The sequence below is a fragment of the Acidimicrobiales bacterium genome (assembly GCA_016716005.1).
In the GTDB taxonomy this organism is placed as follows: Bacteria; Actinomycetota; Acidimicrobiia; order Acidimicrobiales; family JADJXE01; genus JADJXE01.
In genome coordinates this window covers 1-111697 of the sequence record JADJXE010000001.1, presented here as the reverse complement: position 1 = coordinate 111697, position 111697 = coordinate 1, and the positions used below count along the sequence as shown (strand labels likewise).

Annotated in this window: 116 protein-coding genes and 1 pseudogene (1 of these 117 cut by a window edge); 66 read left to right on the top strand and 51 right to left on the bottom strand. The window is 73.2% G+C overall.

The annotated features are described in order from the left end of the window. Positions 1-201, bottom strand: the start of a protein-coding gene (locus IPM45_00585) for a hypothetical protein (GenBank protein MBK9178063.1). 1767 nt of this gene lie to the left of the window's left edge; only the first 201 of its 1968 coding nucleotides appear in the window; its start codon is at positions 199-201; the stop codon falls past the left edge of the window. An 83-nt stretch (positions 202-284) separates the two neighbouring features. Between IPM45_00585 and IPM45_00580 the strand changes: the two genes are divergently transcribed. Continuing rightward, positions 285-1661: an FAD-dependent oxidoreductase gene (locus IPM45_00580; protein ID MBK9178062.1), complete on the top strand. Its 1377-nt coding sequence runs from the start codon at positions 285-287 to the stop codon at positions 1659-1661. Positions 1662-1667: 6 nt separating this feature from the next. Here IPM45_00580 and IPM45_00575 read toward each other — a convergent pair whose 3' ends face one another. Continuing rightward, on the bottom strand, positions 1668-2231 hold the full coding sequence (locus IPM45_00575; GenBank protein MBK9178061.1) for a hypothetical protein: 564 nt from the start codon (positions 2229-2231) through the stop codon (positions 1668-1670). After that, on the bottom strand, positions 2228-3412 hold the full coding sequence (locus IPM45_00570) for a hypothetical protein (protein MBK9178060.1): 1185 nt from the start codon (positions 3410-3412) through the stop codon (positions 2228-2230). Before IPM45_00570 ends, IPM45_00575 begins: the two co-directional genes overlap by 4 nt. Before the next feature lie 27 nt (positions 3413-3439). Between IPM45_00570 and IPM45_00565 the strand changes: the two genes are divergently transcribed. Next, complete coding sequence (locus IPM45_00565; protein ID MBK9178059.1) at positions 3440-4210, top strand: VOC family protein; 771 nt, start codon at positions 3440-3442, stop codon at positions 4208-4210. Between the two features lie 81 nt (positions 4211-4291). On the opposite strand, the gene IPM45_00560 is transcribed toward IPM45_00565, so the two are convergent. Both IPM45_00560 and IPM45_00555 read right to left on the bottom strand, forming a co-directional pair. Then, complete coding sequence (locus tag IPM45_00560) at positions 4292-5104, bottom strand: crotonase/enoyl-CoA hydratase family protein (protein MBK9178058.1); 813 nt, start codon at positions 5102-5104, stop codon at positions 4292-4294. Positions 5105-5151: 47 nt separating this feature from the next. Beyond that, positions 5152-6249: a cysteine--tRNA ligase gene (locus tag IPM45_00555; GenBank protein ID MBK9178057.1), complete on the bottom strand. Its 1098-nt coding sequence runs from the start codon at positions 6247-6249 to the stop codon at positions 5152-5154. A 39-nt stretch (positions 6250-6288) separates the two neighbouring features. Between IPM45_00555 and IPM45_00550 the strand changes: the two genes are divergently transcribed. Together IPM45_00550 and IPM45_00545 are read left to right on the top strand one after the other, a co-directional pair. Next, positions 6289-7473, top strand: coding sequence for an alpha/beta fold hydrolase (locus tag IPM45_00550; protein ID MBK9178056.1), 1185 nt, complete (start codon positions 6289-6291; stop codon positions 7471-7473). Between the two features lie 9 nt (positions 7474-7482). Continuing rightward, positions 7483-7878, top strand: coding sequence for a CBS domain-containing protein (locus IPM45_00545; protein MBK9178055.1), 396 nt, complete (start codon positions 7483-7485; stop codon positions 7876-7878). Between the two features lie 14 nt (positions 7879-7892). On the opposite strand, the gene IPM45_00540 is transcribed toward IPM45_00545, so the two are convergent. From IPM45_00540 to IPM45_00530, 3 genes are read right to left on the bottom strand one after another with little or no spacing between them, the layout of a single operon-like run. After that, positions 7893-9692 carry a cell wall-binding repeat-containing protein gene (locus IPM45_00540; protein ID MBK9178054.1) on the bottom strand — a complete coding sequence of 600 codons (1800 nt, stop codon included), beginning with the start codon at positions 9690-9692 and terminating at the stop codon, positions 7893-7895. A 53-nt stretch (positions 9693-9745) separates the two neighbouring features. Continuing rightward, positions 9746-11341, bottom strand: a complete 1596-nt coding sequence (locus IPM45_00535) for a glycosyltransferase family 39 protein (GenBank protein MBK9178053.1) — start codon at positions 11339-11341, stop codon at positions 9746-9748. After that, positions 11338-12306 (bottom strand): hypothetical protein, encoded by a 969-nt coding sequence (locus IPM45_00530; protein MBK9178052.1) that lies wholly within the window; start codon positions 12304-12306, stop codon positions 11338-11340. The genes IPM45_00535 and IPM45_00530 overlap by 4 nt, the downstream gene beginning before the upstream one ends. A gap of 636 nt (positions 12307-12942) precedes the next feature. Between IPM45_00530 and IPM45_00525 the strand changes: the two genes are divergently transcribed. Next, positions 12943-13605, top strand: a complete 663-nt coding sequence (locus tag IPM45_00525) for a lytic murein transglycosylase (protein MBK9178051.1) — start codon at positions 12943-12945, stop codon at positions 13603-13605. Between the two features lie 54 nt (positions 13606-13659). On the opposite strand, the gene IPM45_00520 is transcribed toward IPM45_00525, so the two are convergent. Continuing rightward, positions 13660-14871 (bottom strand): acetyl-CoA C-acetyltransferase, encoded by a 1212-nt coding sequence (locus IPM45_00520; GenBank protein MBK9178050.1) that lies wholly within the window; start codon positions 14869-14871, stop codon positions 13660-13662. A gap of 225 nt (positions 14872-15096) precedes the next feature. On the opposite strand from IPM45_00520, the gene IPM45_00515 reads away from it, so the two are divergent. The 12 genes from IPM45_00515 to IPM45_00460 all read left to right on the top strand — a co-directional run bounded on the left by IPM45_00515 (position 15097) and on the right by IPM45_00460 (position 29208). Further along, the gene (locus IPM45_00515; GenBank protein MBK9178049.1) at positions 15097-16203 is read left to right on the top strand and encodes a carboxypeptidase regulatory-like domain-containing protein; all 1107 of its coding nucleotides are present in this window, start codon (positions 15097-15099) and stop codon (positions 16201-16203) included. 1 nt (position 16204) lies between these two features. Then, positions 16205-18391 carry a PBP1A family penicillin-binding protein gene (locus IPM45_00510; protein MBK9178048.1) on the top strand — a complete coding sequence of 729 codons (2187 nt, stop codon included), beginning with the start codon at positions 16205-16207 and terminating at the stop codon, positions 18389-18391. After that, a complete protein-coding gene (locus IPM45_00505; GenBank protein MBK9178047.1) occupies positions 18388-19467 on the top strand; it encodes a trypsin-like peptidase domain-containing protein in 1080 nt (359 codons plus the stop codon). Before IPM45_00510 ends, IPM45_00505 begins: the two co-directional genes overlap by 4 nt. Before the next feature lie 58 nt (positions 19468-19525). Next, positions 19526-20695: an amidohydrolase family protein gene (locus tag IPM45_00500; GenBank protein ID MBK9178046.1), complete on the top strand. Its 1170-nt coding sequence runs from the start codon at positions 19526-19528 to the stop codon at positions 20693-20695. A gap of 45 nt (positions 20696-20740) precedes the next feature. Next, complete coding sequence (locus IPM45_00495; protein MBK9178045.1) at positions 20741-22030, top strand: FAD-dependent oxidoreductase; 1290 nt, start codon at positions 20741-20743, stop codon at positions 22028-22030. Between the two features lie 103 nt (positions 22031-22133). After that, positions 22134-23603 (top strand): aspartate aminotransferase family protein, encoded by a 1470-nt coding sequence (locus IPM45_00490; GenBank protein ID MBK9178044.1) that lies wholly within the window; start codon positions 22134-22136, stop codon positions 23601-23603. Positions 23604-23622: 19 nt separating this feature from the next. Continuing rightward, positions 23623-24414, top strand: a complete 792-nt coding sequence (locus IPM45_00485; GenBank protein MBK9178043.1) for an enoyl-CoA hydratase/isomerase family protein — start codon at positions 23623-23625, stop codon at positions 24412-24414. A gap of 4 nt (positions 24415-24418) precedes the next feature. Then, positions 24419-25024 (top strand): TetR/AcrR family transcriptional regulator, encoded by a 606-nt coding sequence (locus tag IPM45_00480; protein ID MBK9178042.1) that lies wholly within the window; start codon positions 24419-24421, stop codon positions 25022-25024. A 40-nt stretch (positions 25025-25064) separates the two neighbouring features. After that, on the top strand, positions 25065-26246 hold the full coding sequence (locus tag IPM45_00475) for a YbjN domain-containing protein (GenBank protein ID MBK9178041.1): 1182 nt from the start codon (positions 25065-25067) through the stop codon (positions 26244-26246). 10 nt (positions 26247-26256) lie between these two features. Continuing rightward, positions 26257-26976, top strand: coding sequence for a DUF1275 domain-containing protein (locus IPM45_00470; protein MBK9178040.1), 720 nt, complete (start codon positions 26257-26259; stop codon positions 26974-26976). 133 nt (positions 26977-27109) lie between these two features. Further along, the gene (locus IPM45_00465) at positions 27110-28333 is read left to right on the top strand and encodes an aspartate aminotransferase family protein (GenBank protein MBK9178039.1); all 1224 of its coding nucleotides are present in this window, start codon (positions 27110-27112) and stop codon (positions 28331-28333) included. After that, positions 28330-29208, top strand: coding sequence for a hypothetical protein (locus IPM45_00460; GenBank protein MBK9178038.1), 879 nt, complete (start codon positions 28330-28332; stop codon positions 29206-29208). Before IPM45_00465 ends, IPM45_00460 begins: the two co-directional genes overlap by 4 nt. Positions 29209-29248: 40 nt before the next feature. Here IPM45_00460 and IPM45_00455 read toward each other — a convergent pair whose 3' ends face one another. Beyond that, on the bottom strand, positions 29249-29707 hold the full coding sequence (locus IPM45_00455; protein MBK9178037.1) for a RidA family protein: 459 nt from the start codon (positions 29705-29707) through the stop codon (positions 29249-29251). Positions 29708-29830: 123 nt separating this feature from the next. Here IPM45_00455 and mmsA point away from each other — a divergent pair, with 123 nt between their 5' ends. Further along, positions 29831-31318, top strand: coding sequence for a CoA-acylating methylmalonate-semialdehyde dehydrogenase (gene mmsA, locus IPM45_00450; protein ID MBK9178036.1), 1488 nt, complete (start codon positions 29831-29833; stop codon positions 31316-31318). Positions 31319-31327: 9 nt separating this feature from the next. On the opposite strand, the gene IPM45_00445 is transcribed toward mmsA, so the two are convergent. Then, positions 31328-32176: a hypothetical protein gene (locus tag IPM45_00445; protein ID MBK9178035.1), complete on the bottom strand. Its 849-nt coding sequence runs from the start codon at positions 32174-32176 to the stop codon at positions 31328-31330. A 111-nt stretch (positions 32177-32287) separates the two neighbouring features. Here IPM45_00445 and nudC point away from each other — a divergent pair, with 111 nt between their 5' ends. Both nudC and IPM45_00435 read left to right on the top strand, forming a co-directional pair. Next, positions 32288-33118 (top strand): NAD(+) diphosphatase, encoded by an 831-nt coding sequence (nudC, locus tag IPM45_00440; protein ID MBK9178034.1) that lies wholly within the window; start codon positions 32288-32290, stop codon positions 33116-33118. A gap of 9 nt (positions 33119-33127) precedes the next feature. Continuing rightward, a complete protein-coding gene (locus IPM45_00435) occupies positions 33128-33628 on the top strand; it encodes a VOC family protein (GenBank protein MBK9178033.1) in 501 nt (166 codons plus the stop codon). On the opposite strand, the gene IPM45_00430 is transcribed toward IPM45_00435, so the two are convergent. From IPM45_00430 to IPM45_00420, 3 genes are all read right to left on the bottom strand, one after another. Further along, positions 33611-34498, bottom strand: coding sequence for a hypothetical protein (locus IPM45_00430; GenBank protein ID MBK9178032.1), 888 nt, complete (start codon positions 34496-34498; stop codon positions 33611-33613). The genes IPM45_00435 and IPM45_00430 overlap by 18 nt on opposite strands. 26 nt (positions 34499-34524) lie before the next feature. After that, complete coding sequence (locus tag IPM45_00425; protein ID MBK9178031.1) at positions 34525-35703, bottom strand: cytochrome P450; 1179 nt, start codon at positions 35701-35703, stop codon at positions 34525-34527. 127 nt (positions 35704-35830) lie between these two features. Continuing rightward, positions 35831-36499: a hypothetical protein gene (locus IPM45_00420; GenBank protein ID MBK9178030.1), complete on the bottom strand. Its 669-nt coding sequence runs from the start codon at positions 36497-36499 to the stop codon at positions 35831-35833. A gap of 66 nt (positions 36500-36565) precedes the next feature. Between IPM45_00420 and IPM45_00415 the strand changes: the two genes are divergently transcribed. The 3 genes from IPM45_00415 to IPM45_00405 are packed head-to-tail and all read left to right on the top strand — an operon-like array spanning position 36566 to position 38170. Next, positions 36566-36997 carry a hypothetical protein gene (locus IPM45_00415; GenBank protein MBK9178029.1) on the top strand — a complete coding sequence of 144 codons (432 nt, stop codon included), beginning with the start codon at positions 36566-36568 and terminating at the stop codon, positions 36995-36997. Positions 36998-37034: 37 nt separating this feature from the next. Next, positions 37035-37625, top strand: a complete 591-nt coding sequence (locus IPM45_00410; GenBank protein ID MBK9178028.1) for a hypothetical protein — start codon at positions 37035-37037, stop codon at positions 37623-37625. After that, the gene (locus tag IPM45_00405) at positions 37607-38170 is read left to right on the top strand and encodes a hypothetical protein (protein ID MBK9178027.1); all 564 of its coding nucleotides are present in this window, start codon (positions 37607-37609) and stop codon (positions 38168-38170) included. Before IPM45_00410 ends, IPM45_00405 begins: the two co-directional genes overlap by 19 nt. Before the next feature lie 12 nt (positions 38171-38182). Here IPM45_00405 and IPM45_00400 read toward each other — a convergent pair whose 3' ends face one another. Beyond that, positions 38183-38956 (bottom strand): enoyl-CoA hydratase/isomerase family protein, encoded by a 774-nt coding sequence (locus IPM45_00400; GenBank protein ID MBK9178026.1) that lies wholly within the window; start codon positions 38954-38956, stop codon positions 38183-38185. 3 nt (positions 38957-38959) lie between these two features. After that, positions 38960-39382 carry a hypothetical protein gene (locus IPM45_00395; protein MBK9178025.1) on the bottom strand — a complete coding sequence of 141 codons (423 nt, stop codon included), beginning with the start codon at positions 39380-39382 and terminating at the stop codon, positions 38960-38962. A gap of 144 nt (positions 39383-39526) precedes the next feature. On the opposite strand from IPM45_00395, the gene IPM45_00390 reads away from it, so the two are divergent. Next, on the top strand, positions 39527-39961 hold the full coding sequence (locus tag IPM45_00390; GenBank protein ID MBK9178024.1) for a CBS domain-containing protein: 435 nt from the start codon (positions 39527-39529) through the stop codon (positions 39959-39961). Positions 39962-40066: 105 nt separating this feature from the next. On the opposite strand, the gene IPM45_00385 is transcribed toward IPM45_00390, so the two are convergent. Then, positions 40067-40666 (bottom strand): histidine phosphatase family protein, encoded by a 600-nt coding sequence (locus IPM45_00385; protein ID MBK9178023.1) that lies wholly within the window; start codon positions 40664-40666, stop codon positions 40067-40069. Positions 40667-40761: 95 nt separating this feature from the next. Between IPM45_00385 and IPM45_00380 the strand changes: the two genes are divergently transcribed. Then, positions 40762-42003, top strand: a complete 1242-nt coding sequence (locus tag IPM45_00380; protein MBK9178022.1) for a cytochrome P450 — start codon at positions 40762-40764, stop codon at positions 42001-42003. 49 nt (positions 42004-42052) lie between these two features. Here the strand turns inward: IPM45_00380 and IPM45_00375 are convergent, their stop codons facing one another. Beyond that, a complete protein-coding gene (locus IPM45_00375) occupies positions 42053-42415 on the bottom strand; it encodes a DUF2237 domain-containing protein (GenBank protein ID MBK9178021.1) in 363 nt (120 codons plus the stop codon). Positions 42416-42514: 99 nt separating this feature from the next. On the opposite strand from IPM45_00375, the gene IPM45_00370 reads away from it, so the two are divergent. Together IPM45_00370 and IPM45_00365 are read left to right on the top strand one after the other, a co-directional pair. Next, a complete protein-coding gene (locus IPM45_00370) occupies positions 42515-43888 on the top strand; it encodes an FAD-binding oxidoreductase (GenBank protein ID MBK9178020.1) in 1374 nt (457 codons plus the stop codon). A 22-nt stretch (positions 43889-43910) separates the two neighbouring features. Then, entirely contained in the window at positions 43911-45464 is a 1554-nt protein-coding gene (locus IPM45_00365) for an acetolactate synthase large subunit (GenBank protein ID MBK9178019.1), read from the top strand. A gap of 19 nt (positions 45465-45483) precedes the next feature. On the opposite strand, the gene IPM45_00360 is transcribed toward IPM45_00365, so the two are convergent. Beyond that, complete coding sequence (locus tag IPM45_00360) at positions 45484-45954, bottom strand: hypothetical protein (GenBank protein MBK9178018.1); 471 nt, start codon at positions 45952-45954, stop codon at positions 45484-45486. A 113-nt stretch (positions 45955-46067) separates the two neighbouring features. Continuing rightward, positions 46068-46334: a hypothetical protein gene (locus IPM45_00355; GenBank protein ID MBK9178017.1), complete on the bottom strand. Its 267-nt coding sequence runs from the start codon at positions 46332-46334 to the stop codon at positions 46068-46070. A 139-nt stretch (positions 46335-46473) separates the two neighbouring features. On the opposite strand from IPM45_00355, the gene IPM45_00350 reads away from it, so the two are divergent. After that, positions 46474-46866 carry a hypothetical protein gene (locus IPM45_00350; GenBank protein MBK9178016.1) on the top strand — a complete coding sequence of 131 codons (393 nt, stop codon included), beginning with the start codon at positions 46474-46476 and terminating at the stop codon, positions 46864-46866. Between the two features lie 7 nt (positions 46867-46873). Here IPM45_00350 and IPM45_00345 read toward each other — a convergent pair whose 3' ends face one another. Further along, positions 46874-48541, bottom strand: a complete 1668-nt coding sequence (locus IPM45_00345; protein MBK9178015.1) for an alpha-D-glucose phosphate-specific phosphoglucomutase — start codon at positions 48539-48541, stop codon at positions 46874-46876. A 176-nt stretch (positions 48542-48717) separates the two neighbouring features. Between IPM45_00345 and IPM45_00340 the strand changes: the two genes are divergently transcribed. The 7 genes from IPM45_00340 (at position 48718) to IPM45_00310 (ending at position 56461) form a co-directional block, all read left to right on the top strand. After that, a complete protein-coding gene (locus IPM45_00340) occupies positions 48718-52104 on the top strand; it encodes a carbamoyl-phosphate synthase large subunit (protein ID MBK9178014.1) in 3387 nt (1128 codons plus the stop codon). 51 nt (positions 52105-52155) lie between these two features. Then, the gene (locus IPM45_00335; GenBank protein MBK9178013.1) at positions 52156-52359 is read left to right on the top strand and encodes a hypothetical protein; all 204 of its coding nucleotides are present in this window, start codon (positions 52156-52158) and stop codon (positions 52357-52359) included. A 95-nt stretch (positions 52360-52454) separates the two neighbouring features. Then, positions 52455-53648: a cytochrome P450 gene (locus IPM45_00330; protein MBK9178012.1), complete on the top strand. Its 1194-nt coding sequence runs from the start codon at positions 52455-52457 to the stop codon at positions 53646-53648. Positions 53649-53721: 73 nt separating this feature from the next. Next, the gene (locus IPM45_00325) at positions 53722-54138 is read left to right on the top strand and encodes a YjbQ family protein (protein ID MBK9178011.1); all 417 of its coding nucleotides are present in this window, start codon (positions 53722-53724) and stop codon (positions 54136-54138) included. Positions 54139-54149: 11 nt separating this feature from the next. Next, positions 54150-54788 (top strand): DJ-1/PfpI family protein, encoded by a 639-nt coding sequence (locus IPM45_00320; protein ID MBK9178010.1) that lies wholly within the window; start codon positions 54150-54152, stop codon positions 54786-54788. A gap of 40 nt (positions 54789-54828) precedes the next feature. Then, complete coding sequence (locus IPM45_00315) at positions 54829-55302, top strand: pyridoxamine 5'-phosphate oxidase family protein (protein MBK9178009.1); 474 nt, start codon at positions 54829-54831, stop codon at positions 55300-55302. A 94-nt stretch (positions 55303-55396) separates the two neighbouring features. Beyond that, positions 55397-56461 (top strand): phosphotransferase, encoded by a 1065-nt coding sequence (locus IPM45_00310; protein ID MBK9178008.1) that lies wholly within the window; start codon positions 55397-55399, stop codon positions 56459-56461. 51 nt (positions 56462-56512) lie between these two features. On the opposite strand, the gene gtfA is transcribed toward IPM45_00310, so the two are convergent. From gtfA to IPM45_00295, 3 genes are read right to left on the bottom strand one after another with little or no spacing between them, the layout of a single operon-like run. Beyond that, positions 56513-58024, bottom strand: coding sequence for a sucrose phosphorylase (gene gtfA / locus IPM45_00305; GenBank protein ID MBK9178007.1), 1512 nt, complete (start codon positions 58022-58024; stop codon positions 56513-56515). 13 nt (positions 58025-58037) lie between these two features. Beyond that, positions 58038-58682 (bottom strand): FABP family protein, encoded by a 645-nt coding sequence (locus IPM45_00300; protein ID MBK9178006.1) that lies wholly within the window; start codon positions 58680-58682, stop codon positions 58038-58040. A 39-nt stretch (positions 58683-58721) separates the two neighbouring features. Continuing rightward, positions 58722-60143 (bottom strand): wax ester/triacylglycerol synthase family O-acyltransferase, encoded by a 1422-nt coding sequence (locus tag IPM45_00295; protein ID MBK9178005.1) that lies wholly within the window; start codon positions 60141-60143, stop codon positions 58722-58724. Between the two features lie 152 nt (positions 60144-60295). Between IPM45_00295 and IPM45_00290 the strand changes: the two genes are divergently transcribed. Next, entirely contained in the window at positions 60296-61240 is a 945-nt protein-coding gene (locus IPM45_00290) for an aldo/keto reductase (GenBank protein ID MBK9178004.1), read from the top strand. A gap of 28 nt (positions 61241-61268) precedes the next feature. Then, a complete protein-coding gene (locus tag IPM45_00285; GenBank protein MBK9178003.1) occupies positions 61269-61820 on the top strand; it encodes an MOSC domain-containing protein in 552 nt (183 codons plus the stop codon). Between the two features lie 15 nt (positions 61821-61835). Here the strand turns inward: IPM45_00285 and IPM45_00280 are convergent, their stop codons facing one another. The 3 genes from IPM45_00280 to IPM45_00270 are packed head-to-tail and all read right to left on the bottom strand — an operon-like array spanning position 61836 to position 63859. Further along, positions 61836-62384: an HD domain-containing protein gene (locus tag IPM45_00280; protein ID MBK9178002.1), complete on the bottom strand. Its 549-nt coding sequence runs from the start codon at positions 62382-62384 to the stop codon at positions 61836-61838. Positions 62385-62425: 41 nt separating this feature from the next. After that, positions 62426-63337 (bottom strand): alpha/beta fold hydrolase, encoded by a 912-nt coding sequence (locus IPM45_00275; protein MBK9178001.1) that lies wholly within the window; start codon positions 63335-63337, stop codon positions 62426-62428. A gap of 3 nt (positions 63338-63340) precedes the next feature. Then, positions 63341-63859, bottom strand: a complete 519-nt coding sequence (locus IPM45_00270; protein MBK9178000.1) for a hypothetical protein — start codon at positions 63857-63859, stop codon at positions 63341-63343. A gap of 116 nt (positions 63860-63975) precedes the next feature. Here IPM45_00270 and IPM45_00265 point away from each other — a divergent pair, with 116 nt between their 5' ends. Beyond that, positions 63976-65124 carry a lipase gene (locus IPM45_00265; protein MBK9177999.1) on the top strand — a complete coding sequence of 383 codons (1149 nt, stop codon included), beginning with the start codon at positions 63976-63978 and terminating at the stop codon, positions 65122-65124. Here IPM45_00265 and IPM45_00260 read toward each other — a convergent pair. Then, positions 65121-65786: a TetR/AcrR family transcriptional regulator gene (locus tag IPM45_00260; GenBank protein ID MBK9177998.1), complete on the bottom strand. Its 666-nt coding sequence runs from the start codon at positions 65784-65786 to the stop codon at positions 65121-65123. The two genes, IPM45_00265 and IPM45_00260, sit on opposite strands and share 4 nt — an antisense overlap. 129 nt (positions 65787-65915) lie before the next feature. On the opposite strand from IPM45_00260, the gene IPM45_00255 reads away from it, so the two are divergent. The 5 genes from IPM45_00255 (at position 65916) to IPM45_00235 (ending at position 72126) form a co-directional block, all read left to right on the top strand. Continuing rightward, on the top strand, positions 65916-66524 hold the full coding sequence (locus tag IPM45_00255) for an NAD(P)-binding domain-containing protein (GenBank protein ID MBK9177997.1): 609 nt from the start codon (positions 65916-65918) through the stop codon (positions 66522-66524). 9 nt (positions 66525-66533) lie between these two features. After that, positions 66534-67670 carry a low temperature requirement protein A gene (locus tag IPM45_00250; GenBank protein MBK9177996.1) on the top strand — a complete coding sequence of 379 codons (1137 nt, stop codon included), beginning with the start codon at positions 66534-66536 and terminating at the stop codon, positions 67668-67670. A 101-nt stretch (positions 67671-67771) separates the two neighbouring features. Then, entirely contained in the window at positions 67772-68704 is a 933-nt protein-coding gene (locus IPM45_00245) for an ABC transporter ATP-binding protein (protein MBK9177995.1), read from the top strand. Positions 68705-68732: 28 nt separating this feature from the next. Further along, positions 68733-70304, top strand: coding sequence for a hypothetical protein (locus IPM45_00240; GenBank protein ID MBK9177994.1), 1572 nt, complete (start codon positions 68733-68735; stop codon positions 70302-70304). Between the two features lie 55 nt (positions 70305-70359). Next, complete coding sequence (locus IPM45_00235; protein ID MBK9177993.1) at positions 70360-72126, top strand: hypothetical protein; 1767 nt, start codon at positions 70360-70362, stop codon at positions 72124-72126. A gap of 16 nt (positions 72127-72142) precedes the next feature. On the opposite strand, the gene IPM45_00230 is transcribed toward IPM45_00235, so the two are convergent. After that, positions 72143-73567, bottom strand: a complete 1425-nt coding sequence (locus IPM45_00230; GenBank protein ID MBK9177992.1) for a DUF1298 domain-containing protein — start codon at positions 73565-73567, stop codon at positions 72143-72145. 304 nt (positions 73568-73871) lie between these two features. On the opposite strand from IPM45_00230, the gene IPM45_00225 reads away from it, so the two are divergent. Together IPM45_00225 and IPM45_00220 are read left to right on the top strand one after the other, a co-directional pair. Beyond that, positions 73872-74909 carry a glycosyltransferase family 4 protein gene (locus IPM45_00225; GenBank protein MBK9177991.1) on the top strand — a complete coding sequence of 346 codons (1038 nt, stop codon included), beginning with the start codon at positions 73872-73874 and terminating at the stop codon, positions 74907-74909. After that, positions 74906-75844, top strand: a complete 939-nt coding sequence (locus IPM45_00220; protein ID MBK9177990.1) for a glycoside hydrolase family 130 protein — start codon at positions 74906-74908, stop codon at positions 75842-75844. The genes IPM45_00225 and IPM45_00220 overlap by 4 nt, the downstream gene beginning before the upstream one ends. A gap of 67 nt (positions 75845-75911) precedes the next feature. Here the strand turns inward: IPM45_00220 and IPM45_00215 are convergent, their stop codons facing one another. The 3 genes from IPM45_00215 to IPM45_00205 form a co-directional block, all read right to left on the bottom strand. Further along, positions 75912-77495: a glycoside hydrolase family 130 protein gene (locus tag IPM45_00215; GenBank protein MBK9177989.1), complete on the bottom strand. Its 1584-nt coding sequence runs from the start codon at positions 77493-77495 to the stop codon at positions 75912-75914. 392 nt (positions 77496-77887) lie between these two features. Further along, positions 77888-78655, bottom strand: a complete 768-nt coding sequence (locus tag IPM45_00210) for a YwiC-like family protein (GenBank protein ID MBK9177988.1) — start codon at positions 78653-78655, stop codon at positions 77888-77890. A gap of 92 nt (positions 78656-78747) precedes the next feature. Further along, entirely contained in the window at positions 78748-79158 is a 411-nt protein-coding gene (locus IPM45_00205) for an Rrf2 family transcriptional regulator (GenBank protein MBK9177987.1), read from the bottom strand. Positions 79159-79288: 130 nt separating this feature from the next. Between IPM45_00205 and IPM45_00200 the strand changes: the two genes are divergently transcribed. Next, a complete protein-coding gene (locus IPM45_00200) occupies positions 79289-79804 on the top strand; it encodes an NfeD family protein (GenBank protein ID MBK9177986.1) in 516 nt (171 codons plus the stop codon). Beyond that, on the top strand, positions 79801-80742 hold the full coding sequence (locus IPM45_00195; protein ID MBK9177985.1) for an SPFH/Band 7/PHB domain protein: 942 nt from the start codon (positions 79801-79803) through the stop codon (positions 80740-80742). The genes IPM45_00200 and IPM45_00195 overlap by 4 nt, the downstream gene beginning before the upstream one ends. A gap of 81 nt (positions 80743-80823) precedes the next feature. Here the strand turns inward: IPM45_00195 and IPM45_00190 are convergent, their stop codons facing one another. The 4 genes from IPM45_00190 to IPM45_00175 form a co-directional block, all read right to left on the bottom strand. Beyond that, positions 80824-81498, bottom strand: a complete 675-nt coding sequence (locus IPM45_00190) for a YkgJ family cysteine cluster protein (protein ID MBK9177984.1) — start codon at positions 81496-81498, stop codon at positions 80824-80826. A gap of 99 nt (positions 81499-81597) precedes the next feature. Then, positions 81598-83460, bottom strand: coding sequence for an NAD(P)/FAD-dependent oxidoreductase (locus tag IPM45_00185; protein ID MBK9177983.1), 1863 nt, complete (start codon positions 83458-83460; stop codon positions 81598-81600). Positions 83461-83657: 197 nt separating this feature from the next. Continuing rightward, positions 83658-84350: a 2-oxo acid dehydrogenase subunit E2 gene (locus IPM45_00180; GenBank protein MBK9177982.1), complete on the bottom strand. Its 693-nt coding sequence runs from the start codon at positions 84348-84350 to the stop codon at positions 83658-83660. Positions 84351-84510: 160 nt separating this feature from the next. Continuing rightward, positions 84511-86214: a hypothetical protein gene (locus IPM45_00175; protein ID MBK9177981.1), complete on the bottom strand. Its 1704-nt coding sequence runs from the start codon at positions 86212-86214 to the stop codon at positions 84511-84513. Positions 86215-86464: 250 nt separating this feature from the next. Between IPM45_00175 and IPM45_00170 the strand changes: the two genes are divergently transcribed. Next, the gene (locus IPM45_00170; protein ID MBK9177980.1) at positions 86465-87271 is read left to right on the top strand and encodes a hypothetical protein; all 807 of its coding nucleotides are present in this window, start codon (positions 86465-86467) and stop codon (positions 87269-87271) included. A 33-nt stretch (positions 87272-87304) separates the two neighbouring features. On the opposite strand, the gene IPM45_00165 is transcribed toward IPM45_00170, so the two are convergent. Further along, positions 87305-87724: a hypothetical protein gene (locus IPM45_00165; protein MBK9177979.1), complete on the bottom strand. Its 420-nt coding sequence runs from the start codon at positions 87722-87724 to the stop codon at positions 87305-87307. A 424-nt stretch (positions 87725-88148) separates the two neighbouring features. Between IPM45_00165 and IPM45_00160 the strand changes: the two genes are divergently transcribed. The 4 genes from IPM45_00160 (at position 88149) to IPM45_00145 (ending at position 89653) form a co-directional block, all read left to right on the top strand. Continuing rightward, positions 88149-88469, top strand: a complete 321-nt coding sequence (locus IPM45_00160) for a GYD domain-containing protein (protein MBK9177978.1) — start codon at positions 88149-88151, stop codon at positions 88467-88469. A 107-nt stretch (positions 88470-88576) separates the two neighbouring features. Beyond that, entirely contained in the window at positions 88577-89146 is a 570-nt protein-coding gene (locus IPM45_00155; GenBank protein MBK9177977.1) for a TIGR03086 family protein, read from the top strand. An 85-nt stretch (positions 89147-89231) separates the two neighbouring features. After that, positions 89232-89480 carry a hypothetical protein gene (locus IPM45_00150; GenBank protein ID MBK9177976.1) on the top strand — a complete coding sequence of 83 codons (249 nt, stop codon included), beginning with the start codon at positions 89232-89234 and terminating at the stop codon, positions 89478-89480. Continuing rightward, on the top strand, positions 89474-89653 hold the full coding sequence (locus IPM45_00145; protein MBK9177975.1) for a hypothetical protein: 180 nt from the start codon (positions 89474-89476) through the stop codon (positions 89651-89653). Before IPM45_00150 ends, IPM45_00145 begins: the two co-directional genes overlap by 7 nt. Positions 89654-89818: 165 nt before the next feature. Here the strand turns inward: IPM45_00145 and IPM45_00140 are convergent, their stop codons facing one another. The 7 genes from IPM45_00140 to IPM45_00110 all read right to left on the bottom strand — a co-directional run bounded on the left by IPM45_00140 (position 89819) and on the right by IPM45_00110 (position 92641). Next, positions 89819-90145: a type II toxin-antitoxin system PemK/MazF family toxin gene (locus tag IPM45_00140; protein MBK9177974.1), complete on the bottom strand. Its 327-nt coding sequence runs from the start codon at positions 90143-90145 to the stop codon at positions 89819-89821. Then, on the bottom strand, positions 90142-90378 hold the full coding sequence (locus IPM45_00135) for a DUF2191 domain-containing protein (GenBank protein ID MBK9177973.1): 237 nt from the start codon (positions 90376-90378) through the stop codon (positions 90142-90144). Before IPM45_00135 ends, IPM45_00140 begins: the two co-directional genes overlap by 4 nt. 97 nt (positions 90379-90475) lie before the next feature. Further along, positions 90476-90769: a type II toxin-antitoxin system PemK/MazF family toxin gene (locus IPM45_00130; GenBank protein MBK9177972.1), complete on the bottom strand. Its 294-nt coding sequence runs from the start codon at positions 90767-90769 to the stop codon at positions 90476-90478. 11 nt (positions 90770-90780) lie between these two features. Further along, positions 90781-90990 carry a type II toxin-antitoxin system CcdA family antitoxin gene (locus IPM45_00125; protein MBK9177971.1) on the bottom strand — a complete coding sequence of 70 codons (210 nt, stop codon included), beginning with the start codon at positions 90988-90990 and terminating at the stop codon, positions 90781-90783. A 423-nt stretch (positions 90991-91413) separates the two neighbouring features. Then, entirely contained in the window at positions 91414-91818 is a 405-nt protein-coding gene (locus IPM45_00120) for a type II toxin-antitoxin system death-on-curing family toxin (protein ID MBK9177970.1), read from the bottom strand. Continuing rightward, the gene (locus tag IPM45_00115) at positions 91815-92027 is read right to left on the bottom strand and encodes a ribbon-helix-helix protein, CopG family (protein MBK9177969.1); all 213 of its coding nucleotides are present in this window, start codon (positions 92025-92027) and stop codon (positions 91815-91817) included. The genes IPM45_00120 and IPM45_00115 overlap by 4 nt, the downstream gene beginning before the upstream one ends. Positions 92028-92083: 56 nt before the next feature. Beyond that, positions 92084-92641: a plasmid pRiA4b ORF-3 family protein gene (locus IPM45_00110; protein ID MBK9177968.1), complete on the bottom strand. Its 558-nt coding sequence runs from the start codon at positions 92639-92641 to the stop codon at positions 92084-92086. 110 nt (positions 92642-92751) lie between these two features. Here IPM45_00110 and IPM45_00105 point away from each other — a divergent pair, with 110 nt between their 5' ends. Beyond that, positions 92752-93117, top strand: a complete 366-nt coding sequence (locus IPM45_00105; GenBank protein ID MBK9177967.1) for a hypothetical protein — start codon at positions 92752-92754, stop codon at positions 93115-93117. 31 nt (positions 93118-93148) lie between these two features. Here IPM45_00105 and IPM45_00100 read toward each other — a convergent pair whose 3' ends face one another. Continuing rightward, positions 93149-93421 carry a hypothetical protein gene (locus IPM45_00100; protein ID MBK9177966.1) on the bottom strand — a complete coding sequence of 91 codons (273 nt, stop codon included), beginning with the start codon at positions 93419-93421 and terminating at the stop codon, positions 93149-93151. Positions 93422-93477: 56 nt separating this feature from the next. On the opposite strand from IPM45_00100, the gene IPM45_00095 reads away from it, so the two are divergent. The 3 genes from IPM45_00095 (at position 93478) to IPM45_00085 (ending at position 95561) form a co-directional block, all read left to right on the top strand. Beyond that, positions 93478-94287 (top strand): hypothetical protein, encoded by an 810-nt coding sequence (locus tag IPM45_00095; GenBank protein MBK9177965.1) that lies wholly within the window; start codon positions 93478-93480, stop codon positions 94285-94287. 383 nt (positions 94288-94670) lie between these two features. Continuing rightward, positions 94671-95048, top strand: a complete 378-nt coding sequence (locus IPM45_00090; protein MBK9177964.1) for a DEAD/DEAH box helicase family protein — start codon at positions 94671-94673, stop codon at positions 95046-95048. A 159-nt stretch (positions 95049-95207) separates the two neighbouring features. Continuing rightward, the gene (locus tag IPM45_00085) at positions 95208-95561 is read left to right on the top strand and encodes a hypothetical protein (protein MBK9177963.1); all 354 of its coding nucleotides are present in this window, start codon (positions 95208-95210) and stop codon (positions 95559-95561) included. A gap of 2041 nt (positions 95562-97602) precedes the next feature. Here the strand turns inward: IPM45_00085 and IPM45_00080 are convergent. Continuing rightward, positions 97603-99015, bottom strand: coding sequence for an MFS transporter (locus IPM45_00080; protein ID MBK9177962.1), 1413 nt, complete (start codon positions 99013-99015; stop codon positions 97603-97605). Between the two features lie 253 nt (positions 99016-99268). Between IPM45_00080 and IPM45_00075 the strand changes: the two genes are divergently transcribed. Then, on the top strand, positions 99269-99658 hold the full coding sequence (locus IPM45_00075; GenBank protein ID MBK9177961.1) for a TetR/AcrR family transcriptional regulator: 390 nt from the start codon (positions 99269-99271) through the stop codon (positions 99656-99658). A gap of 150 nt (positions 99659-99808) precedes the next feature. Here IPM45_00075 and IPM45_00070 read toward each other — a convergent pair whose 3' ends face one another. From IPM45_00070 to IPM45_00060, 3 genes are all read right to left on the bottom strand, one after another. Further along, positions 99809-100255 (bottom strand): PaaI family thioesterase, encoded by a 447-nt coding sequence (locus IPM45_00070; protein MBK9177960.1) that lies wholly within the window; start codon positions 100253-100255, stop codon positions 99809-99811. An 11-nt stretch (positions 100256-100266) separates the two neighbouring features. Beyond that, positions 100267-101688 carry an MMPL family transporter gene (locus tag IPM45_00065; protein MBK9177959.1) on the bottom strand — a complete coding sequence of 474 codons (1422 nt, stop codon included), beginning with the start codon at positions 101686-101688 and terminating at the stop codon, positions 100267-100269. A gap of 255 nt (positions 101689-101943) precedes the next feature. Beyond that, positions 101944-103143, bottom strand: a complete 1200-nt coding sequence (locus IPM45_00060; GenBank protein MBK9177958.1) for an MMPL family transporter — start codon at positions 103141-103143, stop codon at positions 101944-101946. Between the two features lie 293 nt (positions 103144-103436). Between IPM45_00060 and IPM45_00055 the strand changes: the two are divergent. The 9 genes and pseudogenes from IPM45_00055 (at position 103437) to IPM45_00015 (ending at position 110868) form a co-directional block, all read left to right on the top strand. Next, positions 103437-104195: pseudogene (locus IPM45_00055) on the top strand (MBL fold metallo-hydrolase). Positions 104196-104349: 154 nt separating this feature from the next. Then, positions 104350-105198 (top strand): cytochrome P450, encoded by an 849-nt coding sequence (locus IPM45_00050; protein ID MBK9177957.1) that lies wholly within the window; start codon positions 104350-104352, stop codon positions 105196-105198. Continuing rightward, positions 105195-105485 (top strand): cytochrome P450, encoded by a 291-nt coding sequence (locus tag IPM45_00045; protein MBK9177956.1) that lies wholly within the window; start codon positions 105195-105197, stop codon positions 105483-105485. The genes IPM45_00050 and IPM45_00045 overlap by 4 nt, the downstream gene beginning before the upstream one ends. Positions 105486-105495: 10 nt before the next feature. Continuing rightward, positions 105496-106101, top strand: a complete 606-nt coding sequence (locus tag IPM45_00040) for a TetR/AcrR family transcriptional regulator (protein ID MBK9177955.1) — start codon at positions 105496-105498, stop codon at positions 106099-106101. Further along, complete coding sequence (locus IPM45_00035; protein ID MBK9177954.1) at positions 106098-107183, top strand: hypothetical protein; 1086 nt, start codon at positions 106098-106100, stop codon at positions 107181-107183. The genes IPM45_00040 and IPM45_00035 overlap by 4 nt, the downstream gene beginning before the upstream one ends. After that, positions 107180-107371, top strand: a complete 192-nt coding sequence (locus IPM45_00030) for a ferredoxin (GenBank protein MBK9177953.1) — start codon at positions 107180-107182, stop codon at positions 107369-107371. Before IPM45_00035 ends, IPM45_00030 begins: the two co-directional genes overlap by 4 nt. A gap of 539 nt (positions 107372-107910) precedes the next feature. After that, positions 107911-109113 (top strand): cytochrome P450, encoded by a 1203-nt coding sequence (locus IPM45_00025; GenBank protein ID MBK9177952.1) that lies wholly within the window; start codon positions 107911-107913, stop codon positions 109111-109113. A 25-nt stretch (positions 109114-109138) separates the two neighbouring features. Next, positions 109139-110155 (top strand): TIGR03617 family F420-dependent LLM class oxidoreductase, encoded by a 1017-nt coding sequence (locus IPM45_00020; GenBank protein MBK9177951.1) that lies wholly within the window; start codon positions 109139-109141, stop codon positions 110153-110155. A gap of 92 nt (positions 110156-110247) precedes the next feature. Then, positions 110248-110868 carry an alpha/beta hydrolase gene (locus tag IPM45_00015; GenBank protein ID MBK9177950.1) on the top strand — a complete coding sequence of 207 codons (621 nt, stop codon included), beginning with the start codon at positions 110248-110250 and terminating at the stop codon, positions 110866-110868. A 206-nt stretch (positions 110869-111074) separates the two neighbouring features. Here the strand turns inward: IPM45_00015 and IPM45_00010 are convergent, their stop codons facing one another. After that, entirely contained in the window at positions 111075-111509 is a 435-nt protein-coding gene (locus IPM45_00010; protein ID MBK9177949.1) for a universal stress protein, read from the bottom strand. A gap of 42 nt (positions 111510-111551) precedes the next feature. Further along, positions 111552-111697: hypothetical protein (locus IPM45_00005; GenBank protein ID MBK9177948.1), on the bottom strand; the 146-nt coding region annotated here is incomplete at its 5' end.

Genomic DNA, 111697 nt, shown 5'->3' with positions numbered 1-111697 from the left:
GGTGTCGGCGATCTGGTACACGAGGAAGGTCCAGCCGCTGCCCGACTCGCCGGCGGCGCCGCCACCGGACCGGTCGGCGGTGTCCCCCGGGGCCGCCGTGTCGGCGGTGGCGTCGCTGCCGGCCGTGTCGTCGTCACCCCCGCTGCACGCCGCGGCGAGCAGCAGGAGGGCCGTCAGGACGGCGACCAGTGGACGGCTCATCGCTCGCATGTCACTCCCCCTCGCCAGCGGGTTCGGGCGTCGGGCCCGCCACGCGGCCTGCGCACCCTAGCCTTGGCCCCGCCATGGATCACCGCGACCGGAGCCTCTGGCTCGCCACCGTTCCGGGCTCGCTGGAGCCCCGACCCCCGCTCGACCGCGACCTCGACGTCGACTTGGCCGTGGTGGGTGGCGGCTACACCGGGCTGTGGACCGCGCTCGAGCTGCTCAAGGCCGAGCCGTCGGTCCGCGTGGCGCTGGTCGAGAAGGAGATCTGCGGCTTCGGCGCGTCCGGCCGCAACGGCGGCTGGTGCTCGGCGCTGTTCGCCCCCGAGCTCGGCGCGCTGGCCCGCCGGCACGGGCGAGAGGCGGCCCTCGCGCTCCACCGGGCCATGACCGCCACCGTCGACGAGGTGGGTCGCGCCGCGGCCGAGGAGGGCATCGACTGCCACTTCGCCAAGGGCGGCACCGTCACCCTCGTGACCGCTCCGTCCCAGCTGGCCCGGGTCCGGGCCAGCGTGACCGAGGCCCGCGAGCTCGGCGTGCCACACGACGACCTGCGCTGGTTGGACGCACCCGAGGCCCGCCGCGAGGTGGCAGCTGACGGCGTGCTCGGGGCGGCCGTCACCCCGCACTGCGCGGCGATCCATCCGGCCCGCCTGGCACGGGGTCTCGCCGACGCGGTGGCGCGCCGGGGCGGCCAGGTGTTCGAGGCGACGCCCGCCCTCGCCATCGAGCCCCGCTCGGTGCGCACGCCCGGGGGCACGCTGCGAGCCGACGTGGTGGTGCGCGCCACCGAGGGCTACACCACCACGCTCCCGGGCTTCCGGCGCGTCCTCGCCCCCCTCTACTCGCTGATGATCGCCACCGAACCGCTGCCCGACGCCTTCTGGGACCATGCCGGGCTGGCCCGCCGGCAGACGTTCAGCGACGGGCGACACCTGCTGATCTACGGCCAGCGGACGGCCGATGGCCGCTTCGCGTTCGGCGGTCGCGGGGCGCCCTACCACTTCGGGTCGCGGATCGACCCCCGCTTCGACCGGGAGCCGCTGGTCTTCGCGGCCCTGCACCGAACCCTGCTCGGCCTCTTCCCGGGCCTCGACGGCGTGCGGATCACCCACCAGTGGGGCGGGCCGCTCGGCGTGCCGCGCGACTGGCACAGCTCCGTCGGCCTCGACCGGGCCACCGGGACGGCGTGGGGAGGCGGCTACGTGGGCGACGGCGTCGGCACCGCCAACCTGGCCGGCCGCACCCTCGCCGACCTGATCCTCGAGCGCGACACCGAGCTGGTGCGGCTGCCGTGGGTGAACCACCGGTCACCGAGGTGGGAGCCCGAGCCCCTGCGCTGGCTCGGGATCTCGCTCGGCCTGTGGCTGTCGGCGGCGGCCGACCGGGAGGAGTCGCGCACCGGCCGCGCCGCCGGGTGGCGGTCGCAGCTGATCGATCGCGTCACCGGCCACTGACCGCCGTCACAGGGTGGTGACGCCCCGGTGGACGAGGTCGGCCCCGGCCACCATCAGCCCCGCCGCCGCGAACCGGGCCGCGGCCCGCAGCAGCCGGGCACCGGGCGCCGCCGCCCGCCACCGGCCGCCCGGCCCGCACGCCGCCGCCGTCGCGGCGATCACCGCGGTCAGGGCGAACCCCGCCGCCGCCCCCTGGTCGGACCCGTAGGCCACGGCTGCGACGGCCAGGGCCGGCGTGACGAGGAGCGGGAAGCCGAGCGGCACCAGCCCCTGCGCCCACCCCGGCCACCGGGCCGCCACGGGGAAGGGCTCGGGCGGGTCGAGCAGCAGCAGCCGAGCGCCGACCAGCAGCAGCACCGCCCCCGCCCCCCACCAGAAGCTCGAGGCGCTGATCGACAGCGCGTCGAGGATCGGGCCCGAGGCCCCGGCCAGGGCCACGGCGACGGCACCGGCCGCCAGCACCCCGAGGACCCGGGCGACGCTGCTGACCCCCGATGGCGGCTGGGCCAGCCAGACCACGGGCGGGTTCACGACCGCCACGGCGACCAGCACCAGCAGCGCCGCGCTCACGGGCGCCGCTCCGCATCCGCCAGCGGCTCGCCGCCGGCCTCCAGGGCGGCCAGCAGGGCGGACAGCGCATGCTGCTGGTCGTCCATCCTCGTCGCCCCCCGGTAGAACCAGGCGCCCTCCGCCAGCCGCGGGTCGGCGTCGCCGGCGGCGTCGGCGGCGCCGATCTGGCGGTCGGCCAGGAGATCGGCCGCGCACCCGAGCCGCTCGGCGAGGAGGGGCTGCAGGTCGCGCAGCCGGTCGTCGCGGCCCGACAGCCGCCACAGGGCGCCCAGCGCCTCGCCCACCGTGCCCAGGCCACCCCCGCGGGCCGGATACCAGCGCACCCAGCGGTTGAGCCCCTCACCGGTGCGCTGGGCGTCGCCCCGCACCATCAGCCCGAACCGCCCGGCCAGCACGGTCGCGTAGGCCGCCTCGGCCTCCGACAGCGGGAGCGTGGCCGGCTCGGCCAGCCCGTAGGCGGCCCAGTGGTCGGGGACGCCGGGCACGAACCCCTCGAGGCGATCACGGTCCTCGGCCAGGTAGCGGGCCGCCGCCCCGGCGGGCTCGGCCCACCCTTCCCGTGGCAGCACGCCGGCCGCCAGCGCCAGGGCCCAGAAGGCCTCGCCGGTGAAGTACTTGGAGGTCACCCCGGGCACGGGCCGGCCGGTCGCGTCGCTCCACCCGGCGAGGAACCCGCCGTCGTCGCGCTGCTGGCCGACGACGAACCGCCCGAGGTCGCGCAGCAGGCCGTCGTGCTCGGGCTCACCGGTGGCCTGGCGGCGCAGGGCGAGGCCGGCGAGCAGCAGGGCGCTGGCACCGAGGGGCACGTCGCCGCCGTCGCCTCGGAGGGCGAGGCCACCGTTGGCCGGCACGAGACGGTCGAGCATCCACGCCAACCCCCGGTCGGCCGCCGCCAGGGCGGTGGGGTGGCCCGCCGCGGCCGCCTGGTACAGGGCCATCGTGACCCCGGCGTGGCGGACCACGTTGTAGCCCGGCACCACGCCGCGCCGGCGGTCGTACTCGTACACGTACGTGCCGTCCGGCCGTTGGGCCCGCTCGATCCACCGCACCGCGGCCAGCGCGGCCCCCCGGACGGCCGCAGGGTCGGCCGGGCCGCAGCGCTCGGGTGGCAGCACCACCGTGAACAGCACCACGCCGCCGACCACCCACACGGCGACCGCCCCCAGCAACCGGCGACCCACGGGTGGGCACCCTGCCACACTGGCCGGGTGCGCCTCCGCCAGACCGTCCTCGCCGCCCCCGACCTCGAGCCCGCCGTCGAGGCCCTCCGCGCCGTGCTCGGCATCGAGGTGGGCTTCCGTGACCCCGGCGTCGCGGCGTTCGGTCTCGTCAACGCCGTGCTCCCCGTGGGGGACACGTTCCTCGAGGTCGTGAGCCCGACCCGGCCCGACGCTGCGGCGCAGCGGTTCCTCGAGCGTCGGGGGGCGGGCGGCTACATGGTCATCTTCCAGACCGACGACCCCGAGGCGGTGCGGCGGCGAGCGGCCGATCTGGGCGTGCGCGAGGTGTGGCACGGGGCCTTCCCGGCGACCGCCGACGAGCCCGAGATCGAGGGCACGCACTTCCACCCGGCCGACATCGGCGGCGCGATCGTGTCCGTCGACCGGGCCCGGCCGGCCCCGTCGTGGCGATGGGCCGGGCCCGCCTGGACGGCCGCCGTCCGCACCGAGCGGGTCACCGCCATCGTGGCCGTGGAGCTCCAGGCGGCCGACCCCCACGCTCTGGCGAGCCGCTGGTCGGCCGTGCTGGGCGAGCCGCCGGTCGACGGCCCCCAGGGGCCCGAGCTGCGGCTGGACGCCTCGTCGGTGCGGTTCGTGCCGGCCTCCGACGGGCGCGGCGACGGCCTCGGTGGCTTCGACGTGGCGTGCCGCGACGTGCCGGCCACCCTCGCCGCGGCCCGGGCCCGCGGCCTGGAGGTCACCGGCGATCGGATCGACCTCTGCGGTGCCCGGGTCGCCCTCGTCCCCGCCGACCGCTGAGGATCCCGCGTCCTGGGCCCGAGCTGCTCCCCCTCACCACCGAGCTCCTCCGCACGGGCCGAGACCCGCCGCCCGGGGCGATCAGCTCGGGTCGGCGAAGACGGGCTCGCGCTTCTCGAACGACGCCATCACCGACTCGACCTGGTTGGGCGAGCCGATCAGCCCCGAGATCGTGCGCTCCTCGGCCTTGAAGCCGTCGGCCAGCGACACCTGGCCGGCCAGGTTCAGGAGGGCCTTCGCGCCCTGCACGGCTTGGGGGCTCTTGGAGGCCATCTCCCGGGCGAGGGCGGTGGCGTCGTCGAGGGGCGCCTCGCTCACCCTCGTCGCCAGCCCCAGCCGCACCGCCTCCTCGCCCGACACCATGCGGCCGGTGAAGGTGAGCTCCTTGGCCACGTCGAGGCCGACGAGTCGCGGCAGCATCTGCGTGCCCGTCATGTCGGGCACGAGGCCCCACTTCACCTCGAGCACCGACAGTCGGGCGTCGGGCGCCACGATCCGGATGTCGGCACCCAGGGCGATCTGCAGGCCCCCACCCAGGGCCACGCCGTGCACCGCAGCGATCACCGGCGCCGGCACCTCCTGCCACACCCAGGCGGCGTGCTGGCCCCGGTTGGTGATGCGGCCCTCGCTCGACCCCAGGTCGAGGCGCGGCGTCGACGGTGCCCCGCCCCCGCCGGCCATGGCCTGGAACGCACCGAAGTCGAGCCCGGCACAGAAGCCGCGGCCCTGGCCCGACAGCACGACCGCCCGGACGGTGCGGTCGGCCTTCAGGGCCTCGCCCACCTCGATGAGGGCGTCGAACATGGCCTGATCGAGTGCGTTGATCTTGTCGGGCCGGTCGAGGCGGACGTCGGCCACGCCCGCGTCGATCGTGCAGGTCACCCGGTCGCTCATGGCTGCCTCCTCGCCGGCGCGCCCCCCGGGGCGCCGCCCGGGGCACCCTAGAGCAGCGCCAGCACCTCGCCCACCAGGCGCGCCGCCGATCCCCCGGCCTCCTCGGCCACGTCGAGGGCACGCGTCACGTCGAGGTCGTCCAGCAGGGCCGCCGTCACGGCCTCGTCGGCCACCGGGACGCGCCCGGGACGGCCGGCGTGGACGGACAGGCGATCGACTCGATCGGCGGCCTCGTCGAGGTCGGCCTCGCGGAAGTCCCAGGGCTCACCCCACCGGCGCGACAGGATCAGGAGCCGGACGGCCTCCGGTGGCCAGCGCTCCAACAGGTCGTCCACGAACACCAGGTTGCCCGTCGACTTGGCGATCTTCTGACCCTGGTACCGCACGGTCCCCACGTGCATCCACGACCGGCTGAAGGGGACGACCCCCGTGACCGCCTCGGCCTGGGCGGCCTCGAAGGCGTGGTGCGGGAACGCCAGATCGGCGCCACCGCCGTGCAGGTCGAGCCCGGCACCCAGCGTGGCCAGGGCCATCGCGGTGCACTCGGCGTGCCAGCCCGGACGACCCGGGCCCCACGGGCTCGGCCACGACGGCTCGCCCGGGCCCGAGCGCTGCCACACCGCGGCGTCGAGGGGATCGTCCTTGGCGGGATCGTCGAGGTGCCCACCGCGCTCGGCAGCCAGGCCCAGGGCGGTGGGCCGGTCGAGGCCGGCCCGCTCGGCCACACCCGCCGAACGGAAGTAGACCGAGCCGTCCCGCTCGTACGCCGTCCCCAGCTCGACGAGCGCCGCGGCCAGGGCGACCACCTCGTCGACGAAGTTGTGCGACTGGGGCTCGGAGGTGGGCTTGGCCACCCGGAGCAGGCGCATGTCCTCCTCGAACCGGTAGGTCTCTCGGGTGGCCAGGGAGCGCCAGTCGACGCCCGATGCCCGGGCCTGGGCCAGCAGGTCGTCGTCGACGTCGGTGATGTTGCGACAGACCTCCACCTGGGCCCCGGTGAGGCGCAGCACCCGCACCGCGGCATCGGTCCACACGAAGGTGGCGGCATGGCCGAGGTGGGTCGTGTCGTAGGGCGTGATCCCGCAGATGTACACGCGGGCGCGCCCCACCACGGGAAGCGGTCGCCCGCCCAGACGGAGGCTCATGCGGGGATCGTAGGCGCCGACCCCCTAGCATCCCGCGCCGTGACCGACCAGCCCCCCACCCGGGTCGACTACGACCAGGTCCCCCTGCTCGTCGCCTTCCCGGAGCGGGCCGACTTCACCGAGGTGTACGGCGGCGGCCACGGGGTCGTGGCCCTCACCGGCCGGCTGCTGCGGCCCGTCGGCCGGCCGTCGTCGACGGTGCTCGTGTTCATGCACCCCACGGGTGTGCTCGACCTGCTGCCACTCCCCCACGCACTGGCCGCCGCCGGCGTGCACGTGCTCACCTGCGCGAGCCGCTACCCGAACAACGACGCCGCGCTCGTCATGGAGAAGGTCGTGGTCGACCTGGGCGAGGTCGTGCGCCACGCTCGCAGCCACCTCGGCTACACGCACGTCGTGCTGGCCGGCTGGAGCGGTGGCGGCGCGCTGGCGCTGTACTACCAGGCGCAGGCCGAGCGCCCCGACGTGACGGCCACCCCGGCCGGCGACCCACCCGACCTCACCGCCGCCGACCTGCCGCCGGCCGACGCCGTGCTGCAGCTGGCGGCCCACGTGAGCCGGGCCACGACGCTCACGGAGTGGATGGACGCCTCGATCCTCGACGAGGCGGACCCGGCTCGTCGCGACCCCGAGCTCGACCTGTACGACCCCCGCAACCCGCACCAGCCCCCGTACGACGAGGCGTTCCTCGCCCGCTACCGGGCGGCGCAGGTGGCGCGCAACCGCCGGATCACGGCGTGGGTGAAGGAGCTGCTGGCCGACCTCGACGAACGTCGGCGCCTCGGCCCCGAGCGGGCCTTCGTCGTCCACGGCACGATGGCCGATCCCCGCTGGCTCGACCCGACCGTCGACCCCAACCAGCGCCGCCCGGGTTGGTGCTACCTCGGTGATCCCAAGGTGGTGAACACCAGCCCCGCCGGCCTGGGCCGCTACTCGAGCCTGCGCAGCTGGCTCTCGCAGTGGAGCATCGACGACACCCACGCCGACGGCCCGCGCCAGGCGGCGCGCATCACCGTGCCGGTGCTGGTCGTGGAGAACGCCGCCGACGACGCCTGCACGCCCAGCCACACCAGGCGGATCTTCGAAGCCGTTCCCCACCCCCGCAAGGAGGTCCACACCGTGGCCGGCGCCACCCACTACTACCTGGGGCAGCCCGAACAACTGGCCGAGGCCACCCGCACCTGCGTGGGCTGGCTGCGCCGATCCGGGCTGCTCGATGCGTGAGGAGGCACGATGAGCACCCTGACCCCCGACGACCCCATCGAGCGCCTGGTGGGGCGCAGCGCCGTCTACGTGCGGCCCGAGGACACCGTCCTGCAGGTGGCCGAGACGCTCGACCGGGAGAACATCGGGGCCGTCGCGGTGCGCGGTGGCGACGGCATCTCCGGCATCCTGTCCGAGCGCGACCTGGTGCGCGCCTTCGCCGAGGGGTGCGACCCCGAGGAGGATCGCGCCGCCGACGTGATGACGTACTCGGTCGAGGCCGTTCGGCCCGACGAGACGATCGGCGCGGTGGCCACGCGTATGCTGGCCGACGGCATCCGCCACGTCCCCGTGCGCGACGGCACGGTGACGCTCGGGGTCGTCTCGATCCGCGACGTGCTGCGGGTCTACGTCGAGGGCCGCTGAGGCCGGTCAGCCGGTCAGCCGGTCAGCCCGGAGGGGATCAGCGCTCCCAGCTCCACGATCGTCGCCTCGGGCACGGCCGCCGGACCGCCGGCCACGAGCAGGCTCGACGGCCCCAGCGTGGCGATCGCCTCCCGCACCGACGGCGGCACCCCCTGCGGCGGCAGGAGGAGCAGCGGGTCGCCGTAGGCGCCCAGGGCCAGCGCGTCGGGGAACGTGCTCCCCGACGCCAGGGTGACGTTGTCGGAGAACCCGAACACGAGGGTGGCGACGGCCGCCGACGTGCCGTAGCGGTCGGCGCCGGCGACGCGCTGCACCGGCGCGTACGCGCCGAGCGCCCCCTCCACCTCCGGGCCGATGGCCGCGCTGCCGCCGATGAGCAGGATCCCCTGGGGCACGAGGCGCGCCAGCTCGGCGGCGGTGGCCGACGGCAGCTGCGCGCGACCCACGAGCAGGACGGGGTTCTGCGGCACGGCCGCCGACGCCGCCCCGGCGGCCAGGGCATCGGCGAAGCCCTCGCCCGACGCCACCATCACCTGCGGGAAGTCGGGTGAGAGACCGGCCGGGAAGTAGCGCTGGCTGACGGCGGCCGCCGTGCCGTAGCGATCGGGGCCCGCCACCCGCTGCACCGGCGCCCCACCGCCGAGCTGGGCCTCGACCGCCGGTGACACCGCAGCCGGTCCGCCGATGATCACGATCTCGTTCGGCGCCAGCCTGGCGATGGCGGCGGCCGTCGCCTGGGGAATCGCCGTCGGCTGCACCAGCAGCACGGGGCCGCCGAGCAGCGACGCCACCGGGGCGGCCACCAGCGCGTCGGCGAAGTCGGCGCCGCTCGCGACCACCACGCCCGGCACCCCGGGCGGGAAGGCCTGGGAGAGCAGCGCGGCGGTGGTGTAGCGGTCGGGGCCGGCCACCCTCGTGACGTCGGGGTTCGGCCCGGGGGGCGGACCGCCACCCGCCATGGTGGCGTCGATCCAGGCCCGGTACGTGCTGATGCGGGTGTAGGCGGAGGGGCTGTACCCGCAGGTGGGGCCGTAGCTCACCAGCCCGACCTGCACCCACGAGCCACCCCCGGCGTCGACGAACAGCGGTCCGCCGCTGTCACCGAAGCAGGCGTCGATCCCCGGGGTCGGTGGCGCGCCGACCACGCCGGCGCAGAGGTCGGCCACCGGGTTGAATTCGGGCCCGAGCTGCGCGGCGCACTGGGCGTCGGGGAGGATCGGCATCGACACCTGCTGCAGGGAGGCGGGGTACGTGGGGTTGTCGAGGTCGGCCGAGGTCGAGCCCCACCCGAGCAGGGTGGCGGTGGTGCCCGGCGCCTGGAGCGCCTCCTGGCCGGGGCCGATCAGAGCCAGCGTGGGGCCCGGCACGGGGCTGGCCAGCCGCAGCAGGGCCACGTCGCCGTTGAGGTCGGGGCCGTAGTCGGGGTGCGAGACCACCTGGGCCACGCCCACCCGGGTGCCACCGGCGTCGAGCTGGCTGGTCCCGACCAGCACTTGCACGGAGGCGGCCGTCTCGCCCTCGACGCAGTGGGCGGCGGTGAGCACCCACTGGGCCGAGATCAGGGACCCGCCGCAGTACTGCCCGAGGTAGTTGTCGGGCACCGACGCCGACACGATCGCGACCATGAACGGCCACGCCTGGGTGGCGGGGCCGCCCCCGACGATCCGGGGCGCCGGCACCGAGGGGGTCGGCGGCGGCGGGGCGGCACCGTCGTCGGCCCCGGCCGGCGAGGCTGGCAGGAGCGCGACGACGAGAGCGGCCAGGCCGAGCAGGGCGACCAGGCCGCGTCGGGCGGACGTCCGGTGGGGATGCACGGCGGCACCGTAGCCCGCGGATCCGCCCGCACGGCTGCCCGCGCCGCGCTCCGTCACCCGGTCGCCGCGGGGATCTCGTACAGCGCCATCCGCTCGAACACGCCGGGGTCGGCGGGCACGATCACCTCCGCGCCCCGTGCCGACTGGAGGGCGCGGGCCAGGCGCTCGCACTTCTCGTCGAACGTCCGATAGCCGTCGGTCCACACCAGCCAGATCCGCCGGTCGGGTTCCACCGACTGCAGGAGCCGGTCGGCGAACGCCCGCACGCTCGCAGCCTGGTTGCGCTCCTCGTAGTCGACCCAGTCGACGAACGCGGGAAGGTCGCCCGTCGGGAAGGTGAGCTCCCGGAACCCGGGGCCGAGCTCGCGACCGACCGCAGGGCCCAGCTGGTCGGGGCAGTACACGACCACGTCGCCGGGCGTGGCCGAGGCCTCGATGGCGTCGGCCACCTCGCGCGCCTGGGTGCGCACCGTGGTGGCGCTGTCGATGGAGGCGAGCAGACCGATCCCGCAGATCAGGGCCAGCACCACGCTCCGCGGCCCCCGCCCGGCGAAGGCGAGCACGCCGTAGGCGACGACCAGGAGGAACAGGGGCAGGACGACGGCCGTGTAGCGGGACTGGAACGCGCTCTCCGTGAGGCGGCCCGCGACCATCCCGACCAAGAACGTCGAGGCCACGGTGGCGGCCACGGCTCGCACCCCGGGACGGGTGCGCAGTTCGAGCACCACCCGCCAGGCACCCTCGGGGCGGGCCAGCACGCCGAGGGCGGCGGCGTCGATGAGCAGGATCCCGAGCAGGCGGTACTCGGCGCGGGGACCACCGCCGAAGTCGGTGAGGGTGACGAAGAGCCCGTCGAGCAGGCTGATCGGGCCGCCCCAGGGGGTGCCGGTCCGAGCCGCTTGGTAGAGCATGGTCCCGACCCACGGCAGGTACAGCACCCCGCCCACGGCGACGGCGACGAGGCACCAGCGGGCGGCGGCGCGGCGCGGCCCGCGCCACGAGGCCCAGGCCAGGCCGGCCGCGACGATCCCGACCAGGAAGATGGACCAGTAGTGGGTGTAGAGGAGGGCCGCGGTGACGAGCGCGACCGGTGCGAGCCGCCCGAGGGTGGGAGCGTCGAGGGCCCGCCACAGCAGCAGGTAGCCGGCGAGCACCAGCACCATCACCAGCGCGTACATGCGAGCCTCGGCCGCGTAGCGCACCGCGAACGGTGAGCTGGCCAGCAGGAGAACGGCCACGATGCTCCCGGCTCGGCCCGCGAGTCGCCGGCCGGCGAACCAGGCGAGCACCAGGCTCCCCACGCCGAGCAGCCCCGACAGGCTCCGCACCGCCAGGTCGCCGGTGCCGAACACCCGTGCCCACCCGTGGAGGAGCACGTAGTAGAGGGGCGGGTGACCGTCGTGGCGGAGGGCCTCGGGGATCTCCGACAGCGGCAGGTCGGCGATGTTCACGGTGAGCGCCTCGTCGAGCCACAGGGGCGAGGCCGAGACGAAGCGCAGCGCCACCCCGGCCGCGACCACCACGACCGCGGCGACCGCGAGCCCGGTGCCGACCCTGTCGCGCCGGGCCTCTCCCCCGCTGGCGGCGGCCGCCGTCGCGGTTGCCGTGCGGGGCCGCGCCGCCGCCGCCGAGGACCCTGCGGGGCTCATGCCGGGGGCGCCCCGGCGCGCAGCACCGGCCAGGCCGACGGGCTGGTGGTCACCGCGTCGTAGATCGACACGCCGACGGCGCCGGCCGTTCGCGCCGCGGCGAGGAAGCCCTGGTAGTCGGCCACCGTGGACGCGTCGCCGATGCCGCCGATGGCGTGCACGAGGGCGTTGGCGCCGACATGGCCCCGCAGCAGCCGGATGTTCTCGCTCGTGTAGCGGCCGGCGTCGCGCCACTCGGGCTGGCGGGTGCGGTTCGTCCAGTAGCCCATCGGCAGCCAGATGTCGTACAGCCCGGCCAGCTCAGCCCACGGGAACGACGGCCAGAAGGCCGTGTTGATGATGTCGGTCACCACCGGGGGCACCACGATCGCACCGAGCGCGGCCGGCCCCACGAGCTGGCGCAGCCCCCGGGAGAGCTCGACCAGGCGGCGGTTGCGCTCGGCCACGTCCGGGACGGCCGAGCGCTCCTCGATGTCGACGGCGATGCCGTCGAAGCGATGGCCCTCGTAGCGGAACTCGTACATGGCCCGCAGGCGGGCCATGTCGCGGGCCGGGTCGGCGAACGTGGGAAGGTACCAGGCCACCACCGCGATCCCCCGCCGCTGGGCGGCCTGGAGGAACCGTCCGACCAGGTCGGGGTCGACCAGGTCGCCGGGGGTGCGAGGGTCGTCCTTGGCCACCTGGAGGTACAGGGTGTCCACCCCGGCCCAGGCCAGCGCCGCGGTGCTCGCGGGGGTGACCGGCGGCGGCCTGCCGTTGGCCTGGAACGGCGCCAGGTAGTCGTACACGTCGACCCACGTCCCCAGACCCCGGTACGGCGCCAGGTCGGGCCCCTGGGCCCCGGTTGGCGTGGTGGTCACCCCGGGCGGCAGGATGCACCCGGCGGCGACCGACGCCAGGAGCGCGAGGCCGAGCACCAGGCGGACCGCGCGACGGGCAGAGCGAGCCGGGGCGGTCGGGGGCATCGGCGCATCTTACGGATCGCCGGGCCGGGGGATCGCGCAGGTCCCGGCGCTCGCCCAGCGTTCAACGTCGCCGCCGGCGTGCCGATGGGAAGCATGGTGCGACCACAGGTCCGACCGCTGACGCGGTGGCGCTTCGCGCTGCTCGCCGTCGCCGCCCTCGCCGGGACGGCGACGGTCCTCCCTGCGCGGGCCGAGGCGGCCGAGCCCCGGCCCGGGCTGGGCGCCCGCCTCGAGGCGGCCCTGGCCGGCACCGACGCCGCCGGGCTCCGCCTGGCGGAGGCTCGCCAGGCGGTGGCTGCGTCGCAGGCGGTGGCCGACGCGGCCCGCGCCGAGGTCAACGTCCGCCAGGCCGAGATGCTGCGCCTGGCCGCCGACCAAGCGGATCTGGCGGCGCTGGTCGACGTCGCCCGCGCCCCGCTGGCAGGGCTCTCGATCGCCTCCTACACGCTCGCCTCGGAAGGCCGCATGATCGACGAGGCCTCGGGCGGGCTGGCCTCCCCCGACTTCGGCAGCCGCCTCGTCCGGGCCGCGACCGGTCGCACCGCGACCCACGTCGCCGACCTCAGCGAGCAGGCCGACGTTCTCGCCGACCAGCGCCAGGCCGCCGATCGGGACCTGGCGACGGCTGCCGAGGCCCTGGCCGGGGCCGAGGCCGCGCTGGTCGCCGCCACCGAGCAGGAGTCGTCGGCCGCGGCGTCGCTCCATGACGAGCTCGACCGCTACGAGCGCCTGTGGTGGTCCTCGACCGCGCCAGGCTCCGACCTCCCCCGGGTCGCCCTCGACGCGTACGCCCGAGCCGCCGGCGGTGCGCCCTGCCCCGTGCCGTGGAGCCTGCTCGCCGGGATCGGCCGGGTGGAGTCCCACCACGGGGGCGGCGACCTCGATCGCACAGGCCGGGTCGTCGTGTTCGGGCCGCTGCTCGACGGCTCCCTGCCCGGCACCGCGGTGATCACCGACTCGGACGGCGGGGCGTACGACGGCGACGGAACCTTCGACCGTGCCGTGGGCCCGATGCAGTTCCTCCCGGGCACCTGGGCGGTCGTGGGTCGCGACGGTGACGGCGACGGCCGCCGCGACCCGTTCGACCTCCACGATGCCGCTGCGGGGGCGGCCGAGCTCCTGTGCCGCTCCGGCGGCGGCGCCGAGCCGCGCCGGGCGCTGTTCGCCTACAACCCGTCCACCACCTACGCCGACGCGGTGCTGGGCCACGCCGAGCGGTACGAGCGCGCCGTCGGCGCGGACCCGGCCGATGCGTTCGCCGGCTCGCCGGACGAGCTGCGGGCCCGCTACCAGCTCTGACGCGGCACGGCCCGCCGGCGAGCCGGCGGGCCGTGTCTCACGCCACCCGGTGCGCTACGAGAGCCGCTCGACGATCATCGCCATCCCCTGGCCGCCGCCGACGCACATCGTCTCGAGGCCGATCGCCTTGTCGGCGTCCTGGAGGCCGTGGATGAGCGTCGTCATGATGCGGGCGCCGGTCTGCCCGAACGGGTGGCCGACGGCGATGGCCCCGCCGTTCACGTTCAGCTTGTCGTAGCTGATGCCGAGGACCCGTGCCGACGGGACGATCTGGGCTGCGAAGGCCTCGTTGATCTCGACCAGGTCGACGTCGTCGATGGTGAGGCCGGCCCGCGCCAGCGCCTTGCGGGACGCCTCGATCGGCCCCAGCCCCATGATCTCGGGGTTCAGGCCCGACACCGCGCTGGCCACCACGCGGGCGAGCGGCGTGATGCCCAGCTGGCGGGCGCGCTCGTCGCTCATCACCACCACCGCTGCGCCGCCGTCGTTGAGCGGGCAGGCGTTGCCGGCCGTGACCCGGCCGTCGGGCCGGAACGCGGGCTTCAGCTTGGCCAGCCCCTCCAGGGTCGTCTCGGGGCGGGGACCGTCGTCGGCGGCCACCACCCGACCGTCGGGGAGGGTGACGGGGGTGATGTCACGCTCGTAGAAGCCGCGGGCGATGGCTGCGCCGGTGCGCTGCTGGGAGAGCAGCGCGTACTCGTCCATCTCCTCGCGCGACACCCCCTCCAGGTCGGCCACGTTCTCGGCCGTCTGCCCCATGGCCACGTAGATGTCGGGAAGGCCGGCCGGCGGCGACCACGGGGGCGCGCCACCGAGGGCCCGCTGGGCGGAGCGCTCCTTGGCCTCGGCGAAGAGCGGGTTCTCGGTGTCGGGCAGGCTGTCGGAGTTGCCCTTGACGAACCGGCTCACGCACTCGACACCGGCAGCAACGAAGGCGTCGCCCTCGCCCGCCTTCACCGCGTGGGCGGCCATCCGGATCGCCTGCAGCGACGAGGCGCAGTACCGGGTGACCGTGGTGCCGGGCACGTCGGGCAGCCCGGCCAGGGAGCTCACGACCCGGGCCATGTTGAATCCCTGCTCGCCGCCCGGGAGACCGCAGCCGAGAACGAGATCCTCGATCTCGGCCGGGTCGAGCTGGGGCACCTGGGCGAGCGCCGCCTGCACCATGGCGGCGGCGAGGTCGTCCGGGCGCAGATCGACCAGCGAGCCCTTGAAGGCCCGCCCGATCGGGCTTCGTGCGGCGGCGACGATGACGGCCTCGGGCATGGGGCCCCTCCCTGGGACTTGGGGGCGGGCGACTGCCCGCCGACACCGCGCATCCTGCCACCGGGGGCTCGGTCGCCACCAACGGCGGGTGCGGGGATGCCCCCGTCGGCACGTCTCGGGCCGCTACCCTGGTGAGAGGCGGTCCTCCTCGCCACCGGCCGGTCCGGGGGCGAGCGTGGAGGGGCATCTGTCAGTGACCCTGCACGCTCGGACGAGGGGAGGAGGATGCGAGCGAACCGCTCGGCCCGCTGGGCCGCAGCCGCCCTCGTCACGTCCCTGGCCGTGGCGGCGTGCACCACGAGCGAGCAGCCGCCCCCTCCGCTGGCGCTGCCCGCGGCGTCCACCGTGCCGCCACCCCCGCTCACCACCCTGGTGCCGCCCGACACGCGCGGCGCCACGCTCCGCGCGGTCGAGGGACGCCCCCCGGCCGCGCCCACGCCCGCCGTGCAGGGCGGCACCAGCGCGCTGGCGGGCCTCGTGCGGGGGCCGGAGGGCCCGGTGGCCGGGGCGACCGTGCGGCTGGAGCGCTTCGTCGGCGAGAGCTCCGAGACGATCGACGTCACCACCGCCGCCGACGGCCGCTGGGAGGTGCGCGACGCGCGCGGCGGCCGGTACCGGGTGCGGGCGTGGCGGGTGCCCGACCTGGCCCAGGACGGTGCCACCGTCACCTTCGTGGCCGCAGCGTCGAGCGCCACCATCGACCTGCAGGTGCAGGCCCACGAGGGGCTCGAGGCGCAGGCGGGCGTCAGCCCGGGTCAGGTGGCGGTCGGCTCCTCGCTGACCCTCGTCGCGCTGCTCCTCGAGCCGCAGGTCGACGGGCAGGGCATCGTACGCGGCACACCGGTGGCGGGTCTGGCCACGACGCTCGACGCCGGGAGCCGTTGGCGCCCGGCCGGGTCCACGGTGGCGACGACCGGTTCCGACGGCACGGTTCGCTGGACCCTCACCTGCCTCTCGGAGTCGGGGGGCTCGGCCAGCCTGACGGCCGACGGGCGCTCCTTCCCCCTCCAGCTGCCTGCCTGCCTGCCCGAGCCGAGCAGCACGACCGCGTCGACGTCCACCACGAGCACGACGCTCCCGCCGCCCACGGCCGCCTTCCCGATGGGCGAGACCTTCAAGCCGCCGTATGCGGGGCCGATCCCGGCGGGGACGTACACCGTGACCGCCTCGCCGGGTGGCAACTGCGCCCTCACGTACGAGCCCTGGACCTCGACCGGGTGGTCCGGGTCGACGCGCACCGCCACCGGCACGCCGCTGGTGCTCACGTCGCCGGCGCGCGACCTCCGCCCGTCCGGCGACCTGCCCGCCTGCAGCTACACGAGGACGGCCTGACATGGTGACCCGACGCCGGTCCTGGGGGTACCGCACGTGGCGCGCCGTCCGCATGCTCGTGAAGACGGTCGTCGTGGTGGCCGTGGTGGGCGTGCTGGCGCCGGTGGCCGTGGCCGGCGTGGCCTTCGCCACGCTCGTCCTGCTCCCCCTGCCCGGCAACCTGCCCCCGGAGCGTCCCGTCGACGCCGGCCAGCCGTCCCACGTCTACGACGCCGCGGGCAACCTGATCGGCACGTTCCGGCAGTTCGAGTCGGCGCTCCCCGTCCGGGCCGAGGACATCCCGCCCGTGGTCGAGGACGCGCTCATCGCGTCGGAGGACCGCAACTTCTACGGGCACAACGGGGTCGACTTCGAGGCCATGATCCGGGCGGCCTGGGCGAACTGGCAGAACGACTCGGTGGTCCAGGGCGGCTCGACGATCACCCAGCAGTACGTCAAGAACACCTACACCGGGGGCGAGCGCAGCCTCAGCCGAAAGATCCGCGAGGCGATCCTCGCGGCCCGGCTCGAGCGGCAGCTGTCCAAAGACGAGATCCTGTTCCGTTACCTCAACACCGTCTACCTCGGCGAGGGCGCCTACGGGGTGGGGGCCGCCGCCCAGACGTACTTCCGCAAGCCCGTCCAGCTGCTCACCCTGTCCGAGGCCGCGCTCCTCGTCGGCATCGTGCCCGCTCCGTCGCGCTACTCGCCGCGCGACAACCCAGCCGAGGCCGAGGCCCGCCGCGTCGCAGTGCTCCGGGCCATGTACGAGACGGGGAAGATCACCAGGCCCCAGCTCGACGCCGCCATCCCGGAGCAGGTGTGGCTGATGAGCAACGGGAACCCGCCCGGGCCGGCCACCTTCGTGTGGCCCGCCGAGGTGAACGGCGCAGCGCAGTACCCCTACTTCGTCGACTACGTGCGCCGCTACGCGCTGGCCAGGTACGGACCCGACCTCGTCTATCGCGGCGGGCTGCGGATCGAGGCCTCCATCGACCCGAACCTCCAGCAGCTGGCCGAGGCCGAGGTGGCCCGCTCCCTCGAGGGCACCTCCTCGCCCCTGGAGATGTCGCTGGTGTCCGTCGACCCCCGGACCGGCGCCGTGCGCGCCCTCGTCGGCGGTCGCGACTGGGCGGCCAGCCAGGTGAACCTGGCTCTCGGCGGCTCCACGGGCTTCCAGCCGGGCTCGTCGTTCAAGCCCTTCGTGCTGGCCGCCGCGTTCGAGGCGGGCATCGGCCCGGAGACCGTCTACAGCGCCCCGGGAACGTGGCGGGTGCCGGGTTGCCAGGGCACGGGCTGCACCATCGACAACTACGACCGCGCCGGCCGAGGGAGCCTCACCCTGCGCCGGGCCATGTGGTCGTCGATCAACACCGTCTACGCGCAGCTGATCAACGATGTCGGCACCCAGCAGACCGCCGCGCTGGCCAACCGCCTGGGCCTCACGTCGGTCGACCCCGCGCAGCCCTACGGGCTCACCCTCGCGCTGGGGTCGGCCGAGGTGTCGCCGCTCGACATGGCGGCCGCGTACGGGGTGTTCGCCAACCACGGCGTGCGGGCGGCGGCCACGCCGGTGCTCCGCGTGCTCGACGCCGAGGGCAACGTCCTCGAGGACAACACCCCGCCGCACGGCGAGCAGGTGCTCGACCCCGCCGTCGCCGACACCGTCACCGACGTGCTCACCGGGGTGATCGCCGGGGGCACCGGCCGGCGGGCCTCCATCGGGCGGCCCGCCGCCGGGAAGACGGGCACCGCCGAGGAGTACCGGGCCGCCTGGTTCGTCGGCTACACGCCCCAGCTGTCGACGGCGGTGTGGATGGGCCACTCCGACGTGCAGCGCTCGCTGCGCAACATCGGCGGCGTGGGCACCGTCACCGGCGGCACCATCCCCGCCGCCACCTGGTCGCGCTTCATGCGGGCCGCCCACGACGGGCAGCCGATCGAGCAGTTCACCGAGCCCGGGCCCCTCCCCCGCCTCACCCCGCAGGGCGACGTCGGCCTGGGCGGCGGGATGCAGCCCGGGGGCCGTCGCGGCCGCCTCGAGACGCCGACCGACTGCGACGGCCCCTGCGAGGTCACCCCGACCCTCCTGCTCCCCGCTCCCCGCACGACGACCAGCACGACGACCAGCACCACCAGCACCACCGCCCCCGGATCCTCCGGCGGCGACACCACGTCCAGCACCTCGAACCCAGGCAGCCAGGCATGAGCGCACCGACCAGCGTCGACCCCACCGAGCAGATCCCGGGAGCGCCGATGAGACGCCAGCACCGCAGCCCGAGGCGGCGCACCCGCGTACCGGCTGGCGACCCGAACCCCCTCGGGCTGCCCTACGACGAGGGACGGCGCTCGCGGCGCGCCAAGAAGCCGCCCCTGCGCCACCGGGTCCTGCCCCGAACGGTGATCGGCATCACCATGCTCCTGCTGGCCCTGGCCATGGGCGCCGCGTTCAGCGGAGCGGTGCTGTACGCGTACTACGACTGGCGGCTCTCCCAGAACGAGGACGAGGTCGGTGACCTCATCTCGGGGTTCGATCAGCGCTACGAGACCGCCGCGGCCGCCATCACCGCCCAGCAGGACGAGGCGACGGCCCGCATCCGGACCGAGCTGGAGCCGCTCGCGGCCCTGGTGGGCGAGGCCACCACCATCAGCCAGCTGGCCGGGGCCATCTCGCCGTCGGTGTGGTTCGTGGCCACCCTCGACGAGGAGGGCCGGGCCTCGGTGGGGTCGGCGTTCGTGGTCGCATCCGACAGCTCGCGCAGCCTGCTGCTCACCTCGTACACCACCATCCGCGCCGCCACCGCCAACCCCGGTCCGCAGGTGGTGGTGCGCAAGGGCGACGAGGAGATCGCCGCCGACGTCTGGACCTGGCAGCCCGAGCGCGACCTCGCCCTGCTCGTGGTGCCCAAGCCCGACCTCCCGGCCCTGGCCTGGGCGCCCGACGACGTGATGGCCAAGGCGCTGGGCACCCGGGTCTACGCCGCCAGCGGCTTGGGAGGCGTGGGAGCGTCCCTGAGCCCGGGCTACGTGATCGACCAGAGCCTCACCGGCCTCCAGCACACGGTTGCGGTCGGGACGGCGTTCCAGGGAGGACCGCTCCTCAACAGCCAGGGCCAGGTGCTCGGCGTGGCGTCGCTCACCTTCTCCCCGCTGGGCTTCCCCCCGGGATCGGTGCTGTTCGCGCCGCCGGTGACGACGGCCTGCGATGCCGTGCTGTCCTGCGGCAGCGGTGGGGCTGCTCCCCAGCCGGGCGCCGAGGGCAGCGCCCCGGAGGCGCAGGACTGAGCGCTGCGGGTGAGCGTGGGGGATCGGTACCATCGCCCACGCTCACCCGGAGGTGCCCATGCCCTACGCCGAGGGGCGGCTCGTGCACGACGCCGACGCCCACGTCATGGAGACGCCCGACTGGCTGGCGCCGTACGCCGACCCCGACGTGCGCGACCGCCTGGCCCCGATCGGCGTCGGGGTCGTCGCCCCGGGCGAGCACGAGCGGATCGAGCACGATCTGGCGCTGCAGCGCGACGCCGAGTTCCGTGCCGGCGACGCCGAGGAGATCATGCTCCGCAAGAACTGGCGGGCCCTGGGCGCCACCGTCGCGGCGGACCGCCCGGCCGCGCTGGATCTTCTCGGGTTCGCCAGCCAGCTGGTCTTCAACACGTTCACCAGCGGCGCCCTCCAGCGAGCCGAGCACGACGACCCGGACCTGGCCCTCGCCCTGGCGCGCGCCCACAACCGCGCCATGGTCGACTTCTGCTCCGTCGACCCGCGCCTGCTGCCCGTCGGCTACGTCCCGCTGGCCGACCTCGAGCGGGCCGGGCCGGCCGCGGCCGAGGCGCTCGAGCTGGGCGCGGCCGCCCTGATGGTCGCCTCGGCGTGCCCCCCGGGCCACGCCCACAGCCACGTCGCCCTCGATGCCGTGTGGGCTCGCGCCGAGGAGGCCGGCGTCCCGGTGGTGTTCCACGTGGGCGGCGGTGGCACCCTGCTCGACCCGGCGTTCTTCGTGAACGGCCTGCCGCCGGTGCCCGACTTCCACGGCGGCGACGGGAACTTCCGCTCGGTCGACTACCTGGCGATCCCGTACCCGGTGATGCAGGCCCTGTCCGTCCTCGTGATCGACGGCGTGCTGGCCCGCTTCCCCCGGCTGCGGATCGGGGTGATCGAGCAGGGCGCGTCCTGGCTCCCCGGCCTGCTCCGCTCCCTCGACTCGGCCCACGAGGCCTTCCGCAAGAACGAGGAGCGCCTCCAGCGCCTCGAGCTCCGGCCGAGCGAGTACGTGCTGCGCCAGGTGCGCGTGACCCCGTACCCGCACGAGGACGTGGCGTGGGTGGTCGAGCAGGCGGGCGAGGGGGTGTGCATGTTCTCGTCCGACTACCCGCACGTGGAAGGCGGCCGGAACCCGCTGAAGCGGTTCGACCGCTCGCTCGCCGGCCTGGGCGAGCGCGCCCGCCGGCGCTTCTACTGGGACAACTTCGTCGGCCTCATGGGGCCTGCGCTCACCCCGGTCACCACCTGACGGTGCGACCGGCCGCCGGGAGGGACGCCCGCTACGGTGTCGCAGATGGGCGACGTCCCCGACCCGACGGGCTGGCTCGTCACCCGCTGGGCCCACGACCCCTTCGCCCTGGGCTCGTACTCGTTCCTCGCCGTCGGATCCACCCCGGAGGATCGCGCTCGTCTGGCCGAGCCCGTCGACGCCACCCTGTTCTTCGCCGGCGAGGCCACCTCCACCGACTTCCCGTCCACCGTGCACGGCGCCCTCCTGGCCGGCCAGCGCGCCGCCGAGCAGGTCATCGACCAGGCCGACCCCGACCCCGACACCGTCGTGGTCGTCGGCGCCGGCGTGAGCGGCCTGGCCTCGGCTCGGGTCCTGCGCGACCAGGGCTACCAGGTCGTCGTCGTCGAGGGGCGCGACCGCATCGGCGGGCGGATCTGGACCGACCGGCGGCTGGGGCCCCCGCTCGACCTCGGGGCGTCGTGGATCCACGGCACGGTGGACAACCCGGTCGCGGAGCTCGCCGACGGGTGGGGCATCGCCACCGTCGCGACCGACTACGACAACGTCATCACCTTCGACGCCGACGGGATCGAGGTCGGCGCCGAGGAGCAGGCCGCCGTCGAGGAGCTGCTCGAGGAGGTTCTCGACGAGGCCGCGGCGTGGGCCGAGGCGCAGGACGACGACGTGCCCCTCGCTCGGGCTGTCGACCAGGCCCTCCAGGAACGCTCCCTCACCGAGGCCGACGCCCGGCGCCTCGCCCATGCGCTGAACACCACGATCGAGCAGGAGTACGCGGCCGACGCCGCCGAGCTGTCGGCCCGGTGGTGGGACGACGACGACGAGCTCGACGGCGCCGACGTGCTGTTCCCGGACGGCTACGGGCAGGTGGTCGAGCGGCTCGCGGAGGGGCTCGACGTGCGGCTCGGCCACGTCGTCGAGCGGGTGGCCTGGGGCGGCGGCGGGGTGACGGTGATCACCGGCCGTGGGCCGATCCAGGGCGACTGCGCCGTGATCACCGTGCCGCTCGGCGTGCTGCAAGCCGGCCGTCCCGACTTCGACCCGCCCCTCCCGGCCGCCAAGCAGGCGGCGGTGGAGCGCCTGGGCATGGGACTGCTCGACAAGGTGTACCTCCGCTTCCCGGAGGTGTTCTGGGACGCAGGGGCCGACCTGCTGGGCTACGCCTCCGACGACCGGGACGAGTGGGGCGAGTTCGTGAACCTGGCACCGGTGACCGGCGAGCCGATCCTCCTCTGGTTCAACGCCGGCACCGTCGCCCGGCGCTTCGAGCAGGAGACGGACCAGCAGCTCGTGGCCCGGGCCATGCGGGTGCTGCGCGCCATGTACGGGTCCTGACCGCGGCCGTGGGACGGGGGCGCGCTCGCCGGCATGGTCGACAAGGCTCTCCCCGGTGCTGGGGCCCGCCCGGCGACCGGGCACGGTGAACGGGAGGCGGGCCATGCGGATCCCGGAGCACGGGCGCGGCGAGGACGAGCTGTTCGCGGCCATGGCCGAGTACCGCTCGGGCGACCTCGACGTGCGAGGCGGGCGGACCTGGGCCTACGTCTACGACCCGGGACGCGCCGACGTGGAGCGCGTGGCCACGCGTGCGTACGTGGAGTTCCTGTCGGAGAACGCCCTCGACCCGACGGTGTTCCCGAGCCTGCTCCGGCTCGAGAACGAGGTGGTGGGCATGGCCGTCGACCACCTCCGTGGCGACGACCAGGTGGTCGGCACGTTCACCAGCGGTGGGACCGAGAGCTGCATGCTGGCGGTGAAGGCCGCCAGGGACCGGGCCCGGGCACTCCGCCCCGAGGTGCGGCGTCCCCAGATCGTGCTGCCGGTCACGGCCCACGCGGCGTTCCACAAGGCCGCCCACTACTTCGACCTCGACGCCGTCACCGTGCCCGTCGACCCGGTCACGTGGAAGGCCGACGTGGCCGCCGTCGAGCAGGCGATCACGCCGGACACGATCCTGCTGGTCGGCTCGGCCGTCTCCTACGCCCACGGGGTGACCGACCCCATCCCCGAGCTGGCCGCCCTGGCCCTCGAGCGCGAGCTGCTGCTCCACGTCGACGGCTGCATCGGCGGCTTCGTCCTGCCCTACTTCCGCCGACTCGGGGCCCCGGTCACCGAGTTCGACTTCACGGTGCCCGGCGTGACCTCGATGTCGATGGACTTCCACAAGTACGCGTACTGCCCGAAGGGCGCCTCGGTGGTGCTGTACCGCGACGCCTCGCTCCGGCGCCACCAGCTGTACGCCTGCGCATCGTGGACCGGCTACACGGTGATCAACACCACGATCCAGAGCACCAAGTCGGGGGGGCCGCTGGCCGCCACCTGGGCCGTGCTGAACCACGTGGGCGACGACGGCTACCTCGAGATCGCCCGCCGCACGCTCGAGGCCACGAGGGCCATCGTGGCGGGGGTCCACGCCATGCCCGACCTCCGGGTGATGGGGCGGCCCGAGGCGAGCCTGGTCGCGCTCACGTCCGAGACCGTCGACGTGTTCCGGGTGGTCGACGAGATGCGGGCGCAGCGCTGGTTCGTCCAGCCGCAGCTGGGCTTCGGAGGTTCGCGCGAGAACATCCACCTCACCGTGGGCGGCGCGAGCCTGCCGCTCGTCCCCGGCCTGCTCGCCGACCTGGCCGCGGCGGTCGACGCGGTGCGGGCCGCAGGGCCACTCGTGCCCGACGCCGGTCTGCGGGCGCTGCTCGAGTCGCTCGACCCGGCGACCCTCGACGACGCCACGTTCGACCAGCTCCTGGCCGCGGGTGGGCTCGGGGGCGACGGGGCCGGCTCGCCGGCAGGCGTGCCCGAGCGCACCGCCGGCATCAACGCCATCCTCAACCTGTGCCCGCCGCCGCTCGCCGAGCGCCTGCTGGTCGAGTTCCTCAACCGCCTGTTCGTCCCACCGAGGGACGCCTGATCCGGATCCGGAGCCGCCCATGTCCACCGACTCACCCTTCGAGACGCTCGCCGTCGCCGTCGACGGCGCGATCGGCCGCCTCGAGCTGGCTCGTCCGGCGCGGCTGAACGCCATGAGCCGCCAGCTGCTGCGAGAGCTGGCGGCCGCGGCAGCGTGGTTCGACGACCACGGCGAGGTGAAGGTGGTGGTCGTCACCGGCCAGGGCCGGGCCTTCTGCGCCGGGTTCGACCTGGGCGACTTCACCACCGCCGACGACGCCGGCCTCTCGCCGCGCGACGGCGCCGATCTCGGCCGGGTCATGGCCGAGGCCGTCACCGGCATGCGAGCCCTCACCATCGCCGGCATCCATGGCCACTGCGTCGGCGGCGGTCTGGTGCTGGCCGCGGCCTGCGACCTGCGGGTGGCGGCCGCCGACGCCGTCTTCTCCATCCCCGAGGTCGACCTGGGCATCCCGCTGGCCTGGGGCGGCATCCCCCGGCTGGTGCGCGAGATCGGGCCGGCCCTCACCAAGGAGCTGGTGCTCACCTGCCGCGCCTTCGACGCCCGGGAGGCCCTCGCCGTGCGGTTCCTCAACCGGGTGGTCGAGCCCGATCGGCTCCAGGTCACCCTCGACGAGCTCGCCGCCTCGCTGGCGGCCAAGTCGGCCCTCACCCTCCAGGTCACCAAGCGGCAGGTCAACGCCGTGGCCGAGGAGATGGGCTCCACCGCCCACGCCTTCGTCGACGGCGACGTGCTCGCCTCGGCCCTGGCCGACCCCGAGTCGCGCGCCGCGGGCCGCTCCTACCTCGAGCGTCGCCGACCGAGGGGCTGACGACATGAGCAGGCCCCCCACCGGCACCGAGCAGCTCGACGGGCGCCGGGCGCGCGCCGAACGCAGCCGGGTCGCGGTCGTCGACGCCCTCCTCGACCTGCTCCGCGAGGGCGACCCCCGCCCGGCGGCCGACGCCATCGCCGAGCGGGCAGGCGTGTCCGTGCGCTCCGTCTTCCGGCTCTTCGACGACCTCGACTCGATCTACGCCACCGCGGTCGAGCGCCAGGGCCGCCGGATCGCGCCCCTGCTCGCCGCGCCCCCCACCACGGGGCCCCTCACGGCGCGCATCGACGCGCTGGCGGAGCACCGCGCTCGCCTGTTCGAGGACATCGCGCCGTTGCGCCGCGCCGCGGTCCGGACGGCCCCGTTCCATCCCCCGCTGCAGCAGGGGCTGGCGGCCTCGCACCGCCAGCTGCGGCGGCAGCTCAAGGTGCTGTTCGAGCGCGAGCTGGGCCGGCGCGCCCCCGAGGAGGCGGCCGTGCTGCTCGATGCGCTCGACGCGGCCACCAGCTGGCTGGCCTGGGAGGCCCTGCGGTCCGAGCAGCACCTCTCGGTCCGCCGGGCCAGGGCCGCGCTGACCCGGACCGTCGCCGCACTGCTCGCATCCTGACCCGCGCCTCCTCGCGGGCGGCCCGGCGTAGGTTGGCGGCATGGAGACGGCGGTGCGCATCGACCACACCGAGTGGGAGGCCGTGCTCACCCGCGTGGTGCCCTTCGCAGGCGGCGACGAGCTCACCGGGGTGGGCCACGTGCGCCTGCAGGCCGACGGGCAGCACCGCCGGTGGATGGCGACGGACTCCTTCCGGCTGGCCGTCCTCGAGGCGGGCGAGGGGCCCGAGGTGCTCGAGGTGTCGATGCCCGTCCGTCTGGTCGGGGCGGCGGTGGCCCTCACCGCCGGGCACGGCCCGGCCGAGCTGACCGTCGAGCGGGCCGGTGAGGGTGGTGCGCCCCACGCCGTCACCCTCCGGGTCGGCGAGGCGTCCATGCGGCTCCCGGCCGGCCCCGAGGGCTTCCCCGACGTGGCGACCCTCACCGGCTCGCTCCTCGACCGGCCCTACCTCGACATGCGCGTGAGCCGGGGGCTGCTGCTGGACCTGGTGCGCCTGGGCCGCCTGATGCCGGCCGGCGCGTCGATCGACGGCGAGGGGGACGACCCGGGTCCGCTGTTCTGGCTCCACATCACCCCGACGCGCCTGGAGCTGGTGGTCGACTGGGGCGACTACGGGCTCTCGCGCTTCGGGCTGGCCTGCCGTGCCGACGGGGAGACCAGCCTCCCCGTCAACCCGCTGTTCCTGGAGGAGTTCCTCGATGCCGTCGACGACGACGAGATCGTCGTCTCGCTCCCGGTCGACCGGCGGTGTCCCCTGCGGTTCGCGTCGGACGGCTGGGCCGGCTACCTCGTGCCCATCGACGCGACGCCCGAGCAGCACCGCGAGCGCCTCGAAGGCCTCCTGGAGCGGATGGGCGTCCAGCACCTCGTCCGCGACCCCGACGGCGACTACCCGTTCCGCTTCGGCAGCGCCGACCTCTACGTGCGCCTGCCCGACGACGAGCCGGCACGGGTGCAGGTGTTCTCCGTGGTGCTGCGCGACGTGCCCTGCACCGAGGAGCTCCTCCGCGAGGTCAACGACTACAACGCCAACCTCCCCTTCGTGCGGGCCTTCTGGTTCGACGAGCAGGTGATCGTGGAGATCGAGCAGCTGGCCAGCACCCTCGACGTCGAGGAGCTGGCCAACGGCTGCGCGGCCGTGGTGACCGCGGCCCAGGACCTGGGCCCGGTGCTGAGCGAGTTCTTCGGCGGCACCATCGCCTTCGACGACGGTGGCGCCTGAGCCGGCGCCCGTGACCGAGCCGACCGCCACCCCCGCCCTGGGCCACCCGCTGGCGGTCGCCGCGGTCCTGACGGCCGCGGCCGGCGCCGCCGACGCCATCTGCTACGTGGGGGTCACCGGCGTGTTCACGGCCAACATGAGCGGGAACGCCGTCCTCCTCGGCATCGGGATCGGCGAGGGCCGGCCCGCCGACTCCCTGGCCCTCGCGCTGTCCCTGGTGTCCTTCGCCGTCGGCGTCGGCCTGGCCGCGGTGCTGGGGCGAGCCGGCGCCCGGGGCGCGATCGCCGAGCGGAGGTCCACCCGGGCCCTGGGCGTCGAGGCCGTGCTCCTCGCCGTCCTCGTCCCCGCCAGCCTGGCCGTGGTCGGCGCCCACGGCGACCCGGCGACCGGCCCCTGGCGCGGCGTCCTGATCGTGATCGCCACCCTCGCGATGGGCGCCCAGACGGTGGTGCTGCGGCGGGTCGGCGACACCGCCATCTCCACCACGTACACCTCGGGCGTCATGGCGTCGATCGGGGAGGCCGCTGCGCTGGCCACCGTCGACCACGACGGCCCGAGCGCACCCCGGCGAGGCCACCTGGTCGTGCTGGGCACCGTCCTCGTCGCCTACGTGGGGGGCGCCGCCGCCGGCACCGCCCTGCACCGCGGGGTCGGCACCTGGGCGCTGCTCGCCCCGCTCGTCGCGGTGGTCGCCGTCGCCGTCGCCGCCCTGGCCGCCCGGCCGCGCTGACGCCGGTCAGGGCTCACGGACCGCCGCCAGGCTCCAGGGCGACGGGGTGACGGCGCAGCCGGCGAGGCCCGGGCCCAGCGCCAGCACCCCGGGGACGTACGATCCGCGCTCGGGAACCAGGGAAGGGGGGCCCATGACCGACCCGGCCATGCCGTTCGCCTCGCGCGACGAGCTCGACGCCGTGTTCGCGGATCGCGTCAACCGGGGCAAGGTCGACGCGTTCCGCGCCCTCGGCCTGGGCCTGGTGATGGGCGAGCGGGAGGGCGCGCGGTTCCAGGACGCCTACACCGGCGAGTGGTTCTGGAACTGCCACTGCAACGGCGGCGTGTTCAACCTCGGCCATCGCAACCCGCGGATCGTCGCCGCCCTGCGCCGGGCGCTCGACCACCTCGACGTCGGCAACCACCACCTGGTGTCGCCGTGGCGGGCGCTGCTCGCCGAGCGGCTGGCGGCCACCACCGGCGACCGGCTGCCCGCCACCGTCTTCGGGGTCGGTGGCGGCGAGGCCGTCGACCTCGCCCTCAAGCTGGCGAGGGGGCACACCGGCCGCCAGGGGATCGTCTCGGCGCGGGGCGGCTACCACGGCCACACCGGCCTGGCCATGGCCACCGGGGATGCCTCGTACCGGGATCCGTTCGGCCCGAACCTGCCGCACTTCACCCAGGTGCCGTTCGACGACCTCCCGGCCCTCGACGCCGCCGTCGGCCGCGACACCGCGGCCCTCATCCTCGAGTCGATCCCGGCCACGCTGGGCTTCCCGGTGCCCTCGCCGGGCTACCTGCGAGCGGCGGGCGAGCTGTGCCACGAGCGGGGGGCCCTGCTGATCCTCGACGAGGTCCAGACCGGTCTGGGCCGCACCGGCACCGTCTGGTCGTACCAGCAGGACGGCGCCGAGCCCGACATGGTGGTCACCGGCAAGGGCCTCTCGGGCGGCCTGTACCCGATCAGCGCCACCCTCATGACGGCCGACCTCCACGACTTCTTCGACCACCACCCCTTCGTGCACGTGTCCACCTTCGGGGGAGCCGAGCTGGGCTGCGTGGCCGCCCTCGAGGTGCTCGACATCGTCACCGGGCCCGGCTTCCTCGAGCGGGTGGTCGCGCTGGGCGACCGGTTCGGGGCCGGCCTGGCCGGCCTCCCGTTCACCCTGCGGCGGCGCGGTCTCACCATGGGGCTGGCCTTCCCCCGGGAGGGCGACGGGCTGCTGGCTGCGGCCGACCTGATCCGCGCCGGGGTGTTCGCGGTGTTCGCCAACAACGACACCTCCGTCGTGCAGTTCAAGCCACCCCTGATCGCCACCGACGACGAGGCCGACGAGATCATCGGCATCGTCCGGAAGGTGTTCGGCGAGCCGTGATCGCCGACGACGCCCTCGGCGCGCTCGAGGGCCAGGTGCAGGAGGCGCTCCGCAGCGGTGACACCGGTGCGCTCCGGGTGGTGGGGTACGGGGAGATCTCGGTGGTGCTCGGCTGGCCGGCGGACGCGCCGGTGCTGGCCTGCAAGCGCCTGCCGCCCTTCGCCGACCGCGAGACCCTGGCGCGGTACGAGGCGCTGGTGCACTGGTACGTGGCCGGCCTGGAGCGCGCCGGGGTGCGGGTGGTGCCCACCGAGCTGCGCGTGGCACCGGGCAGCGAGCCGCCCGTCGCCTACCTGGTCCAGCCGGCCCTGCCCGCGCCGTCGTTCGTGCCGGCCACCCTCCGGTCGACCGACCCGGCAGCCGGGCACCCGGCGGTCGAGGCGGTCGTCGACGCCGTGGCGCGCGCCGTGCACCCCGGGTTCGGTCTCGACGGCCAGCTGTCGAACTGGGTGTGGCACCAGGGGCAGCTCGGCTACGTCGACGTGTCGACGCCGCTGGCCCGCGACGCCGCGGGAGGGTCGCTGCTCGACACAGGGCTGTTCGTCGCCTCCCTGCCCTGGGTGCTGCGGTCGCCGGTGCGGCGCTTCGTGGTCCCCTCGATCGTCGGCCGCTACCACGACGCCCGTACGGTGCTGCTCGACGTGTCGGCGAACCTGCTCAAGGAGCGCCTGGACGGCTGGCTGCCGGTGCTGCTCGACGAGGTGAACCGCCGGGTCGACCCACCCGTCGACCCGGACGAGGTGCGGCGCGACTACGCCTCCGACGCCCGGCTCTGGGACGCGCTCCAACGGGTGCGGCGGGCGGACCGATGGTGGCAACGTTCGGTGCGGCGGCGCCCGTACCCCTTCCTGCTGCCCGGCCCGATCGACCGGTAGCTCCCCTGCCCGGGGCACGTTCGGCGTCGCGGCTGCAGCCTCAGGCGACCTCGGCGACGAGCTCGATCTCCACGGCGATGCCGAAGGGGAGCCCGTCCACGCCCACCGCCGATCGCGCGTGCCGGCCGGCGTCGCCGAACACGGCCACCAGCAGGTCGGAGCACCCGTCGATCACGGCCGGGAAGGCGAGGAAGTCGGGTGCGGCCCGCACCATGCCGAGGACCTTCACGATGCCGGTCACCCGGTCGAGGCTGCCCAGCGCGCTGCGCATGGTGGCGAGCAGGCCCAGTCCGCAGAGGAAGGCCGCGTCGCGCCCCTCGTCCACGGTGAGGTCGCGACCGACCACACCCACGACGGGCCGTCCGTCGGCGGGGACCGGCCCGTGTCCCGACACGTACAGCACGCTCCCGCTGCGGCGGGCCGGGACGTAGCTCGCCACCGGCGGCGGCGGCGGCGGCAGTGCGATCCCCAGCTCGACCAGCCGTTGCTCGGCGCCCACGGCCACCCCCTCTCGATCCCACAGATGGTGGCGCCTGCACCCCCCGACGTCCACCCCGGCCCCGGGGTGGACGTCGGGGGACGCTCGCTAGCCTGGCCCGGTCACCGAGCACGGGAGCGCGAGATGGAGCACATCGGCCACTGGATCGGGGGCCGCCGGGTCGACGGCACCTCGGGTCGCGCCGGTCCCGTGTTCGACCCGGCCACCGGCGAGCAGCGGGCCGAGGTGGCCCTCGCCTCCACCGCCGAGGTCGACGCCGCGGTCGCCGCCGCCGCAGCCGCGTTCCCCGCGTGGCGGGCCACCTCGCTGGCCCGCCGGTCCGAGGTCCTGTTCCGCGTGCGCGAGCTGCTCGACGCCGGGCGGTCCGAGCTGGCCGCGGCCGTCTCCGCCGAGCACGGGAAGGTGCCCGCCGATGCCGCCGGCGAGGTCGCCCGGGGCATCGAGAACGTGGAGTTCGCCTGCGGGGTCCCCCACCTCCTGAAGGGCGCGTACAGCGAGCAGGCCGCCGGCGGGGTCGACGTGTACTCGATCCGCCAGCCGCTCGGCGTGGTGGCGGGCATCACCCCGTTCAACTTCCCGGCGATGGTGCCCATGTGGATGTTCGCCAACGCCATCGCCTGCGGCAACACGTTCGTGCTCAAGCCGTCCGAGAAGGATCCCTCGGCCTCGCTGTTCCTGGCGGCCCTGCTCCGCGATGCCGGGGTCCCGGACGGGGTCTTCAACGTGGTGCAGGGCGACAGGGTCGCCGTCGACCGCATCCTCGAGCACCCCGACATCGCGGCCGTGAGCTTCGTGGGCTCCACCCCGGTCGCCCGCCACGTCTACGAGACCGGCACCCGCCATGGCAAGCGCGTGCAGGCCCTGGGGGGCGCCAAGAACCACATGGTGGTGCTGCCCGACGCCGACGTCGACCTGGCCGCCGACGCGGCCGTGAGCGCGGCCTACGGCTCCGCCGGCGAGCGGTGCATGGCCGTCTCGGTGGTGGTGGCCGTGGGGGCGGTGGCCGACCCGCTCGTCGACGCCATCACCGCCCGCCTGGGCGAGGTGCGGGTGGGGCCCGGCACCGACCCCGACAGCGAGATGGGCCCGCTCATCACGCGCGAGCACCGCGATCGGGTGGCGGCCTACCTCGACCAGGCGCACGAGCAGGGTGCGGTCGTCGTCGCCGACGGCCGCCTCGGCCACGTCGAGCGGCCCGGCTTCTTCCTCGGCGTGTCCCTCGTCGACCACGTCCAGCCGCACATGGGCGTGTACCGCGACGAGATCTTCGGCCCGGTGCTCTCGGTGGTCCGCGTCGCGAGCTACGACGACGCCGTCCGCCTGGTGAACGACAACCCGTACGGCAACGGTGCCGCGGTCTTCACCCGCGACGGCGGGGCGGCCCGGCGGTTCCAGTTCGACGCGGTCGCAGGCATGGTCGGCGTGAACGTCCCCGTTCCCGTCCCGGTCGCCTACTACTCCTTCGGTGGGTGGAAGGCGTCGCTGTTCGGCGACACCCACGTGTACGGCCCCGACGGCGTCCACTTCTGCACGCGCACCAAGGTGGTCACGAGCCGCTGGCCCGACCCGGCCACCAGCACCGTCGACCTCGGCTTCCCGCAGAACCGCTGAGGCCCCGGGTCAGGTCGCGATGGCGTACGTGACAGCGGCCGGCACCAGGAGCAGGGCGACGGAGCTGAGGCCGATGGCAGCCAGCGCGAACACCCGGCTCTGGTCACGAGGCGGGTCGCCGGCCGCGCCGATCGTCTGCCACAGGGCCCGCAGCGGCTGGTCGAGCGTGAGCCGGCTCCGACGGCGGGCCACGGCGGCGGCCCGCAGCACGCCCCACGCCGCGCCCAGGAACAGCAGGAACAGCGCCGCGGTGGCGACGGCCAGGAACAGACCCTGCCGCTCCAGCAGGTCGCCGGCGGTCTGCAGGAGCGACGCGCCCACGGAGGCCACCAGGCCGCCGGCGAGGAACGTCGGGATGGCGATGCCCTTGCCGGAGTAGCCGGGGGTCAGGCGCTCGGCCTGGGACCGGGCTCGCCGCAGCATCAGCCCGTCGGGCGAGCCCGGCGGGCAGGAGGCCTCGCGCCGGCCGTAGAGGCGGCGCAGGGCCTCGATCACCGAGCGGCAGTGGCTCTTCACGATCAGGCGGGTGACGAGCTGCACGAAGGCCGACGTCGGGACCTTGAGCGGCCCGAGCCGGGGCAGGCGCGCCGGGCGACCGCCGTTGCGGTCGAGCACCTCGAGCGAGTGCATCACCAGTCGGTGGGCCTCCTCGAAGCGCTCCGGTATCCACAGGGGGCGCACCGCCGCCATCTCGAACACGATCTGGGCCTCGACCGGGCCGGACGCGCCCAGCCGGTCGAGGACCTCGTCGGCCGCAGCCTCGTCGCTCTTCCGCAGCAGGCGGAACGCCTGCAGGTTGTCGCTCAGCTCGTCGAGGACGAGGAGCGGCTCGTCCTGCGGCGGGGAGGCGTCGGCCACGGCAGGCTCCTGGGTCGGGCGGCGTCGGCGGGGTGGCCGGCTTCGGCCGGACGACGGCGGCCGCGACCGGATGCTACGCGGGCTCCTCCACCCCGCCTACGGTGCACGGCCGTGACCGCTGCCTTCGAGCCCCTCCTCGAGCCGCCCCCCGACCACCGTGGCGACACGGTCTGGGTGTGCGTGCGCGGCACCTCGGTGCTGCTGGCCGACCCCGACGACGCGGGCCTCCGGGTCGGGGCCCGCCACTTCCTGGGCCTGCTCCACGGCCACGCCTGGTGGGCGGCCGACGCCGGCCCCGCCGCCGCCCCCGACGTCGACGCCGGCGAGGGGTTCCTCCCGCTCATGGCCCTGTACGGGCGCGTGCCGGAAGACCAGTGGGTGATGGCCGGGCGGGGCCTGCAGCTCGTGGAGTGGGAGCGGACGCACCGCTTCTGCGGTCGCTGCGCCACGCCGACCGAGGCCGCCGGCGGCGAGCGGGCCCGTCGGTGCCCGGCCTGCGGCCTGCTGGCGTTCCCCCGGCTCGCGCCGGCGGTCATCGTGCTGGTCGAGCGGGGAGACGAGGTGCTGCTGGCCCGGGGCCGCCAGTTCCCCATCCCCCTGTACTCGTGCCTGGCCGGGTTCGTGGAGCCGGGTGAGACGCTGGAGCACGCCGTGCAGCGGGAGGTGCGCGAGGAGGTCGGCGTGGAGCTCGCCGACGTGCGCTACGCGGCCAGCCAGCCCTGGCCGTTCCCGCACTCGCTGATGATCGGGTTCACCGCCCGCTGGGCGTCCGGCGACATCCGGATCGACGAGACCGAGATCATCGACGCCCAGTGGTTCACGGCCGACACCCTCCCCGCCATCCCGCCCCGGTTGTCCATCGCCCGCCACCTCATCGACCAGTGGCTCGACCGGGCCGACCCCGCCGACCGGACGGTACCGTCCGTCCGCAACCAGCCCTGAGGAGGCGCCGTGCCCGTCACCGGCTTCCACCACGTGGCCTACGCCTGCCGCGACCTGGCCGCGACCCACCGCTTCTACGACGAGCTGCTCGGGATGCCACTCGTCCACACCGAGGTGAAGCAGCTGGGCGACGGCTTCTTCCGCCACGTGTTCTTCGACACCGGCGACGGCACCAGCATCGCCTTCTTCGACGTCCACGGGGTGGGCGAGCGACCCGGCTGGTCGGCGGCGATCTCCACGGGCAACGGGCTGCCGGTCTGGGTGAACCACGTCGCCTTCGGGGCCGACCCGGCGCGCCAGGAGGCGGTGCGGGCTCGGATGGCGGCCGCCGGGGTCGAGCCGCTGATGGAGGTCGACCACGGCTGGTGCCACTCGCTCTACTACCTCGACCCCAACGGGATCATGGTCGAGCTGTGCCGCGACACCCCGGGCTTCGAGCCCGATCCGGAGACGGCGCGGAGCCGCCTCGGGTCGACCGAGTCGACCGACGAGTCACGCCTCGTCGGCTGAGCGGCGGGATGCGGCCGCCACCGCGGCGGCGAAGCGCTCGGCCGCCCCCGGGGCGTGGTCGAGGAACACCGACGGCTCGGTGAGCTCCAGCTCGAGCACCACGGGCTCCCCACCGGGCCCGGCGACCAGGTCGACCCGGCCGTACAGGAGCGTCGCGGCGCCGCCCGGCACGGCGGCCAGCGCCCGCTCGGCCACCCGGCGCTGCGCGTCGGTCGGCTGGCGGGGGCGGATGTCCTCCTCTGCGAACAGACCCCCGACGATCGACGTGCCGGGCACCAGGAGCGGACCCTTGCGCACCGCGTGGCTCAGCACCCCGCCCAGGTACACCAGCGCGGTCTCGCCCTCCTCGTCGACGGAGGTCAGGTAGGGCTGCACCAGGGCGTGGCGCCCGCCGGCCTGGAGGCGGGCGACGTGCGCGGCGGCATCGTCCCGCTCCCCCGCCCCGTACCGGCCGGCGTCGACCGATCCGGCACCCACGGACGGCTTCACCACCAGGCCTTCGTGCGGCGGGAGGGCGACGGCCTCACCGGGCGCGAACCACGCGCTGTCCGGCACCGGCACGCCCGCCGCCGCCAGATCGCCGAGGTAGCGCTTGTCGGTGTTCCAGCGCAGCACCGCCGCCCGGTTGCGCAGCCGGGTCACGGCCTCGACCGCGACGGCCCAGGCCAGGAACTCGTCGCGGCGCGCGGCGTAGTCCCACGTGGAGCGCACGACGACCAGGCCGAAGCGGGCCCAGTCGACGGCAGGGTCGTCCCAGACGGCCACCTCGGCGCGCACGCCGACCACCGAGAGCGCGCGCAGCAGCGGCGGCAGGTCCTCGTCGAGGTCGCGCGCGCCAGCAGCGGTGACGAGCGCGACGGGACCGGGCACGGGGGTGGGGGGGCCGCCGGCGCTGCTCAGCGCGCCGTGAACCCCAGCCGGAACGAGCGCACGGCCCGGGCGAAGATGTTGGGCTCCACGTCGGGCTCGGTGATCGGCCGGAGCCCGGTGAGGCGCCGGCTCAGCTCGGTGAACAGCACCTGCAGCTCGACGCGGGCGAAGTTCGACCCGAGGCAGAGGTGCGTGCCGAAGCCGAACGAGACGTGGGGGTTGGGGCTGCGGGTGATGTCGAACCGGTAGGGATCGTGGAACACGGCCTCGTCGCGGTTGGCCGACGGGTAGATCAGCATGAGCCGGTCGCCGGCACCGACGGGCTGGCTGCCCACCTCGGCATCGGCCACGGCCCGGCGGAAGAAGTTGTTGAGCGGCGTCACCCAGCGGATGAGCTCCTCGACCGCGGCCGGGGCCAGGTCGGGGTTGGCGGCCAGCTGCTCCCACTGGTCGGGGGCGTCGCAGAACGCCCGGAGCCCGTGCGAGATGAGCGTCCGGGTGGTCTCCGCGCCCCCGGCGATGAACAGGCCGGTCTCGTGGACGACGGCCTCCGGTGGGAGGGGCTGGCCGTCGATCGTGGCGTTCACCCAGATCGAGAGCAGGTCGTCCCTGGGGCAGCCGAGGCGCTCCGGCACCGCCTCCTGCATGGCCGCCACGAACTCGAGGTTCGCGTGCACGAACTCGGTGAACACCGTGCCGTCGCGCATCTGCATGTCGGTGCGCATGAGCCGCTCCGACCAGCTCTTGACGTCGCGCCAGCGCTCCTCGGGGAAGCCGAGGAGCCGGCACGTGAGGCGGGCAGGGAGCTGCGCGGCCAGCTCGTCGATCACCTCGAGCTCGCCCCGCTCGATGAACGCGTCGACCAGCTCGGTGACGAGGGTGCGGAACTCCTCCTCGCGGCCCCGGGCTGCCGCCCTGGTGAACAGGTGCTGCACGAGCATCCGCTGCTGGCGGTGACGGGGGTCGTCCTGGGCGATCATGTTCTGCTCGTCGGGGAACCAGTTGACCCGGTAGCCCTGGCCGCTCACGAACAGGCCGGAGCGCCGCTCCACGTCGACGACGTCGGCGTGGCGGGTGATCCCCCACAGCCCGTTGCGCTCGTCGCGGTACACGGGCTCGTGCCGCCGGGCCCAGCGCAGCTCCTCGTGGGGGTTGCGCTGCCAGAAGTGCGGATCGAGCAGGTCGAGCTCGAGGCGGGGCTCGATGGCGGTCATGGTCTCCCCCTGGGCCGGTGGACCCCCTCTGCTACCACACGCGCGGGACGAGCGGGAACGCCGTGGGGCGGCGGCCCAGGTGGCCGCCGCCCCACGGACGTCCGGGGGGTCGCGGGGATCAGGACGTGATGGCGCTCGGGGTGGCCGACGGCTGGCCGTCCGTGGTGCCGTCGGTCGTGTCGTCGTCGGTCCCACCGCGGTGGGGGCCGCCGGGCCCGAAGCCGGGCCCGTCGGCCGGCAGCTCGCCGTTGACCATCCGGGTGATCCGGTCGGTGATCTCGGCCAGGCGCTCGTCGGCCTCGGCCTGCGTGTGCCGGCCGTCGGCGACCTCCTCGTCGAGGTGCGCCTCGGCCTCGGCCACCATGGCGTCGATCACCGTCTGCGGGTCGACGCCGTTGGCCTGGGCCACGTCGGCGATGCTCTGTCCGGCTTCCAGCGCCTGGCGCAGCTCGTCACCGGTGATCCCGATGGCCGTGGCCGCCGTACCGAGGCCGGCGTGCGGGCCGCCCCGGCCGTGATCGCCATGGCCCGGCGGCGGGCCGGCCTCCCGCAGGGCGGCGATCACGGCATCGGCCTGGGCCTGGGTGATCGTGCCGTCGGCCACGAGCGGGGCGAGCACCTCGCTGAGCCTGGTGCCGGGATCCGCGTCGGGCGCCTGCTCCTCGACCGTCGTGCTGCTGGTGCTCTGCGCGCCGGCGAGCCCGGGCACGCCGAAGGCGAGGCCGGCGGCCGTGCCCCCGAGCAGGCCGGCGACCAGGCCGAGGGCGGCGAGTCGGTTCTTCTTCATCGTGGTTCCTCCTCGTGGGTCCGTCGTGGACGACCTTCACGATGCGGTCCGCCCGCTAGGAGGGGCTTGGCTGCGGGTAAGGGCCGGGTTGGAGCCCGCCCGTCCGTCGGCGAGACGCCCGGCGGCTACCGTCGCACCGCCCCAGCGACACCAGGAGGACCCAGCCAGGCCACGACGTCCACCACCGGGGCCACCTCCACGACGGCCGGGGCCGAGCCGTCGTTCACCGAGCTGGAGGGCCCGTCGACCGTCACCTGCGACCCCGGCGCGTCCACCGTCGTGGCCGAGATCACGTTCGCCACGGCCGACGCCGACACCATCGAGCACACGATCGACGGCGAGGCGCCCGGCGCGCAGGCGGGCTTCGGGCCGTCCGGCACCATCGGCGCCGACCTGCCGTGCGACGGGGGCACCCACGTCGTCGCCGTCACCCCCCTCGGCGCCGGTGGCAGCCAGGGCCCCACCGAGGGCGTCACCATCACCGTCAGCGGCGGGTGACCCCGTCGGCGCCACCGCCGTGGTGCAGGCTGTCGGGGTGGCGGTCGGCGTGTTCCCGGGCTCGTTCAACCCGCTGACCATCGCCCACCTGGCGGTGGCCGAGGCGGCACGGGAGCAGTGCGCCCTCGAACAGGTCGACCTGGCGCTCTCCGTCGACACGCTGGGCAAGCAGCCGGACGACCTGGCCGACCTGGCGCACCGCCAGGCCGCCCTGCTCGACGCGGCGGCGAGCCGGGCGTGGCTGGGCGTGGTCGTCACCGGCGCTCGCCTGCTGGTCGACATGGCGGAGGGCTACGACGTGCTCGTGGTGGGCGCCGACAAGTGGGCGCAGCTCCACGACCCCGCCTGGTACGGATCGACCGAGGCCCGCGACGCGGCGTTGGCGCGGCTCCCCCGACGCATCGCGGTCGCCCCCCGTCCACCCCACCCGCTCCCCCGACCCGGCACGCACGGTGCCGTGGTGTTGCAGCTCCACCCCGACCACCACCGCGTGTCGTCCAGCGCCGTGCGCGCCGGCCGTCGCGAGTGGATGGCCACGGAGGCGGCCGCCATCGACGCCCGTCACGGCGTGTGGGCCACCCCGCGGTCCGAACCCGGAGGAGGCTCGAGATGCGATCAGTCCGAGTGAGGCGCGGCGTGCTGGTCGTGCTGCTCACCGCCCTGGTGGCCGCCGGGGCCGCCTGTGGCGACGACGACGCGTCCGTCGACGCCACCACCTCGGCCCCCACGACCGCGGCCGCCCCGACCGACGTCACCGTGGGAGCCGACGTCGAGCGCCTCTTCGACGAACAGCGCTCGGTGGCAGGGGTGCTGGCCTGGCAGGACGTCACCGACGAGGTGCCGGCCGATCTCCGCACCGCTGCGTCGCCGGCCGGCCTGGTCACGCCGGGAGCGGTGGTCGATGCCCTCGTCGCCGCCGGCGTGATCACCGTGACGACCGAGGAGGGTTCGGCCCCGCCCGCCGTCGCGGTGGCCCTCGACCCCACCGACGCGGGGCGAGAGCTGTTCGTGGTGTGGGTCCGCACGGGCGGCGACGACTCGATCGCCGGCGCCGACTACGTGGTCACGGCGACCAAGCCGGCCGACGAGGGCGGCTCGTACGGCGTGGACGAGCTGCTCAGCCGCACCGCCTGCGGGCGAGGCGTCACCGACGACGGCACCCTCTGCACCTGATCGCCCCGGGCCTCAGCGGTCGCCGAACCGGGCCGGACGCTTCTCCAGGAACGACGAGATGCCCTCCTGGGCGTCGGCGGTCTGGCTCGCCGACGACATCAGCTCGATGGCGTACGCGTACGCCTTCGGCTGGTCGAGATCGATCTGCGCGTAGAAGCCCTGCTTGCCGAGCCCCTTCGACAGCGCCGACCCGCGGGTCGCCCGGGTGATGAGGTCGAGGGCCGCGTGGTCGAGCTCTCCCGCCGGCACCACCCGGTTCACGAGCCCCCACTCGGCGGCCGTGCGGGCGTCGACGGGGTCACCGGTCATGGCCATCTCCAGCGCCCGCTTGCGGCCGATGTTGCGCGCCACGGCGACGAGAGGCGTGTGGCAGAACAGCCCGCCCCTGCCGCCCGGGATGCAGAACGCGGCATCGTCGGCGGCGACGGCGAGATCGCAGGTGGCCACCAGCTGGCAGCCGGCGGCCGTCGCCAGCGCGTGCACCTTGGCCAGCACCGGCTGAGGGATCGACTGGACGGTGTCCATCATCTCGGTGCACACCTGGAACAGCCGGCGGACCTCCCCGAGGCCGGCGCCCCGCAGGTCGGCGAAGCTGTGCCCGGCCGAGAACACCGGCCCGGTGGCGGCGAGGATCACGCCTCGGGCATCGCCGCGGCCGACGTCGACCAGCGCGTCGGTGAGCTCGAGCATCACGTCGCGCGCCAGCGCGTTGCGCGTCTCGGGTCGGTTCAGGGTGATCGTGGCGATCGGCCCCTCCCGGCCCACGAGGAGGTGCTGGTAGGCCATGGATCAGGCCGCGACGGCGCCCAGCACCCGGTCGACGAACTCGCGGGCCCCGCCCTCGAGGTCGTTGCGCTTGATGGCCATCCCCCCGAGCACCTCCGCCCCTCGGCCCTCGACGATCCGGGTCAGCTTGTCGAGGGTCTTGCCCACGTCGACCGCGTAGGTGACGAAGACCACGGCCTTCTTCCCGACCATGGCCGGCAGCTGCTTGAGCCGCCCGGCCCGGCCGGGCCGCTGCCCCACGAAGATCAGGCCGTCGGTCCAGCTCCCCACCACCACGAGCTCGGCCTCGGCGAGGGCCTGGTGGTCGATCGCCGTGATCGAGCAGACGGTGGTGTCCACCCCTGCTCGCTCGAGCTCGGCTCCCATCACCTCGGCGGCACGCCGGGTGTTCCCGGTGAGGCTCTCGTGGATGACGATGGCGTGCACGGCGCTCCTCCGGCGATGACCCGGCACCGGTGGCCCGGCCCGGTTCCCGGCCCCATCATGGCCCAGCACGCGGGGCCGGTTGGTGCGATCATGGGTCGTCCTGGGCGGGGGGCCCGGGCGTCCAGCACGGGAGGGGGACCGCTGATGCAGGTCACCAGGCTGCTCCGCGGCAAGGGCACGTACGTCTTCACGGTGTCCTCGGACGCCGTCGTCCGAGAGGTCGTGGCCAACCTGACGCTGCACGGGGTCGGCGCGCTCGTCGTGTCCGACGACGGCCGCTCCATCGCCGGCATCGTGTCCGAGCGCGATGTCGTGCGCCGCCTGCACGAGGAGGGCCCCGCCATCCTCGATGCCCGGGTGGCCGACATCATGACCACCGAGGTGCACACCTGCTCCCCCGACGACGACGTCGAGCAGCTGATGGCACTGATGACCGAGCAGCGGGTGCGCCACGTGCCCGTCGTCGTGGAGGGCGAGCTGGCCGGGATCGTCAGCATCGGCGACGTCGTCAAGAGCCGGATCGGCGAGCTCGAGTCCGAACGGAAGGCCCTCGTCGAGTACATCACCTGGCCCCGGTAGGCGCCGGAGTCTCCTCGCGCGCCACCATGCAGCGACCCCCGGTGCGCCGGCCGGGTGGCACGCGGGTTCGGGCTGCGATCGCTGGACGCTGCAGCTTCCCTGTCGTCAGGTGCTCGGCCTCGGCGGGCGGGGCACGAAGAACCCGACGAGGCGAGCAGTCCCGGGCGCGAGATCAGCCCACGACACGTCGAACGTCAGGTGGGCCAGGGCAGCCGTGGGGAACCTCTCGGCGAGCAGTGCACGGGGCTCGGCTGCGCCCGTACCGACGAGCGAGACCGCCAGGTCCTCCGTCCCCGGGTTGTGACCCACGAGCAGGACGCTCCGGACATGAGGGTCGATTCGACGGAGGCAGCCGAGCAGGGTGTCGGCGTCCGCCAGGTACACGTCCTGCTCGATGGAGATCTCGGCATCCTCGGGCAACGCCTGCCGGATTCCCGCCAGCGTCTCGGTCGTTCGGCGGGCCGACGAGCAGATCACCAGATCAGGGTGGGCGCCGATCTGGCGGAGATGCTCGCGGAGCCGTCGCACGGCCTTCTCGCCGCGGGGCGCCAGCGGTCGGTCGTGGTCGGGAAGTGCAGGGTCGTCCCAGCTCGACTTGGCATGGCGGAGGAGGAACAGGTGGCGGCGCACGGGAGCATGGTCGCGCCGCCGGGCACCGAAGGGATGAGCCGAGGCGAGGCCGCGCTCTGCGGTTCCTGGGGCCATCGTCACCATCAGTGCGTTGCCAGGCCTGGCGATCACACCCCTCCCCGCGTGCGGCATGCTGGGACCCCGGACGAGGGGGAGGTACCAGGGTGAGCATGACCGTGAGCGAGGCCGGACGGGTCTTCACGTCGCCGGCGGCCTACGCCGACGAGGCGTACTTCCACGAGGCCTGCACGATCCTGCGGCGGGAGGACCCCGTGCACTGGGTCGACGTCGAGGGGTTCCGCCCCTTCTGGGCGCTGACCAGGCACGCCGACGTGTTCGAGATCGAGACGAAGCACGAGATCTTCCTGAACGCCCCCCGCCCGATCCTCGGCCCCGAGGAGGGCGACATCCGCCGCGACGAGCAGGGCGACCTGCTCCGCACCCTGATCCACATGGACGAGCCCGACCACCGCTTCTACCGGGGGCTGGCCTCGGACTGGTTCCTCCCCAAGAACCTGAAGAAGCTCGAGCCGCGCCTGCAGGAGCTGGCCCGCCGCTCCGTCGACCAGATGCAGGAGCTGGGCGGCGAGTGCGACTTCTTCCAGGACGTGGCCATGCACTACCCCCTGCAGGTGATCCTGTCGATCCTCGGGCTGCCCGAGAGCGACTACCCGCGGATGCTGAAGCTCACCCAGGAGATGTTCGGGTCGGCCGACCCCGACCTGCAGCGCGGCCAGGACATGGACGACCTGATCGCCGTCATCACCGACTTCTTCGCGTACTTCACGGCGCTCACGGCCGAGCGACGCGCCCACCCCACCGACGACCTCGCCTCCGTCCTGGCCAACGCCACCAAGGACGGCGAGTACCTGGGCGACATGGAGCTGATCTCCTACTACGTGATCGCGGCGACGGCGGGCCACGACACCACCAGCTCGGCGATCGGCGGCGGGATGCGGGCGCTGCTCGAGCACCCCGACCAGCTGGCACGCCTGAAGGACGACCTGTCGCTCATGAGCACCGCGGTCGACGAGATGATCCGGTGGGTCACCCCGGTGAAGCAGTTCATGCGCACCGCCACCGTCGACCACGACCTGCGCGGCACCAGGATCGAGGCCGGCCAGGCGGTGCTCCTCTCGTACCCCTCCGCGAACCGCGACGAGGAGGTGTTCGGCAACCCGTTCACCTTCGACGTGGGCCGGTTCCCCAACAAGCACCTGGCCTTCGGCTTCGGGATCCACTACTGCCTCGGAGCCATGCTCGCCCGCATGGAGATGAAGGCCCTCTACGAGGAGCTGCTCCCCCGCCTCGAGTGGATCGAGCCGGCGGGCGAGCCGGCCATGATGCAGACCCTGTTCGTGGGCGGCCCCAAGCGCGTGCCGATCCGCTACGGGGTCCGTCCGGGCGCCTGATCCACCCCGTGGCCGGGTCCCCCGGCGCCGCCAGCAGCGTCCACGGCCCTCACCCGTCGGCGGCGTGGGCGCGCAGCTCGTCGAGGGTCGCCCACTCGAGGGCTCCGGCATGGGTCGCCTCCAGCACCACCGGGGGGGCGCACCCGGCGTCCAGGGCCTCCTTCCAGCGGGCGGCACAGAGGCACCAGCGGTCACCCGGCACCAGCCCGGGGAAGCCGTACCGGGGCACCGGCGTCGAGAGGTCGTTGCCCTGCGCCTTCGAGAACGCCAGGAACTCCGCCGTCACGCGGGCGCACACGACGTGCACGCCCGTGTCGTCCGAGCCGGTGTCGCAGCAGCCGGTGCGGTAGAAGCCCGTCAGCGGCTGCGTCCCGCAGGTCTGCAGGTCGCCGCCCAGCACGTTCCTCGCCATGGTCTCCGACTCCACCACAGGCGGCCGGCCCGCGGCCACTCGGCCCCTGGTCCGGCACGCGGGTAGGTTCCAGGGCCGACGCCCGAAGGGGGAGGAGCCATGGCCGGCACCGCCCAGCTCCTGATCGACATCGTCGGCGACGCCAACGTGCTCACCGACGGCGAGATCGCCGACGACTACACGCACGACGAGGCGCTCACGGCCGAGCACCGGGCCCCCGCGGCCGTGGTCAAGCCGGCCTCGACCGCCGAGGTCGCGGCCGTGCTGCGGGTCGCCAACGAGCTGGGCGTCCCCGTGACCGCCCGCGGCTCGGGCACCGGTCTGTCAGGGGCGTGCGTCGCGGCGCCGGGGGGGCTGCTCCTGTCCCTGGAGCGGATGAGCTCGATCCTCGAGGTCGACACCGAGAACCACGTGGCCGTCGTCCAGCCCGGCGTCACCCTCGACGAGCTCGACGACGCGATCGCGCCCCACGGGCTCGTCTACCCCGTCTACCCGGGCGAGAACAGCGCGAGCCTCGGCGGCAACGTCGCCACCAACGCCGGCGGGATGCGGGCCGTGAAGCACGGCGTGACCCGACACCACGTGCTCGGCCTCGAGGCGGTGCTCGCCACCGGTGAGGTGATCCGCGCCGGCGGCCGCTTCGTGAAGGCCACGAGCGGCTACGACCTCACCCAGCTGCTCATCGGGTCGGAGGGCACGCTGGCCGTGGTGACCGAGATCACCCTGAAGCTGCACCCCCGGCTGGCCCACCAGGCGACGGTGCTGGCGCCGTTCAGGACGCTGGGCGAGGTCACCGCAGCGGTCCCCCGCATCGTCGACAGCGCGGTGCAGCCCCTGATCCTCGAGTACGTCGACCAGCTCGCCATGGCGGCCACCACCGCCGACGTCGGCCTCGACCTGGGGATCCCCGAGGAGGTGCGCGACGCCGCGCTGGCGTACCTGTTCGTGGTGGTCGAGGGGAGCCGGGCGGACCGCCTCGACGAGGACGTGCTGGCCGTGAGCGGGCTGCTCCTCGAGCTCGGGGCCATCGACGCGTACGTGCTGCCACCCCATGCCGGCGCCCAGCTGCTCGAGGCCCGTGAGAAGGCCTTCTGGATGGCCAAGCAGGCCGGGGCCGACGACATCATCGACGTGGTGGTGCCGCGAGCCTCGATCCCCGACTACCTGGCGTCGGTGTCGGCGCTGGCCGCCGAGCACGGCGCCATCGTGGCCGGTGCCGGCCACGCCGGCGACGGCAACGTGCACCTCGCCGTCTTCCAGCCCGATCCCGAGGCTCGCAGCCGGCTGCTGCGCGGCATCTTCGAGACCGGGATGGCCCTCGGTGGCGCCATCTCGGCCGAGCACGGCATCGGGACGGAGAAGATGCCCTACTTCCTCCAGCTCGAGGACCCGGTGAAGCTCGACCTCATGCGCCGCATCAAGGCGGCGTTCGACCCCAAGGGCATCCTCAACCCCGGCACCCTGCTGGGCTGATCATCGACCGTCCGAGAGGAACATGGTGAACGGCGCCCAGGCCCTCATCCGCACGCTCGTCGGCTCCGGCGTCGACACGTGCTTCACCAACCCCGGCACGTCCGAGATGCACTTCGTGGCAGCCCTCGACACGGTCCCGCGGATGCGCGCGGTGCTCGGGCTCTTCGAGGGCGTGGTCACGGGTGCGGCCGACGGCTACGGCCGCATGGCCGGCCGCCCGGCGACCACGCTGCTCCACCTCGGCCCGGGGCTCGGCAACGGCCTGGCCAACCTCCACAACGCCCGGCGGGCCCACACGCCGGTCGTCAACGTCGTGGGCGACCACGCCACGTACCACCGGCGCTTCGACGCCCCGTTGCAGTCCGACATCGAGAGCATCGCGCGGGGCGTGTCGGGCTGGGTCTGCGCCTCGACCCACGCCGGGCGGGTGGCGGCCGATGCGGCGGCCGCCGTGGCAGCCGCGGCCGGGCCGCCCGGGCAGGTGGCCACCTTGATCCTGCCGGCCGACGTCTCCTGGGACGAGGCCGGCGCGCCCGCACCACCGGTGGCGGTGCCGGGCCCGCAGCCCGTCCCCGCCGACGTGGTCGCCGCCGTCGCCGCCGCCCTCCGCTCCGAGGAGCCCGCCGCACTGCTGCTGGGCGGGGCGGCCGTGCGCCGACGCGGGCTGGAGGCGGCCGGGCGGGTCTCGGCGGCCAGCGGGGCCAGGCTGCTGGCCGAGACGTTCCCGGCCCGCCTCGAGCGGGGGGCGGGGCTCCCGGCCGTCGACCGCCTGGCGTACCTGGCCGAGTTCGCCCAGATGCAGCTGGACGGGCTGCGCCACCTGGTGATCGCCGACGCCAGGGCCCCGGTGTCGTTCTTCGCGTACCCCGGCAAGGCCAGCGACCTGGTGCCCGACGGGTGCGCGGTCCACGTGCTGGGCGGGCCGGCCGACGACGCCGTGGGGGCCCTCGAAGCCCTGGCCGAGGCCCTGGGCGCACCGCCGGAGCCCGCCCGGCAGCCCGCGGCCAGGCCGCCCCGGCCCTCCGGCCCGCTGACGGCCCAGACCATCGCCGCCGCCGTCGGTGCCGTGCTGCCCGAGGGGGCGATCATCTCCGACGAGGGCAACACCTCGGGGCTGTTCCTGGCGGGCGCCACGGCCGGCGCCCCTCCGCACGACCTGCTCACGCTCACCGGGGGCGCCATCGGCCAGGGGCTCCCGGTGGCCCTCGGCGCCGCGGTCGCCTGCCCCGACCGGCCCGTCCTGGCCCTCGAGGCCGACGGGAGCGCCATGTACACGCTGCAGGCCCTGTGGACCATGGCCCGCGAAGGACTCGACGTCACGACCCTCGTCCTGAACAACCGGTCCTACGCCGTGCTCGACATGGAGCTGGGTCGGGTGGGAGCGGAGCCGGGTCCGGTCGCCACCGGCCTGTTCGACCTGTCGCACCCGCCCCTCGACTTCGTGCGGCTCGCCCAGGGCATGGGTGTGCCGGCGAGCCGGGCCGAGACGGCCGAGGACCTCGCCGATCGGCTCGAGCGGGCCCTCGCCGAGCCCGGGCCGACGCTCATCGAGGCGGTGCTTCCCCGGGCGTTCTGACCGGGCCCGGCCGGGCCAGTCAGGTGAGGCCGAACCAGGGCGGGGCGGCCAGGTCGGCCTCGAACGCCGCCCGGTCATCGGGGTCGGCGATGGCCCGGCCCGCCTCCGCGGCCGCCCGCCGGTGCCGGGTCGCGGCCCGCAGGTCGCCCGCGGCCGCCTCGGCCCGCGCCAGGGCCTCGTGGGCGTAGGCCAGGTCGTAGTCGCTGATCACGTACTCGGTGCAGATCGCGAGGCACCGCTCGGCATGGCGCCGGGCCTCCTCACCATGCCCCAGCACGGCGTATGCCCGCGAGATGAGCCAGGCGCCACGCGCCTGGTGCACGGCCGAGGCGCCCTCGGCGTAGCGCCAGTGGTAGGCCGAGCCGTGGGCCGCGTCGACCATCTCCTCGTCGTCGGCCAGCGAGCGCGACGCCGTCTCGAGCAGCTGCCAGGCCCGCTGGTTCAGTGCCATCGCGAGCCGTCGGTGCTCGTCGGGCCCGATCTCGATCATCGTCCCGCCAGGGCGACGGCCGGAGCCGAGAGGGCCACCGGCAGGCACCGGTGCTGGTCGAACGCGTCCTGCACTCCCGGCACGGGCGCACCCTCCGGCCGCGGGCAGGCCGGCTACTCGACGCGGAGCTGCGAGATCAGCTCCGCCTTGGCCGCCTCGAGCTCGTCGAGGTCGATCTCGCCGTCGTCGTAGCGCCGGTGCACCTCGCCCAGGCGGCGGATCACCTCTTCCTCGGTGAGGGTCGAGTCGGCGGGCTCGGCGCCGTCCGCCGGCTCGACCTCGCGGTCGGTGCGACCCTCGCGCCGCTCGCGCTTCGCGGCGGCCCTCTCCTTGCGCTGCTTGTCGATCTCGCGCTTGGCCTTGCTCGTCCTCGAAACCATGCGGGCTCCCGTGGGCCCCGGCGGCCCGGGACGCCCGACCAGGCTACCGGCTCCCCCGGGGGGCTCCTCCCCTCGCGCCGGCGGCGGCGGGATCGAGCGGGCGCGGCTACCGTGCGCCGGTCACCACGAGGAGGTCGGCATGGCACAGGACGAGACCATCGAGGACGGGGCCGGCGACGGTGTCGTGGAGACCGTCGAGGAGGAGCTCGTCGACCTGGACGGCGACGGCACCCCCGACGGCGTGCGGGTCACCGAGACCACCGCGATCGACATCGACGGCGACGGGGTGACCGACCTCGTCGGGATCACCGAGACCGTCGTGCTCGACGTCGACGGCGACGGCATCCCCGACCTGGTGCAGGTGACCGAGACCACCGCCATGGACGTCGACGGCGACGGCATCCCCGATGCCGTCGAGATCACCCGCACGACCGCGGTCGACGTCGACGGCGACGGCGAGCTCGACGCCGTCACGGTCGAGGAGATCGACATGACCGACCTGAACGGCTCGGCCGCCGACGACAGGGCGTGACCACGGCTCAGCGGCGGGCGCCCGCCACGTGCTGGAGGGCCCCGGCCACGATCGCCTGGGCCTCGTCGATCACCCGCTCGAGGTGCGCCTCGTCGCGGAAGCTCTCCGCGTACACCTTGTAGACGTCCTCGGTGCCCGACGGCCTGGCCGCGAACCAGCCGCTGGCGGCCACCACCTTGAGGCCCCCGAGCGGCGCGCCGCCCGCCGGGGCGCTGGTGAGCATGGCCAGGATCGGCTCGCCGGCCAGCTCGGTGTCGGTGACCTGCTCCGGCGACAGCGACGCCAGCGCGGCCTTCTCCTCCGGCGTGGCCGGCGCGTCGATCCGCCGGTAGGCGGGATCGCCGAAGCGCTCGGTGAGCGCGGCGTACCGCTCGCCCGGGTCGAGCCCGGTGCGGGCCGTCATCTCGGCGGCCAGCAGGCCGAGGATGAGCCCGTCCTTGTCGGTCGTCCACACCGAGCCGTCGAGCCGGAGGAACGACGCCCCTGCGCTCTCCTCGCCCCCGAAGCCGAGCGTGCCGTCGTAGAGCCCGCCGGAGAACCACTTGAACCCCACGGGCACCTCCAGCAGCGTCCGCCCCAGGTCGGCCGCGACCCGGTCGATCATGCTGCTCGACACCATGGTCTTGCCCACCGCCGCACCAGCCGGCCAACCCGGCCGGTTGGCGAAGAGGTAGTCGATGGCAACCGCCAGGTAGTGGTTGGGCGGGAGCAGCCCGGCGCCGCGGGTCACGATGCCGTGGCGGTCGGCGTCGGTGTCGTTGGCGAAGGCCACGTCGAAGTCGTCCTTCAGCGCGATCAGCGAGGCCATGGCGTACGGGGACGAGCAGTCCATCCGGATCTTGCCGTCCCAGTCGAGGGTCATGAAGCGGAAGGTGGGATCGACCGACGGGTTCACGACCGTCAGGTCGAGGTCGTACCGGTCGGCGATGGCACCCCAGTAGCCCACGCTGGCCCCACCGAGCGGGTCGGCGCCCAGGTGGAGGCCGGCCGCTCGGATGGCATCGAGGTCGACCACCCGCTCCAAGTCGGCGACGTAGGCGCCCACGAAGTCGTGCCGGTGGACCCGGTCGCGCGCCCGCTCGACGGGCGTGCGCGCCACACCCGCCAGGTCGGCGACCAGCAGGGCGTTGGCCCGATCCTGGATCCACCTCGTCACGTCGGTGTCCGCCGGACCGCCTGACGGGGGGTTGTACTTGAAGCCACCATCCGCAGGCGGGTTGTGCGACGGCGTCACCACCACCCCGTCGGCCAGGCCCGACCGCCGACCGCGGTTGTAGGTGAGGATGGCGTGCGAGATGGCGGGGGTGGGCGTGTAGCCGTCGGCCGCGTCCACCAAGACCTCGACGCCGTTCGCCACCAGCACCTCCAGCGCGCTGTCCGTGGCCGGGCCCGAGACGGCGTGGGTGTCACGGCCCAGGTAGAGGGGGCCGTCGATCCCCTGGGCGGCCCGGTGGTCGCAGATCGCCTGGGTGGTCGCCAGGATGTGCCACTCGTTGAAGGTCCTGGTGAGGGGCGATCCGCGGTGGCCCGACGTGCCGAACGACACCCGCTGGGCGGGCACCGACGGGTCGGGACGGTCGTCGGCGTACGCCCGGAGGAGCTCCCCCACGTCGACCAGCACCTCGGCAGGTGCAGGGGTTCCGGCCAGGGGGCTCACGTGCGCATCGGAGGCCATGGCCCGGACCGTACCCCCGGCCGGCCGGTCGCCTCCACGTGCCCCGGCGCGTCGATCCGGCGGCCGGCGCCGAGGTCGGACACGTCGATGGAGGCGTGGACGCCCGCATCCGACCCGGCCGCTGGCCCCACCGCCGCCGAGCGTCCAAGATGCCGGCGACGCGAGGAGGGGACGCGATGCGCCTGGAGGGTCTGCTGATCGCCAACCGGGGCGAGGTCGCCATCCGGGTGGCGCGCGCTGCGGCGGAGCTCGGGATCCGCTCGGTGGCGGTGTACTCCGAGGACGACGAGGGGTCGCTGCACCTGCGCGCCGCCGACGAGGCCGTGGCGCTCCGCGGCACGGGGCCGGCCGCCTACCTCGACGCCGAGCAGCTGCTGGGCGCCGCCCGCGCCACGGGCTGCCGGGCGCTGCATCCCGGCTACGGGTTCCTCAGCGAGCGCGCCGACTTCGCCCGCCGCTGCGCCGATGCCGGCCTCACCTTCGTGGGGCCCCGGCCCGAGGTCCTCGACCTGTTCGGCGACAAGGCCGCGGCGCGGGCCCTGGCCGGCCGGTGCGGCGTGCCCGTCCTGCGGGGCACCGATCGAGCGACCACCCTCGCCGAGGCCCGGTCCTTCCTGGAGGCGCTCGGCGACGGCGGCTCGATGCTCGTCAAGGCCGTCGCTGGCGGTGGGGGCCGGGGCATGCGCGCCGTCCACGACCCGGACACGCTCGAGGAGGCGTACGAGCGGTGCAGGTCGGAGGCCCGGGCCGCCTTCGGGCACGACGAGGTGTACGTCGAGGAGCTGCTCCCCCACGCCCGCCACGTCGAGATCCAGGTGCTCGGCGACGACACCGGCGCGGTCAGCCACCTCGGCGAGCGGGAGTGCAGCCTGCAGCGACGGCGCCAGAAGCTGGTGGAGGTCGCGCCCAGCCCGAGCCTGCCGGCCGGCCTGCGGACGCGGCTGGAGGTCGCCGCGCTCGCCCTCGCGGAGGCCGTGCGGCTCGACAACCTGGCCACCGTCGAGTTCCTCGTCGACGCCACGCCGGACGGGCCGGGCCACCTGGCCTTCATCGAGGCGAACCCGCGCCTGCAGGTGGAGCACACCGTGACCGAAGAGGTCACGGGCGTCGACCTGGTGCGGAGCCAGCTCGAGCTGGCGGCCGGGCGTTCGCTCGCCGACCTCGCCCTCACGCTGGGCGAGGTCCCCGCGCCCCGCGGCTTCGCGGTGCAGGTCCGGGTGAACGCCGAGACGGTCGCCGCCGACGGCGCCACCCGGCCCTCGGGCGGCACGGTGACGGCGTTCGACCTGCCCTCGGGCCCGGGCGTGCGGGTCGACACCGGCGGTCACGTCGGCTACCGGCCGAACCCCCGGTTCGACCCGCTCCTCGCCAAGGTCGTCGTGCGCTCGTCGGCCCCGAGCTACGCAGAGGCGGCGGCCAAGGCCTACCGCGCCCTGTGCGAGCTGCGGGTGGAGGGCGTGCGCACCAACGCCGGCTTCCTCCTCGAGCTCCTCCGCCATCCCGACGTGATCGCCAACCGGGTGACCACCCGGTTCGTCGAGGAGCAGGCCGTCTCGCTCGCCGCCGGCGGCATCGACCACCCGCGGCGCTTCTTCGAGCCGACGACGTCCTCGGCGCCCTCGGGCGCGGCCGACACCCGGACCGCGGCGATCGACAGCACCGACCCACTGGCGGTGCTCGTGCACGGCAAGGTGCCGCCCGCGACGCCGGTGGAGGCCCCACCGGCGGCGGCCGACCTCGGGCCCGGCATCGGTGCGCCCATGGCCGGCACCGTCGTCAGCGTCGATGTCGACGAGGGCGACGCCGTCCGGCCCGGCCAGCAGATCCTGGTGATGGAGGCCATGAAGATGGAGCACGTCGTGGCCGCCGAGGTGGGCGGGATCGTCCGCCACCTGCTCGTCGCGGCCGGCGACACGGTGGCCGAGGGCCATCCGCTCGCCGTGATCGAGCCGGCCGACGTGGCGGCGCCCGACGTGGCTCCGGGCGAGGAGCTCGACCTGGACGAGGAGCGGGCCGACCTGGCCGAGGTGCTCGACCGCCACGCCCGCACCCTCGACGCCGCCCGACCCGACGCGGTGGCGCGGCGCCGCCGCACCGGTCAGCGAACCGCCAGGGAGAACGTCGACGACCTGTGCGATCCCGGCAGCTTCGTGGAGTACGGCGCGCTCGTGATCGCCGCCCAGCGGCGGCGCCGGACGCTCGACGACCTCGTCGAGCGCACACCGGCCGACGGGCTGGTCGGCGGCGTCGGCCGGGTGAACGGCCGGCTCTTCGACGACGACCGCGCCCGGTGCGTGGTGATGTCGTACGACTACACGGTGCTGGCCGGCACGCAGGGCCAGCAGAACCATCGCAAGAAGGATCGCCTGTTCGAGCTGGCCGAGCGCTCCCGGCTGCCGGTGGTGCTCCTCACCGAGGGGGGTGGCGGCCGGCCCGGCGACACCGACGGGCTGGGCGTGGCCGGCCTCGACTGCATGGCCTTCGCCCTCTTCGGGCGGCTCAGCGGACTCGTCCCCCTCGTCGGGATCGCGTCCGGTCGGTGCTTCGCCGGGAACGCCGCTCTCCTCGGCTGCTGCGACGTGGTGATCGCCACGGAGGGCGCCACCATCGGCATGGGCGGGCCGGCCATGATCGAGGGGGGCGGGCTCGGCATCTACCGGCCGGAGGAGGTCGGTCCCCTCGCCGTCCAGGTCCCGAACGGCGTGGTCGACGTGGCCGTGGCCGACGAGGCCGAGGCGGTGCGCGTCGCCAAGCAGTACCTCTCGTACTTCCAGGGCCCGGTGGCGACGTGGTCGTGCGCCGACCAGCGGCTCCTCCGCTCCGCCATCCCCGAGAACCGCCTCCGCGTGTACGACGTGCGACGGGTGATCGAGCTCCTCGCCGACACCGGATCGGTGCTGGAGCTGCGCCGCCACTTCGGGCCCGGGATGGTGACCGCCCTGATCCGCATCGAGGGCCGCCCGATGGGCGTGGTGGCCAACAACCCGGTGCACCTGGCCGGGGCCATCGACAGCGACGGCGCCGACAAGGCCGCCCGGTTCCTCCAGCTGTGCGACGCCTTCGACCTGCCGGTCGTGTTCCTCTGCGACACCCCCGGGATCATGGTTGGCCCCGAGGCAGAGAAGACGGCGCTCGTCCGCCACGCCAGCCGGCTCTTCGTGACCGGCGCGAGCCTCACCGTCCCGTTCTGCACCGTCGTCCTCCGCAAGGGCTACGGCCTCGGAGCGCAGGCCATGGCCGGAGGCTCGTTCAAGGCGCCGGTGCTGACCGTGGCCTGGCCGACCGGGGAGTTCGGCGGCATGGGGCTGGAGGGAGCCGTGAAGCTCGGCTACCGCAACGAGCTGGCCGCCATCGACGACCCGGCCGAGCGCCGGGCGCTGTTCGACCAGATGGTCGCCCGCATGTACGAGCACGGGAAGGCGGTGAACACCGCGTCGCACTTCGAGATCGACGACGTGATCGACCCGGCCGACTCGCGACGCGTCGTCCTGGAGGTGGTGGGCGCCGGCCCGGGGCCACCCGCCCGGCGTGGCAAGAAGCGCCCCTGCGTCGACACCTGGTGACCCGCGGACCGTCCCCGTGCCCCGGGGGCTCCGCTCGGATACGGTCCACGCATGTCGCCGCAGCGGTCACCCGCCTCCCGGGCCCTGGTCGTCGGCGTGGTCGGCGCCGTCATCCTGGTCATCAACCTGGCCAACCTCACCAGCGACGACGAGGGCGCCTGGCTGCTGCTCAACTGGCTGGGCGTCGCCTGCGGCGTGCTGATGATCCTCGTCGCCCTCGACACCTACATGTCCTCCAAGATCCGCGAGGGCTGACCGCACCACCACGGGCGCGACGCGGGCCCGCCGCACCGCCCCCAGCCGGGGTTACTGTGCCGCCGAGCACGACGGAGGGGGACGACGTGACGAGCATGCCGCCGGTGAGCAGCTGGGACACCGACTACGACATCTTCGACCCGGCGTACGTGGCCGATCCCTACCCGATCTGGGACGGGCTGCGGGCGACCTGCCCGATCGCCCACTCCGACCGGTGGGGCGGGTCGTGGCTCCCGACCCGCTACGCCGACATCTCGGCCATCGCCCACGACGTGGAGCACTTCAGCTCGGCCGAGGTGGGGGTGGTCTCGGGCCGGGCCGACGCGGAGGGAGCGCCACTCCTGCCTGCGGGAGTGCCACCCATCTCCTCGGATCCGCCCGTGCACACGTGGGCGCGCCGCCTGCTGCTGCCCTGGTTCTCGCACCGGGCCGTCGACCGCTACGAGCCCTTCACCCGCCAGCTGTGCCGGGATCTGCTCGACGGGTTCGCCGACGGCGGCCGGGCCGACGCCGCGGCCGACTACGCCCAGCAGATCCCGGTCCGCGTGATCGCCTCGGTGCTCGGCGTGCCCGGCGACATGGCCGACACCTTCACCGGCTGGGTGCGCGACGTGCTCGAGTTCGCGCACGACGACGAGCGACGCGAGGCCGGCACCCGGGCCGCGGTCGACTTCTTCGTGCAGCAGATCGCCCAGCGCAAGGAGCGACCGGGCACCGACCTGATCAGCGAGCTGCTCCACGCCGAGGTCGACGGCCAGCCCGTGCCCGAGGAGCACGTCCTCGGCACCGTGGCGCTCACGCTGGTCGCCGGCGTCGACACCACCTGGAGCGCGATCGGCTCGGCCCTCTGGCACCTGGGCACCCACCCGGACGACCGCCGGCGCCTCGTCGCCGAGCCGGGCATCTGGCCGACGGCGATCGAGGAGCTGCTGCGCGCCTACGCCCCGGTCACCATGGCCCGGCTGGTCACCGCCGACGTGGAGGTCGGTGGCTGCCCGATGCGGGCCGGCGACAAGGTGCTGCTCAGCTTCCCGGCGGCCAACCGCGACCCCGAGGCCTTCCCCGACGCCGACCAGGTGCTGCTCGACCGCCAGCACAACCGCCACGTGGCCTTCGGCGTGGGGATCCACCGCTGCGCCGGCTCGAACCTCGCCCGCATGGAGCTGCGCGTCGCCCTGGAGGAGTGGCTGGCCCGGATCCCCGAGTTCCGGGTCGAGGATCCGGACGCGGTCACCTGGGCCGGCGGGCAGGTCCGCGGCCCCCGCGACCTGCCGGTGGTGTTCCCGTAGGGGGACCTGACGATCCGGGGGAGCGTCCGGGAACCGCCGAGCGATGCCGGGGCCTGGCCGCGATACTCGGGGCATGCAGCGCGTGGTCACCGTGCGCACCAGCGCGCGTGAGGCCCTCTACGACATCACCGGGTCGGTGCGCGAGGTGGTGTCGGCCAGTGGCGTCGGCTGCGGCGCCGTCGCGGTCTACGCCCAGGGCGCCACCGCTGCGATCATGATCCAGGAGAACTGGGACGACAGCGTGCAGCGCGACGTGGTCAGCCTGCTGCGCGACCTGATCCCCCGAGGCGTGTGGGAGCACGACCGCCAGGACGGCAACGGCGACGCCCACCTGAAGGCCGGTCTCGTCGGCCCCTCGGAGACGATCCCGATCGTCGACGGACGCCTCGGCCTCTCCCGGTGGCAGAACGTGTTCCTGTGCGAGTTCGACGGTCCGCGGGCCGAGCGCCACGTCGTCGTCACCGTGCTCCCCGCCGCTCCCCGACCCTGAGAGGCAGCCCCGTGCAGATCGCCGCCGTGCTCTTCCCCCGTGTGACCGCCCTCGACGTGGTCGGGCCCTACGAGGTGCTCCAACGGCTGCCCGGGGCGACCGTCACGTTCGTGGGGCACCGGCGCGGCGAGGTGCGCACCGAGAACGGGTTCCTCGGGCTCACCGTCGATGCCACCTTCGACCAGGTCGGCTCGCCCGACGTGGTCGTGGTGCCGGGCGGCATCGGGACCCGATCCCTCCTCGACGACGGCCCGCTGCTCGACTGGCTGCGGGCGGCCCATCGCACCAGCCGCTTCACGACCTCGGTGTGCACCGGCTCGCTGCTGCTGGGCGCGGCGGGGCTGCTGCAGGGGCTCACGGCCACGACCCACTGGAGCGTGCTCCCCATGCTGGAGAGCTTCGGCGCCACCCCCACCACCCAGCGGGTGGTCGAGCACCTCGACCGGCGCATCGTCACCGCGGCGGGGGTGTCGTCGGGCATCGACATGGCACTGCGCCTGAGCGAGCTCCTGGTCGACTCCGTGGCCGCCCGGGCCATGCAGCTGGCCATCGAGTACGACCCCCAGCCGCCCTTCGACGCCGGGCATCCCGAGCGGGCCGGCGACGAGGTGAGGGCCCGGCTGGCCGAGTACGCCAGATCGAAGGCCTGAGGGCCCCGTCGGGCCCGGGACCGCGAGCGAGGAGCCCGACATGGCCAGCTGGAGCACGTTCGAGCACGAGGCGCCCGAGCTGGCGGCGTCGGTGCGGTCGCGCTTCGCCGCCAACCCGCACCACGTGCTCGGCACCCTGCGGCGCGACGGGTCGCCCCGGCTCAGCGGCACCGAGGTCCACATCCACGACGGCGAGGTGTGGCTCGGCGTGATGCCCGGTTCGCGCAAGCTCGACGACGTGCGGCGCGACCCGAGGTGCGCGCTCCACTCGGCCCCTCTGGAGACAGACCTGGCGGCGGGCGACGCCAAGCTGGCGGGACGGGCCGAGGAGGTCGCCGATCCGGCCCGGCGAGCGGCCGTCCTGGCGGCCATCGCCCCGCAGGACGCCCCGGTCGACGGGAGCCTCCTCCGGCTCGACCTCGGCGAGGCCTCCCTGGTCACCGTGCGAGGCGATCGTCTGCACGTCGACACCTGGCACCCCGGCGGCCCCGCGGACCACGTCGAGCGGCGCTGAGTCCGGGTCCGGCCCCGATGCCGCCGCCGGGAGCCCCAGTAGGATCGGCCGTGCTCCGCCGGCGGAGCCGACGACGCGCACGGGGGTGCAGCACATGACGCCGAGCACGACCGTCCCCACGGGGGCCCACGAGCTGACGGGCCAGTGGCTGACCGCCGTCCTGGGCCGCCAGTTCGCGGGCGCGTCCGTCGAGGTGGCCGACGCCCAGCCGGTCGGCACGGGCCAGGTGGCCGACAGCGTGCGGCTCTCCTTGGCGTGGTCGCCGCCCGGAGCGGGCCCGACGACCATGGTCGCCAAGGTCACCTCGGCCTCGCCCACCAGCAGGGCCTCGTCGCGCCTCACCCGCACGTACGAGATCGAGGTCGGCTTCTACCGCGACCTGGCGCCGTCGCTGCCGGTCCACACGCCTCGCTGCTACTACGCCGGCCACGAGCCCGACGACGACGGCTACGTCGTGCTGCTCGAGGACGCCGCGCCGGCCACCCAGGGCGACCAGATGGCGGGCTGCTCGGTCGACGAGGCGTCCGCCGCGCTGGACGAGCTCGCCCTGCTGCACGGCCCCCGCTGGGGCGACCCCGCCCTGACCGACCTGTCCTGGCTCGACCGCCACGGCGACGACCACGCCGACAACGTCACCCTCCTGCTCCGCATGGCCCTGCCCACCTTCCTCGATCGCTTCACCGACCGGCTGAGCCCCGACGCCGTCGCCGCGACCGGCCGGCTGGCCGATCGCCTGCCCGCGTACCTCGCCCGCGACCGCGGCCCCACCGTGGTGCACGGCGACTTCCGCGTCGACAACCTCCTCTTCGGCGCGGGGCGCGTCTTCGTCCTCGACTGGCAGACCGTCACCCTGGGGCCCGCCCTCAGCGACGTGAGCTACTTCCTGGGCGGGAGCCTGCCCATCGAGGTCCGCCGGCGCGAGGAGCGCGACCTCGTCGGTCACTACCACCAGCGCCTCGTGGCGGCCGGCGGCGACCTGTCGTGGGACGACTGCTGGTGGGGCTACCGGCGCTTCGCCTTCGACGGCCTGGTGATGGCCATCGGCGCGTCGTTCCTGGTCGAGCGCACCGACCGGGGCGACGAGATGTTCGCAGCCATGGCCGAGCGCTCCGCCCGCCACGCCCTCGACCTCGGCACCGAGGAGCTCATCGCCGGCTGAGGCCACCGGTGGGTCGGGCCCCGTCGCCGACGCGCACCAGAGCCCGTCCGCTCAGCCGCCGCGCGGGGGCAGGGACCCGGACCCGATCGCGGCCAGCGCCGTCGGGTCCGAGAGAACCGGGCTCGTCGGGCCGCCGGTGGCGAGACGGAACTCGCCGGTCGCCAGGTCGGCCTGCAGCGTCAGCGCGTCCCCGGCCCTGCCCCACTCGAGGGTGAGCCGGCCGGGCCCCTCGGCGGCCCACCGGAACCGCCCGGCGAACGCCGGGTGCGTGGCCCTCAGGCGGATCGCGCCCAGCAGCGCCCGAACCACGGGCTGCTCCAGCGCGGCGCCGATCTCGCCGGGCCGGTAGTGGTGGCGGTTCAGGTCGCGACCCACGCCCGTCCGCTCGAACAGCGAGACGTCGTTGGTCCCCGCCAGCAGGCCGACGTAGTACACGTGGGGCAGGCCGGGAAGGCAGAGCTGGAGGAGCCGGGCGAGCAGGTAGCGGCGGTCGTCGCGGCCGAGGGCGTCGTAGAAGGTGCAATCCACCTGGTAGGCATCCGCATCCGACGACGTCACCGCCCTGGCGATGTGAGCGGTGCCCCCGCTCGCGCGACCGATGGCGCCGACCAGGGCGGCGAGCTGGCTCCGGTCGAGCAACCCCCCCGAACCCGGATCCGACGCGTCGACGCCCACGTCGGCCAGCCCGATGCCGTCGTGGGTGTCGAGCACCGTCACCGCGTTCGACGGCCGCACCTCGAGCCACCTCGCCAGCGGGCCGGCGTCGCCGGTGGTCAGGGCATGGAGCACCAGGGGCGGGAGCGCGAAGTCGTAGACCCAGTCGATGCGGCCGGCGATCTCGAGCTGGTGGGCGACCGACGAGTGCACCTCGGCGAGCACACGCATCCCCCGGCGCCGCACCCGCGCCGCCAGCTCCTCGATCACGCCGATCGTCCCGGGGAGCATGAAGCAGCTGGTCCCGGCCCGCTTCACCGAGTAGCCGACGGCGTCGAGGCGCACGGTCGACACGCCGTGCTCGGCCAGGCGGGCCAGCACCGCCTCCAGGTACGCCCAGGTGCCCGGGTCGGCGATGTCGAGGTCGATCTGGTCGGGGCCGAACGTCGTCCACACGATCCGGCGGGAGCCGTCGCCGAGGGTCACGGGCGTCAGGGGGAGCCCCGGGCGCGGCCGGTAGATCTGCGCCAGGTCGCCGGCGGTCGCGCCACGCGGGAACACGCGGTCCATGGTGAGGAACAGGCCGGCGGACGGCGAGCCGTCGGCCCGGGCGAGGAAGTCGACGAACCGGGGGGACCGCGACGACAGGTGGTTGACGACCAGGTCGGCGGTCACCTCCACCGACCGGCTGAGGCGCTCGATGTCGCCCCAATCGCCGAGGCGCGGATCGACCTGCTCGTGGTCGATGGGGTCGAAGCCGGCGTCGGCGCCGTCGAAAGGGACGAAGAAGGGGAGCACGTGCACACCGCCGAACAGGCCGGCCAGCGGCCCGCGAAGGAGGTCGTCGAGGCCGCGCAGCGAGCCCGCGAGCCGGTCGGCGTAGGCGATGAGGTGCACCTGGTTCGCCACGGTCGGCGCTCGGCTAGGGGCGGGGAGCCGCCCCCGCCACCAGCGGGTTGGGGGTGGGGGGAGCCACCCGCGTGAGGGTGTTGCGGTCACGGTGGTGGAACGGCTCCGGGCGGTCTTGGATCTCCAGGACCGTGTCCTCGTCGTAGCTCCACGTGCCGTCGGCGTGGACGGTCACGCGGATGCGGAACTCGACGGTGCGGAAGGCGTGGAGCAGGAACGGGTTCGAGCAGATGCCGTACGTCTCGCTGCCGATCGCCGCGGTCAGCTCGAACTCCGTGGCGTCGGGCTCGGCCCGTCCCGACGCCATGGCGACCTGGGCGCGAGGGATCGCGAGGGTCTGGACGACCGTCTTGGTCGCCGGCTCCCACAGCCAGTAGCCGACCTGGTCGTGGAAGGTCTCGATCTCGCCCGGCTTCACGATGTGGACGTGGTAGCGGAGCCCGTAGAAGAGCTGGGGACCGTTCGTCTGGGGATCGATGGGCTGGAGCTCGTAGCGCTCGACGAAGGCGTCGACCTCCGTGCCCTCGACCACGGGGTGCTCGTCGACCCCCGGTGCGCCCGTCCAGACGCCGGCCATCGGGCCGAGGGGCCCGAGGTTGGCGAGGGTGTCCGGGTCGGCGTCGGGCTCGGTGTAGATGTCGGCGGGGAACGAGGACATCACCGGACACTACCCAGCGCCCCGACGCGCCATCGACGGTCAGGCGGTGGCTTCCTCCTCGGCGCCGGTCACCTGGGCGGCCCGGGCCAGCACCCCGAAGGCGTCGGCGATCCGGCCCGCGAGATCAGGCAGCTCGCGCAGCACGTCGCGGTCGGCGGTGATGCCGAAGAGCAGCTGCTCGTCGTAGGAGACGACCGCGATCGTGAGCCCCTCGTTGTCGACGACCTCCACGAAGGGGAAGGCCTCGAGCAGCCGGGCGCCCCGGAGGAACAGCGGCACGGGGGGGCCCGGGATGTTCGTGATGATCAGGTTCATCGGCGTGCGCGCGGCCAGCAGCCGGGTCACGTGCCCGTCGAAGGGCACCATCTCGGTGGCGATGGCGAGGATCGCGAGCGCGCCGTCGGTGACCCCGCTGCCTCGCAGGTCGGAGATCTGGTCGTGCACCGAGGTCAGCTGGGCGAGGGGATCCCGCTCGCCGACCGGGAGGTCGACCATCACCATCGAGACCCGGTTGCCGAGCGTGGCGCCGTGCTCGTCGCCGGTTCGCCGTGACACCGGAACCATCGCCTTCAGGGTCCGCCCGTCGACGTCCTCGCCGCCGTCGACGAGGAAGCCGCGCAGCGCCCCGGTGCACGCCGCCACCACGACGTCGTTCAGCGTGGTGCCGGTTCGCTCCTTGGTGCGGCGGACCTGGGCGAGCGGCACCCGCGCCACCGCCCACCGGCGATGGCGCGTCACGGGCACGTTCCACGGCGCCGGCCGGATCGGCGTGGACATGGTGGAGAGGGCCTGGCCGATGTTCGACAGCACCACCCTGGCCTGCTGGGGGGCCTGGAGGACGCCCATGGCGTTGCGGGCGAGCTCGGACGGGCGGGTCAGGCGCTCCCGCATGGTGTCGACCAGCAGCCGGTTGGGCGAGGGCGGGGACGACGGCCGCCACGCCGGGGGCGGCGGTTCGGGAGGGGGCACGGGCTCGGTGTCGACCAGCGCCAGCGCGAGGTCGACGTTGGCGATGCCGTCGCCGAGGGTGTGGTGCACCTTGGTGATGAGGCCCACCCGGTCGCCCTCGAGGCCGTCGACGAACCACAGCTCCCAGAGAGGTCGCGCCAGGTCGAGGGGGAGCGACTGGATCCGCGCCGTGAGCTCCATCAGCTGGTCCTCGTCGCCGGGGCGGGGCAGGGCCGTGAGACGCACGTGGTACGTGAGATCGAAGCGCTCGTCGTCCACCCAGATCGGCCGGCCCTGGCGATACGGCACCGGCATGACCCGCTGGCGCAGGCGAGGCACCCGGTGCAGCCTCCTCTCGACATGCAACCGCAGCTCGTCGATCCGGAGCCGGCCGCTGTCGTCGCGGAGCGGAGCGGCCTGCAGGATGCTCAGCGAACCCACGTGCTGGGGCTCGTGCGGCGTCTCCAAGTGGAGGAACTGCACGTCCATCGGGCTGAGCCGGTCGTACCCCATGAGACCCCCGCGATCCCCTGCGGTCCACCGACCGCACGCCAAGCCTCGCGCGAACGGGCGATGCTGGTGCGGTCGACGAAGGGGAGGTCGCCGTGATCGCTCGCCGGCTCGGGTCGTCCGGCCCGGAGGTGTCGGCCATCGGCCTGGGCTGCATGGGGATGTCCGACCTGTACGGACCGGCCGACGAGGCCGAGAGCATCGCCACCGTGCGCGCCGCGCTCGACGCCGGCATCACGCTGCTCGACACCGGCGACTTCTACGGCATGGGCCACAACGAGCTGCTGCTCCGCGAGGCGCTGCGAGGCCGCGATCGGGAGCAGGTGGTGCTGAGCGTCAAGTTCGGGGTCCTGCGCGACCCGGGCGGTGGGTTCGGCGGGCTCGACGCCCGGCCGGCGGCGGTGAAGAGCTTCCTCGCCTACACGCTCCGCCGCCTGGGCACCGACCATGTCGACGTGTACCGGCCGGCCCGGGTCGACCCGCAGGTGCCGATCGAGGACACGGTGGGGGCGATCAGCGAATTGGTGGAGGCCGGGCACGTCCGCCACGTCGGCCTGTCGGAGGTCGGCCCGGACACCCTGCGCCGCGCCCACGCCGTGCACCCCGTCTCCGACGTGCAGATCGAGTACTCGCTCCTGTCGCGGGGCATCGAAGCCGACATCCTGCCCGCGTGTCGCCGGCTCGGCGTGGGCGTGACCGCCTACGGCGTGCTCTCGCGGGGCCTCCTCAGCGGCCACTGGTCGAACGACCGAGCGGTGACACCCGGCGACTTCCGGGCGCGGAGCCCCCGCTTCCTCGGCCAGAACCTCGACCGGAACCTGGCGCTGGTCGAGTCGCTCCGATCGGTCGCCGGCGAGCGGGGGGTCACCGTCGCCCAGGTATCGATCGCGTGGGCGCTGTCACGCGGCGCCGACATCGTCCCCCTGGTGGGTGCCCGCCGCCGCGAACGCCTCGCCGAGGCCCTCGGCGCGCTCGACGTGCAGCTGACGCCCGGCGACCTCGACGCCATCGAGCGGGCCGTGCCGCCCGGCGCAGCCGCCGGCGACCGCTACGACGCCCACCAGATGGCGTCGCTCGACAGCGAGCGCGGCGGGCGCTGACCGGCTCCGGCGGGCGACACTGGGCATCGTGGCCACCCACCGATCGACCACCGAGCTCGAGGCCGGCCTCGAGCAGATCCGCCGATCGCCTCGCAGCGTCGGGACCGTCGAGCTCATCGTCCGCCGACCTGCGGTCGACGAGCGGGAGGTCATCTCCGAGGGCGAGCTCCGGCTCGACACCGGCCTGGTCGGCGACTCCTGGCTCGAGCGGGGAAGCACTCGCACCGCCGACGGTGCCGCTCACCCCGACATGCAGCTCAACGTCATGAACGCCCGGGTGATCGCCCTCCTCGCCCCCGAGCCCCACCGGTGGGCGCTGGCCGGCGACCAGCTCTACGTCGATCTCGACCTCAGCGAGGCGAACCTGCCGGCGGGCACCAGGCTGCGCCTGGGCTCGGCCGTCATCGAGGTCACGGCCGAGCCGCACCGAGGCTGCGCCAAGTTCGCGGCCCGGTTCGGTCCCGACGCCCTCCGCTTCGTGAACTCCGACGTCGGGCGCCAGCTCCGCCTGCGCGGCCTCAACGCGAAGGTCGTGCAGCCCGGGAGGCTGCACCGGGGCGACGCCATCGCCAGGCTCTGACCGGCCGCCCGGTGGTCAGCGGTGGCCCCGGGTGCCGGCCACGGCCCGGATCGCGTCGATCCAGTGGTCGAGGCCGGGGACGTCGGCGCCCGCGACCTTGGCCCCGTCGTCAGCCCGGCGGAGCTGCACCGCGGCCTCCCAGCCGGGCTGCGCCCGGAACGCCTCGACCTCGCCGGGGCTCAGACCGCCGCCCTGGGCCGCGAGGGTGGCGATGCTGTCACTCGACAGCATCGAGCGATAGCCCGGATCGACGGTGACGAGGTACCGCTTGGCGGTCACGTGCCCGGCGACCAGCGCGGCCACGCGATCACCGAGGACGGGGCGCACCGCTGCCGCCCCGATGGCGCCGTGCCGCGGCTGACCGGGCCCGTCCCAGGGGTGGGCGAGGTCGTGCACCAGCCCGGCCACCTGCAGCTCGACGTCGTCCGGATGGTCACGCTGGAGGAGAGCCGCGCACTGCAGCCCGTGATCGAGCTCCGAGAACGCCCCCGTCTCCACCGAGGGGGTGCCACCCAGCGCTCGCAGGTGGTCGACGAGCTCGTCGACGTCGTGGAACTCCTTCATCCTCTTCCCCTCCGGCGCACGGCGGCCCCGACCCCGGGCGGTCACCCGCCGAGGCGACGCGTGATGACCGCGAGGCAGTCGTCGGGCGCGTCGATCTGCACGAAGTGGCCCGCGCCCTCGATGCGGTCGAGGGTGGCGCCCGGCAGCTCCGCGGCCCACTGCTCGGCCCAGGCCCAGGTGAAGACCTGGTCGGCGTCGCCGAACGCGACGTGGATCGGCACGGCGGTCCATCGCTGGAGCGCGGCCCGGGCCGCCGCCTGGGCTCGGGCATCGCCCAGCTCGGGCTGGGCGAACGGGAGGCAGAACGGGAACCGCCGGGCCCCCGCCTTGGCCGCGGCGTCGACGAACGGGGCGTCGAAGGCCCGTCGGACGGCGTCGACGTCGTGGCCGGGCCGCTGCAACGCTCCGGCGACCACGCCGCCGGTCGGCATGTCGCCCCCGAGCTGCCCGGGGTCGAGGGCCGCCTGCCGCCACCAGCGGATCCCGTCGCCGTACTCGAAGTCGTCGCGGTGCAGCCACGTGTTGAGGATGAAGAGCCGGGCGTAGCGCTCGGGCTGCTCGACGGCGGCGCACAGCCCGATGGGGCCGCCCCAGTCCTGCACCACCAGGTGGATCCGCCGCAGATCGAGGTGCTCGACGAGCCGGCGGAGCGCGCCACGGTGGCCGGCGATGGTGTACCAGGAGTCCTCGGTGGGCTTGTCGGACCGCCCGAACCCGAGATGGTCGGGGGCCACCACCCGGAAGCCGAGGGCGACGAGGGGTGCGATCCAGTCGCGATAGAGGTAGGCCCAGGTGGGCTCCCCGTGGAGCAGCAGGAAGGTGCCCCGCTCGGGGCCGGCCGGGCGTTCGTCGACGTAGTGCTGGCGGAGCCCGCCGGGCTGCGTCAGGTACCGGGGGGCCCACGGCCAGTCGAGGTCGGCGAACCGGTCGTCGGGGGTGCGGGCGACGTCCACGGCTCAGAGCCTCTCGATCGAGAGCGTGATGCCGCCGTCGGGCGAGTCGATGTAGTACGCGCGATACGTCGCGTCGTGCTCCAACGCCAGGGCCCGGATCCCGTCGAGCGGCAGCGTCACGTCACCCAGCTCGGCCACCCACGAGTCCGACATCGTGGGCGACAGCGCGAGCACCCCGTGGGCGACGCGGAGGCGGGGCGAGCGGTACGCGTCGATCGTGCGGCGGCCGCGCCGCATGAAGTACAGGACGATCGACGCGATCCAGGCCAGGGCCACTCCGGCCACCGCGGCCGTGGCCACGCCCCCGCCCGGGGAGACCGCGATGCCCACGACCAGCGCGACGACCGCCACCGCGAACACCACGGCCAGCAGCACCCACGACCGCCGGCGCTGTCGCCCGTACACCTCCACCGTGCGGGCGGCCAGCTGCTCCTGGTCGGGCGAGAGCCGCCCGGCGATGTTCGCCGCCAGATCGTCGGCGTCGAAGCCGAACGCCGTTCCCAGATCCGGATCGAACGCCACAGCGGGAGCGTAGGCGCCGGTGGCCGCCACCATCCCGGCCGCCACCCCGGCCCGGCGCTCCGGCCGGCCGCCGCCTCGGGCCGAGGCCCCTAGCATGCGCTGCGGGGGAGGCCTCGATGCAGCGGCTGGCACTCGATCAGGGCCCGGTGGAGATCCGGGGGGCGCTCGACCTCGACCGGGCCGGCGAGGGCGTCACGCCGCGCCGGCTGCCTCGGTGGACCCGCCCGCAGATCCCGGACCTCATGATGGAGGCGACCGTGGCCATGTCGTCCGGGGTCCGGGTCGCCCTGCGCACCAGCTCTCCGTGGCTCGAGCTCGACGCCCACGCCACGGCCGTGCACCTGTCCGGCCGGCCCTTCGTGGCGCCGGCGTTCGAGCTCGTCGTCGACGGCACCGTGCGGTCGCTCGCCCGCGCCCCGGACCCGTCGGTGATCCACATCGAGCCGATGCGGCGCGACGTCGTCGGCTTCGACGCCGGTGGCGTGGCGACCGTGCGGTTCGAGGGCCTCGGCGGCGGCGAGAAGGACTGCGAGATCTGGCTGCCCACCGACGCCAGCGTCGATCTGGTCGAGCTGCGGGTGGCCGACGGGGCGACCGTCACGCCAGCTGGCCACCGGTCGCGTACGTGGCTCCACTACGGGAGCTCGATCAGCCACTGCCTCGACGTCGACCGGCCCAGCGCCAGCTGGCCCTTCATCGCGGCCACGGCCGCCGGCGTGGAGGTGACGAACCTCGGGTTCGCCGGCCAGTGCCACCTCGACGCCTTCGTGGCCCGCACCATCCGCGACACGCCCGCCGACCTGATCAGCCTCAAGGTCGGCATCAACCTGCTCAACGCCGCGTCGATGTCCGCCCGCACGTTCGGACCGGCCCTGGACGGCTTCCTCGACACGGTGCGCGAGGGCCACCCGACCACCCCGCTCCTGGTCGTCTCCCCCGTGTGGTGTCCCCTCGTCGAGGATCGGCCGGGCCCGACCGTGCCGCGCCACGACGGCACCTTCGCCACGGTCGACGTCCCCGAGGCCATCGCCCTCACCGCACTCACCGGCCGCCTCGTGCGCGAGTCGATCACGGCGACCGTCCTCAGGCGACAGGGGGCAGGCGACTCGAACCTGTACGCCCTCGACGGCCTCGGGCTGTTCGGGCGCGAGGACGAGGCCGACCTGTACGACCGCCTCCACCCCAACCCCGCCGGCTACCGGCGGATCGGCGAGCGCTTCGCCGCCCTGGCCTTCGGCCCCGGCGGCCCCTTCGGGTCGAGCTAGCGGCCCCCGCGGGCCGGGCGTCGGGCGCGGCCCTCACCGGCGCCCGGCCGGGCTCCGGGCGTGCCCGCCGCCGTCGGCGGGCGCCCACCGAGGCCGCGCCAGACGAGCGTGGCCACCCGCTCCGCCCAGCGAGCGGGCGGGTCGTCGCCGGCGAGGGCGCGCGCGTACCAGCTCCCCGTGAGGGTGTTGAGCGCCGTGTCGACGTCGGCACCGGCGTCGAGCAGGCCGGCATCGAGGGCCCGTTCCAGCGCCGCGCCGAGGCGCGCACGGCGCGGCGCCACCACTCGCTCCCGGTAGAAGGCCACCAGCTGCGGATCGGTCGACCCCACGAACATGGTGCCCACCATGGCCAGGCCGTCGGGGCGGCTGATCCCGTGGCGGAAGGCCTCGAGCTCGCGCACCAGGTCGGCGAAGGGGTCGTCGGTGGGCTCAGGGGCGGCGGCACGCGCCATCGCGGCGATCGCCGCGGTGGCCAGATCGGCCTTGGTGGGCCACCGCCGGTAGAGCGCCTGGCGGGTCGTGCCCGCCTCCTCGGCCACGGCGACGAGCGACATGGCCTCGTAGCCGTGTCGGGCCAGGTGCCGCCGAGCGACGTCGAGCACCCGGGCGTCGATGTCGGTGTCGCGAGGCCGTCCACGAGCGGGTTCGCCCACGGCCACCATCGTACCGGTGAACAATACAATCCAGTAGTGTATGGTTATGGGGGGTTTCCGCACCTGCTCACGAGCACGCGGAGCCCCCGTGTCCGCAGCGATCGACGCCCTCGGCGTCTGACCTGAGGGGAGAACCCGATGCGCATCGCCGTCATCGGCGCCGGCCGGGTGGGCGCCACCCTGGGCCGGCGCGCCCGGTCCGCCGGCCACGACGTCGTGTACGGGGTGCGCGACCCCGCCGAGCCCCGGCACGAGGCCCTCGGCGCCGTGGCCACGGTCGACCGGGCCGTGGTCGGCGCCGACGTCGTCGTGGTCGCGCTGCCCTGGGACGCGGCGAGCACCGTGCTCCCCGGTCTCGACGTCGGCCACGCCGTCGTCATCGACGCCACCAACCCGCTCGCCGCCGGTGCCCGCGACCTCGACCGGCACCCCGAGCTGTCGGGCGCCGAGCTCGTGGCCCGCTGGACGGGCAGCGGGCGGGTGGTCAAGGCGTTCAACACCACGGGATCGGGGAACCTGGCCGACCCCGCCTACCCCGGGGGCACCCCGGTCATGCTCGTCACCGGCGACGACGCCGAGGCCAAGCAGGTCGCGATGGCACTGGCGGAGCAGCTCGGGTTCGACCCGGTCGACGCCGGGCCGCTGGGCGCGTCGAGCGATCTCGAGCACCTCGCCACGATCTGGATCCGCCTGGCGTACTCGCTCGCGCACGGACCCGACATCGCCTTCGCGCTGCTGCGGCGGTGAGGGCCGGCCATGAGCGACACCGATCACGACACGAAGCGCACCTCGTACCTCGAGCTGTTCTTCGACCTCGTCTTCGTCTTCGCCATCACCCAGCTGGCTTCGGCCCTCCACGCGGACCACAGCGCCTCGGGATGGGCCCACGCCGCCCTCCTGGCCTGGCTCGTCTGGTGGGCCTGGTCGCAGTACACGTGGGCCGGCAACGCCATCGACCTCGACCGGCGGCCCGTCCAGCTCGCCGTGCTGGGCGTCACAGGCGTCGCCCTGCTCGCCGCCGCGGCCATCCCGGCCGCGTTCGGCGACACCGGGCTGCGCTTCGCCGTCCCGTACGTCGCGGTCCGCCTCGCCGGGCTCGCCCTGTACTGGGCCGGCCTCCGCCACGATCGCGCCCACCAGGCCGCGCTCCGCACGTTCCTGCCGATCGCGGTGATCTCCCCGGTCCTGGTCCTCGTCGGGGGCGCCGCCCCCGGGAGCGTCCGACCGTGGGTCTGGCTCGCGGCCGTCGCCGTCGACGTCGTCAGCGCCCTCAACGCCGGGCGGGGCGAGTTCCGGGTCTCCCCCGCCCACTTCGCCGAGCGCCACGCGCTCATCGTGATCATCGCCCTCGGTGAGTCCGTCATCGCTGCCGGTGCCGCCCTGAGCGACCTCGACCCCTCGCCGGCGCGGACGGCCACCACGGTGGCCGGCTTCGCCGTCGTCGCCACGCTGTGGTGGGCCTACTTCGGCTGGGTGAGCAAGGCGACCGAACGGCGTCTCGCTGCGACGCCCGACCACCGCCAGCGGGCCCACCTGGCCCGCGACCTCTACACCTTCGGGCACCTCCCGATCGTCACCGGTGTGATCGTCTTCGCCGTCGGGGTGGAGGAGGCGCTGCTGCACCCCACCGATCCGCTCGACGCCTTCGGTCGCGCCGCGATCGCCGGCGGGCTCGCGCTGTTCCTGGTCGGGTTCGTGCTGGGCAACGCCCGGGCCACCCACACCCTGCTCGTCGAGCGGGCGGTGGGCGCGGTCGCGATCGTGGCCTTCGTCGCGGTCGGAGGCCGGCACCTCGCCGCCGCGGTCGTCCTCACGGCCGTCGCCCTCGCCCTGGTCGCGATCACCGCACGCGAGGCCCACCGGCAGCTCCGCGCGGGGGCAGCACGTGGGTGATCCCGCACCGGCACCCGATGCCGGTGGCCTCGGGTGCGCCCTGCGGTCACCCTCCCGCGCCCCCTGACGAGCGTCGGGCGGCGGCGGCCGGGCTCCCTAGCATGGGGCCACCGACGGCCGTCAGGGAGGCGCCCATGGTCGACAGGCCCGCGATCGAGACGACGGCGCTCACCAAGCGGTTCGGCTCGTTCGTCGCCGTCGACCGCCTCGACCTCGAGGTGCGCCGCGGGGAGGTGATGGGCTTCCTCGGCCCGAACGGGGCCGGCAAGACCACCACGATCCGCATGCTGCTGGGCCTCACCAGGGCGACCAGCGGCGGCGCCCGCGTCGAGGGCTTCGACGTGTGGGCCGACATGATCGAGGTCCACCGCCGCGCCGGCTACGTGCCCGGTGAGCTCGCGGTGTGGCCCTCGCTCCGCGGCGTGGAGATGCTCGACCTGCTGGGCAACCTGCACGGCGGCTACGACCGCGCCCATCGCGACGAGCTGTGCGAGCGATTCGAGTTCGACCCGTCGAAGAAGGGGCGCACCTACTCGCGAGGCAACCGCCAGAAGATCGGGCTCATCGCCGCCTTCATGACCCGGCCGCCGCTGCTCCTCCTCGACGAGCCCACCACCGGGCTCGACCCCTTGATGGAGGTCACGTTCCGGGACTGCGTGGCCGAGGTCCGCGACGAGGGACGCACGGTGTTCCTCTCGTCGCACATACTGTCGGAGGTCGAGCGGGCGTGCGACCGGGTCGGCATCCTGCGCAACGGCCGGCTGGTGGAGCTCGGCACGCTCGACGAGCTGCGGCATCTCGCCATCCGCTCGGTCGAGGTGCACTTCGCCGGCCCACCACCCGACCTCAGCCGGGTGCCGGGGGTCACCGGGGTCACCAGGGAGGCCTCGACGGTGCGCTTCGAGCTGCGCGGCCAGCCTCAGCCGCTGCTCGACGCACTGGCCCACTGCGACGTCGTCGACTTCGAGAGCCACGAGCCGTCGCTGGAAGAGGTGTTCCTCACCTACTACGGCGAGGGCCGTGACAGCGCCTGAGCCGACGCCCGCGCGGGGGGGCGGCCGGGTGGCGTGGTTGGCCTGGCGGCTGACCCGCCGGGGCTCGATCGCGTGGGCCGCGGTGCTCGGCTTCTCCATCACGGCCATGTCGGCCGGCTACATCGCCGCCTACCCGAGCGCCGCCGACCGTCGGCTGTTCGCATCGTCGGTCGGCGACAACCCGGCCTTCCGAGCGCTGTACGGACCGGGCGTCGCCCTCGACACGCCCGGCGGCTTCGTGCAGTGGCGGTACGGCACCGGCCTCGCCCTGCTGGCCGGCATCTGGGGGTTGCTGGCGGCCACCCGCCTCCTGCGGGGCGAGGAGGAGTCGGGGCGGGTCGAGCTGATCTCGACGGGGACCGTGCGGCCCCCGCGGCTCCTCGCGATCCAGCTGGGCACCCTGGCCGGGGGGTTCGTGCTCATCGGCGGCGTGCTGGCCGTGGGCGCCGTGGCCGGCGGGCTGCCCGTGGGCGGGTCGGCGATGCTCGGCGCCATGACGGCGCTGTCCGGCCTGGTGTTCGCAACGATGGGTGCCGTTGCCTCCCAGGTGGCGGTCACCCGACGGCAGGCTGCCGCCTGGACGGGGCTCGTGCTCGCCGCCTCGTTCGTGCTGCGGACGGCGGCCGGCGCCGCCAGCGACGTCCGCTGGCTCGTGTGGGTGACACCGCTGGGCTGGGCCGGGCGGACCCAGCCGCTCACCGGGCCGTCGTTGGTGCCGTTCGCGCTGCTGGTCGCGGCCTGCCTCGTCTTCGCCGGCCTCGCCGTCGCCCTCCGGGCTCGCCGCGACCTGGGCGCCAGCGTCCTGGCGATCGCCGACGCCGGGCGCCCCTCGCTGCGCCTCCTCGGCTCCTCGTTCGCCTTCACGGTCCGCTCGAACCGGGCCATGGCCTCGGCCTGGGGGATCGGGCTCGGCAGCCTGATGCTGCTGTTCGGGCTGCTCGTCCCCGACGTGGTGGCGTGGGCCCGCGAGGACGTCGGGCTCAGCGCCGAGATCGCCATCGGCGGCGCCCGGATGACGAGTGCCGACGGGCTGCTCGGCTTCCTCTTCGTCTTCATGATGGTCGTGCTGTCGGTCCTCGCCGTGACCCTGGTGGGCGCCATGCACGAGGAGGAGTCGAGCGGGCGGCTCGACAACCTGCTCGCGCGACCCGTGACCCGAGCGAGGTGGTTCGGGGCGCGGGTGGCGGGCGCCACCTTGATCGTGGCCGCGGTGGCCGCCTGCTCGGGAGCAGCCGCCTGGGCCGGCGCCGCCGTCCGCGGCGCCGACGTGACGGTCGGCGGGGTCGCCGCGGCCACGGTCAACACCCTGCCCGTCACCGTGTTCTTCGGCGGGCTCACGCTGTTGGTGTTCGCGGCGGCGCCCCGGCTCACCAGCGGCCTGGGCATCGGGCTCGCGGTGGGGCTCTTCCTGCTCGACTTCATCGGCGAGAACCTCGACGCCCCGGGTTGGCTGCTCGACCTCTCGCCCTTCCATCACGTCGCGGCCGTCCCCGCCGTCGACCCGGCCGTCGGGCCCGCGATCGCGCTGGTGTCCGTCGGGGTCGTCCTGGGTGTCGCCGGCCTGGGGGTCTTCCGGTCGCGGGACCTCCAGCCCGAGTGATCACCGCACCTTCGGGTTGGCTCGACCGGGGAGGGCATCCCCTAGGGTGAGCCCCGTGAGCGACATCGGGTACGACCTCGTGATCGTCGGCGGCAACGCCGCCGGCCTGTCCCTCGCGGTCTCCTCGCAACGCTCCGGCCTGCAGCGGGTGAGGATCATCGAGCCGACCTCGGCCGTGGTGTTCCCCGACCTGGTGGGCCAGGAGCAGCTCGACGTGGGCTACGGCGAGACGACCACGGCCGTCGACGTGGCCGCGCCCTCCGAACCGGGCGCCGAGCCGGTCGTCGTGGTGACGACCAACAAGCACGAGTACCGCACGCGAGCATGCGTGATCGCCCAGCGCGCCGAGGCGACCGGGTGGGCGCCTCCGATCCGCGCCGCGGCGAGCGACCGCATCCTGGTCGACCGGCTCCCCGAGGCGGCCGCCGACGAGGACGTCCTGGTGATCGGCTTCACCGACCACGCGGTGGAGCTCACGTCGGCACTGGCGACCGCAGGGGCCGGCGTCGTCCTCGCGGCCGGCGGCATGGACCCGACCAAGCTGTCACCGGCGGGCGAGCACTGGCTGCGACGCCTGGAGCGCGAGCGGCGGGCGACGGTGCTCCACCGGTCGCTCCCCGACGAGATCGCCGTGGTCGACGGCTACCCCATGGCCTTCTTCGCCGACCGGCGCACGCCCGACCTGCAGTTCGACCACGTGGTGTTCGCCTCCGGCCGCACCGCGCTGCGCCCCGCCGACGTCGGGGTGACGGCCGGGGCGCTGGCCTCGGGGAGGGTCTGGTTCGTCGGCGAGGCCGACGAGACCCCTCCCGACGTGCCGGCGGCGCCGGGCTGGAGGATCGGGTTCGAGGTGGCCACCGCCTTCCCCGAGCTCGAGCTCGCACCGCCCGCCCCCTCGTCACGCGTGCGCCGCCGGTTCACCTCGGTGATCGACGATCTCCGGGCCGAGCACTACAACGCGACGATCACGTACTTCGAGCCCACCCACTCCGACCTGTGGGTCCTGCGCGTGAAGCCGGACCGCGGGGGGATCTCCCACCTGCCCGGCCAGTACGCGTCGCTGGGCCTCGGCTACTGGGAGGAGCGCGTCGACGACGCCGAGGATCCCGACCTGGACGAGCGGTGGGACAAGCTGGTGCGCCGCTCCTACTCCATCTCCAGCCGGATGTTCGACGACCACGGGTACCTCGTCGGACCCGAGGGGGAGGAGCTCGAGTTCTACATCGTGCTGGTGCCCCCGACCGACGACAACGTGCCGGGCCTCACCCCGCGGCTCGCCATGAAGCGACCCGGTGACCGCATCTACCTCGGGCCGAAGGTGGCGGGCCGCTACACCCTCGCGCCGGTCACCGACCCCGAGTCCACCGTGCTCCTCCTGTCCACCGGCACCGGGGAGGCGCCCCACAACGCCATGGCCGTCGAGCTCCTCCGGAAGGGCCATCGGGGCCCCATCGTGTCGGCCGTGTCGGTTCGCAAGTGGATCGACCTGGGGTACCTCGACAAGCACCGCACCCTCGAGCGCCACCACGCCAACTACCACTACCTCCCGATGCCGACACGCGAGCCCGACGTGCCCAAGCGGTACATCCAGGACCTCGTCCGCAACGACGTCTTCACCGCCGAGTTCGACGTGGAGCTGGACCCGGAGCGCACCCACGTGTTCCTCTGCGGCAACCCGGCCATGATCGGGCTCCCCGAGGAGGTCGACGGGGTGACCACGTACCCCGAGGTCACCGGCGTCGTCGAGCTGCTCTCGGCGCGTGGGTTCACCCTCGATCACCGCAACCAGCGCGGCAACATCCACTTCGAGGAGTACTGGTAGGCCGCCACCGGCCCGATCAGCCGAGGGCGGCCCGCATCCCGCCGACCACGGCCGGCGGATGCTCGCCGGCCAGGTCGAGCACCTCGTCGAAGCCCTCGGCCAGACAGGCGAGGAAGGCGTCGCCGTCGGGGATGGCCATGGTGTCCATGGTGACGCCGACGCCGCAGGTGTCCCGGTAGGACATCAGGGTCACGTTCACCGCGGTCCCGCCGGTCGGCCCGAACGGGTACGTGCGGAGCACCTCGGCGCCGGCCAGGTACACCGGGTGTCGGTAGCCGGGCACGTTGCTGGCCACGAAGTCCACGTGGAGGGCCATGGGGGCCACCACCCACGGGGTGAAGGGGTTGAGCGAGCCGAAGATGGCCTCGGCCAGGGGCACGGCCGGCTCGTCGCGAGCCTCGGTCGTGGCCTGGTGCAGCCGGCGGATCCGCTCGGCTGGATCGGCCTCGGCCACCGGCACCTCGTACCGGATGATGATCACGCGGTTGCCACCCGGTGGGTCGTCGGGCCCGCGGACGCTGATCGGCAGGCTCACCCGCAGCTGCTCGGGCACGGCGCCGTGGCGCTCGTGGTAGCGCCGCAGCCCACCGGTGACACCCGCCATGAACGAGTCGTTCAGCGAGCCGCCGGCGGCGTGGCCGGCCTCGTACAGGGGGGCGGCCGGCACGTCGATCACCGCGTAGCGCCACGACATGCTGCGGGCCGTCATCACCGGCGACTTCGTGTCGGCGATCGGGCGGATCGTGCTGAGGACCGACCCCGTGGTCCGCAGGGCCGAGCGCACGGTGTCGGCCGGGTTCCGCAGCAGGTCGACGATGGTCGACGGCACGGCTCGCGCCAGGCGGGCTGCGACCGCTCGGGCGGTCAGGGCATCGTGCCCCACGGCCTGGCCGACGATCGAGAGCCCGTCGACGTGATCGGTCGGCGGCACGTCGTCGTGCTCGCCCGCGTGGTCGGCGTCGCGTTCGAGGTCGAAGATGTGCGCGGCCACCTGGAGGCCGCCGATCCCGTCGGTGAGGGCGTGGTTGAGCTTCACGGCCAGCGCGGCCCGCCCGTCGCCCAGGCCCTCGACGAGGGTGGCCTGCCACAGCGGCCGGGTGTGGTCGAGGCCCCCCATGGCGGTGGCGCAGGCCAGCTCCAGCACGTCCTCCAGGCGGCCCGGCGGAGGGGCCGTCACGTGACGGACGTGGTAGTGGAGGTCGAACGACTCGTCGGCCACCCAGCGGGGCGGCCCGAGGCGGAACGGGGGTTCGGCCAGCCGGCTGCGGAAACGGGGGTCGAGGCGACCGGCGTGCTCGAAGCGGTCGACCACCTCACCGAAGTCGGGGGCCCGGTCGAGCAGGAACACCGCGCTGATCGTCCAGCGGAGCCGCGGGTCGCGCTCCAGGTACCAGATGAAGGCGTCTGTCGGGCGCAGGTACGGATCGCTCCACTCGACCATCGGTCCCCTCCTCGCAGGTCGCTGGATGCGATCGTCGGCCCTCGCCGGGCGCTGGGCCAGGGTCGAACGTCCCGCGCCGTCCGGGGCGGGGAGCCGGCGAGCGCCCGGGAGGCACACCGGCACCGCGGCCGCCGATCCGGAACCGACCCCAGACGTGTGACCATGGTGGTCGTCGGCCACGTCACCCGCTGGAGGGACCCACCATGTCGACCGGATCGTCCCGACGGTGCTCCCGGACCTCGATGGCCCCCTCCGGGGGGTCCTCCCGGTGGGCCCCGGCACATCGGGGAACGGGGCGCTGACCGTGCGGATCGGCATGCTCGCGCCGATCGCGTGGCGGACCCCGCCGCGCGACTACGGCCCCTGGGAGCAGGTCGTCGCCACGCTCACCGACGCACTCGTCGAGCGAGGCGTGGACGTCACCCTGTTCGCCACCGGGGACTCGGCCACCGGCGCCGACCTCGTCAGCGTGGTCGCGCACGGCTACGAGACGGACGACAGCTACGACGTCAAGGTCTACGAAGCGCTGCACATCGCCACGTGCTTCGAGCACGCCGCCGCCGGCGAGCTCGATCTGATCCACAACCACTTCGACTTCCTGCCCCTCGCCTGGTCGCGCCTCGTGCCCACCCCCGTGGTCACGACGATCCACGGGTTCTCCAGCCCGGCGATCCTGCCCGCGTACCGCCGCTACGACGGCCACGTCCACTACGTCGCCATCAGCGACTCCGACCGTCACCCCGACCTGCACTACGACGCGACGATCCATCACGGCATCGACCTCGCGCAGTTCCCCTACCGGCCCGAGGCCGACCCCGACGGGCACCTGCTGTTCTTCGGGCGCATCCACCCCGACAAGGGCACCCACACCGCGATCGACCTGGCTCGCGCCGCCGGTCGCCCGCTGCGCATCGCCGGGATCATCCACGACCACGACTACTTCCACCACGAGGTCGAACCCCGCCTCGGCACCGACACCACCTACCTCGGCCCCGTCGGAGGCGCGGACCGGGCCGCCGTGCTCGGCGCCGCCACCGCCCTCCTGCACCCGGTCGCGTTCGACGAACCGTTCGGGCTCAGCGTCGTCGAGGCGTTCGCCTGCGGCACCCCGGTCGTCGCCTACCAGCGGGGCGCCATGGCCGAGCTCATCCGACCCGGGCACAACGGCTTCCTCGCCCACGACATCCCCACTGCGGTCGACGCCCTCGCCCGGATCGGCACCGTCGACCGTGCCGCCTGCCGCGCCGACGCCGAGCAGCGCTTCTCCGCCCAGCGCATGGCCGGCGACTACCTCCGCCTCTACCAGGCGATCCTCGGCGGGGCCACGGGGACCCCCCGGTGAGCCGAACCACCGACCTGGTCGTCCGCAGCCCCCACAACCCGATCCTCACCGCCGACGACGTCCCCTACCCGGTCGCCACGGTCCACAACCCGGCCGCGGCCCGCCTCGACGACGGACGGGTCGTGCTGGTGTTCCGCTCCCACCGGGCCAACGGCCGCAGCATCCTCGGCGCCGCCGACAGCACCGACGGCGTGCACTTCACGGTCCGACCCGAGCCCTGGCTGGCCCCCAGCGACCACGAGCCGTTCGCCGCCTACGAGGAGTACGGCGTCGAGGACCCCCGCCTCACCCGCATCGACGAGCACTGGTACCTCACGTACTCCGCCTACAGCCGCCACGGCGTCCGCATCGGACTGGCCCGCAGCGCCGACCTCGTGAGCGTCGAGCGGATGGGGTTCATCACCCAGGCCGACCATCGCAACACGGTGCTGTTCCCCGAACGCATCGGCGGCGACTACGTCCGCTTCGACCGCCCCCACACCGAGCTCACCCCGTGGTCGATCTGGGTGTCGCGCTCCCCCGACCTCATCCACTGGGGCCGCTCCACCCGGGTCCACACCCCGACGACCTACCACTGGACCAGCGCCAAGGTCGGCCCCGGCGCCCCACCGCTGCGCACCCATGCCGGCTGGCTGCACGTCTTCCACGGCGCCTACCCCACCATGAGCGGCCACGTCTACCGCCTCGGGGTCGCCCTCCACGACCTCGACGAGCCCGAGACGGTCGTCGGCGTGGCCGACGGCTGGATCCTCGAACCCACCGACCCGTGGGAACGGACCGGCTACGTCCCCAACGTCGTGTTCTGCAGCGCCGCGATCACCGAGCCCGACGGCACGAACCTGCGCCTCTACTGGGGTGGCGCCGACACCGTCGTCTGCACCGGCACCGTCGGCATCCAGACCCTCGTCGACGCCTGCCTCACGACCACGCCCTGATCGCCGGGACCCGACCGTCCTCCGACCGCCGGGGGTCGCCGAGCGGCGCCGTCGGTCTGCTCGGGCGTCAGCGGCCCTCGGCTCCGACCCGGGTCGGGGCGGGGCGGGTCCCGCTCGCCCCTGACGACCGTCGCGGGCTCTTCGTCAGTCGGTCGAGGAGCTGGTCGAGGGGGACGGAGGCCACGCCGATGCTCGCATCGCCGATGCCGTAGGGCAGGACGATGCTGTCGCCGTGCAGCATCGCGCCACAGGAGTAGACGACGTTGGGGACGTAGCCGTCGCGTTCGTCGTCGGTCGGGGCGATGAGCGGCTCGGTCAGCCGGCCGATCACGCGAGTGGGGTCGTCGAGGTCGAGCAGCTCGGCCCCGATGACGTAGCGGCGCATCGGGCCGACACCGTGGGTCAGCAGGATCCAGCCGGCGGGTGACTCGAGCGGCGATCCGCAGTTCCCGAGCTGCACGAGGTTCCAGGGATCGCACGACCGTGGCAGCGAGACGTGATCGTCCCAGACGGTGAGGTCGTCGGACACGACCAAGGCGTTGCTGTCCCGATCCCACCGTGAGAGGGCGACGTAGCGCCCGCCGATGCGCCGGGGGAACAGGGCCATGCCCTTGTTGCGCGCGGCTCGTCCGGTGAGCTGGGTGCTCCTGAAGGTGCGGAAGTCGGCGGTGGCCAGGAGCTGAGGCGCCACGTCCGTGCCGTCGTACGCGGTGTAGGTCGCGTAGTAGACGCTCGTGCCGTCGTCGTCGACGAAGCGGACGAAGCGTGCGTCCTCCATCCCGTTGCTCTCGCCCGGGGCGTTCGGCACCAGGACGCGCTGGGAGATCGAGGAGAGGGCGGGGAAGGTCACCTCGTAGTTGGATGCGGCGATCCTCTCGATCTGCTCGATCGTCTCGGCGGCGTCGGGGCGGGTGATCACCTGCTCCTGCAGCGCGTGCAGCGCCGCATCGAGCTCGTCGTCGCTGAAGGGGTCGGGGAGCGCATCGAGCACGAACGCCGCGCTCGAGCCGCGGTCGTGGATCGCGCTCAGGATCCGATGGAACTGGTCGCGGCTGTGGCGGACCTGTCCCGGGCGCCCACTGAGGACGGGCGCTTCGGGTTCGTCGAGGCGGATGTCGGCGTCGGCGTCGACCACGCCGGTGCGGAACTCGATCAACGAGCGGTGGCCCTCGCCGATGGCGCGCAGGCTCATCACGAAGCGGGTCTCGCCGCGCAGTAGGCCCGTCTGGTCCGGGTGGACCACGATCGACGGATTGCACACGGCGGCCGCTTCGACCGCGTACTCCTGCGTGAAGTAGGCGCCCACCAGCTGTTGCCGGGCGGGTGACAGCTCGGTCGGACGCTCGATCCGATGCGCGACCAGCTCGAAGTGCTCGGCCAGGATCGCCGCCAGGTCGTGGTGCCGGCCGGCGAAGAGCGCCACGACCTCGTCGAGTGTGGCCGCCGTCTGATCGTCGTCCAGGGCGAGGATCCGGCCGATCACCGATCCGGCCCGGGACTCACCGTCGATCAGGCTCTCCTGCCCGGGGATGAACAGCATCGCGATCACACGCCGAGGATCGGGGCGGAGCCGGTGGACGCTGCGTCGGATCTCGATCGGCGCAGCCGTCACGGACGCACCCGAGCGACCATCTGCCGAATCATCGAGCATCAACGAAGTGGACATGCCGGCAACCTTCCGGGCTCGGGAGCAGCCGTCGACGAGGGCTGCTCCGCTTCCCATCCCCGGCGTGACGAGGCGTCAAGGCGACCGACGAGGCAGACGACGTGCTGGCCAGGTCACGGTACCAGCACGTCGAGCACCTGCCCGGTGATGCCACGCGCCCGGTCGCAGCAGGGCCGCGGCCCACGCCGTAGCGTGGGGCCATGGCAGAGAAGGCGAAACCCTCGACCGAGGCCAAGAAGCCCGGCCGAACCCTCAAGGAGAAGCGAGCGGCGAAGAACGCCAAGCAGGCTGCGCAGAAGCAGGCTCGCAAGGGCTGGGAGAAGTAGCCGCCCCGGCCCCCCCGGCGGTCGAGCGCACCTCGGCCGGAGGCCGCTCGTTCACGGGGCGAGCACACCCAGCGCGGTCACGACGGCGACGCCGAAGCCGATCGCCATCTGGCGCGAGCCGATCACGCCGGCACGCGGGACGGGGCCGCGGGCGGTGACCCGCTGGAACACCACGACGGCGCCGACGGCGATCGCACCGGCGAGGACGGACGGTTCGATCCACACGGCAGCGGCCGCGACGCCCAGGGCGGCCAGGTCGGTGGCGAGCAGCCGGTGAGCCGAACCGGGTCGGTGGTGGAGGCGGTCGATCTGGGCGCGGACGAACGGCACGGACGTGACGACCCGGGCGGCCAGGATCAGCCACAGCCCGATCGCCAGCCGGGAATCGGCGCCGTCGGCGAGCACGATCATGGCCGACACGGCGCAGACCCCGACTGCGCCGGCGAGCTCGGGGATCAGGCGCCGGCTCCGTGACCGCATGTCGAACCACAGCTCGACGACGACCAGGGGCGCGGCCACGAGCGCGGGCCACCAGAACGGGTCGGTGGCGAGCAGCGCGGCGATCGTGACCAGGGCGACGAGCCCAGCCACCTCGACGGCGGCGACGCGGGCGGCGACGACGGTCCGGTCGAGGCGTCGTCGCCGCCACCGGTCGACGAGCACCACCTTGAGCGGGGTGCGGGCCACGAAGGCGACGAGCGCGGCGGCCGCCAGGCACCAGCCCGCGCCGCTCGGGGCCACCAACAGGCCGAGCACGGCCGGCTCGAGGGTGAGGCCCCACCCACCGTGCTCGGTGGGCACCGCCACCGAGCGCACCACGCCGCGACGGTCGGGAACGGCGCCACGCCGTGGCGGCGCGGACTCGTGTCGATCCGTGGGCTCGTCCGAGCCGGCGACGCCGAGCTCCTCCATCAGTCCGCTTCCCCGGCCGCCAGCGAGGAGAGGGGCGTACCGGCCAGCTCCCCCAGGAGCTGCGCCCGCGCCCGGGACCACGGCACGTGCAGCGCGCACGGCCCCGCACCGCTGCACGCCCGGTCCTCGAGCACGCACCGCCCCGCGTCGGTCGGGCCCTCCACGGCCTCGATCACGTCGAGCACGCTCACCGCGTCGAGGTCGACCACCGCCGCGTACCCGCCCGTCGGACCAGGGTCGGACCGCACCCATCGCCGGGCCACCAGCGGCGCCATCACCTGCGACAGGAACCCCGGCGTCGTCCCCACTCGCCGGGCCAGCTCGGGCGACTTGGAGCGACGCCCCGAACGCCCCAGGACCAGCAGCGCACGGGTCGCCAGGTCGGCCCGGCGGGAAACCTCGAGTCGCACAGTCGAAGACTAGTGGTCCTCGGCCCGCGTGCCCCGACGAACCCGGCCCGGAGCCCGCACCGCAACAGCCCTCGGCGACGGCGCGGACCCGCACCCGCACCCGTAGAGTCGCTGTCGGGAGGAGGTGCCCGTGATCGTGATGTTCTGGGTGGCGCTGGGCATCGTGCTGCTGGCCGTCGAGCTGCACCACCTCGCGCTCTACGTCCTCTTCGGGTCGCTCGGAGCCTTCGCCGCCGCCGCGGTGGCCGGCGTGGCGCCGTCGGCCATCCCGCTGCAGGTCGCCGTGGCCGTCGCCGTCGCCCTGCTCGGCATCCTCCTCGTCCGCCCCTACGTCAGCCGCTCGTTGCACACCCACCTCGAGAGCCGCCCCGGTCGCGGCGTCCACGGCACGCTGGTCGGCGAGGAGGTCATCACCCTCGACCTCGTCGGCGACGAGACCCGACCCGGCCACGTGCGCCTCGCCGGAGAGCGATGGCTGGCCGTGAGCGGGTCGTCGCTCCCCGTCCCGCCGGGCACCCGCGTGCTCGTCACCGCAGTCCGAGGCACGACCTTGACGGTGTGGCCGACCGACGGCTCCGTCGGCTACGTCGACCCCCAGGAGCTGCAACCGCCGCCCGACCCGGGCGGCGAGGGAGGATCGCCGTGATCGCAGCCGTGTCCGTCGGCACCGCCGTCGCGCTGGTGCTCGCCGTTGTCATCGTCGGGGTGCTGCTCCTCGCCCTGCAGCAGATGGTCAACATCGTGCAGCAGGGACAGGTCGGGGTGCTGAAGCGGCTCGGCGAGTACCGCCGCACGCATGAGCCGGGGCTCGTGATCATCGCCCCGTTCGTCGACTCGCTCACCCGGGTCGACATGCGTGAGATCCCGGTGCCCGGTGACCGCCAGGACGTCATCACCAAGGACAACGTGGTGGTCACCGTGAACGCCACGATCTTCACCCAGGTCGTCGACGCCAGGCAGGCGTTGTTCAGCGTGAAGAACTTCGACGTCGCCATCGACGCGCTGGCCCGCACGGCGCTGCGGTCGGTCATCGGCACGATGACCCTCGACGAGGCGCTGTCCGAGCGCGAGCGCATCAACACCGACGTGCAGGAGCAGATGGAGGCCGTCACCGACAAGTGGGGCATCCGCATCAGCCGCATCGAGATCGTGGAGATCGCGCCGCCGCCGCAGATCCTGCAGGCCCTGGCCCTGCAGAAGCAGGCCGACCAGGAGAAGCGGGCCCGGATCCTGCAGTCCGAGGGCCAGCAGCAGTACGCCATCAACGTGGCCGAGGGCGACGCCCAGGCGGTGGTGCGGGCGGCCGAGGGCCAGCGCCAGGCGGCCATCCTCCGAGCCGAGGGCGCTCGGCAGGCCGAGATCCTCCAGGCCGAGGGCCGCGCCCAGGCCATCGAGACGGTCTACGCCGCCATCAAGCACCAGGAGCCCGACCCGACCCTCGTGTCGATCCTGCAGCTCGACACGCTCGCCAAGTTCGCCGAGAGCGACAACGCGAAGATCGTCGTGCCCTACGAGAGCGCCGGCCTGCTCGGCGCCGCGCAGGTGCTGCGCAACGTGATGGAGGGGAACGGGTCGGGCGGGTAGGCCTCGTTCTGCGTCGCCGGCGACACGGGGCGGCAGCCGACACGGATCGTGGTCGTGCACGAAGCGGGCCACGCACGACGGTCAGCCCGGCCGGGATGCGGTGCGGCGCGCCACCTCCGCTCTGACCACGTCGGGATCCGCATCGACGACCGTCGTCCGGCCCGTCTGCTCGTCGCGTCGGAGGAAGGCGTCGTGGACCTCGATCGCCAGCACGGCGAGCTGCGTGGTGTTCGTCGGAACGGTGCGGTCCGGTAGCAGGTCGCTGCGGTCGCGAAGGAACGTCGCGGCCGCTCGAACGGCGTCGTGCCGGTCGCGGTCGGCCCGGGTCGGGAAGCCGAACTGCCAGCGCCGGGCCCGGCGGGCGATCAAGGCCTTGTCGTCGTCGTCGATGTCGAGACCGGCGGCCGGGAAGACCCGACAGTCGTAGGTGCGACACGTCCTGGGGCGGTGCTCGTAGATCGAGCAACGATCGTCGATCAGTATCGGGCAGTGCCCCCGCTTGTCGTAGCCGAGCAGGACGTGGCCGCGCGGCAGCCCGGGAGCGGAGAACAGCAGCCCTACTGGTATGCGGGCCAGCGTGCCGGTCTCCTCGGGTCCGATGTGGATGAACTGGGACGAGGTGCAGCAGGCGGTGCAACCGTCGCACGGCACCTCCGACCCCCGTTCGCCGCGGATCGCGCCCTGCACGTCGATCATCCACGACGAGAAGTCGCCGGCTGCCAGGTCGCGCTCCCCGATCGTGTCGTCGTCGGTCATGCGTGCTCCGCCGTCAGGTCGGGACCGTGGGTTCGTCGAGCCTCGCGGGACGGGGAGATGCGGGCGCCTCGGACCCGGTGGCCGGCGCGGCGACGCACGTCAGTCGGCGGTGCCCGCTGTTGCGCCGTCGGCCCGGAACTCGAGGCCCTCGAAGTCGCCCGACCTGCGCCACCCGTCGATGTAGTGGAAGTACGCGACCGGCCCCAAGGGGTAGCCACTGGCGTTGAGCCGCTCACGTCGGCCCAGGGGCTTGCCCTCGTTGTTGTAGTAGCCGGGCGTGCAGTCGGGGTTGCCGAGGAACGACTGGCCGCTGCTCTCGAGGAGCCCGATCCACGCCTGCTCGGCCGCCTCGGTCACCTCGACCTCGTCGGCGCCGACCTCCAGCGCGTGTGCGACGACCGACGCAATCGTCGTGCCGGCCTCGGTGAGGTTGTGCGTGATGTTCGAGATGAGGTTCGCGCCCTGGCTCAGCCCCACGACGAACAGGTTCGGGAAGCCGTGCACGTGGATGCCGTGCATGCTCTGCATGCCGTCGGCCCAGCGCTCCGAGAGGGTGACCCCGCCCCGACCCACCGTCTCGAAGCCGGCCCGCCGCGCGTAGTCGGTGCCGACCTCGAAGCCCGACGCGAAGACCAGGCAGTCGACCTCGTAGTGGACCCCAGCGACCCACACGCCGGTCTCGTCGATCCGCTCGACACCCTTCCCGTCGGTGTCGACCAGGTGGGTGCCGGGCTCGTTGTAGGCCTGGAGGTACTCGTCGTGGAAGCACGGCCGCTTGCAGAGCTGGCGGTACCACGGCTTCAGCGCCTCGGCCGTCGCCGGGTCCTCCACGATGGCGTCGACGCGGGCCCGGATCTCGGTCATCTTCTCGTCGTCGCTGTCCTCGTAGGCGCGCTGGATCGCCTCGGGACCGAAGCTCCCGTCCGACTCCCCCATCTCGGCGATGACCCGGTCACGGATCCGCTGGGCGATGTCGGTCCAGCCGTCCTCGACCAGGTCCTCGTCGGCGAAGCCACCGGTCTGCAGGATGGCGAAGTTCTCCAGCCACGTCTGCTGCCAGCCCGGCTCGAGGGTGGCGAACCACGCCGGGTCGATCGGGTGGTTGTTGCGGACGTCGATCGACGACGGCGTGCGCTGGAACACGTAGAGCTCCTCGGCGTCCCGCGCCAGGTGCGGGATGCACTGCACCGCCGTGGCACCGGTGCCGATGATGCCGACCCGCTTGTCGGCCAGCTTCTCCAGCGGGGCGCCGGCCGGGTCGCCGCCGGTGTACTCGTAGTCCCACCGGCTGGTGTGGAAGCTGTGCCCGGCGAACGTCTGCATGCCAGGGATGCCGGGCAGCTTCGGCCGGTGCAGCGGGCCGGTGCCCATGGCGACGAACCTCGCCCGCATCTCGTCGCCTCGGTCGGTGCGGACGATCCAGCGAGACGACGTCTCGTCCCACTCGAGGCCGGTGACCTCGGTCGAGAAGAGGGCGTTGTCGTAGAGCCCGAACTGGGTGGCGATCCGCCGGGCGTGCCCGAAGATCTCGGTGGCGAAGGTGTACTTCTGCGTGGGCATGTGCCCGGTCTCCTCGAGCAGCGGCAGGTAGATCATCGCCGCCGTGTCGCACATGGCCCCCGGGTAGCGGTTCCAGTACCACGCACCTCCCACGTCACCGCCACCCTCGATGATGCGGACGTCGTCGATGCCGGCCTGCTTCAGGCGGGCGCCGGTGACGAGACCGGCGAAGCCACCCCCGATGAGCGCCACCGTCACCTCGTCGAAGCGCGCCTCGCGCTCGACCGGCTCGGTGTAGGGGTCGTCGAGGAAGTGGGCGAACCGACCGGTCGGCTCGACGTACTGGTCGTTGCCGTCGGGGCGCAGGCGCTTGTCGCGCTCCGCTCGGTACCTGGCCCGCAGCGCCTCGCGATCGATCGGCTCGGCCGCGGTGCTCAGGGTGACCTCGTCGGTTCGGCTCATGCGCACATCTTGGCCGACGCCGCCATTGCCATCGCCGTCGGCTCCCACGATCTCCCCACGCGCCTGCCTCGGACCGACCTTCCACGGAGGAGCCGGCTCGTGGAGGTCGAGGCGCTCGATGTCCGCCAGACGATCTCGGAGGACCAGTCGGGCACACGGTCGCCGAACGACGGGACACCGTCCCGGAGCGCCGGGACTCAGGCTGGTTCGTCGAGGACGCGTCCGTCTTCGAGCAGTCTGCGCAGGTCCGCACCGAAGCGGGCCGCAGGAGCGCCGTCGACCACGCGGTGGTCGACGGACACGGTGACGTCGAGCAGCTCGCGGGGGCACACGACGCCATCGCACATCCACGGTCGGGTGCTCACCGCACCCACCACGACCGCCAGTGAGTGGAGGCCCGGCGGCGCGATGGCGAACCCTGCGCCGCCCCCGAACATGCCGACGGCGGTCACGAGCACCGTGCCCGACAGCCTCCTGCCGCGAGCAGACCGGCCGAGCACGACGTACAGGCCGGGGATCACGCCGGGCACGGACACCAGCCGCGGCAGCCACCGCTCGAGCGGCCGGGCCTGGCGCGTCGTGCTCGAGTCGCGCCTGGCGGCGTGGAGCTCGCTGCCCAGCTCCGCGACCGTGCGGCGGTCTGCGTCACGGACGAGGTGCGCGACCGCAACCGGACCGCGGGAGGTGACGACCTCGACCATGACGGTCGCGTCCACGTACGTGGGCGACACGAGTCGTCCTCGCCAGTCCCGGTACGCGTGCACCTCGGGGTGGGCGGCCGCCGATCGAGCAACGGCCGCCAGCACCAACGCGGTGAACGAACCGGGCGGATCGAGCTCGGCCAGTCGTGACCGGGCGGTGGTGACGTCGACGGTCAACAACCCGTGCATCGGTGCCGCACGCCGACCGGCCCGCACGGAGCCGAGCACAAGGCGACGTTCCGGGGAGAGCCTGGAGACAACGACCGCTCGCTCACGAGTCACGCCACACCTCCACGACGTGGCGGACCGGCGGGTCGTCGGAGGACACGTCGGACCAACGCGGTGGCCTCTACTGCTCGATCCAGAGGGGCTGCGGGAAGAACGACCCGGAGGTGTTGGCGAGCCCCTCGATCACGGGGACGCCGTCGGGGGAGGTCATCGCGAGCACGCCCTGCACCGACGGGTCGTGGGGCAGCGCCCAGACGGTCCAGTTGTCCCAGAGGTTGTAGCACTGCTCGCCGAAGCGACGGTTGATCGCCTCGGCCGCCTCCTGGCGGACGGCCGGGTCGGGACTGGTGCGGATCAGGTCGAGGTTCTCGTCGATCACGTCGTCTCGGATGCGGCCGAAGTTGAGGGCCAGCTCGCCGACCGGCAGCGCGCTCGACGAGTGCCACCAGACGTACTCGCCATCGGGGTCGGGCGCCCCGTGGTTGCGCCACTGGAACACCTCGAAGTCGCCCTGCAGGGCGGTGACGATGAACTGGCCCTGCTCGATCTGCCCGATGCTCGTCTCGACCCCGGCGTCGTTCCACATCTGCTGCACCAGCTGGGCGATGAGCAGGTTGACGCTGTCGTTGGTGGTGGCGTACTCGATCTCGAGGGGCCCGTTGTCGGCCTCCCACGCCTCGATCGCCGCCTTGGCCGCCTCCGGGTCGTAGATCGGGTAGCCGGTGTCCTCCAGGTAGCCGACGCGGCCGGGGACGAACGGGCCGTTGGCCAGCGCGGGCACGTCGTCGTTGACCGCGGTGCCGATGGCGGCGGTGTCGGTGGCCTGGGCCAGGGCGCAGCGCACGTCGCGGTCGGCCAGCGGCGAGGCCTCGTCGCCCACGTTCAGGAGCCAGTACACGGTCTCGCCGCCGTCGGCGACCTCGGGCATCGGGAAGGCGTCGGCCTGCTCGCGCAGCTGGGAGATCACGCCGCCGTTGTCGGTGTGCATGACGTCGATGTCGCCGGCCAGCAGCGCGTTCTGGCGGGTCTCCCCGTCGGGGATGATCCGGAACTCGATCTCGTCCAGGTACGGCATGCCCTCGCGCCAGTAGTCCTGGTTCTTGGTGCCCGTGAAGCCCTGACCGACCTGGTACGACTCGAACACGAACGGCCCGGTGCCCACCGGCTGGCTGGACAGGCTCGGGTCGGCGTCCACCGCGGCCAGCCACGTGGGCGAGGCGATGTAGCCGGGCTGGGCGGCCAGCACGATCGGGAACTCCGCCCAGGGCCGGCCCATGGTGACCACCACGGTCATGGGGTCGGCCGGGTCGACCTCGATCGAGGTCACGTCGGCCAGGACCTTGCCGGTCAGGAAGCTGTTCTTCTGGCGGGTGAGGTTGTCGGCGACGGCCGCGCCGTCGAACGGCGTGCCGTCGTGGAACGTGACCCCCTCGCGGGCGGTGATGCGCCACTGCGTGTAGTCGGCGCTGGGCTCGGCGGCCACAGCCAGGTTGGGCACCGCCTCGCCGTCCTCGCCGATCAGCATCAGGGTGTCGTACACACTGCGGGCCACCATGTGGCACGACACCGGGCAGGTCATCTGGGCCGGAGTCCACGGGCTGTCCGTGTCGGCCTCGATGCCCACCACCAGCCGGCCGCCCGGCACCGGCTCACCGGCCACCGTGGTGTCGGCGCCACCGGTCGTGGTGTCGGCGCCACCAGCGGTGGTGTCGGACGCGCCGCCGTCGTCGTCGTCACCGCAGGCCGCAGCCACCAACCCCAGCACGGCCAGGACGGCCAGCACCCAACGCCAGGTCGCGTTCCTCGAGCGTGACCCTGTCGGCATCCCGAACCCCCTCCGCGCGAACCGTGGGTCCCTCGCTACTGGCGGAAGCCCGGGTTCGTCAAGGCGCCGACCGCCGGAGCCATCGCCTGTCCCGAGCCGGGGCGTGGGCGGAACCCGACCCGTCGGCCTGCAGATGCCGGATCTGGCGTAGAACGAGCCCGTCGACCTCTTGCACTCGCGAACCACCCCAACCACCACGGGGTCAACGCTCGGCGTGGACCTCACCGACGATCAGCCTCGGAGCAGTCCGATGACCTTCGACCCGACGCCGCACGAGACCATCCTCGACCCTCACCGCACGACGCACGTGGGCCTCTGGCGCGAGGAGGCGAGCGCGCCCCATGCCCGCTACTACCGGTGGGACCTGCCGCCACTCCCCAGGCGGTACCTCGCCGCCATGGAGGACGGCGAGACGCCAGCCGGGCCCGGCCTCACCGCTGATCGGCTGACCGACCTCCTCGAGCCCGACCACCTACCCGTCGAGACCGGCATCGCCCGCTCGGACCACGGCGAACTGTGCGTCGCTGTCTGGACGCCCTGGCCCGGCACGACGCCCGCCATGATCGACTGGTGGTTCGGCTGGCACACGACCGAGACCGATCGCTACAAGCTCTGGCACCCCCAGGCCCACGTCTACGCCCAGGCCCGCTTCGACCTCGCTGACGTGCCCGACCTGAGCCACCGGCAGCGCTACGTCGGCAACACGTCCTGGGTCGACGAGTACGTCGGCCCACTCCTCACCCGCCTCGCGATCTCCTTCCACGACCCCGCCGACCTCGGCATCCCCTACGACGCTCTCGAGGCCAGCGGCCACGGCACCGCTGTCTGCGCCGAGGTCAACGACAGCGACACCGGCCAGCACCTCGCCCATCTCGTCCACGCCGTCCGCCGCACCGACTACGGATCCGAGATGCGCAGCCGCTTCTTCTTCCCGGCCGGCACCCCCGACCTCCTTGGCCCACCCATGCTCGAGCACTGCGCCACCGAGATGCTCAACCTCGCCGAGTTCCTCCCGCGCCTCTTCGTGGACGTGACCGGCTACGGCGAACACAGCTGAACGCAGAACGGCCCCACGGGGAACAGCCGATGCTCACAGGGCTCGCATCCGGTTGTTGCGGGCGTTGTGCTCGACCTCGGCCAGGCCGAGCACCTCGAGCACGGGGGGCACGTAGCTGGCGAACCGCCCGCGCAGGCCCTTCTTCAAGCCGTACCAGCCACCCACCGGGTTGGCCGGGTCGCGACCCCAGGCCTCGACCGTGTCGTCCGCTGCGGGCTTCTGCTCGTCCGCGTTGCCGAGCGCCACCCAGTCGCCGCGCTGCTGGAGCATGGCGTGCAGGTCCTCGACGCAGCGCAGGTGGTAGCGCAGCTCGGTCGAGCCGACCTGGACCACCAGGGCCGGAGGGGATCCCTCCGGATCGCGGTAGGCCTCGAACTCCGACTTGCCGGGCGGGGTCGTCAGCACCCACGGGTCGCCCGGGGTCCCCGATCCCTCGACCTCGACTGCTGCCATGCCCGTGCCTCCTGCTCGGACCCTCCAGCGGGGCCTGGGGGCCACGATACGCAGCGGTACCTGCCATCTCCATCGCCGCCCGCGTCCACGCCACCGCCCGCCTGTACGGCGACGACGCAGCCGAACCGCGCGGCTGAACCGCCCGAACCGCCCGGCCACCGTGCGCGCGCAGACCGTGCAGCGGAGCCACGAGGCGCTCGTCCTCCAGGGAATCGGCACGTCTCGCCCGGCGGAGGCCCCCGCCCCTCCTCCCCCAGCGGGGCATGCACCCCCTCGCCCGCCACCCCGGTCCAGCTCACGGTGCGCCCCTCGTCCCACCTCGGCCAGGGACGAAGATCACGAACCCCCAGAGCATCCGCGGCCGATGAGGCGTAGCGTCGCGTGATCCGGCTGCGAACGGCGCCACCGGAGGACGGAGACGACCGTGCCCAAGTACCTGTTCGTGGCGAACTACTCCCCCGAAGGCATCCAGGGCGTTCTCAGCGAGGGTGGAACCGGTCGTCGCAGCGCCATCCAGCAGCTCGCCGAGAGCGTCGGCGGGACGGTCGAGAGCTTCTACTACGCCTTTGGCGGCGACGACGCCTTCGTCATGTGCGACCTGCCCGACGATGAGGCCGCTGCCGCGTTGGCGATGACCGTGAGCGCATCCGGCAAGGCCGCAGTCCGCACGACGAAGCTGCTCACCGCCGAGCAGATCGACGCGGCCACGAAGCGGTCCCCGGCCTACCGACCGCCCGGCGGCTGATCCTCGGCGAAGGTCGGACCACCCGCCCGCTGCGGCCCGAACCGGTCGTGACCACTCGCACACCGATCGCGGCGCTCGTACCCCTGGGGTGTCTAGCCTCCGAGCTCATGGAACCCCTCGTCGGCCTCCGACGTGCCGGCGCCGAGCTGCTCCGACGCCTCGACCTGGTCACCGAGGCCGACTGGGACCGTCCCACGCCGTGCGAGGGGTGGACGGTGCGCGACCTGCTCCGCCACGTCGACGCCGGCAACCGCATGACCGTGCTGGCGCTCCACGGCGGCTCGCGCGAGGAGACCACCGCCACGATGGCCGCCGACCACTTGGGCGACGAGCCGGCAGCGGCAGTACGTGAGAGCGTCGCCCGCCAGGAGGCGGCCTTCGCCGAGCCGGGCGCCATGGAGCGGGTGTGCCACCACCCGATGTTCGACACGCCGGGGTCGCAGCTCCTCGGGTTCCGGGTTGGCGACCTGGCGGTGCACGCCTGGGACCTGGCACGCGCGCTGGGCGCCGACGAGACCCTCGACGCCGAGCTCGTCGAGGACGTCTGGCGGAGCACGGAGCCGATGGCGCCGGTGATCGGCTCGATCGGCGTGTTCGGCACCGGTCCGAGTGGAACGGTTCCCGAGGGCGCCCCGCTGCAGCAGCGGCTGCTCGACCTGATGGGGCGGCGCCCCTGACCGCGACCCACCCGAAGCGTGGCAGCCGCTGCTGCCCGGCGTCGCTCACCACGACCGCTTCTTCGGGCCCGTGGCCGCGGCCCGGATGATCGCCGGCATCGTGGCCTCGTCCGCCGGGGGGACCGACACGATCGATCGCCTCGTCGCCGAGGGCGTCGGCCGGAATCGATCCGACGTGATCCGCCGGGCTGTCGAACGCCTCGACGACGCCGTCCGTCGCGAACGCGTCGGGCAAGCCAGTGCGGAGTCGTACCGCACCAGGCCTCAGACGACCGAGGATGACGAGCTGGCCCTGGCCAATGCGATCGCGCTCACCGAGGCCGAATCGTGGTGATCGCTCGAGGCGAGATCTGGCTCCTCGAGACACCCGATGACAAGCGCCGTGGGGTGCTGATCGTCACGCGCGACGACGCTCTGTCCGTCCTCCGCAACGTCGTGGTGGCGCGGCTCGCGAGCGCGGTCCGCTCGATCCCCACCACCTCACGGGACTCCAACCTCGCCGGGTGATCGCGGGCGGAGGTTCCCCTGCGATGTCGGCTCCTGCGACCTACCCGAGGTGCCCGTTGCCGGCTCGACGAGGCGTGGCTGGCGCCTTCGCCGCCGGCGGCTGACCAACCCCCACCCGCACATCGGGGTCGTTGCATTCGGGTGGCGCTCCCGCCGATCGCCCCCTCAGCCGCAGTCGACGGCAACCGACAGAGCGGCGCAGACATCGCGCATCCGGTCGTCGCTGAGGCGACCGAGTCGGTCGACCAGCACGCCGATCGACACGCTCTCGAGCGAGTCGAGGTTGACAGCGCTCGACCGCGGGATCGGGTCCATGCCCGGCTCGAGCACGACTTCGCTGGGCAGGCCACGGATGGTCGTGGTGCACGGGGCGATGATGGCCCGTCCGAGTCGAGGGATGGCTGCGTCGCGGCTCACCACCACGACGGGCCGACGGCTGATCTCGGGCAGCTCGCACCACCACAGCTCGCCGCGACGGGGATGGTCGTTCACGACTTGGCGGCAGCGGCCCGGAACGAGGCGAGGTCGCCCCACTCGTCGGGCTCGTCGAGAGGATGCTCGTCGTAGGCGGCGTAGGCGCGGTCCACCTCGGCACGTCGATGCCGAGCCAGGAGCGCGTCGAGGGCTTCGTCGAACAACGCAGCGTCCGACCGGGGCTGCGTCAGCCGGCGGGCGGCGGCCAAGAGCCCGCCATCAACGGTCGTGCTCACCCGTATGCGAGCCATGGCATGACTGTGCCACTGATCTGCGGTGGTCACAACGCCCGCCTCCTGGCGCCGGCTCGGCGCAGCGCCCAACCGTCCCCGGACGCCGGCTGGGCCGTCAGCAGCCGATCGCGTAGCTCACCGCCGAGCACACCCGGCTCAACGTGGCCTCGTCGACGTCGCCAACTCGGGTCGTGAGCGTCGATTGGGCGACGGTGTGGAGCCCATCGCAGTTGATGACGGACGCACGGTCGAGTCCAACCGCCCGATGGTCGATCTCGACCTCCGCAGCCAGCCCGCGTGCCGAGGTCGAGATCTCAGCGACCGTCACGAGTGAGCGGACGTCGAGCACCTCGGTGCGGGTGAGGACGAGCACCGGGCGCCTCCTTCGGCCGACCTCGGCGAGCCACACCTCGCCACGATTCACTCGTCACCCCAGGTCTCGGCCTCGGTCCAGAACTCGTCCACCTTCTCCGGCTTGTTCTGGTACGCGGTCCGGTCGGCCTGCGCCAGGGCCGCTCGGACCGCGGCCGCGACGCCCTCCCGGGCCGCCGCGGAGACGTTCACACCGAGTCGGCGCGCTTGCTCGGCGAGGGAGTCATCCAGCGTGAACGTGGTGCGGGTGGTTCCCATAGCATGTGATGCTAGCGTTATCTGCTATCTACATCGCCGGCTCGGAGCTCCATGGCAGCCATCACGCCGACGCGCGACATCGACCCCGCTCAGCCCGCCGAGCTCGACCCAGCAAGCTGAGCCACCGGGGAACGCACCCACGCGAACCCCACCACTCCGCGGGACTCATACTGCCTGTATGTCCATGTCAGAGGCGGTATTCCTCAGACCGTCGTGCCAACGGGTCACACCCCGTACCGGTCCGTATCACCCTGTTTCCTGGACCTCCGCGGACAACGTGATGACAAGCCCGCGGGTGTGTCGGCCGTCGGGGAGGGCCCCGCGCCGGCGGTGTCGGACGCAGGAGCACACGCCCGGCGCGCGACTCGACTGCGCGCCTCCGGCTCGCTCTCCCCTCCGACACGCCGTCGTTGTCATCACTTGTCATCGCTTGTCATCAGGCGGCATCGGTTCGACGTGCCGCTCCAGCCACTCTGCGACCGCCGCCTCGTCGAGCTCACCCGCAGCGACGGCGACCATCAGGTTCACGGCGTGCTCGGTGGCGACGTCGAGGCGATGGCCGTTGAGGGCGAGGAAGATCGTGAGCGACTGCCAGGCGAGTCGCTTGTTGCCGTCGGGGAGCGGGTGGTTCCGTGCGATGCGGACGGTGAGCACGGCAGCCTCCTCGACGAGCGAGGGATAGAACTCCTCGTCGCCGAAGCCCGCTTGAGGAGCATGCAGCGCCGAGTCCAACAGGTCGAGCCGTGATGCGCGTGAGAGCGTGCGGGCGTCGATTCCTGTGACGGCCTCGGCGATCACCAGCGCCTCGGCCAGGGTCATGTACCTCACTCGGCGAGGCGGTCGAGGATCTCCTTGTCCCGCTCGACGAGGGTGTGCAGCAGGGTCATGAACTCCTCGTCCTGTCGCACCCGGTCGACCTCGGCCTGGAGCGCGTCGAGGATCACCTGGTTGACGCTGACCCCCCGAGCGCGGGCGACGACCTCAGCGGTGTTGGCGAGATCCTCGGGAAGTCGAACGGTGGTCGCCTTGCGCGTCATGACGTCATGCTACCAACCGAACGGCTCCCCTGGTTGTTCGGCCGACAGCCCGCTCATCAGCGCACGGCCTGAAGATGGGCGTTGACCAGTGCGAGGTCGAAGGCCGTCGGGTCGAACGGACCGCCGACCCACCGGCTCAGGTGCTCGTGCTCCTCGTGTGAGGGATCGACGAGCACCGCGAGGAGGTGCTCGTAGCCCCACGAGCCACCGACGTCCTCGGGCGGGCAGGCGTTGGCACCGTCGAGGCAGACGGCGAATCTCAGGCCCTTCGGCATCCGCCACACGCGGTGGACGGTGATCTCGTGCTCCCAGGAGTCGCCGAAGTCGTAGTCGTAGGTGAAGCGCTCGTTCGTCCCGATTGCGGTGACGACGGTGAAGTCCTTCTCCTGCAGCTCCCCGTCGGGGTACTCGTCGAACTGCATCCCGTAGCGCTCGCCGCCGATCTCGAACGCGTGGAGGTGGCAGTCCTCCCAGCCCATCGCCGCCTGGAACATGCGGTGGAGCTTGTCGAGCCGAACGCTCGCGGGCACCAGCAGTCGGCGCCAGACGCGTGGCGCGACCTCGCGCAGCTCGATCGTGCAGTCGATGACGGGTTGGCCGGGCGGAGTCGGCATGGCTCCGACGCTAGATCGGGGCGAAGGCCGATCCAGCCGCCACGACGACGGGCGTTCCTGTCACCGGGCCTCGGTACCTTCGAGTGACGCCCTGCCCCGAGGAGGCCAAGATGCCGAGTCCGGAGTTGATCGCGGCCTTCGATGCGGCGAGTGAGCGACATTCCGTGGCCGTCGCGGATCTGGTTCCGCTGCTCGTCGAGATGGCGCTCGCCATCGTCGCCGATGTGCTCCCGGGCGCCGACGCCCTCGAGACTGAGGGCGAGATGAACGAGGACTGGATCTTCACGCTCAGGATCCAGCGGGTGCTCGACGCCGACGGCGGGGTCCTCCACGACATCGACGCTGGTCACGACGACCCCGAGGTCGAGCACCGGATCGACGAAGTCGGCGTCGAGTACCTGGACCTGCTCCTCGACCTCAGTGACGACCACCTCGGGAGGAAGATCATCGAGCGTGCCGGCCAGGCGGAATCATGACTCGGTCGTCAGCGTCTGGTGCCCGGCGCCCTCACCCATCCGCAGCAAGAAGGCGAAGCCGCTCGTGGAGTCGGTCGGCCAGGGCGCGGCACCGCTCGATCTCGGTGATCGAGTCGAGCTCCTCGCCACTCGGGGAGGACCGCTCCGCCCAGAACGACTCGTCGTCGCTGGGCAGGATCACTGCACCGCTGTGCCTCCAGGTGGGGTCGCTCAACTGCCAGTACTCATGGCTGTCCAACGCCTCGATGATGAGCCCGATCTCGTCACTGGTCAGCGGAACCTCATGGCGGTCCGGGTGAGGCATGGCGTCATGCTCTCGAGTCTCGGTCCATTGCGCCAGCGTTGGGCCAGAATCGGGGGATGGAGGGCCAGGGGGCGGACGAGCTACAGCCGGGGCTGTACGACACCCTCCTCAGCCAGGAGCTGATCGAACAGATTGGCGAGCTCGACGCGAGGCGGTTGCGGGCCAAGCTCGATGAGATCGAGCCGGCCGAGCTACCGGACCGCATCGCCGAGATCATCGCCGAGTGGGTCCGGGATGCGGTCCGCGCCGCATCGCCGGCGGACCGCCACGACACCGCAGTTGCGTTGGCCACCGAGGTGTTGGATCTCCTGATCGATCGCCACGGTGCGGATGACGGGTCAGGTTCGCGCCTCGGCCCGGAGCTGCAGCGCCTCCTCGCCGTCGAGCCGTTGGCACCAACCGGCGAGCCCCTGACCATCCCGCGCCCGCTCACGCCGCTGCGAGACACGGTGCTGATGACGAACGCCCGCGACCAGCCGACGGTCGGCCGGGAGATCGTGGCGGAGATCGAGTCCGCCGATCGGATCGATCTCGTGCTGGCCTTCATCCGGTGGACCGGCGTGCGCGATCTGTTGCCTGCGCTCCGCCGGCACACCGATGCCGGCAAGCCGTTGCGGGTGATCACCACCACCTACACCGGGAGCACCGAGCTGCAAGCGTTGCAGGCCCTGGCCGACGTCGGCGCCGAGGTGAAGGTCTCGTACGACACGGCCAGTACTCGGCTCCATGCCAAGGCGTGGTGCTTTCACCGGGCCACCGGGTTCTCGACGGTGTACATCGGATCGTCCAACCTGACGTTCTCGGGCGCAGGTCACGGGGCGCGAGTGGAAATGTCCGGGCATCCGAGCGCCGCAATCCCGACCTGATCGAGGGGCTTCGACCGGGTCTTCGAGACCTACTGGGCCGATCCCCACTTCGGAGCCCTTCGACGCCGCCCAGTTCGCCGGCGACGGCGAGGGAAGTCGATGACTCCATCGCCACGCCGTTCACCATCGAGCCGTACCCCTTCCAGCGACAGATCCTCGAACAGCTCGAGGTCGAGCGCCGCCGAGGCCGACATCACAACCTGGTCGTCGCGGCGACCGGCACGCAAAGACCATGGTCGCCGCGCTCGACTACCGCCAGCTCCGCGCCGGCTCGACCGATCCCGGCTGTTGTTCGTCGCGCACCGCAAGGAGATCCTCGAGACGTCCCGAACCACGTTCCGCCACGTGCTCCAGGATGGAAGCCTCGGGGGCGCTCTGGGTCGATGGCGAGGCCGCAGCACTGGGAGCACGTCTTCGCCTCGATCCAGTCGCTGTCGGCCGGTGACCTGGAGGCGCTCGACCCCGAGCAGTTCGACGTTGTGATCGTCGACGAGTTCCACCACGCCGCCGCCACCACCTACACGACGCTCCTCGACCACCTCCGCCCGGCCCACCTTCTGGGGCTGACCGCAACACCGGAGCGCACGGACTCTCTCGACATCCTCCGGTGGTTCGACGGTCGCATGGCGGTCGAACTGCGGTTGTGGGATGCGCTGGAGCAGGACCTGCTGTCGCCGTTCCACTACTACGGCATCCATGACGGCACCGACCTCCGCCGCATCACCTGGCGACGAGGCGCGGCTACGACGCCACGGAGCTGACCAACGTGTACACCGGCGACGACCTGTGGGTTGCAAAGGTGCTCGCCGCGGTGCTGGGTGGGCGACCCCAGCGCATGCCGGCCCTCGGCTTCGGGTGAGCATTGCCCACTGCGAGTTCCTCGCCACCGCTTCAACCGAGCTGGCATCACGTCTCGTGCCGTGTCCGCCAACAGTCCCGCCAGCGAACGTGACGATGCCTTGCGGGCGCTGGCGTCGGGCGATGTTCAGATCCTGTTCTCGGTCGACCTGTTCAACGAGGGCATCGACGTTCCCGCTGTCGACGCGGTGCTCATGCTCCGGCCGACCGAGAGCGCGACGGTGTTCCTCCAACAGCTGGGTCGTGGCCTGCGGCGGAGCCACGGCAAAACGTACTCACGGTCCTCGACTTCGTTGGCCACCAGACGAAGTCGTTCCGCTTCGACCTTCGCTACCGCCGGATGCTCGGCCGAACCCGTCGAGATCGAAGCGATGTTGCCGAGGACTTCCCCTACCTCCCCGCCGGTTGCCAGGTGAAGCTCGATCCTGTCGCCAAGACGATCGTGCTCGACAACATCCGCACCGCCCTTCCCACCCGGTGGCCCGAGCGGGTGCGAGAGCTGCGAGAGCTCGGCGACGTATCGCTCCCCACCTATCTCCACGAGACGGGCCTCGAACGCGACGACGTCTACCAGGGCGGCCATTCCTTCACCGAGATGCGCCGAGCCGCCGGCGTCCTCGAGACCCCTGCAGCGGATGGCGAAGATCGCCTCGGCCGTGGACTCGCACGCCTGCTGCACGTGGACGACCTCGACCGCATCGAGACCTACACCGCGCTTCTCGGCACGCACGAGCCGATCTCGGGACAGGACATCGAAGAGCGCCAAGCCCGCCAACTCCACGGCCTGCTGCTAACGCTGCTCGGTCCGAAGAAGGCGAGTTCACCTCCGTCGACGAAGCCACCCGACACCTGGTCCCGACGAACTGCGGGCCGAGCTGCGGGAGCTGCTGCCACTCCTCGAGGACCAGGTCACCCGCCTCCACGCCCCGCTCGGCCTGCTGCAACCGGTTGCCGCTCCAGGTCCATGCCCCTACACCCGCGAGGAGGTGCTCGCGGATTCGGTGCCTCCACGGTGACGACGCCTCTCCCGCTCCAGACGGGCGTCTACTGGCACGAACCCAGCCAGACCGATCTGTTCTTCATCACCCTCAGAAGACCGAGAAGCACTACTCCCCCACCACCCGCTACCGCGACTACGCCATCAGCGACCGCTTGTTCCACTGGGGTCGCAGTCGACCACGGCGACGGCCAGCGCCATGGGCCAGCGGTACATCAACCACGAGGCGAGGCACCAACGTGGTGCTGTTGGTCCGGTCCAGCCGCACCGACGTCAGCGGCCGGACTCGCCCCTACTTCGCGGGTCGAGGGCGCTACGTTGACCACCGCTCGGAGCGTCCCATGCAGATCACCTGGGAGCTGCACGAGCCCTCCCCGACATCTTCAGCGCCTTCCGTGCCGCCGTCGCCTGACGCTGCTCAGGCCCGGTCCGTGGTGACCTTGTGGGAGCCCATGTAGGCGTCGACGGCCAGGTCCAGGAGCAGGTCGGGGTGCTCCGTGTTCACCTGGTCGATGGCCGCCTCCACCACAGCGTTTCCGCAGGTGAGCCCTGGTGTCGGAGGGGGGACTTGCACCATTACCCCACGCGCATTCCGGCCTGGCAGCTACGAGGCAGAGTAGCGAACTCCGCTTGCAGGAGCGTCAGCGTGGCGGGAGTCGTCGCGCATCCTCGTGCCCGCTGGCGGTCACTGGGTTGTTGCCTTCACTGGGGGACTGGCCCGACGCCGGTTCGGACAGGGCGATACAGGCGTCGCCGTCCAGGGTCGAGTAGCGGGCCGCTCGGCACATCAGCATCGAGGACCTCTTGCGCCGCTGGCTGGGCTTGCCCCGGTCTCGGCGCTTGGTGTCGTCCTGACCTGAGCGCGTCGAGGTCAGAGTTGATCGGCAGGCGCGTGTGTTGCCTGGTTGGCGGAGCCCGATGACCGAGGTTGCGATCTGTCAGGTGCCGAGCTCGTCGCGAAGGTGGCGGTTGCCGCAGCGAAGGACAGAGGTCAGGAGTCCGACGACCGCTTGTGGTGTCCGGCAGGGAAGGTCGATGTGGGTCCAGACTTCGGTGCCGTAGCCGATCGCAGAGACAGCGGCCGTGGTCGATGAGATCGGTGGTGATCCACCCGACGGTGAGCACGTCCGGGACGCGAGCGATCGTGAGTCGCATCGTCAGCATCGAAGGTGGCGCCGAACCAGGCGGCCAGCTTGACGGGGGTGTCGACGAAGGCTCGTACTTCGTCGATGGGGGTGTTGGGGACGATGACGGCGTCGTCGATGATGGGCCCGGCGCCTTCGAGCTTGTGGTGCACCCAAGGCCACACGAAGCGCCGGAGGGTCACGGTTCCCCGCTGTTGTCCTGTGGTTCGGGCGTGTGGAGACGGGGCTCGGCTTCGGCGGCAGTCTTGGGTCCGCGGATGGCGGTGAAGAGCGCGGCGGCGGCGCAGACCGCGGCGGCGAGGAGCAGGGCGGGCATCATGGCATCGACGAAGGATTGGCGGGCGGCATCGATGAGGGTTGCGCCGTCGGGCCCATTTGGCCGGCGGCGGCGAGCGCACCGCCGATGCCTTCGCTGACGGGGTTCGCGACGTCGGGCGGCAGGGCTGCGGTGGCGGGTTCGATGTTGGCCTGGTAGGCGGAGTTGAGGACGGATCCGATGAGGGCGATGCCGACGGCGCCGCCCATCTCGCGGACTGTGTCGTTGAGCGATGAGGCGACGCCTTGCTTCTCCTCGGGTAGTGACGAGGTGATCGCCGCGGTGGACGGGCTCATCGCGAGGCCGACGCCGGCGCCGAGGATGAGGGTGCCGGGGAGCACAGTGAGGTAGCCGCCCTGGGGGTCGGCGAGTACGGCGAACACGACCAGGCCCGTGGCCATCGCGAGCATGCCCGTCACGAGGGTTCGGCGGAACCCGAACCGCTCGGCGATGGTCGGGGCGATGGTGGAGAGGGGCATCATCATGACCGCCATCGGCAGGAGTCCCGACGCAGCTTTGAGGGCGGAGTAGCCGAGGATGGCTTGGAGGTACTGCACGAGCACCAGGAACAGGGAGAACATCACGGCGAAGACCACGAAGAGGTTCACCGAGCCCGCGGCGAGCCCCCGGAGGGCGAAGATCCGCACGTCGAGCAGCGGGTGGTCGCGGCGGAGCTCGACGGCGACGAACGCGACGGTCGCGGCGAGACCGGCGACGATCGCTGCGAGGGTGATCGTGGCGGTCCAGCCTTTTTCGGGTCCTTCGTGGAAGGCGAGCACGAGCCCGCCGACGGCGACGACCGACAGCAGGGATCCGGCGACGTCGAAGCCGGCTTCGGTGTGCTCGACGGAGTGAGGGACGAATGCGGCGGTGAGGGCGAAGGAGACCGCAGCGAGGGCGATGGGAAGCGCGAAGACCCACGGCCAGGTGGCGTTGTCGATGATCGCCGCGGAGACGAACAGGCCGATGATGCCGCCGGCGCCGGCGAAGCCGGCCCAGGTGCCGATAGCTTTGGCTTGTTCTTCGCGGGGGAAGCTGGTGGTGATGACCGAGAGGGTCACGGGCATGACCATGGCGGCAGCCACACCCGCGAGGACCCGCAATCCGATGAGCATTGTTGGCTCTGTCGCGAACGCGGAGGCGAGATTGGTGGCCGCGAATGCGACCAGTCCGATCATCAGGATGGGCTTGCGACCCCACCGGTCACCGATGGCCCCGACCGGCAGGAGCAGCGCGGCCAGCGCGAGCGTGTAGCCGTTGATGATCCACAGCAACTGGCTCTGGGTGGCCCCCAGGTCCTGGGCGAGGGCCTGCTGTGCGACGTTGAGGCCCGAGACCGAGGCGACGACGGCGACGAGCGCGACACACATGGCAGCGAGGATGAGCCTGCGCCGACCGGCGTTCTCGACCACGACGTCGTGTTCGACCGGATCGTGCTGGCCCTCCGGCAGGTCACCGCATCCGGACGGATCCGCCGTTTGGCGATGGTCAGCAGGATCTCCTTGTCGCGGAAGTCGACCCGTGGACTCTAGGACATGCTGTGTACTAGAGGACAGTTCCGTCCTCTAGAGGCCGGTCAGGTAGGGTCGTGTCATGGTGACTGGCCTCAGGATGGACCCGCGGGTGGTGCGAACGCGGCGAGATGTGCTCGCTGCAGCCCGTGCGGTGCTGCTCGAGGAGGGGTGGGAACGGGTGACGGTCAGTCGGGTCGCAGAGCGCAGTGGGTATGCCCGCACGACCCTCTACCGGCACTGGCCCCAGCGCCTGGATCTGCTGCGGGACCTGATCGGCGAGGAGGTGCGGCTGCTGCACACCACCCCGGCGGGCGACCTGCGTGAGGACCTGATCGCCGAGATGGAAGCGTTCCAGGCTGCGCTGACGACCTCGGGACTCGGGCGCATGATGATCGCGATCGGCCAGCAGGCTCGCGACGACGCCGAGCTCGCGGACCTGAATCGGTCGATGCGCGCCGACGGCGCCCGGGTGCTCGACGAGATCGTGACGGCGGCGTCGTCGTGGCGAGTGCCGGGAGCCGCCAAGGGACCTGGAACCTGAGTCGCCGTTGCCCAGTTGGTGGGACCGGTGCTGTTCGGCTATCTCTTCGAAGGCGACGCGGCCCTCGACCGCGGGTTCGTGGAGTCGGTGGTCGACTGGTTCTTGGCCGCTGCCATGCACCCGGACAGGTCTCGCCGGTAGCGGTCGACCTCAGGGCTGTCGGGGTTCTGCGATCAGCACCGTACCTTGGGCGAGGCCGCAGGGTCGTCCGTCGTTGTCGACTTCGACCTGGACGACGGCGGTGCGGCGCGTGAGCGACACGATGGTCGAGCGTGCAGTGAGGGTGCCGTCGCGGACTGCGGCCAGGAGGTTGAGCTTGAACTCGGTGGTTGCGGCCCATCGCCCCCGGTCGATGACGGGGTACAGCACGGCACCGAGGACGTGGTCGACGAGGGCGGAGACGACGCCGCCGTGGAGGGTGCCGAAGGGGTTCAGCAGTTCGGGGCGCACGTCGAGCTCGGCGGTCATGACGGCGGGACCGACGTGGGTGGTGCGGATGCCGAGGTAGGTCGGCAACCCGTCGAGTTGGCCCGTCGGGGCCATCATGGCGGCGGCGGTGTCGGCGTCATAGCGGTCGGGGGTGACGGGGTTCGGCATGATGGGCTCGTTCAGTTGGTGGGGTCGTTGGCGAACTTGGTGAGGTCGACGGCGAGGAAGAGGGCTTCGGCGCGGACGAAGGTGCCCTGGTCGGACTCGCCGTGGGCTTCGATCCAGAGCTTGCGGTCGGCGCGGTCTCGCAGCGACGCGGTGACTCGCAGCTGCTGGTGGAGGGCGGGGGCGACGTAGTCGATGTTGAGGTTGGCGGTGTAGGCGAGCTCACCGATGATCGGAAGGACGTAGCCCATGGTCTCGTCGAGGATGGCGGCGACGATGCCGCCGTGGGCTCGGCCGGGGGCGCCTTCGAAGGCGGGGCCGAGCGTGGTGGTGGCGGTGACGGTGTCGCCTTCGCGGCTTACCTCGAGTCCGATGCCCATCGGGTTGGTGCGGCCGGACACGATCGAGTCGCGGAACAGGTCCATAGGTTTGCCGTCGGCGCCGATGGGTTCGAGCCGGCCGCCGCTGAGGAGCGCGGTGAACCGGGGGTTGGCGGCCATTTCGGCGGTCCGGTCGCGGGTGGGTCGCGTCTGCACCTCGGCTATGAGGCTGTCGGCGGTCGCTGTGATCCGGTCGGCGAGGTCGATGTCGACGCGGTGCCCGAGAAGGCTGTGGCCGAGGCGTTGCAGTGCGGTGGCCATGCGGGTGCGGGCGTCGAGCTCGTCGAGGGTCTCATCGAGGTTCATGGGTCGGGTTCCTTGTGGAGGAGCTGGTCGGTGTCGTCTTCGGGCAAGTGGTGGAGGGGGCAGGGGTGGGCGGAGGGCGCTGTCGCCTTCGATGTCGAGGCGGGGCAGGGCGCGGTCGAGCCATCCGGGTAGCCACCAGTTACGGGACCCGAGGAGGGTCATGGTGGCGGGGACGACGACCATGCGGATGACGGTGGCGTCGAGGGCGACGGCGACGGCGAGACCGAAGCCGAACATCTTGATCTCGGGGGTGTCGCCGAGCACGAAGGACGCGAAGACGCTGATCATGATGAGCGCGGCGGCGGTGATGACCCGGGCAGACACGGCGATGCCGTGGATGACGCTGCCGGTGGCGTCGCCGGTCGCGACCCAGTCCTCGCGGACCCGGGAGAGGATGAACACCTCGTAGTCCATGGACAGCCCGAAGAGGATGGCGAACATCATCATCGGGAGGAACGAGATGATGGGGACGGTCTCGTCGAGGCCGACGGCGCCGAGGCCCCATCCCCATTGGAAGACGGCGACGAGGACGCCGTAGGCGGCCGCGATGCCCAACAGGTTGACCAGCGCGGCCTTGAGGGCCACGAGCGGGGAACGGAACACGGCGGTGAGCAGCACGAAAGACAGGACGACGACCCCGCCGATGAAGATGACGAGTCGCTCCGACAGGCGTTTGGCGATGTCGATGAACGCGGCCGTGGTCCCGGTGACCTCGATGGTCGTGCCGGTGCCGGCTTCGAGCGGGGGCACGGTCTGGGTGCGGAGCCGGTCGACGAGCTCTTCGGTGGCGTGGTCCTGGGGGCTCGTGGTGGGGATGGCCTGGATGACGGCGGTGTCGCCGGCCGAGTTGGTCTGGGCGGGCGTCGCGAATCCGACGCCGGGTGTGGCGGCGATCGCGGCGGTGATGTCGCCGAGGGCGCCGGGTCGGCGTCACCGGTCCCGGTGAGGTCGACGGCGATGAGCAGCGGGCCCGTTGAAACCTTGGCCGAACCCTCGGCGAGCAGGTCATAGCGCGTGGCGGGCGGTGGCGTCGGGGGGCTGGTTGCCGGCGTCGGGCCAGCCCAGCTCGAGGCGGGCCGCGGGAACCGCCAGTGCGACGAGGAGCACGGAGCCGGCTGCGAGGAACGGCCAGGGTCGGCGGGTGACGAGGCGGGCCCATCGGGCCGAGGTGGACCGGGAGGTGTGGTGGTCGCTCTCGTAGCGGAGTTGCACGCCGGGGACGCGGAGGCGGTCGATGCGCGTGCCGACGAGGCCGAGCAACGCGGGGAGGAGGGTGATGGCGACGAGGACCGCGATCGCGACCATGAGTGAGACGGCGTAGCCGAGCGCGGCGACAAGGGGGATGCCGATGAGCGCGAGGCCCAAGATGGCGATCATGACCGTCACGCCGGCGAACACGACGGCTTGGCCGGAGGTGGCGAGGGCTCGCGCGACGGACTCGTCGACCTCAATGCCTTCGGCGAGTTGCTGTCGGTGTCGGGTGACGATGAACAGCGAGTAGTCGATGCCGACCGCGATGCCGATCATCGATCCGAGGATCGGCGCGACGGAGGTGACCTCGACGAACCCGCCGAGGAGGCGCATGAGCGCGAGACCGACGCCCAGGCCGACGAGTGACGTGCACATCGGCAACGCCATCGCCGTGACCGATCCGAACGCGACGGCGAGGACGATCACCGCGACTGCGAGTCCGATGAGCTCGGAGGCGTGGGTGTCGTCGGGTCCGATCCGCTCGACGACGGGGCCGCCGAACGCAACATCGAGACCGGCGTCGCGGGCGGGACCGGCGGTGGCGGTGAGGGCATCGACGCCGTCGACGCCGACCTCGCGGGCGGTCACGGCGTACACGATCTCGGCGAACGCGATCCGCCCGTCCGGCGAGACGAGGAACCCGCCGGCGGGGCCGAAGGGGTCGATCACCTGCCGGACCCGGGGCAGGGCCCGGATCTGGTCCAGGGTGCCCTGGGCGCCTGACCGGAACTGCGGGTCGGTGACCCGGCCGGCGTCGGTGGCGAAGACCACCCGAGCGCGCCCGCCGGCTGCGTCGGGGTAGCGCTCCTCGAGCAGGTCGATCGCCCGTTGGGACTCGGTGCCGGGGATCTCGATGCTGTCACTCGACGCCGCACCCCACTGGGCCGCCGCGCCGAACACGCTCGCAGTTGCGAGGACCCACAGGCCGATGACCCGCCACGGTCGCCGCCGCATCCAACATGTCTCTAGACATCGTGTCTAAATGCCGTCACTATGGTGCCGTGCGGAGGTTTCCTGGTGCGTGAGCCGCTGGTACCGGTGCTTGGGCATCTCCCCGCGTCGGTGCGGGGCTTCGAATTGCCGACCCCGTTCCCGGTGGGGCCGGTGAACTGCTACGTCCTTCTCGACGGCCCGGTCACGGTCATCGACCCGGGCATGCTCTACGCCGACAGCGATGGCGACGTTGACCGCCGAGCTCGCCAAGGTCGGCTTTCGGTGCGCCGACGTCGAGGCGGTGGTGGTGACCCGCCCATCCCGACCACTACGGCACCGCCGGCTGGCTCGCCGAGCAGGCGGACGCACCGATCTACGCCGGTCGTGCCGAGGTGCCGAAGCTTTTGGAGAACCGCGACCGGGACCAGCTCTACGAGCTGATCCGGTCCTTCGGGATCCCCGAGGACCTGCTCGGCGTGTTCCCGACGTTCTACGGGGCGGTCCGGGAGTGGCTGCACGACATCGACGAGTCCCGGGTCATCCCCGTCGACGACGGCGACATCCTGTGGCTGGGCGGGCGGACGCTGCAGGCGCTGGTCACGCCGGGCCACGCCGCCGGCCACCTGTCGCTGTGGGAGCCTGTCTCGTCGCGGTTGCTCTCGGGCGATCACCTGTTGCCGGCGATCACTCCCAACCCCCTCGTCGAGCTCGACGGCGACAGCGACCTGCTGCGGCGCCGCAGCCTCGTCGACTACCTCGGCTCCCTCGACCGGTTCGAAGCCCTCGATCCCCAGGTCGTGCTCCCGGGGCACGGTCCGGCCTTCACGTCGGTGGGTGCGCTCGTGACCGCCACGCGAGCCCACCACGAGCGCCGGGCCGAGGAGATCCACGCCCACATCTCCCGGCTGGTCGAACCGACCGCCTACGAGCTGTCGCGGGCGGTGTTCCCCCACATCGACGGCTTCGAGATCCTGCTCGCCATCTCGGAGGTGCTCGGCCACGTCGATCTGCTCGTCGCCGACGGCGACGTGGTGATCGACCTGGGATCCCCGACCCGCTACGTCGCGACCTGAAAGGCACCACTGTGACCCACACCGACACCCCGACCGACCCAGAGGCCGGATTCACGCAGACCACGCCGGATGGGATCGTGATGGAGACCTCCTCACTCCCGAGGGTCGGGCCGACCCCTACCCCCGCTACCGCAAGCTGCGGGAGCTGGCGCCGGTGCATCGCAGCGAGCTGGGCCCGGTGTGGTTCCTGACCCGGTGGGCGGACTGCAACTTCGTGCTGCGCGACCACCGGTTCGGCAAGGGCGACCTGACCAGTGACCGCCGGATGCTGTTCAACCCGGGATTGCCGCCCCGCGAGCAGAGCTTCATGGGCAACTCGATGCTGTTCGTGAACCCGCCCGACCACACCCGGCTGCGGGCCTTGGTGTCGCGGGGGTTCACCCCCAAGCGGGTGCAGGAGCTCGAGGCCCACATCGGCCACATGGCCGACGTGATCGTCGAGCGGATGGCCGAAGCGGGCGAGGTCGACGTGATGGACGCCCTGGCGTTCCGGCTGCCGGTGCAGGTCATCGGCGAGCTCGTCGGCGTCCCACCGTCGGACCGTGACCAGTTCCGAGTCCTCGTGCGCAACGCGGCCGCCGCCCTCGAACCAGGCGTCACCGAGGAACAGCTCGACGCCGCCGAGCACGCCATGGCCGCCATGGACGACTACTTCCGGCACCTCATCGCCCGGCGCCGCAAGGACCTCGAGCACGACCTTGTCTCAGCTCTCATCGTCGCCCGCGACGGCGAGGACCGCCTGACGGAGGACGAGATGGTTGCCACCCTCATCCTGTTGTTCTCCGCAGGGTTCGAGACCACCACCAACCTCATCGGCAACGGGCTGCTGTGCCTGCTGCGCAACCCCGGCGAGCTCGACCGCATGCGCGCCGACCCCGCCCTGGTCGGGTCCGCGGTCGAGGAGATGCTGCGCTACGAGAGCCCCGTGCAGGTCGACGCCCGCACCGCGTTCGAACCCGTCGAGATCGACGGGCACACCATCACGAAGGAGAGACCGTCGTGACGTTCCTCGGCGCCGCCAACCGCGATCCCGCGGTGTTCCCGGACCCCGACCGCTTCGACGTGACCCGGCACCCGAACCACCCGCTCAGCTTCGCCGCCGGGATCCACTACTGCCTCGGCGCCAACCTGGCCCGGCTCGAAGGCAAGGTCGTCTTCGACCGGCTCATCCGTCGCTTCGCCGACATCCGGTGGCTCGACACGACCCCCGAATGGCGGGGCACGCTGATCCTGCGCGGCGTCAACCACCTCAACGTCGCTCTGACGCCGACAGCCGCCGCGACGACATGATCGAGGTCCGATGAGAGAGGTCACCGACAACATCGCCGCCGCGCTCCCGGCCGCCTCGGCGGTGTTCGCGGCCCGGGGTCTCGACGGCACCCGCATGGACGACATCGTCGAAGCCACCGGCATCCCCCGCCCGACGCTCTACTACCACTTCTCCTCCAAAGAGGAGATCCTCGCCTGGCTGCTCGAGCGGCTCATGCGCGACCTGTCGGTCGAGATCGGCCACATCCTCGACCGCGACCAGCCGGCCCGAGCCCGCCTCCACGATGTCGTCCGGGCCTATCTCGGGTTGTTCGCCGACCATCGCGAGCTGTGCACGGTGCTGCTCACGGAGCTGGGTCGGATCACCCGCATACCGAAGCTCGCCGATGCGATCTGGGCGACGTTCCACGAACCGGTGAGCAAGCTCCTGCACGCCGGCGAGACCGACGGATCCCTGCGGGCCGTCGATGACGAGATGACCGCGTCGGCCATCTTCGGTGCCGTCACCATGGTCGGCCTCCACTACGTGGTCACCGGCCAGCCCGTCGACCCCGACGCCATGGCGTCGCGACTCGACGACCTGCTCCTCCAAGGCCTCGCGCCGCCGACCCAAACCAGCAAAGGACGCAAGCGATGACCACCACCCGGCTTCGGTACAGCCGCGACGAGCTCCTCACCGACCCCGACTACGCCGAGCGCATCGAACGCAACGGCGTGCTCCTCCACGGCGGCTACAGCCCCGACCGCACCTACCTCCCGCCCCGCTCGGTCCACCGGGTCCCCGCCATCGAGGCCTGGACCGCGCAACTCGCGGCCGAGGGGCACCCGACCCGCGTCATCGAAGCCGACGCGGTCCAAAGAGCGTTCGTGCCCAACACCGATCAGGCCAAGATGCTGCTCCGCAACGGCGCGAGCGGTGCGATGACCCGCATCCTCACCCTGATCGGCGTCGTCGAGGGGTTCGGCAACGACGGGATCAAGCTGATCCCGCCCATGGACCTAACCCAGTTCATCGTCGAACCCATCGACGACACGTGCCTCGGGCACCTCTTCGACGGTCTGCTCGAAGCGCACGGCAACGACGAGGCCGGCCGCGGCCCCGAAGCCGGCCACGACCAGATGTGGTTCGCCGTCCGTGACGCGGCACTCGCCGATCCGCCCGTCACCATCGACATGTTCGAGAACCTCCCCATCGCCCCGCCCCCGGGCTACGAGGGACCAGCGAAGCCTTCGCCCGAGGCGATCAGCGTCGGCGGCATGTTCGACGGGATGCGCGACGATGTCGCCCCCGAACTGCAGCTGCTCGTGCGGGCCATGGTCCAGATCCTCGTCATCGAGCTGCTCGCCTACCACACCTTTGCGTGGGCGTCCGACGTGCTCGGCGACCCCGAATGCAGCCACGACGCCGCCTTCGCCCGCGAGACGATCGACCACATCCGCATCGACGAAGACATCCACGTCGCCTACCTCCAATGCGCGCTCGCCGAGCTGGCCACCATGACCGTGCGCACCACCGACGGCGGCACGATCCCCGGCGCCGACCTCGTCGTCGCCGCGTCCCGGGCCGCGCTCGACAACCAGACCGGTGACCGCTTCGATCGGATCCTCGCCTATCGCCTCGCCCAGGTCCGCGCCGAGCTCGCCGCCCACCCCGACGGCGACCGCCTCACCGCCGAGTTCGACGCGCTCGCCTCCACCCCTGCCGAAGCGCTGGCGTGAACGTCATCGTCGACGCCGAGCGCTGCCAGGGCCACAACCGCTGCCACGCGCTCGCCCCCGTCCTGTTCGACATCGACGACCTCGGCTACGCCACCGCCCCTCCCGGCGACATCGACCCCGACCTCGAGACGGCCGCCCGCCTCGCCGCCGCGAACTGCCCCGAGCACGCTCTGGTGGTTGAGGAATGAGAACTCGGTGACTCTCGTCGAGGATTCCCGGGCGCCGGCAACGGCGGACCGTGACGTGACACGCGCGGGGCAACCACCCCCCCCCCCGCCGCCGCCGCCGGCCCCCCCGCCCGCCCCCCGCCGCGGCGCACCATCTTGCTCATCAGTCGTTGGTCCCTTCGCCACCACCGGCGAGGGGGGACCTGGCGCCGGCGCTTCGTCAGGCGACGGGCAATCGGGAGCGTGAGAGCTAGGGTGCGGAGACCGACCACCAACGTCAGGTTCACCGCCACCGAACTTTCGGTCTCTCGAGGGTTGTTCTTCTCTCAGAACGGCGAGGTCTCGGTCCAGGGAGGCAGCGTCACCCTCGACGTCTCCCTCGCCGATCTCGCCTCCGCGGTACGGGGCCAGTCTGCTGGGATGCTCCAACTCTCCGCTGATGAGGGCGTCCGCCGTGCGGCGGGCGGGTGATCGGCGCGCGTCAACGGAACGCTGAGCATCACCGGCGGCGCCATCCCATGTTGATGAGCAGTACCTCAAGCACGCCAAAGGACGACCCCATGCCCCCCACACCCGTCACCGACTTCGCCACCGACTTCGACCACCTCGATCCAGACTTCGTGGCCGACCCCCACAGGGTCTACGACCAACTCCGCGCCGAGTGCCCCATCGCGCACACCGACCGCTACCACGGCGTGTGGATCCCCACCCGCTACGACGACCTCGCCGCCATCGCGCATGACCACCACCACTTCTCGTCGCGGACGATCCTGATCACCGACCGAGCCGAATCACCCCACGACCTCGGGTTCCACGCGCCACCGATCACCGAGGACCCGCCGTACCACACCGACATCCGCCGGCTCCTCCTGCCAGTGTTCTCCCCCGCCGTCGTCGCCGCCTACGAACCCATCACCAAAGCCATGGCCGACGAGCTCATCGACGGGTTCATCGGCACGGGACGCTGCGACGCCGCCACGGACTTCGCGCAGCACGTCCCCATCAAGGTCATCACCCGCATGCTCGGCATCCCCGACGCCGATCACGCCCAGTTCCGGGACTGGATCCACCGCCTCATCGAACAGAGCCCCGTCGCCGGCGACGCCACCTTCGAAGCGATCTTCGAGATCGGCGGCTACCTGGCTGGCCACGTTGAGCGCCACCGCGCCGATCCCCGCGATGACATCATCACCCACCTCCTCGATGCCCGCATGCCCGACGGCCGGGAACTCACCGACGAAGAGATCCTCGGCGCGTGCATCCTGCTGCTCCTCGCCGGCATCGACACCACCTGGTCCGCCATCGGATCCTCGCTGCTGCACCTCGCTACCCACCCCGACGACCGGCACCGCCTCGCCCACGACCCCGACCTCATCCACTCCGCCACCGAGGAGTTCCTCCGGGTGTTCGCGCCCGTCACCATGGCCCGTGAAGTGGTCGCCGACACCGACATCGGCGGTTGCCCCATGCGCACCGGCGACCGGCTGCTCCTCCCGTTCCCGTCCGGCAACCGCGACCCCGAGATCTTCGACCGCCCCGACAACGTCGTCCTCGACCGCGAAGCCAACCGGCACTTCGCCTTCGGTGTCGGCATCCACCGCTGCCTCGGCTCCAACCTCGCCCGCATGGAGCTGCGCGTCGCCATCCAAACCTGGCTCGAACGCATCCCCGAGTTCACCCTCACCGACCCCGACGCCGTCACCTGGTCCGCCGGCCAGGTCCGCGGCCCCCGCACCCTGCCCTTCGCGTTCACCGCCGCATGAGGAACTGGGCGTGAAGCTCGACCTCATGACCGGCGGCATGCCGCTGCACGCCGCCCAGCAGCTCGCCCGCCACGCCGCCGACAGCGGCCACGCCGGGCTCGTCATCACCGAAGCCGGCCGCACCGCCTACCTGTCGTGCGCGGCCGCCGCCCTCGCCGCCGACATCGACCTGCTCACCGGCATCGCCGTGGCCTTCCCCCGCAGCCCCATGGTCACCGCCCAGATCGCCTGGGAGCTCGCGGATGCCACCGACGGCCGGTTCCGGCTCGGTCTCGGCACCCAGGTCCGCGCCCACATCGAACGCCGCTACAACGCCCCCTTCGACCCTCCCGGCCCGCGCATGCGCGACTACATCGCCGCCGTCCGAGCCTGCTTCGCCGCCTTCCGCGGCGCCTCCCCCCTCGACTACCACAGCGACCACTACGAACTGACGCTCCTGCCGCCCATCTGGTCGCCCGGGCCCATCAGCGCGCCGGACCCGCCCATCGACCTCGCCGCGGTCAACCCGTGGATGCTGCGCCTCGCGGGCCGGGTCGCCGACGGGGTCCACGTCCACCCCCTCAACACCCGCACCTACCTCACCGACACCGTCGCACCGCAGCTCGCCGCCGGCGCGCAGCTCGCCGGCCGCCACCTCGACGACTTCGAGATCATCGTCCCCGCCTTCCTCGTCGTCGGCGACACCGCCGACGAACGCGACCGCTGGCGCGAGCTCGCCCGCACCCAAATCGCCTTCTACGGGTCCACCCCCAACTACGCGTTCATCTTCGACGACCTCGGCCACACGGGCACCACCGCCGCCCTCCGAGAACGCCAGAAGGCCGGCGACATCGCCGGGATGACCGCCGTCATCACCGACGACATCCTCCGCCACTTCGTCACCGAAGGAACCTGGGCCACCATCGCCGACGCCATCGCCGACCGCTACGCCGGACTCGCCACCCGGGTCGTCAACTACTTCGGTGCCATCGCCTGGACCGAAGACCCCCAGCACCTCGCCCGGTGGAAGCCCGTCGCCGCTGCGCTCCACGACATCCCCTAGCCACCCGGACCGAGGGCAGACACCGTCATGGGGGAATCGCTCGACCGCCCGAGGTCCGCCGCATCGCCGGCCAAGCCGGCATCACCATCCGGGTGCTCGACTGGGGCGGCACCGGCCCTCCCATCGTGCTCCTCCACCCCAACGGGTTCTGCGGCGGCCTCTACGAGCCCATCGCCGGGCAGCTCGTCCGTGCCGCCCGCCCCATCGCCCTCGACCTGCGCGGCCACGGCGGCAGCACCGCGCCCGACCACCCCGGCGCCTACCGATTCGAGAACCTCGCCATCGACGTCCTCGAGGTCCTCGACCACCTCGACCTCCCCACGGTCGCCGGCGTCGGCGGATCCCTCGGCGGTGCCGTCGCGATCCTCGTGCATCGCCTCGACCCCCAGCGGTGGACCCGCCTGCTGCTCGCCGAACCCGTCGCCTTTCCCGCCGACGCCTTTCCACACCACACCGAGAACCCCATGGCTGCCGCGGCCCGCCGTCGACGCCCAAGCTTCGCCTCCCAGGCCGAGATGAACGCCACCTACTCCGGCAAGCAGCCGCTGACGCAGCTCGCCCCCGAAGCCCTCGACGCCTACATCCGGTGGGGAACCACCGTCGACGCCAGCGGTGTGCACCTCGCGTGCCGGCCCGAGATCGAAGCCACGATCTTCGAGGTCTCAGCCGCCGACGGCGGGCCGCCCACGCCTGGGACCACCTCCCCGACCTGACCTGTCCCACCACGATCGTCGCCGGCGAGCACACCTTCCTGCCCGACATCTTCGCCGCCCAGGCCGAACGAGCCGGCGCCGCGCTCGTCACGCTGCCCGGCGGTCACTTCGTCCTGCACGAGAACACCCGCCGCGGTGCCGACCTCGTCGCCCGCCACGCCCTCTCTTGATCACCCGGGGGCACCGTCGGGCCGCCGCCTGCACCGTCAGCGCGGCGGCGGGACCACCACCACGGGGACCCCGGCGCGATCGAGGAGCCGGTCGAGCGTCGTCGCCTTCCTAAGGTGCGGACCGTGGTTGCGGCGGCGGCGCCCCCCGACGACGACCAGCTCGGCGCCATGGTGGGCCGATGCGGCCGCCAGCTCGGCCGCCGGATCGCCCACCCGCAGCTCGAACGACCACACGACCGGGTGTCCCGCCAGGGTCACCTCGCAGTCCAGGTGGCATCGATCCGCGACCTCGGCCGCCGCCAGCGCATGCGCTCCCGCGCCCGCGCCTGCACCGGCCGCCACGTTGGAGTCGACCAGCCAGTTGCGCTCCTCGACGTGCACGACGACGAGCGGAGCGGCGAGCGCGGCGGCGAGATCCGCCGCGGCGTGCAACACCGTCGGTGAGGCGGGGTCGTCGACGCCTACCACCACGCTCGACCTCTCCGCCCAAGCCATCTCGCTCTCACTGCCGGGTCACCGGCGGCGTTCGCCACCGGCCCGATCGGTTCGCGACCCGACGCCCATCCTGTCGCCGTCGATCGGGACGGTCTCATGCTCGGTCAGCTCGTCCACCGCCGCCTCGCCGCCGGCGATCTCGGCGGCGGTGATCTCGGCGCCTT

Bases quoted from the DNA above. Each gene is read 5' to 3' on its own strand.
- IPM45_00580 (MBK9178062.1), top strand. From the start codon at position 285: ATGGATCACCGCGACCGGAGCCTCTGGCTCGCCACCGTTCCGGGCTCG.
- IPM45_00560 (MBK9178058.1), bottom strand. From the start codon at position 5,104: ATGAGCGACCGGGTGACCTGCACGATCGACGCGGGCGTGGCCGACGTC.
- IPM45_00555 (MBK9178057.1), bottom strand. From the start codon at position 6,249: ATGAGCCTCCGTCTGGGCGGGCGACCGCTTCCCGTGGTGGGGCGCGCC.
- IPM45_00545 (MBK9178055.1), top strand. From the start codon at position 7,483: ATGAGCACCCTGACCCCCGACGACCCCATCGAGCGCCTGGTGGGGCGC.
- IPM45_00535 (MBK9178053.1), bottom strand. From the start codon at position 11,341: ATGAGCCCCGCAGGGTCCTCGGCGGCGGCGGCGCGGCCCCGCACGGCA.
- IPM45_00530 (MBK9178052.1), bottom strand. From the start codon at position 12,306: ATGCCCCCGACCGCCCCGGCTCGCTCTGCCCGTCGCGCGGTCCGCCTG.
- IPM45_00520 (MBK9178050.1), bottom strand. From the start codon at position 14,871: ATGCCCGAGGCCGTCATCGTCGCCGCCGCACGAAGCCCGATCGGGCGG.
- IPM45_00515 (MBK9178049.1), top strand. From the start codon at position 15,097: ATGCGAGCGAACCGCTCGGCCCGCTGGGCCGCAGCCGCCCTCGTCACG.
- IPM45_00510 (MBK9178048.1), top strand. From the start codon at position 16,205: ATGGTGACCCGACGCCGGTCCTGGGGGTACCGCACGTGGCGCGCCGTC.
- IPM45_00505 (MBK9178047.1), top strand. From the start codon at position 18,388: ATGAGCGCACCGACCAGCGTCGACCCCACCGAGCAGATCCCGGGAGCG.
- IPM45_00500 (MBK9178046.1), top strand. From the start codon at position 19,526: ATGCCCTACGCCGAGGGGCGGCTCGTGCACGACGCCGACGCCCACGTC.
- IPM45_00495 (MBK9178045.1), top strand. From the start codon at position 20,741: ATGGGCGACGTCCCCGACCCGACGGGCTGGCTCGTCACCCGCTGGGCC.
- IPM45_00490 (MBK9178044.1), top strand. From the start codon at position 22,134: ATGCGGATCCCGGAGCACGGGCGCGGCGAGGACGAGCTGTTCGCGGCC.
- IPM45_00485 (MBK9178043.1), top strand. From the start codon at position 23,623: ATGTCCACCGACTCACCCTTCGAGACGCTCGCCGTCGCCGTCGACGGC.
- IPM45_00480 (MBK9178042.1), top strand. From the start codon at position 24,419: ATGAGCAGGCCCCCCACCGGCACCGAGCAGCTCGACGGGCGCCGGGCG.
- IPM45_00475 (MBK9178041.1), top strand. From the start codon at position 25,065: ATGGAGACGGCGGTGCGCATCGACCACACCGAGTGGGAGGCCGTGCTC.
- IPM45_00465 (MBK9178039.1), top strand. From the start codon at position 27,110: ATGACCGACCCGGCCATGCCGTTCGCCTCGCGCGACGAGCTCGACGCC.
- mmsA (MBK9178036.1), top strand. From the start codon at position 29,831: ATGGAGCACATCGGCCACTGGATCGGGGGCCGCCGGGTCGACGGCACC.
- IPM45_00420 (MBK9178030.1), bottom strand. From the start codon at position 36,499: ATGAAGAAGAACCGACTCGCCGCCCTCGGCCTGGTCGCCGGCCTGCTC.
- IPM45_00405 (MBK9178027.1), top strand. From the start codon at position 37,607: ATGCGATCAGTCCGAGTGAGGCGCGGCGTGCTGGTCGTGCTGCTCACC.
- IPM45_00400 (MBK9178026.1), bottom strand. From the start codon at position 38,956: ATGGCCTACCAGCACCTCCTCGTGGGCCGGGAGGGGCCGATCGCCACG.
- IPM45_00390 (MBK9178024.1), top strand. From the start codon at position 39,527: ATGCAGGTCACCAGGCTGCTCCGCGGCAAGGGCACGTACGTCTTCACG.
- IPM45_00385 (MBK9178023.1), bottom strand. From the start codon at position 40,666: ATGGCCCCAGGAACCGCAGAGCGCGGCCTCGCCTCGGCTCATCCCTTC.
- IPM45_00380 (MBK9178022.1), top strand. From the start codon at position 40,762: ATGACCGTGAGCGAGGCCGGACGGGTCTTCACGTCGCCGGCGGCCTAC.
- IPM45_00375 (MBK9178021.1), bottom strand. From the start codon at position 42,415: ATGGCGAGGAACGTGCTGGGCGGCGACCTGCAGACCTGCGGGACGCAG.
- IPM45_00370 (MBK9178020.1), top strand. From the start codon at position 42,515: ATGGCCGGCACCGCCCAGCTCCTGATCGACATCGTCGGCGACGCCAAC.
- IPM45_00365 (MBK9178019.1), top strand. From the start codon at position 43,911: ATGGTGAACGGCGCCCAGGCCCTCATCCGCACGCTCGTCGGCTCCGGC.
- IPM45_00360 (MBK9178018.1), bottom strand. From the start codon at position 45,954: ATGATCGAGATCGGGCCCGACGAGCACCGACGGCTCGCGATGGCACTG.
- IPM45_00355 (MBK9178017.1), bottom strand. From the start codon at position 46,334: ATGGTTTCGAGGACGAGCAAGGCCAAGCGCGAGATCGACAAGCAGCGC.
- IPM45_00350 (MBK9178016.1), top strand. From the start codon at position 46,474: ATGGCACAGGACGAGACCATCGAGGACGGGGCCGGCGACGGTGTCGTG.
- IPM45_00345 (MBK9178015.1), bottom strand. From the start codon at position 48,541: ATGGCCTCCGATGCGCACGTGAGCCCCCTGGCCGGAACCCCTGCACCT.
- IPM45_00340 (MBK9178014.1), top strand. From the start codon at position 48,718: ATGCGCCTGGAGGGTCTGCTGATCGCCAACCGGGGCGAGGTCGCCATC.
- IPM45_00335 (MBK9178013.1), top strand. From the start codon at position 52,156: ATGTCGCCGCAGCGGTCACCCGCCTCCCGGGCCCTGGTCGTCGGCGTG.
- IPM45_00330 (MBK9178012.1), top strand. From the start codon at position 52,455: ATGCCGCCGGTGAGCAGCTGGGACACCGACTACGACATCTTCGACCCG.
- IPM45_00325 (MBK9178011.1), top strand. From the start codon at position 53,722: ATGCAGCGCGTGGTCACCGTGCGCACCAGCGCGCGTGAGGCCCTCTAC.
- IPM45_00315 (MBK9178009.1), top strand. From the start codon at position 54,829: ATGGCCAGCTGGAGCACGTTCGAGCACGAGGCGCCCGAGCTGGCGGCG.
- IPM45_00310 (MBK9178008.1), top strand. From the start codon at position 55,397: ATGACGCCGAGCACGACCGTCCCCACGGGGGCCCACGAGCTGACGGGC.
- IPM45_00300 (MBK9178006.1), bottom strand. From the start codon at position 58,682: ATGTCCTCGTTCCCCGCCGACATCTACACCGAGCCCGACGCCGACCCG.
- IPM45_00295 (MBK9178005.1), bottom strand. From the start codon at position 60,143: ATGGGGTACGACCGGCTCAGCCCGATGGACGTGCAGTTCCTCCACTTG.
- IPM45_00290 (MBK9178004.1), top strand. From the start codon at position 60,296: ATGGGGATGTCCGACCTGTACGGACCGGCCGACGAGGCCGAGAGCATC.
- IPM45_00280 (MBK9178002.1), bottom strand. From the start codon at position 62,384: ATGAAGGAGTTCCACGACGTCGACGAGCTCGTCGACCACCTGCGAGCG.
- IPM45_00265 (MBK9177999.1), top strand. From the start codon at position 63,976: ATGCAGCGGCTGGCACTCGATCAGGGCCCGGTGGAGATCCGGGGGGCG.
- IPM45_00260 (MBK9177998.1), bottom strand. From the start codon at position 65,786: ATGGTGGCCGTGGGCGAACCCGCTCGTGGACGGCCTCGCGACACCGAC.
- IPM45_00255 (MBK9177997.1), top strand. From the start codon at position 65,916: ATGCGCATCGCCGTCATCGGCGCCGGCCGGGTGGGCGCCACCCTGGGC.
- IPM45_00250 (MBK9177996.1), top strand. From the start codon at position 66,534: ATGAGCGACACCGATCACGACACGAAGCGCACCTCGTACCTCGAGCTG.
- IPM45_00245 (MBK9177995.1), top strand. From the start codon at position 67,772: ATGGGGCCACCGACGGCCGTCAGGGAGGCGCCCATGGTCGACAGGCCC.
- IPM45_00230 (MBK9177992.1), bottom strand. From the start codon at position 73,567: ATGGTCGAGTGGAGCGATCCGTACCTGCGCCCGACAGACGCCTTCATC.
- IPM45_00215 (MBK9177989.1), bottom strand. From the start codon at position 77,495: ATGCTCGATGATTCGGCAGATGGTCGCTCGGGTGCGTCCGTGACGGCT.
- IPM45_00190 (MBK9177984.1), bottom strand. From the start codon at position 81,498: ATGACCGACGACGACACGATCGGGGAGCGCGACCTGGCAGCCGGCGAC.
- IPM45_00185 (MBK9177983.1), bottom strand. From the start codon at position 83,460: ATGAGCCGAACCGACGAGGTCACCCTGAGCACCGCGGCCGAGCCGATC.
- IPM45_00180 (MBK9177982.1), bottom strand. From the start codon at position 84,350: ATGCACGGGTTGTTGACCGTCGACGTCACCACCGCCCGGTCACGACTG.
- IPM45_00175 (MBK9177981.1), bottom strand. From the start codon at position 86,214: ATGCCGACAGGGTCACGCTCGAGGAACGCGACCTGGCGTTGGGTGCTG.
- IPM45_00170 (MBK9177980.1), top strand. From the start codon at position 86,465: ATGACCTTCGACCCGACGCCGCACGAGACCATCCTCGACCCTCACCGC.
- IPM45_00165 (MBK9177979.1), bottom strand. From the start codon at position 87,724: ATGGCAGCAGTCGAGGTCGAGGGATCGGGGACCCCGGGCGACCCGTGG.
- IPM45_00155 (MBK9177977.1), top strand. From the start codon at position 88,577: ATGGAACCCCTCGTCGGCCTCCGACGTGCCGGCGCCGAGCTGCTCCGA.
- IPM45_00150 (MBK9177976.1), top strand. From the start codon at position 89,232: ATGATCGCCGGCATCGTGGCCTCGTCCGCCGGGGGGACCGACACGATC.
- IPM45_00135 (MBK9177973.1), bottom strand. From the start codon at position 90,378: ATGGCTCGCATACGGGTGAGCACGACCGTTGATGGCGGGCTCTTGGCC.
- IPM45_00125 (MBK9177971.1), bottom strand. From the start codon at position 90,990: ATGGGAACCACCCGCACCACGTTCACGCTGGATGACTCCCTCGCCGAG.
- IPM45_00115 (MBK9177969.1), bottom strand. From the start codon at position 92,027: ATGACGCGCAAGGCGACCACCGTTCGACTTCCCGAGGATCTCGCCAAC.
- IPM45_00110 (MBK9177968.1), bottom strand. From the start codon at position 92,641: ATGCCGACTCCGCCCGGCCAACCCGTCATCGACTGCACGATCGAGCTG.
- IPM45_00105 (MBK9177967.1), top strand. From the start codon at position 92,752: ATGCCGAGTCCGGAGTTGATCGCGGCCTTCGATGCGGCGAGTGAGCGA.
- IPM45_00100 (MBK9177966.1), bottom strand. From the start codon at position 93,421: ATGCCTCACCCGGACCGCCATGAGGTTCCGCTGACCAGTGACGAGATC.
- IPM45_00095 (MBK9177965.1), top strand. From the start codon at position 93,478: ATGGAGGGCCAGGGGGCGGACGAGCTACAGCCGGGGCTGTACGACACC.
- IPM45_00090 (MBK9177964.1), top strand. From the start codon at position 94,671: ATGGCGAGGCCGCAGCACTGGGAGCACGTCTTCGCCTCGATCCAGTCG.
- IPM45_00070 (MBK9177960.1), bottom strand. From the start codon at position 100,255: ATGCCGAACCCCGTCACCCCCGACCGCTATGACGCCGACACCGCCGCC.
- IPM45_00060 (MBK9177958.1), bottom strand. From the start codon at position 103,143: ATGCGGCGGCGACCGTGGCGGGTCATCGGCCTGTGGGTCCTCGCAACT.
- IPM45_00040 (MBK9177955.1), top strand. From the start codon at position 105,496: ATGAGAGAGGTCACCGACAACATCGCCGCCGCGCTCCCGGCCGCCTCG.
- IPM45_00035 (MBK9177954.1), top strand. From the start codon at position 106,098: ATGACCACCACCCGGCTTCGGTACAGCCGCGACGAGCTCCTCACCGAC.
- IPM45_00025 (MBK9177952.1), top strand. From the start codon at position 107,911: ATGCCCCCCACACCCGTCACCGACTTCGCCACCGACTTCGACCACCTC.
- IPM45_00020 (MBK9177951.1), top strand. From the start codon at position 109,139: ATGACCGGCGGCATGCCGCTGCACGCCGCCCAGCAGCTCGCCCGCCAC.